This is a genomic window from Variovorax sp. P4_B11, assembly GCF_056402355.1.
The window spans coordinates 220,342-331,608 of record NZ_JBFUHO010000002.1 but is presented as its reverse complement, the minus strand read 5'-3'; the positions used below and the strand labels follow the sequence as shown (position 1 = coordinate 331,608).

Annotated in this window: 104 protein-coding genes and 1 riboswitch (2 of these 105 cut by a window edge); of the genes, 43 read left to right on the top strand and 61 right to left on the bottom strand. The window is 67.7% G+C overall.

All coding sequences use genetic code 11. The annotated features are described in order from the left end of the window. The 3 genes from AC1DYD_RS03755 to AC1DYD_RS03745 form a co-directional block, all read left to right on the top strand. Positions 1-1,035, top strand: partial view of a glycosyltransferase family 4 protein gene (locus tag AC1DYD_RS03755; RefSeq protein ID WP_478171398.1) — the 3' portion only. Its footprint begins 36 nt before the window's first position; 1,035 of the gene's 1,071 nt are visible here — the last part of the coding sequence; the start codon falls outside the window, past its left edge; the stop codon is at positions 1,033-1,035. 61 nt (positions 1,036-1,096) lie between these two features. Beyond that, positions 1,097-2,188, top strand: coding sequence for a glycosyltransferase family protein (locus AC1DYD_RS03750; protein ID WP_478171397.1), 1,092 nt, complete (start codon positions 1,097-1,099; stop codon positions 2,186-2,188). Beyond that, complete coding sequence (locus AC1DYD_RS03745; protein WP_478171396.1) at positions 2,185-3,276, top strand: glycosyltransferase; 1,092 nt, start codon at positions 2,185-2,187, stop codon at positions 3,274-3,276. Before AC1DYD_RS03750 ends, AC1DYD_RS03745 begins: the two co-directional genes overlap by 4 nt. A 37-nt stretch (positions 3,277-3,313) precedes the next feature. Here the strand turns inward: AC1DYD_RS03745 and AC1DYD_RS03740 are convergent, their stop codons facing one another. From AC1DYD_RS03740 to sucC, 16 genes are all read right to left on the bottom strand, one after another. Further along, a complete protein-coding gene (locus tag AC1DYD_RS03740) occupies positions 3,314-4,432 on the bottom strand; it encodes a DegT/DnrJ/EryC1/StrS family aminotransferase (RefSeq protein WP_478171441.1) in 1,119 nt (372 codons plus the stop codon). 8 nt (positions 4,433-4,440) lie between these two features. Further along, positions 4,441-5,022, bottom strand: a complete 582-nt coding sequence (locus tag AC1DYD_RS03735) for an acyltransferase (protein WP_478171395.1) — start codon at positions 5,020-5,022, stop codon at positions 4,441-4,443. Next, positions 5,019-5,966, bottom strand: coding sequence for a Gfo/Idh/MocA family oxidoreductase (locus AC1DYD_RS03730; RefSeq protein ID WP_478171394.1), 948 nt, complete (start codon positions 5,964-5,966; stop codon positions 5,019-5,021). Before AC1DYD_RS03730 ends, AC1DYD_RS03735 begins: the two co-directional genes overlap by 4 nt. Positions 5,967-5,970: 4 nt before the next feature. Further along, positions 5,971-7,266: a nucleotide sugar dehydrogenase gene (locus AC1DYD_RS03725; RefSeq protein WP_478171393.1), complete on the bottom strand. Its 1,296-nt coding sequence runs from the start codon at positions 7,264-7,266 to the stop codon at positions 5,971-5,973. 1 nt (position 7,267) lies between these two features. Next, positions 7,268-9,181 carry a polysaccharide biosynthesis protein gene (locus AC1DYD_RS03720; RefSeq protein ID WP_478171392.1) on the bottom strand — a complete coding sequence of 638 codons (1,914 nt, stop codon included), beginning with the start codon at positions 9,179-9,181 and terminating at the stop codon, positions 7,268-7,270. Between the two features lie 133 nt (positions 9,182-9,314). Beyond that, positions 9,315-10,997: a PglL family O-oligosaccharyltransferase gene (locus AC1DYD_RS03715; RefSeq protein ID WP_478171391.1), complete on the bottom strand. Its 1,683-nt coding sequence runs from the start codon at positions 10,995-10,997 to the stop codon at positions 9,315-9,317. A gap of 265 nt (positions 10,998-11,262) precedes the next feature. Further along, positions 11,263-11,718, bottom strand: coding sequence for a pilin (locus tag AC1DYD_RS03710; RefSeq protein ID WP_478171390.1), 456 nt, complete (start codon positions 11,716-11,718; stop codon positions 11,263-11,265). 227 nt (positions 11,719-11,945) lie between these two features. Next, on the bottom strand, positions 11,946-13,190 hold the full coding sequence (locus tag AC1DYD_RS03705) for a type II toxin-antitoxin system HipA family toxin (protein WP_478171389.1): 1,245 nt from the start codon (positions 13,188-13,190) through the stop codon (positions 11,946-11,948). Then, positions 13,187-13,480, bottom strand: a complete 294-nt coding sequence (locus AC1DYD_RS03700) for a helix-turn-helix domain-containing protein (protein ID WP_478171388.1) — start codon at positions 13,478-13,480, stop codon at positions 13,187-13,189. The genes AC1DYD_RS03705 and AC1DYD_RS03700 overlap by 4 nt, the downstream gene beginning before the upstream one ends. Positions 13,481-13,530: 50 nt before the next feature. Beyond that, complete coding sequence (locus AC1DYD_RS03695) at positions 13,531-14,343, bottom strand: 3',5'-cyclic-nucleotide phosphodiesterase (RefSeq protein WP_478171387.1); 813 nt, start codon at positions 14,341-14,343, stop codon at positions 13,531-13,533. Positions 14,344-14,379: 36 nt separating this feature from the next. Next, positions 14,380-16,647 carry a CHASE2 domain-containing protein gene (locus tag AC1DYD_RS03690; protein WP_478171386.1) on the bottom strand — a complete coding sequence of 756 codons (2,268 nt, stop codon included), beginning with the start codon at positions 16,645-16,647 and terminating at the stop codon, positions 14,380-14,382. Between the two features lie 39 nt (positions 16,648-16,686). Further along, on the bottom strand, positions 16,687-17,340 hold the full coding sequence (locus AC1DYD_RS03685; RefSeq protein WP_478171385.1) for an FHA domain-containing protein: 654 nt from the start codon (positions 17,338-17,340) through the stop codon (positions 16,687-16,689). Between the two features lie 68 nt (positions 17,341-17,408). Further along, positions 17,409-18,218: a Stp1/IreP family PP2C-type Ser/Thr phosphatase gene (locus tag AC1DYD_RS03680; RefSeq protein ID WP_478171384.1), complete on the bottom strand. Its 810-nt coding sequence runs from the start codon at positions 18,216-18,218 to the stop codon at positions 17,409-17,411. Positions 18,219-18,244: 26 nt separating this feature from the next. Next, positions 18,245-18,925, bottom strand: coding sequence for a TerC family protein (locus AC1DYD_RS03675; RefSeq protein ID WP_478171383.1), 681 nt, complete (start codon positions 18,923-18,925; stop codon positions 18,245-18,247). A 93-nt stretch (positions 18,926-19,018) separates the two neighbouring features. Then, positions 19,019-19,912 carry a succinate--CoA ligase subunit alpha gene (gene sucD / locus AC1DYD_RS03670; RefSeq protein ID WP_478171382.1) on the bottom strand — a complete coding sequence of 298 codons (894 nt, stop codon included), beginning with the start codon at positions 19,910-19,912 and terminating at the stop codon, positions 19,019-19,021. A gap of 10 nt (positions 19,913-19,922) precedes the next feature. Further along, positions 19,923-21,086, bottom strand: a complete 1,164-nt coding sequence (gene sucC / locus AC1DYD_RS03665; protein ID WP_478171381.1) for an ADP-forming succinate--CoA ligase subunit beta — start codon at positions 21,084-21,086, stop codon at positions 19,923-19,925. Between the two features lie 180 nt (positions 21,087-21,266). On the opposite strand from sucC, the gene argC reads away from it, so the two are divergent. Next, positions 21,267-22,196 (top strand): N-acetyl-gamma-glutamyl-phosphate reductase, encoded by a 930-nt coding sequence (gene argC / locus AC1DYD_RS03660; RefSeq protein ID WP_478171380.1) that lies wholly within the window; start codon positions 21,267-21,269, stop codon positions 22,194-22,196. Between the two features lie 73 nt (positions 22,197-22,269). Here the strand turns inward: argC and AC1DYD_RS03655 are convergent, their stop codons facing one another. The 4 genes from AC1DYD_RS03655 to recA all read right to left on the bottom strand — a co-directional run bounded on the left by AC1DYD_RS03655 (position 22,270) and on the right by recA (position 25,223). Next, positions 22,270-22,719 carry a hypothetical protein gene (locus AC1DYD_RS03655; RefSeq protein WP_478171379.1) on the bottom strand — a complete coding sequence of 150 codons (450 nt, stop codon included), beginning with the start codon at positions 22,717-22,719 and terminating at the stop codon, positions 22,270-22,272. Next, positions 22,713-23,309: a peptidoglycan recognition protein family protein gene (locus AC1DYD_RS03650; protein ID WP_478171378.1), complete on the bottom strand. Its 597-nt coding sequence runs from the start codon at positions 23,307-23,309 to the stop codon at positions 22,713-22,715. The genes AC1DYD_RS03655 and AC1DYD_RS03650 overlap by 7 nt, the downstream gene beginning before the upstream one ends. A gap of 365 nt (positions 23,310-23,674) precedes the next feature. Further along, positions 23,675-24,124: a recombination regulator RecX gene (gene recX / locus AC1DYD_RS03645; protein WP_478171377.1), complete on the bottom strand. Its 450-nt coding sequence runs from the start codon at positions 24,122-24,124 to the stop codon at positions 23,675-23,677. A 10-nt stretch (positions 24,125-24,134) separates the two neighbouring features. Continuing rightward, positions 24,135-25,223: a recombinase RecA gene (gene recA, locus AC1DYD_RS03640; protein ID WP_478171376.1), complete on the bottom strand. Its 1,089-nt coding sequence runs from the start codon at positions 25,221-25,223 to the stop codon at positions 24,135-24,137. Positions 25,224-25,368: 145 nt separating this feature from the next. Here recA and AC1DYD_RS03635 point away from each other — a divergent pair, with 145 nt between their 5' ends. The 3 genes from AC1DYD_RS03635 to AC1DYD_RS03625 all read left to right on the top strand — a co-directional run bounded on the left by AC1DYD_RS03635 (position 25,369) and on the right by AC1DYD_RS03625 (position 28,297). After that, positions 25,369-25,839 carry a MarR family winged helix-turn-helix transcriptional regulator gene (locus tag AC1DYD_RS03635; protein ID WP_478171375.1) on the top strand — a complete coding sequence of 157 codons (471 nt, stop codon included), beginning with the start codon at positions 25,369-25,371 and terminating at the stop codon, positions 25,837-25,839. A 121-nt stretch (positions 25,840-25,960) separates the two neighbouring features. Next, entirely contained in the window at positions 25,961-26,635 is a 675-nt protein-coding gene (locus AC1DYD_RS03630) for a response regulator (RefSeq protein WP_478171374.1), read from the top strand. A gap of 189 nt (positions 26,636-26,824) precedes the next feature. Further along, on the top strand, positions 26,825-28,297 hold the full coding sequence (locus tag AC1DYD_RS03625) for a sensor histidine kinase N-terminal domain-containing protein (protein WP_478171373.1): 1,473 nt from the start codon (positions 26,825-26,827) through the stop codon (positions 28,295-28,297). Positions 28,298-28,328: 31 nt separating this feature from the next. Here AC1DYD_RS03625 and AC1DYD_RS03620 read toward each other — a convergent pair whose 3' ends face one another. The 5 genes from AC1DYD_RS03620 to AC1DYD_RS03600 form a co-directional block, all read right to left on the bottom strand. After that, entirely contained in the window at positions 28,329-28,745 is a 417-nt protein-coding gene (locus AC1DYD_RS03620; RefSeq protein WP_478171372.1) for a PIN domain-containing protein, read from the bottom strand. Between the two features lies 1 nt (position 28,746). Beyond that, positions 28,747-29,004, bottom strand: a complete 258-nt coding sequence (locus AC1DYD_RS03615) for a type II toxin-antitoxin system Phd/YefM family antitoxin (protein WP_478171371.1) — start codon at positions 29,002-29,004, stop codon at positions 28,747-28,749. 93 nt (positions 29,005-29,097) lie between these two features. Next, on the bottom strand, positions 29,098-29,286 hold the full coding sequence (locus AC1DYD_RS03610) for a sporulation protein (RefSeq protein WP_478171370.1): 189 nt from the start codon (positions 29,284-29,286) through the stop codon (positions 29,098-29,100). Continuing rightward, the gene (locus tag AC1DYD_RS03605) at positions 29,283-30,080 is read right to left on the bottom strand and encodes a biotin--[acetyl-CoA-carboxylase] ligase (protein WP_478171369.1); all 798 of its coding nucleotides are present in this window, start codon (positions 30,078-30,080) and stop codon (positions 29,283-29,285) included. The genes AC1DYD_RS03610 and AC1DYD_RS03605 overlap by 4 nt, the downstream gene beginning before the upstream one ends. Before the next feature lie 5 nt (positions 30,081-30,085). Beyond that, the gene (locus AC1DYD_RS03600; protein WP_478171368.1) at positions 30,086-30,685 is read right to left on the bottom strand and encodes an SET domain-containing protein; all 600 of its coding nucleotides are present in this window, start codon (positions 30,683-30,685) and stop codon (positions 30,086-30,088) included. A gap of 254 nt (positions 30,686-30,939) precedes the next feature. Between AC1DYD_RS03600 and AC1DYD_RS03595 the strand changes: the two genes are divergently transcribed. The 3 genes from AC1DYD_RS03595 to AC1DYD_RS03585 are packed head-to-tail and all read left to right on the top strand — an operon-like array spanning position 30,940 to position 35,580. Next, positions 30,940-33,912, top strand: a complete 2,973-nt coding sequence (locus tag AC1DYD_RS03595) for a DNA topoisomerase III (protein ID WP_478171367.1) — start codon at positions 30,940-30,942, stop codon at positions 33,910-33,912. Between the two features lie 10 nt (positions 33,913-33,922). Then, positions 33,923-34,090 (top strand): hypothetical protein, encoded by a 168-nt coding sequence (locus AC1DYD_RS03590; RefSeq protein ID WP_478171366.1) that lies wholly within the window; start codon positions 33,923-33,925, stop codon positions 34,088-34,090. After that, positions 34,090-35,580 (top strand): amidohydrolase family protein, encoded by a 1,491-nt coding sequence (locus AC1DYD_RS03585; protein ID WP_478171365.1) that lies wholly within the window; start codon positions 34,090-34,092, stop codon positions 35,578-35,580. Before AC1DYD_RS03590 ends, AC1DYD_RS03585 begins: the two co-directional genes overlap by 1 nt. Positions 35,581-35,605: 25 nt before the next feature. Here the strand turns inward: AC1DYD_RS03585 and AC1DYD_RS03580 are convergent, their stop codons facing one another. Beyond that, entirely contained in the window at positions 35,606-36,487 is an 882-nt protein-coding gene (locus tag AC1DYD_RS03580) for a gamma-glutamyl-gamma-aminobutyrate hydrolase family protein (protein WP_478171364.1), read from the bottom strand. Between the two features lie 154 nt (positions 36,488-36,641). Between AC1DYD_RS03580 and AC1DYD_RS03575 the strand changes: the two genes are divergently transcribed. Beyond that, entirely contained in the window at positions 36,642-37,697 is a 1,056-nt protein-coding gene (locus AC1DYD_RS03575; protein ID WP_478171363.1) for a sugar phosphate isomerase/epimerase family protein, read from the top strand. A gap of 38 nt (positions 37,698-37,735) precedes the next feature. On the opposite strand, the gene AC1DYD_RS03570 is transcribed toward AC1DYD_RS03575, so the two are convergent. Continuing rightward, positions 37,736-38,824: a S1C family serine protease gene (locus tag AC1DYD_RS03570; protein ID WP_478171362.1), complete on the bottom strand. Its 1,089-nt coding sequence runs from the start codon at positions 38,822-38,824 to the stop codon at positions 37,736-37,738. 426 nt (positions 38,825-39,250) lie between these two features. On the opposite strand from AC1DYD_RS03570, the gene AC1DYD_RS03565 reads away from it, so the two are divergent. The 5 genes from AC1DYD_RS03565 (at position 39,251) to AC1DYD_RS03545 (ending at position 41,844) form a co-directional block, all read left to right on the top strand. Next, positions 39,251-39,499, top strand: a complete 249-nt coding sequence (locus AC1DYD_RS03565; protein ID WP_478171361.1) for a hypothetical protein — start codon at positions 39,251-39,253, stop codon at positions 39,497-39,499. 53 nt (positions 39,500-39,552) lie between these two features. Further along, positions 39,553-39,819, top strand: a complete 267-nt coding sequence (gene infA / locus AC1DYD_RS03560) for a translation initiation factor IF-1 (RefSeq protein WP_286371838.1) — start codon at positions 39,553-39,555, stop codon at positions 39,817-39,819. A gap of 8 nt (positions 39,820-39,827) precedes the next feature. Next, on the top strand, positions 39,828-41,225 hold the full coding sequence (gene dbpA / locus AC1DYD_RS03555) for an ATP-dependent RNA helicase DbpA (protein ID WP_478171360.1): 1,398 nt from the start codon (positions 39,828-39,830) through the stop codon (positions 41,223-41,225). Between the two features lie 35 nt (positions 41,226-41,260). Beyond that, a complete protein-coding gene (locus AC1DYD_RS03550; RefSeq protein ID WP_286371840.1) occupies positions 41,261-41,431 on the top strand; it encodes a hypothetical protein in 171 nt (56 codons plus the stop codon). A gap of 89 nt (positions 41,432-41,520) precedes the next feature. Continuing rightward, on the top strand, positions 41,521-41,844 hold the full coding sequence (locus tag AC1DYD_RS03545) for a hypothetical protein (RefSeq protein ID WP_478171359.1): 324 nt from the start codon (positions 41,521-41,523) through the stop codon (positions 41,842-41,844). Positions 41,845-41,911: 67 nt separating this feature from the next. Here the strand turns inward: AC1DYD_RS03545 and AC1DYD_RS03540 are convergent, their stop codons facing one another. Further along, entirely contained in the window at positions 41,912-42,595 is a 684-nt protein-coding gene (locus tag AC1DYD_RS03540) for a TetR/AcrR family transcriptional regulator (protein ID WP_478171358.1), read from the bottom strand. A 121-nt stretch (positions 42,596-42,716) separates the two neighbouring features. Here AC1DYD_RS03540 and AC1DYD_RS03535 point away from each other — a divergent pair, with 121 nt between their 5' ends. The 4 genes from AC1DYD_RS03535 (at position 42,717) to AC1DYD_RS03520 (ending at position 44,895) form a co-directional block, all read left to right on the top strand. After that, a complete protein-coding gene (locus AC1DYD_RS03535; RefSeq protein WP_478171357.1) occupies positions 42,717-42,839 on the top strand; it encodes a hypothetical protein in 123 nt (40 codons plus the stop codon). Beyond that, on the top strand, positions 42,836-43,744 hold the full coding sequence (locus AC1DYD_RS03530) for a c-type cytochrome (protein WP_478171356.1): 909 nt from the start codon (positions 42,836-42,838) through the stop codon (positions 43,742-43,744). The genes AC1DYD_RS03535 and AC1DYD_RS03530 overlap by 4 nt, the downstream gene beginning before the upstream one ends. A gap of 98 nt (positions 43,745-43,842) precedes the next feature. After that, positions 43,843-44,022, top strand: coding sequence for a hypothetical protein (locus AC1DYD_RS03525; RefSeq protein WP_478171355.1), 180 nt, complete (start codon positions 43,843-43,845; stop codon positions 44,020-44,022). Positions 44,023-44,124: 102 nt separating this feature from the next. Further along, positions 44,125-44,895 carry an SGNH/GDSL hydrolase family protein gene (locus AC1DYD_RS03520; protein WP_478171354.1) on the top strand — a complete coding sequence of 257 codons (771 nt, stop codon included), beginning with the start codon at positions 44,125-44,127 and terminating at the stop codon, positions 44,893-44,895. A gap of 276 nt (positions 44,896-45,171) precedes the next feature. Here AC1DYD_RS03520 and AC1DYD_RS03515 read toward each other — a convergent pair whose 3' ends face one another. After that, positions 45,172-47,460, bottom strand: a complete 2,289-nt coding sequence (locus tag AC1DYD_RS03515; protein WP_478171353.1) for an ATP-dependent DNA helicase — start codon at positions 47,458-47,460, stop codon at positions 45,172-45,174. Between the two features lie 160 nt (positions 47,461-47,620). Here AC1DYD_RS03515 and AC1DYD_RS03510 point away from each other — a divergent pair, with 160 nt between their 5' ends. Both AC1DYD_RS03510 and AC1DYD_RS03505 read left to right on the top strand, forming a co-directional pair. Continuing rightward, the gene (locus AC1DYD_RS03510) at positions 47,621-48,100 is read left to right on the top strand and encodes an FKBP-type peptidyl-prolyl cis-trans isomerase (RefSeq protein WP_478171440.1); all 480 of its coding nucleotides are present in this window, start codon (positions 47,621-47,623) and stop codon (positions 48,098-48,100) included. A 256-nt stretch (positions 48,101-48,356) separates the two neighbouring features. After that, positions 48,357-49,427 (top strand): pirin family protein, encoded by a 1,071-nt coding sequence (locus AC1DYD_RS03505; protein ID WP_478171352.1) that lies wholly within the window; start codon positions 48,357-48,359, stop codon positions 49,425-49,427. A gap of 2 nt (positions 49,428-49,429) precedes the next feature. Here the strand turns inward: AC1DYD_RS03505 and AC1DYD_RS03500 are convergent, their stop codons facing one another. Together AC1DYD_RS03500 and AC1DYD_RS03495 are read right to left on the bottom strand one after the other, a co-directional pair. Further along, the gene (locus AC1DYD_RS03500) at positions 49,430-50,416 is read right to left on the bottom strand and encodes a Bug family tripartite tricarboxylate transporter substrate binding protein (RefSeq protein WP_478171351.1); all 987 of its coding nucleotides are present in this window, start codon (positions 50,414-50,416) and stop codon (positions 49,430-49,432) included. Positions 50,417-50,436: 20 nt separating this feature from the next. Continuing rightward, positions 50,437-51,864: a M20 family metallopeptidase gene (locus AC1DYD_RS03495; protein WP_478171350.1), complete on the bottom strand. Its 1,428-nt coding sequence runs from the start codon at positions 51,862-51,864 to the stop codon at positions 50,437-50,439. Between the two features lie 113 nt (positions 51,865-51,977). On the opposite strand from AC1DYD_RS03495, the gene AC1DYD_RS03490 reads away from it, so the two are divergent. Next, a complete protein-coding gene (locus AC1DYD_RS03490; RefSeq protein ID WP_478171349.1) occupies positions 51,978-52,910 on the top strand; it encodes a LysR family transcriptional regulator in 933 nt (310 codons plus the stop codon). Positions 52,911-52,947: 37 nt separating this feature from the next. Here AC1DYD_RS03490 and AC1DYD_RS03485 read toward each other — a convergent pair whose 3' ends face one another. Beyond that, on the bottom strand, positions 52,948-53,853 hold the full coding sequence (locus AC1DYD_RS03485; protein ID WP_478171348.1) for a LysR family transcriptional regulator: 906 nt from the start codon (positions 53,851-53,853) through the stop codon (positions 52,948-52,950). Between the two features lie 70 nt (positions 53,854-53,923). Between AC1DYD_RS03485 and AC1DYD_RS03480 the strand changes: the two genes are divergently transcribed. Continuing rightward, positions 53,924-54,883, top strand: a complete 960-nt coding sequence (locus tag AC1DYD_RS03480) for a bile acid:sodium symporter family protein (RefSeq protein ID WP_478171347.1) — start codon at positions 53,924-53,926, stop codon at positions 54,881-54,883. Positions 54,884-55,156: 273 nt separating this feature from the next. Here AC1DYD_RS03480 and AC1DYD_RS03475 read toward each other — a convergent pair whose 3' ends face one another. Together AC1DYD_RS03475 and AC1DYD_RS03470 are read right to left on the bottom strand one after the other, a co-directional pair. Beyond that, positions 55,157-56,167 (bottom strand): aldo/keto reductase, encoded by a 1,011-nt coding sequence (locus AC1DYD_RS03475; RefSeq protein ID WP_478171346.1) that lies wholly within the window; start codon positions 56,165-56,167, stop codon positions 55,157-55,159. A gap of 226 nt (positions 56,168-56,393) precedes the next feature. Beyond that, the gene (locus AC1DYD_RS03470) at positions 56,394-60,761 is read right to left on the bottom strand and encodes a DEAD/DEAH box helicase (RefSeq protein ID WP_478171345.1); all 4,368 of its coding nucleotides are present in this window, start codon (positions 60,759-60,761) and stop codon (positions 56,394-56,396) included. Positions 60,762-60,955: 194 nt separating this feature from the next. On the opposite strand from AC1DYD_RS03470, the gene AC1DYD_RS03465 reads away from it, so the two are divergent. Further along, entirely contained in the window at positions 60,956-62,758 is a 1,803-nt protein-coding gene (locus AC1DYD_RS03465; RefSeq protein WP_478171344.1) for an NAD(P)-binding domain-containing protein, read from the top strand. Between the two features lie 16 nt (positions 62,759-62,774). On the opposite strand, the gene AC1DYD_RS03460 is transcribed toward AC1DYD_RS03465, so the two are convergent. Further along, positions 62,775-63,122, bottom strand: a complete 348-nt coding sequence (locus tag AC1DYD_RS03460) for an FHA domain-containing protein (protein WP_478171343.1) — start codon at positions 63,120-63,122, stop codon at positions 62,775-62,777. Positions 63,123-63,203: 81 nt separating this feature from the next. Then, positions 63,204-63,878, bottom strand: a complete 675-nt coding sequence (locus AC1DYD_RS03455; RefSeq protein WP_478171342.1) for a TetR/AcrR family transcriptional regulator — start codon at positions 63,876-63,878, stop codon at positions 63,204-63,206. A gap of 114 nt (positions 63,879-63,992) precedes the next feature. Between AC1DYD_RS03455 and AC1DYD_RS03450 the strand changes: the two genes are divergently transcribed. Beyond that, entirely contained in the window at positions 63,993-64,403 is a 411-nt protein-coding gene (locus tag AC1DYD_RS03450; RefSeq protein WP_478171341.1) for a VOC family protein, read from the top strand. A gap of 81 nt (positions 64,404-64,484) precedes the next feature. Beyond that, positions 64,485-64,793, top strand: coding sequence for a putative quinol monooxygenase (locus tag AC1DYD_RS03445; protein WP_478171340.1), 309 nt, complete (start codon positions 64,485-64,487; stop codon positions 64,791-64,793). 66 nt (positions 64,794-64,859) lie between these two features. Here AC1DYD_RS03445 and gap read toward each other — a convergent pair whose 3' ends face one another. Both gap and tkt read right to left on the bottom strand, forming a co-directional pair. Continuing rightward, positions 64,860-65,861 carry a type I glyceraldehyde-3-phosphate dehydrogenase gene (gene gap, locus AC1DYD_RS03440; RefSeq protein WP_478171339.1) on the bottom strand — a complete coding sequence of 334 codons (1,002 nt, stop codon included), beginning with the start codon at positions 65,859-65,861 and terminating at the stop codon, positions 64,860-64,862. Positions 65,862-65,909: 48 nt separating this feature from the next. After that, on the bottom strand, positions 65,910-67,961 hold the full coding sequence (tkt, locus tag AC1DYD_RS03435; protein ID WP_478171338.1) for a transketolase: 2,052 nt from the start codon (positions 67,959-67,961) through the stop codon (positions 65,910-65,912). A 107-nt stretch (positions 67,962-68,068) separates the two neighbouring features. Here tkt and AC1DYD_RS03430 point away from each other — a divergent pair, with 107 nt between their 5' ends. Then, entirely contained in the window at positions 68,069-68,458 is a 390-nt protein-coding gene (locus AC1DYD_RS03430; RefSeq protein ID WP_478171337.1) for an S-adenosylmethionine decarboxylase family protein, read from the top strand. 14 nt (positions 68,459-68,472) lie between these two features. Next, a complete protein-coding gene (locus tag AC1DYD_RS03425) occupies positions 68,473-69,180 on the top strand; it encodes a nucleotidyltransferase family protein (protein WP_478171439.1) in 708 nt (235 codons plus the stop codon). Between the two features lie 38 nt (positions 69,181-69,218). On the opposite strand, the gene AC1DYD_RS03420 is transcribed toward AC1DYD_RS03425, so the two are convergent. Then, on the bottom strand, positions 69,219-71,153 hold the full coding sequence (locus tag AC1DYD_RS03420; protein ID WP_478171336.1) for a hypothetical protein: 1,935 nt from the start codon (positions 71,151-71,153) through the stop codon (positions 69,219-69,221). A gap of 189 nt (positions 71,154-71,342) precedes the next feature. Between AC1DYD_RS03420 and AC1DYD_RS03415 the strand changes: the two genes are divergently transcribed. Both AC1DYD_RS03415 and AC1DYD_RS03410 read left to right on the top strand, forming a co-directional pair. Further along, positions 71,343-72,728 (top strand): aminopeptidase P N-terminal domain-containing protein, encoded by a 1,386-nt coding sequence (locus tag AC1DYD_RS03415; protein WP_478171335.1) that lies wholly within the window; start codon positions 71,343-71,345, stop codon positions 72,726-72,728. Positions 72,729-72,818: 90 nt separating this feature from the next. Beyond that, a complete protein-coding gene (locus AC1DYD_RS03410; RefSeq protein ID WP_478171334.1) occupies positions 72,819-74,003 on the top strand; it encodes an alpha/beta hydrolase family protein in 1,185 nt (394 codons plus the stop codon). Here AC1DYD_RS03410 and AC1DYD_RS03405 read toward each other — a convergent pair. From AC1DYD_RS03405 to AC1DYD_RS03385, 5 genes are read right to left on the bottom strand one after another with little or no spacing between them, the layout of a single operon-like run. Beyond that, positions 73,969-75,549, bottom strand: a complete 1,581-nt coding sequence (locus AC1DYD_RS03405) for an FAD-dependent oxidoreductase (protein ID WP_478171333.1) — start codon at positions 75,547-75,549, stop codon at positions 73,969-73,971. The two genes, AC1DYD_RS03410 and AC1DYD_RS03405, sit on opposite strands and share 35 nt — an antisense overlap. Next, positions 75,546-77,075 (bottom strand): polyamine aminopropyltransferase, encoded by a 1,530-nt coding sequence (locus AC1DYD_RS03400; RefSeq protein WP_478171332.1) that lies wholly within the window; start codon positions 77,073-77,075, stop codon positions 75,546-75,548. The genes AC1DYD_RS03405 and AC1DYD_RS03400 overlap by 4 nt, the downstream gene beginning before the upstream one ends. Before the next feature lie 11 nt (positions 77,076-77,086). Continuing rightward, positions 77,087-77,305: a DUF350 domain-containing protein gene (locus AC1DYD_RS03395; protein ID WP_478171331.1), complete on the bottom strand. Its 219-nt coding sequence runs from the start codon at positions 77,303-77,305 to the stop codon at positions 77,087-77,089. Between the two features lie 24 nt (positions 77,306-77,329). Further along, complete coding sequence (locus AC1DYD_RS03390; RefSeq protein WP_478171330.1) at positions 77,330-78,811, bottom strand: DUF4178 domain-containing protein; 1,482 nt, start codon at positions 78,809-78,811, stop codon at positions 77,330-77,332. Next, positions 78,808-79,845, bottom strand: a complete 1,038-nt coding sequence (locus AC1DYD_RS03385) for an SPFH domain-containing protein (protein WP_478171329.1) — start codon at positions 79,843-79,845, stop codon at positions 78,808-78,810. Before AC1DYD_RS03385 ends, AC1DYD_RS03390 begins: the two co-directional genes overlap by 4 nt. A gap of 397 nt (positions 79,846-80,242) precedes the next feature. Here AC1DYD_RS03385 and AC1DYD_RS03380 point away from each other — a divergent pair, with 397 nt between their 5' ends. The 4 genes from AC1DYD_RS03380 to AC1DYD_RS03365 all read left to right on the top strand — a co-directional run bounded on the left by AC1DYD_RS03380 (position 80,243) and on the right by AC1DYD_RS03365 (position 83,862). After that, the gene (locus AC1DYD_RS03380; RefSeq protein ID WP_478171328.1) at positions 80,243-82,582 is read left to right on the top strand and encodes an NADP-dependent malic enzyme; all 2,340 of its coding nucleotides are present in this window, start codon (positions 80,243-80,245) and stop codon (positions 82,580-82,582) included. 181 nt (positions 82,583-82,763) lie between these two features. Continuing rightward, a complete protein-coding gene (locus tag AC1DYD_RS03375) occupies positions 82,764-83,177 on the top strand; it encodes a guanyl-specific ribonuclease (protein ID WP_478171327.1) in 414 nt (137 codons plus the stop codon). 62 nt (positions 83,178-83,239) lie between these two features. After that, the gene (locus tag AC1DYD_RS03370) at positions 83,240-83,659 is read left to right on the top strand and encodes a barstar family protein (protein ID WP_444813229.1); all 420 of its coding nucleotides are present in this window, start codon (positions 83,240-83,242) and stop codon (positions 83,657-83,659) included. After that, entirely contained in the window at positions 83,638-83,862 is a 225-nt protein-coding gene (locus AC1DYD_RS03365; RefSeq protein WP_478171326.1) for a hypothetical protein, read from the top strand. Before AC1DYD_RS03370 ends, AC1DYD_RS03365 begins: the two co-directional genes overlap by 22 nt. A gap of 133 nt (positions 83,863-83,995) precedes the next feature. Here AC1DYD_RS03365 and rsmA read toward each other — a convergent pair whose 3' ends face one another. The 3 genes from rsmA to AC1DYD_RS03350 form a co-directional block, all read right to left on the bottom strand. Continuing rightward, positions 83,996-84,760 carry a 16S rRNA (adenine(1518)-N(6)/adenine(1519)-N(6))-dimethyltransferase RsmA gene (rsmA, locus tag AC1DYD_RS03360; protein WP_478171325.1) on the bottom strand — a complete coding sequence of 255 codons (765 nt, stop codon included), beginning with the start codon at positions 84,758-84,760 and terminating at the stop codon, positions 83,996-83,998. Between the two features lie 139 nt (positions 84,761-84,899). After that, a complete protein-coding gene (locus AC1DYD_RS03355; RefSeq protein ID WP_478171324.1) occupies positions 84,900-86,285 on the bottom strand; it encodes a peptidylprolyl isomerase in 1,386 nt (461 codons plus the stop codon). Positions 86,286-86,299: 14 nt separating this feature from the next. Further along, positions 86,300-88,696, bottom strand: coding sequence for an LPS-assembly protein LptD (locus AC1DYD_RS03350; protein WP_478171323.1), 2,397 nt, complete (start codon positions 88,694-88,696; stop codon positions 86,300-86,302). Between the two features lie 101 nt (positions 88,697-88,797). Between AC1DYD_RS03350 and AC1DYD_RS03345 the strand changes: the two genes are divergently transcribed. From AC1DYD_RS03345 to AC1DYD_RS03325, 5 genes are all read left to right on the top strand, one after another. Next, positions 88,798-89,892, top strand: a complete 1,095-nt coding sequence (locus AC1DYD_RS03345; protein WP_478171322.1) for an aminoglycoside phosphotransferase family protein — start codon at positions 88,798-88,800, stop codon at positions 89,890-89,892. After that, positions 89,889-90,617 (top strand): 16S rRNA (uracil(1498)-N(3))-methyltransferase, encoded by a 729-nt coding sequence (locus AC1DYD_RS03340; RefSeq protein ID WP_478171321.1) that lies wholly within the window; start codon positions 89,889-89,891, stop codon positions 90,615-90,617. The genes AC1DYD_RS03345 and AC1DYD_RS03340 overlap by 4 nt, the downstream gene beginning before the upstream one ends. Positions 90,618-90,620: 3 nt before the next feature. Beyond that, on the top strand, positions 90,621-91,976 hold the full coding sequence (locus AC1DYD_RS03335) for a M20/M25/M40 family metallo-hydrolase (RefSeq protein WP_478171320.1): 1,356 nt from the start codon (positions 90,621-90,623) through the stop codon (positions 91,974-91,976). A gap of 39 nt (positions 91,977-92,015) precedes the next feature. Next, positions 92,016-92,498 carry a YidB family protein gene (locus AC1DYD_RS03330; protein ID WP_478171319.1) on the top strand — a complete coding sequence of 161 codons (483 nt, stop codon included), beginning with the start codon at positions 92,016-92,018 and terminating at the stop codon, positions 92,496-92,498. 170 nt (positions 92,499-92,668) lie between these two features. After that, positions 92,669-93,847, top strand: a complete 1,179-nt coding sequence (locus tag AC1DYD_RS03325) for an MFS transporter (protein ID WP_478171318.1) — start codon at positions 92,669-92,671, stop codon at positions 93,845-93,847. Between the two features lie 71 nt (positions 93,848-93,918). On the opposite strand, the gene AC1DYD_RS03320 is transcribed toward AC1DYD_RS03325, so the two are convergent. Both AC1DYD_RS03320 and AC1DYD_RS03315 read right to left on the bottom strand, forming a co-directional pair. Further along, positions 93,919-94,746, bottom strand: a complete 828-nt coding sequence (locus tag AC1DYD_RS03320; RefSeq protein WP_478171317.1) for a lysophospholipase — start codon at positions 94,744-94,746, stop codon at positions 93,919-93,921. Then, positions 94,743-96,236 carry a M20 family metallopeptidase gene (locus AC1DYD_RS03315; RefSeq protein ID WP_478171316.1) on the bottom strand — a complete coding sequence of 498 codons (1,494 nt, stop codon included), beginning with the start codon at positions 96,234-96,236 and terminating at the stop codon, positions 94,743-94,745. The genes AC1DYD_RS03320 and AC1DYD_RS03315 overlap by 4 nt, the downstream gene beginning before the upstream one ends. A 126-nt stretch (positions 96,237-96,362) precedes the next feature. Here AC1DYD_RS03315 and AC1DYD_RS03310 point away from each other — a divergent pair, with 126 nt between their 5' ends. Further along, positions 96,363-97,196, top strand: a complete 834-nt coding sequence (locus tag AC1DYD_RS03310) for a DUF72 domain-containing protein (RefSeq protein ID WP_478171315.1) — start codon at positions 96,363-96,365, stop codon at positions 97,194-97,196. 150 nt (positions 97,197-97,346) lie between these two features. Here AC1DYD_RS03310 and AC1DYD_RS03305 read toward each other — a convergent pair whose 3' ends face one another. From AC1DYD_RS03305 to AC1DYD_RS03285, 5 genes are all read right to left on the bottom strand, one after another. Then, positions 97,347-97,886, bottom strand: coding sequence for a bactofilin family protein (locus AC1DYD_RS03305; protein ID WP_478171314.1), 540 nt, complete (start codon positions 97,884-97,886; stop codon positions 97,347-97,349). 146 nt (positions 97,887-98,032) lie between these two features. Next, a complete protein-coding gene (locus AC1DYD_RS03300; protein ID WP_478171313.1) occupies positions 98,033-98,620 on the bottom strand; it encodes an IMPACT family protein in 588 nt (195 codons plus the stop codon). A gap of 22 nt (positions 98,621-98,642) precedes the next feature. Then, a complete protein-coding gene (gene metW / locus AC1DYD_RS03295) occupies positions 98,643-99,227 on the bottom strand; it encodes a methionine biosynthesis protein MetW (protein WP_478171312.1) in 585 nt (194 codons plus the stop codon). After that, positions 99,224-100,405 carry a homoserine O-succinyltransferase MetX gene (metX, locus tag AC1DYD_RS03290; protein WP_478171311.1) on the bottom strand — a complete coding sequence of 394 codons (1,182 nt, stop codon included), beginning with the start codon at positions 100,403-100,405 and terminating at the stop codon, positions 99,224-99,226. Before metX ends, metW begins: the two co-directional genes overlap by 4 nt. 118 nt (positions 100,406-100,523) lie before the next feature. Next, on the bottom strand, positions 100,524-101,090 hold the full coding sequence (locus AC1DYD_RS03285; protein ID WP_478171310.1) for a TMEM165/GDT1 family protein: 567 nt from the start codon (positions 101,088-101,090) through the stop codon (positions 100,524-100,526). Between the two features lie 13 nt (positions 101,091-101,103). Next, positions 101,104-101,281: riboswitch (yybP-ykoY riboswitch) on the bottom strand. Between the two features lie 247 nt (positions 101,282-101,528). Here AC1DYD_RS03285 and AC1DYD_RS03280 point away from each other — a divergent pair. Further along, complete coding sequence (locus tag AC1DYD_RS03280) at positions 101,529-102,044, top strand: RNA recognition motif domain-containing protein (RefSeq protein WP_478171309.1); 516 nt, start codon at positions 101,529-101,531, stop codon at positions 102,042-102,044. Between the two features lie 193 nt (positions 102,045-102,237). Here the strand turns inward: AC1DYD_RS03280 and AC1DYD_RS03275 are convergent, their stop codons facing one another. Genes AC1DYD_RS03275 through AC1DYD_RS03260 form a run of 4 tightly spaced genes read right to left on the bottom strand, consistent with a single transcriptional unit; the run spans position 102,238 to position 105,197 of the window. Next, positions 102,238-103,011, bottom strand: a complete 774-nt coding sequence (locus AC1DYD_RS03275) for an SDR family oxidoreductase (RefSeq protein WP_478171308.1) — start codon at positions 103,009-103,011, stop codon at positions 102,238-102,240. A 4-nt stretch (positions 103,012-103,015) separates the two neighbouring features. Then, entirely contained in the window at positions 103,016-103,651 is a 636-nt protein-coding gene (lptC, locus tag AC1DYD_RS03270) for an LPS export ABC transporter periplasmic protein LptC (protein ID WP_478171307.1), read from the bottom strand. Continuing rightward, on the bottom strand, positions 103,648-104,196 hold the full coding sequence (locus tag AC1DYD_RS03265; protein WP_478171306.1) for a KdsC family phosphatase: 549 nt from the start codon (positions 104,194-104,196) through the stop codon (positions 103,648-103,650). The genes lptC and AC1DYD_RS03265 overlap by 4 nt, the downstream gene beginning before the upstream one ends. Further along, positions 104,196-105,197 carry a KpsF/GutQ family sugar-phosphate isomerase gene (locus AC1DYD_RS03260; RefSeq protein WP_478171305.1) on the bottom strand — a complete coding sequence of 334 codons (1,002 nt, stop codon included), beginning with the start codon at positions 105,195-105,197 and terminating at the stop codon, positions 104,196-104,198. The genes AC1DYD_RS03265 and AC1DYD_RS03260 overlap by 1 nt, the downstream gene beginning before the upstream one ends. Before the next feature lie 88 nt (positions 105,198-105,285). Here AC1DYD_RS03260 and AC1DYD_RS03255 point away from each other — a divergent pair, with 88 nt between their 5' ends. Next, complete coding sequence (locus AC1DYD_RS03255; protein WP_478171304.1) at positions 105,286-107,271, top strand: cation:proton antiporter; 1,986 nt, start codon at positions 105,286-105,288, stop codon at positions 107,269-107,271. A 943-nt stretch (positions 107,272-108,214) separates the two neighbouring features. Here AC1DYD_RS03255 and AC1DYD_RS03250 read toward each other — a convergent pair. From AC1DYD_RS03250 to yidC, 3 genes are all read right to left on the bottom strand, one after another. Then, positions 108,215-108,682: a cyclic nucleotide-binding domain-containing protein gene (locus tag AC1DYD_RS03250; protein ID WP_478171303.1), complete on the bottom strand. Its 468-nt coding sequence runs from the start codon at positions 108,680-108,682 to the stop codon at positions 108,215-108,217. Positions 108,683-108,765: 83 nt separating this feature from the next. Next, entirely contained in the window at positions 108,766-110,178 is a 1,413-nt protein-coding gene (gene mnmE, locus AC1DYD_RS03245) for a tRNA uridine-5-carboxymethylaminomethyl(34) synthesis GTPase MnmE (protein ID WP_478171302.1), read from the bottom strand. 65 nt (positions 110,179-110,243) lie between these two features. Beyond that, positions 110,244-111,267 carry the 3' portion of a membrane protein insertase YidC gene (yidC, locus tag AC1DYD_RS03240; protein WP_478171301.1) on the bottom strand. Its footprint extends 764 nt past the window's final position, so only the last 1,024 of its 1,788 coding nucleotides appear in the window; its start codon lies off the right edge, out of view; its stop codon occupies positions 110,244-110,246.

The window sequence follows — 111,267 nt, the reverse complement described above, 5'->3', positions numbered from 1 at the left end:
TCGTCGATTCACGTCCGGCGATTTGTCGCCGGGCTCTGCGAGGCGGGTCAGTCCGTCGTGCTCGTAACCGAGTCGGCGGAGCGCCTAGTCGATCACGCCTTACTGCTCGACCAGCAGGCAGCGGACTTTACGATGCGGCGGAAAGCTGCCACCGGCGTCGTGCAACGATGCATTGAGCAGTGGCGGCCGAAACTGGTGCACGCCCATCAGGCCAGCAACGTGGCTTGGCATGCGGGGCGCGCGGCTCGCCATTACGGGCTGCCGCTGGTGCTGACACTTTGGGGCTCGGACGTCCTCAGGCTGCACGAATGGAACTGGCTGTATCGGCACCTCATGCGCAGCACGCTCCGCGCGGCGTCAGCGTGGACTGCCGATGCTCCGATTTTGCTCTCCACTGCAGAACGGATCTGCCACCCGAAGGCGGCACCCCTGCGCGAGTGGATCCCGATCGGCATCGATCCGCCGCCGGCGATCGGCGTGGTGCAGCGCGAGCGGCGCGTGCTGTCTTGCCGATTGCACAAGCCGCTGTACCGCATCGATGCGATCCTGCGCGCATTCGCCGGCCTTCCAGAGGCACGTGACGACTGGATCCTGGAAGTGGCTGGCGCAGGGAATCAGTCGGGCGAGCTGCAGCAACTCGCCCGACACCTGGGTCTGGGCGGACGTGTGGAATTCACCGGCATGCTGTCGGCGGCCGAGTTGGCGCGCGCCTACCGCCGCAGCGCACTGTTCGTGAGCGTGCCCGAATCCGACGGTACGGCCGTCAGTCTGCTGGAGTCGATGGCGGCGGGCTGCCTGCCGGTACTAAGCGACTTGGCGGCGAACCGGGAGTGGGTCCAGGACGGGCGCACAGGGTTGCTCGTGAGCGATCTGGCCAGACTCGGCACGGCGTTGTCACGGGGCATGCAGTGGTGGGCCTCGGGACGATGGGACAAAGAGAGTCGCCTGACGAACGAACTCATGGTCGCGCAGCGTGCCCTGCTGGCCAACAACATCCGGCAGTTCATGGCTCTCTACGATCGGGTGGCAAGTTGAGCGCCGGCGTCCGAGTACAGAGTCGCGCGCATCCCGTTGGGCACGGTCGCGGACATAGCCGATGCGGATAGTCTTCCACCACCCTTTGCCGATCCGCGCGGATGCCAGTTCCGCCAGTGGGATCCGCCCTTTTCAGATGATCGAGGCGTTCCGTTCGCTCGGGTACGAAGTCGACACGGTGTGCGGATACGCCGCCGACCGGGCGCGCGCGATCGAAGCGGTGGACGCCAGGATCCGGCGGGGGGAGCGCTACGCCTTCATGTACAGCGAGAGTTCGACGGAACCGACGCTGCTGACCGATCCGCACCACCTTCCGACCCGGCCCTTTCTCGACTTCGGCTTTTTCTCCCGGCTCAAGGCGCGCAGCGTTCCGCTCGGGCTGTTCTACCGTGACATCTACTGGCGCTTTCCGGGGTACGGCACGGCGCTGGCCCCGTGGAAGCGCGGTGGCGCACGCCTGATGTACCGGTACGACCTGTTCCAATACCGCCGGCTCCTCGACCGCTTGTACCTGCCGTCCTTGGAAATGGCCAGGCACGTGCCATGGATCCGGCCGGAGTGCATGGCGGCGCTGCCACCAGGCTACATCGATCGACCACCAGTGCGGCGCGCGGGCGGGGCACTGAGGTTGCTCTACATCGGCGGAATCGGCTCGCACTACAGGATGCAGGCCCTGTTCCGCGCGCTGCACTTCCTGCCGGACGTTCACCTAACACTGTGCACGCGCGAAGCCGAGTGGCAGGCGGTGCGTCGAGAGTACCCGCTCCCACCGGCTGGCAACATCAAGGTGGTCCACCTTGCAGGGCCGGCGCTTCACGCCCTGTTCGAAGAAGCCGAGGCATGCCTGTTGTTCGTCGAGCCGCAGGCGTACCGGGAGTTCGCCGCGCCGGTGAAACTGTACGAGTACATCGGGGCGGAACGTCCCGTGATCGCGAGCGCAGGCACGCTCGCCGGTGACTTCGTCACGCAACACGACATCGGCTGGACGCTGCCCTACACGGACGAAGCGATCGCGGCGCTGCTGCGACAACTGAGCGAGAACCGCAGCGTCCTCGCGCCCAAGCGAGACGCGCTGCTACGGATTCGACCCCTGCACACTTGGCAGGCGCGTGCGCAGCAGGTCGCCTTGGACCTGATCGGAGCGTCGCGATGAGAGTGGCGATCCTGGCAGCAGCTTCGGCAGTGCATACGATGCGTTGGGTCAATGGCCTGGCCGGTCGAGGCCTCGATGTGCACCTGATCAGCATTCACGAGCCGCTGCGGGACATCGACCAGCGCGTGCGCACACATCGGCTTGACTGGCCCGCGCCGGCGGGTTACCTGCTGGCCGGCTCGGCCTTGCGCCGACTGCTGCGTGAGATCGCCCCCGATGTCCTGAACGCACACTACGCCACCGGCTACGGAACGATCGCACGCGCCAGCCGTTTCAAGCCGCTGCTGCTGTCGGTTTGGGGCAGCGACGTGTATGACTTTCCGGCCCGCACGCCGCTGCACCGCATGCTGGTACAGGCGAACCTGCGTGCGGCGACCGCCATTGCGTCTACCAGCCACTGCATGGCCAGTCGGGTGACATCGCTGGATCCAGGACTGCGCGTCTACATCACGCCGTTCGGGGTCGACGAGCAGATCTTCACCCAGGAGCCGGGCGAGCGGGATTCGGAATCCATCGTGGTTGGCACAGTCAAGACGATGAGCCCGAAGTACGGCATTGATGTGCTCATCGACGCCTTTGCACTGGCGGCGAGTGGCGGCGACGCGGCGGCGCGCCTGCGGCTCGAGATCACTGGCGGCGGACCCGACGAAGCGTCGCTCCAGCGCCGGGTCGACCGCCTCGGTCTCTCCGACCGGGTCGTCTTTCATGGCGCCGTTGCGCATCACGATGTGCCCAGGATGCTCCATCGCCTCGACATCTTCGCCGCGCTCAGCCGCGACGACTCGGAAAGCTTCGGCGTGGCGGCGGTCGAGGCAGCCGCGTGTGGCAAGCCGGTTGTCGTCTCGGATGTCGAGGGACTGGCCGAAGTCACGCGAGACGGCGTGACTGGAATCGTTGTCCCACGCGAGAATCCGACGGCGGCGGCGCAGGCCATCCTGCGACTTGCCGCCGATCCGGCACTGCGTGCAGGAATGGGGCGTGCGGGCAGGGAGCACGTCTTGCAGCACTACACCTGGGAGCACTCACTGGAGTGCATGATCGACGCCTATCGGGCGGTTGTAGAACTGCGGCCGGTCGATTCACTTTGACTGCGATCGTCGGCAGACCGACACAGTTCGTCGGCCTTCACTCGATCTCTGCTCGTAGGGCAGAGGTCAGTGCAGCGACGACTCGGTCCTGTTCGGAAGCGGTCAAATCAGCCCCCATCGGCAAACTGATGACCTCCTGGCCGGCAAGCTCACTGGCTGAACATGCTTGAACAATGGATACGTCGGCAAATGCCGGCTGTTGATGCAGCGGAATCGGATAGTGAATGGCGGTGGGAATGCCTTCAGAGGCCATGCGGGCCTGCACAGTGCTTCGGTTAACAGTGGCTCCGCTGTGGATGCGTACGGTGTACTGTGCCCATGCTGATGAACGATCACTGCGCACTGCTGGTAAGGCAATGCGTCGGTCATCAAGTAATGCGGAGTAGCGGGATGCAAGTACCGAGCGCCTTTCAAGCTCCCATCCAAATCGCTCCAGCTTCGCCAGTACCACCGCGCATTGCAATGTATCCATGCGCCCTCCCACACCGACGCGCATATGCGTGTACCGCGCGCTTTGCCCGTGCACTCGGATCTCCCGGCACGCCTGCGCCAGCGCATCATCATTGGTGAACATCGCCCCACCATCCCCATAGCAGCCCAATGGTTTGCTCGGAAAGAAGCTCGTGCAGCCAACCGTGCTCAGGTTGCAGCTCTTCCGCCCCTTGTAGCTCGCGCCAAAGCTCTGCGCAGCATCCTCGATCACTGCCAATCCTTGCCGCCCGGCGATGGCATTGATTTCGTCCATGTCCGCACATTGACCGTACAAGCTCACCGGCATGATGGCTCGCGTGCGCGACGTCACCATCGCCTCGATCAGGCTCACATCAATATTGCAGGTGTCCGGTTCGATGTCCACAAACACCGGCACGCCGCCCATCAACACGATCACCTCCGCCGTAGCCGCGAAGGTGAATGGTGTAGTGATGACCTCGTCTCCAGGCCTGAGGCCGAGCGCCATCAATGCAATCAACAACGCCTCGGTCCCGCTGGCCACGGTGATGCAGTGCTTGGCACCCGTGTAGGCCGCCAGTTTTTCTTCCAGCTCCTGGACCTCGGGGCCCATGATGTACTGACCATGGTCGAGCACCCGGTGAATGCGTTCGTCAATCTGCGACTTGAGCGCCCTGTATTGCGCTTTGAGGTCGACGAACTCCATCCTTTCGTTCACGCCGCCACTTCGCTTTCGGGCGTGCAGACGTCGCCTTGCAAGACGTAGGTTTCGCCGGTGGCGGCACATGTCGCGCGCCCTTCCGCAAACACCAGTCGCTCACCATGCTTGCTCATCCAACCGACTTGCCGGGCTGGCACGCCAAGCATCAACGCGAAATCGGGCACATCACGATTGACCACAGCTCCCGCGCCGATGAACGCGTAGCGGCCCACGGTCGTTCCGCACACGATCGTGCTGTTGGCGCCCAACGTGGCGCCCTGACGCACAAGCGTGCGTCGGTATTCATTCTTGCGGCTGACGGCCGAACGCGGGTTGTACACGTTGGTGAAGACCATGCTGGGGCCGCAGAACACATCATCTTCGAGCGTGACGGCGTCGTAGACGCTGACGTTGTTCTGGATCTTGACGTTGCTGCCGATGCGCACGTCGTTGCCCACAAAGACGTTCTGACCCAGCGAACAGTTCTGCCCAATCGTCGCACCGGCGCAAACATGCACCCAATGCCAAATGTGCGTGCCGTCCCCGATCTGGGCACCCGCGTCGATGACGGCAGTGGGATGGACAGTCGCGGTCACGATGCCAGTCGTCGCACGAAGGGATGGACGTCTGCGGCGGCGCCAACCGGCTTCGCTGTCCGGATGAAATTCACCGTCTCGATGGCACGGCGGGATTCTTCCAGTCCGTAACCACGGCCCGCCAGGATCTCGCGGTAGCTCACCGTATGAAGATCGGTGAATCCCTCCGAAAATTCGAGCGCTTCGCCACTGACGTCGATGGCTCGATAGGTCGTCTTCTGGCCCCGCACGCTCTCGGGCAAGTCGCCGACATCGATCGACAGAAACCAGCGAACGCGGGCGTGCTCAAGTTCGAGGAAGCCGGCGGCCTTGTTGGACTCGCTGAGATGCACCACGTTGCGCTGTGTCGCACCGAAGATGAAGTGCAGCATGTCGAAAAAATGCACCCCGATGTTGGTCGCCACGCCGAATGATTTGCGCGGGTCGCCTTTCCAGCTCGCCGCGTACCAGTTGCCACGCGACGTGATATAGGTCAACGCCACATCGAACTTGCGATCCAGCGGCGCGTGCCGCACCTTCTCGCGCAGGCGCAGGATCGCTTCGTGGTGACGCAACTGAAGGATGCTGTACACGCGTCGACCGGTTTCGCTTTCCACCCGCACGAGTTCATCGAGCAAATCCGATGTCGCCACGAGTGGCTTTTCGCAGATCACATCGCATCCCAGGCGCAGCCCCGCTGCGGTGTGCGGATGGTGCAGATGGTTCGGCGAACAGACCGAGAAATAATCCAGCGCGGTCGAAGGCGATCGACGCAAGCGCTGGCCATGCTCATAGAAGGACTCGAAGTCGGTGAAGAAGGCGGCCTCGGGCGCGAAGCTGTCGATGATGCCGACCGAATCGTTGACGTCATAGGCGACGGCGAGCGCATGCCCAGTGTCTCTGATCGCACGCATGTGACGTGGCGCAACGAAGCCTGCGGCACCGACGAGCGCGAAGTTTTTCATATCCTCAAAGCCTGAACACGGTGAAGCCGACGCTTGCCGCCTCGTGCCGGTCATAGAGCGACTTGACATCGGTCAGTACCGGCGCCGCATGACGGCAATAGCGCCGCAACGCCGAGGGCGTGAGTGCCCGGTATTCGATATGCCCTACCGCGACGACCAGCGTATCCACCGGGTGATCTTCATCGATCGTGCCCAGTTGCAGCCCGTACTCGTTCTGCACCTCGTCGTCGCTGGCCCATGGATCGGTTACGACGACTTGCGCGCCCCAAGCCTCCAGTTCGCGCACCAGGTCCACCACCTTGCTGTTCCGAATGTCCGGACAATTCTCCTTGAAGGTGATCCCCAGCACGCCGACCCTGCAACGCGGCACGTCCATGCCTGCCTGCAGCATCAGCTTGATCGTGTTTCGCGCCGCATAGCGGGCCATGTTGTCATTGATTCGGCGGCCCGCCAGAATGATCTGAGGGATGTAGCCAACTTGCTCCGCCTTGTGGGTGAGGTAGTACGGATCGACCCCGATGCAATGCCCTCCAACCAAACCGGGACGAAACGGCAGAAAGTTCCACTTGCTGCCTGCAGCTTCGAGCACTTCGAGCGTGTCGATGTCCAGCCTGTCGAACAAGACCGAAAGCTCGTTCATGAGTGCGATGTTGAGGTCGCGCTGCGTGTTTTCGATGACCTTCGCGGCCTCGGCGACCTTGATGCTTTGCGCCTTGTAGGTGCCGGCCGTTACGACTCGGTTGTACAGGCGATCGACGGTCTCCGCCACCTCCGGGGTGCTGCCGCTCGTGATCTTGCGGATTTTCGCCAGCGTGTTGACCTTGTCGCCGGGATTGACCCGCTCAGGGCTGTAGCCGCAAAAGAAACCTTCGTTGAAGCGTTGGCCGCTGGCGCGTTCGAGCGCGGGCACGCAAACTTCTTCGGTCGCACCCGGATACACCGTCGACTCGTAGATCACGATGGCGCCGGGGGGCATCGCTTGGCCCACCGTCTCGCTGGCAATCAGGAGATGCGAAAGGTCCGGCCGATTCGCACTGTCGACGGGCGTCGGGACGGTCACGATGAAGACATTGCAATCGCGCAGATCGGCGACACTCGCGCTGTAGCTCAGTTGTGTCGCGCCGTGCAGGTCCTCGGAAGGGACCTCCAGGGTTCGGTCGCGCCCGGCCTCAAGATCTTCGATCCGGCGCTCATTGGTATCGAACCCGACGACTGGCATCTGTCGCCCGAAGGCCACCGCCAGCGGCAGGCCGACGTAGCCGAGGCCGATGATGGCGAGTCTGATCTCCGCGTCTCGCATGCTATGACGCCTGCGCCGCATCGGGCGTGTAGCCGGGCACCAGCGTGCGAAGCAGCATTGTCATCGTTGCGACGTCGTCGCTGCGGGCGGCGCTCAGAAGTCGTTGAAGGTGATCCTTGAGCACGGGCCAAGCCATGAAATCTTCTTTCGCGCGAATGATGCGGGAATGTTCGGTGGGCAGTGGATTCTCTCCGATGAGAAGCTCTTCGAAGAGCTTCTCGCCGGGACGCAGACCGGTGAAGGTGATGGCGATGTCACCAGTGGGGCGCGTCGCATCGCGGATCGTGTGTCCCGAGAGCGCGATCATCCGCTTTGCCAGATCCAGGATTCGCACCGGCATGCCCATGTCGAGCACGAAGAGGTCGCCGCCTTCGGCCATCGCCCCCGCTTGCAAGACGAGTTGCGCCGCCTCTGGAATCGTCATGAAGTAGCGGGTGACCTCCGGATGCGTGATGGTGAGCGGCCCGCCTTCAGCGATTTGTGAGCGAAACAACGGCACGACGCTGCCGCTGGAGCCCAGCACGTTGCCGAAGCGCACCATCGAGAAGCAGGTCGCGCGCGCTCCCTCCAGCTTGCGGCTGGCACCTTCGTCGAACGGGTCACCGTCACCGGTGGCGAGACATTGCAGCACGAGCTCAGCCACCCGCTTGCTGGCGCCCATGACATTGGTAGGTCGGACGGCCTTGTCCGTGGAGATCAGCACAAAGCGCTCGGCGGCCGCCTCGATGGCCGCGCGCGCCGTGTTCAAGGTACCGAGCACGTTGTTAACAACGCCGGCACCGGGATTGGCCTCGACCAGAGGCACATGCTTGTAGGCCGCCGCGTGATAGACGACTTCGGGCCGGTGCCTACGGCAGATGGCAGAGATGCGTTCGAAATTGCAGACATCGGCCAGAAGAGGCAGCAGATGGACATCCGCCGCGTCGCGCTTGATCAGCGATGCCAGTTCCTGGTGAATGCGGTAGAGCGCGAATTCGCTGTGTTCGACCAGAATCAGCTGGCTCGGCCCGACGCTCGCGATCTGGCGGCAGAGCTCGCTGCCGATGCTGCCGCCAGCGCCGGTCACCAAAACCACCTTTCGCGCCAGGGTCCGTGCCAGCAGCTCCGGCTGCGGTGCGACGGGCTCACGGCCGAGCAAATCTTCGACATCGAGGTCGCGAAAGTCGTCGACCGTGACGCGACCGCTCGCGAGATCCGCCAGACCCGGGAGCGAGCGGATCCGAACCGGCAGGGACTGCAGCTGCCCGATGATCTGATTGCGTCGGTCGCGACTCACGCTTGGCAAGGCCAGCAGGATGTCGCTGACCGCGAGCCGGCCGACGACATCGGACGCCCGCGACGCGGAAAAGACCGGCACGCCGTTGATGCTCCTTCCGGATTTGGCGGGGTCGTCATCCAGGAATCCCAACAACGCGTATTGCCGTGTGTTGGCAAGGGCCGCTGCCGTTTGAGCGCCGGCGGTCCCCGCGCCGTAGATGAGCAGCCGGCTGGTCGTGCTGCCAGTTCTTGCCGCCAGCCAATGCCATGCCAGCGTCCGGCTTGAACTGACAAGCAGCAAGAAGATGAGCGGCTGAAGGACGATGAGGCTACGCGGAATACCTCCAATGTGATACAGCCACCACACAAAGGGCGCGAGCAACAATCCATACACGGTCACACCCTTGCCAGTGGTCAGGATTGCGGCGACCCCCGTGTACCGAAAGACGGCGCGGTAAAGGCCGAACTTCACAAAAACGGGAATCGCGAGCAGGGGAGCGATCGTATAGACCAACCATTCAACCCCCTCGGGCCGGTGCCAAGTGTCCAAACGAAGAGTGAACGCCAGCCATGTCGAAAGAAGCGCCAAGCAAAGGTCCAGGCAGACAACCACCAGACGCTTGCGGGAGCGAGACCAGCCGAGGACGGTTTCTTGCATAGGGTGCCAGTGCTTACCAGTGTTGTCGGAGGCGTGCTTCAGGGCGCGGGCTAGCAGGGGGCATCGAGGTTGCGCCGCGTCAACGTTTCTCAGTGTCGTCTTAGTTCCTGTCAGTGCTCCAGCTCGCCACCAATCATTGCGGCCGTGGTACCTCGATTGCTGATAGGGCGGCCGAGGACTGAGCCATTGACCGCCAAGCTGCGAGCGCAGTCAAGCAGCGCTCCTTCTGGACCATGAGACACATGCGGGCCAGCGCGTCGCGAGCCACTTCGGGATGTCCGCTGTGCGCGGCCGCGACCGCATAGGCCAGCTGGTTTACATCCGACGGATGCCGCTCCACCACCTTGCGCATCGTATCGAGCTGAAGTGAGGTCACTCCATCCTCGGGGTGCAGGCGCAAAAAACGCAGTAACTCGCGCAATTGGGTCAGTACCACCAGATCTGGGGCCTTACTGTTGCGCGACGGGCCAACGCGGGCCCGTTCGAAGCGCACGCGCTCCAAGCTGCGCTCCGCCATGTTGTATTCAACAGCGATCCAGGCGGTGAGGCCGGCTCCAAAACACAGCAATGCCACGGCGACCCAGCGCCGCATCTGGACCACCCGACCCACGGGATGCTGCGCGTCCAACGTCCCCATCATTAGCCCCACAGGCAGCAGGAAGTAGGCGTAATTCTGCGGAAACTCGAGTAGCGCGTGGACGAGTAGGACGCACACTGCCAAGAGCAGAAGGCAACTCTGGGCCGTGTTCACCTGCAGCGCCTTGACGCCCAGCCAAATAGCCAGCACCAAGGTCAACAATACTCCAAGAGGTACCCCGTTCTGCACCAACAGGTCGATGATCAGGTTATGGGCACTTTGAAAGGTATACCGCATGCTGGCATGGTCGAGCGCCACGGCCGACTGAGCGACGGATAGTTGGTTCCAACCCCATCCTGCCCAGGGGCGCTGTGTCAGTGCGTCGAGAAAGAGCTTCCACGCGGCGGGTCGCAGCCCTGGCGACATCTCATCCGAGGCCGTGCGCGCGGCGGTGAAGTGCAGCGCTTGATTGATGTCTCCCCAACTAAACACTAGGAGAATGAAAATCACGGCGAGCGCAACCAGCCCAGATGCGTAGCGCCGAGTGACGAGAGACCGGCGGTACAAGACTGCGAAAATGGCCAGGAGAGCAACTTCGACCCATCCGGTGCGCGATTGCGTCGCGACAATTCCGAGCATCAAAAATACGGCGGCAGACGCCGCAATCCAGCCGCGCACGCGCTTGGCCAGATAGCCCCACCAGAGCGATACCAAGCCCCATACGAGCAGTGTGGCAACATGATTGGGTTGCCCCAGATTGGCAAAGGGCTGGTAACCCCTCGGGAATGAGAGTGTCAGTAGCCCCAGCCCCGAAAGCCGCAACCATTGATAAACGACAAGGCCCGTGGACAGCAGCGCCGCAGCACCGATCGCGCTAAACAGGGCGTTGATCAGTTGGCCCGAAGCCAACTGATCAAAACGTGCACCAACCAGCAGCGCCAGAGCAAAGCCGTATAGGTACGCGCTAGCGATCCAGGCATCGCCACCGAAATAGATCATCCCTCCCGCAAACTGAAGGAGCGGAACGCACGCGGTCAGCAGCGCGACCATCACACTGACGTTCAGCGGCAATGGCCGTGCCGTGCGCGACACGATCCAGAAGGCAGCCGGCAACAGGGCCAGCACCATCAACAAATCAGCATGAAAGGCGGCCCACGGAATGAGATGCGTGGGCAAGAGCCAAGCCCCGGCGATTGCAGTAACCCAGAGCACCCACCAGGGATTGAACGGCAGCACCACGGGCTGTGTAAGCGAGAGGCGACGCGGCCCCGGTTTCCGGGTCAAATTTGTTAGCGTTAGCTCAATCATGGATATGTCGCGACGAAAAAGGTGACCGAGTCCGCTCAGAATCTCGCCTCGAACCGGCCCGGCCTAGAAACTCGAGCTTGAATTCATCGCCTGGCCGGCGCCCGCCGCATCGCACCGAAATGCAACATTGAACACGCGCAATATAAAAAGACCCCTGGGCAGGGGCCTTTTGGTGTTCAGAGAGCCCTGTGAGGTATCACTTGCAACTGGATGGCAGATATTTTGCAAGGATGGGCGTAGTTGCATTGGTCGTATTGCAAGTCCAGACGACCTGACCGTTGCTCGCCACACCATTGAGCGCGAGTTGACCTCCGCTGATATCAGGTTCTGCAGCAGTCGCTGTCACGAGCACATAGCCGTTCGAGGCATCGACATTGGTGTAGGCCACGCTCGTAACATATTTCGAGGTTTGGGTGGCGAGCGTCATTGACGCCGTACTGGGCATTGCGCCGTAAGTGTTCACGTATTCGGCGATGTCCGTCTTCGCCGCAGACCCAGCAAGAATGAGTTCGCTGACCTTTGCGCGAACCGTGTAGTCACGATACGCGGGCAGCGCCACAGCCGCCAAAATACCAATGATCGCCACGACGATCATCAATTCAATCAGGGTGAAACCCTTTTGCACGTTGCGTGCGATGTTCCGACGGTTCATTTACTTACTCCAGGTTGGTTGAGGGCCCGAGGCAGCCCCCGGTGCGCTCATGTCACCGCAGCATCCATGCCACCCCGGTTTCACCCCCTCCCAGGCCCCATTTCCCCTGCAGTTGTTCACGTTCTAGTTACAACATGTGACGAAAACTGTTGCCGCCCACCGACGCAGGGTGACATTTTTGTCATCTCCCTGCCCGCCCGTGTCATGCCCGCGGCTCCCGCCCCGCTTCACGCCCGCTCCACCCGCATCCACGCCCGCGCCCCATCCCACACCTGCGCCATGCGCTGCAGCAACTCGGCCGGCACCGCAGGATGCGGAGCGGCCAGGGCGGCGCTCATCGCCTCGCAGCTGTGCTCGATCACCGCGCCCGGATGATGGACGCCGCAGACATCGCGGCCGAAGGCCTCGAGCTCGGCCCGGTTCGGGTAGCTGCGGGCCGGGGATTTGTCGCCGCTGCGGCCGCCTCGCCGCCACTTGAGCGCCAGGGTGTGGTCGACGGTCTCGATGCCGCCCGGCCGCTCGTAGGCATAGAGCACGGTGCTCACCTGGTCGTACACCGGGCTGGGCCACACCCGGTCGTCGTCGTACAGCACGGCGAAATTCTTGAGGTGGGCGTCGCCATTGCGCACCAGCACGGTCAGCACCAGCAGCTTGAAGAACTGGTGCAAGGCCGGCGCGGGTTCGCTGCACACCAGGCGCAGGGCCGTGGCCACGTCTTCATAGCTGCCGATGTACTTGCGGCTGGACAGGCGCTCCCGCACGCGCAGTTGCATGACCGCCGCGATGTCCTCGAAGCCGAGGCGGCTGCCGTCGGGCTGGATGTCGAAGCGGTCGAGCACCAGCAGCTTGCCGTCGGCCGAGAGGTCGGCGCGCGGCACGGGCAGCCCGGCATGGCGCGCGGCTTCCAGGCACAGCCACTCGTTGGCGCTGAGGCCGGGGTAGCGCGGCCCCTCGGCCTTGACGATGACGTTGGGGCCGGGCACCACGGCCTTGTCGGCCACCGGCACCATGATCTTCGGCTGGACGCCGGCCAGGCCGGTGCCCGGGCCCATGAAGGCGTCGACCAGCTCCTCGAACAAGGCTTCGCTGCGCCCGCCGGCGAGCAGGTCGTCGCGCGAGACCAGGCCGGCGGCCCCCGCGCCCAGCGGCGCTTCGCCGGGCATCTGGTACGCGACGCGGCCGATGGCCCCGGCGCCCATCAGGGCCAGCAGGTGCATCTTGGTGACCTGGAACTTGCCGAAACGCGCCAGGATGCGCTCGAACAGATAGCCCTCGGGAAGGTTCATGTCGAGGGCGGCAAAGAGGTCGCCGTCCTGGAACACGCGGTCGGCGATCGGAAGGCCCAGGCCGACCTGGTGGCGCGCCTGCGCTTCATAGACCAGCGAATAGATCGATTGCTTGGTGAGCAGGGCCTGCGGCTGGCCATGAACGGCGAGCTGCAGGTCCCGCAGCTTTTCGGGCAGCGCCGTCATGTTTCGTCGGGCTCTTGCAGGTGAGCGAAGGCCCGCGCCAGGTCGGCCGCACGCAGCGGGCCGGGCTCGCGCGGATCCAGGCTCAGCGCCAGGCCGAGCGGCGCAAGCATGGCGAGCAACGAGGCCAGGGAGACATCCTTTCCGGCCTCGAGCCGGTAGACCGGCATGCGCGAAAGGCCGGCACGCTCGCCCAAGGCGGCCTGGGAAAGCTTCTTGCGGCGGCGCGCGCTGCGAATGGTCGCGCCGACCTCGGACAGCGAAGAGATTGACGCGGCGGCTTTGCTATCCATGCGTTGCATTATTCCTGATGGGAGAGAAAATGCAACGCATAGGTAGCAAACTAGATCTGCAGCACCTCGTCCGCCTGCAGCCAGCGAATGTCCCACCCGGCCGGGGCCCCGCTGCCCATGGGCGACCCGTCCGCGATGCCGTCGATCTGGCTCATGATCTCGCCCGTCTCGGCCGGCTTGGTATGGGTGATGTAGATCGGGTAGTTGCGCCCCGGCGCGATCTGCGCCAGTTCGTCCGCCAGCGTGGCCGGCGACAGGTGCAGGCTGCGCTGCGCCAGCGCCTGCTCCCGGTTGCTGAAGGCCGTCTCGATCACCAGCATCGCGACATCCAGCTGGTTCAGGCGGGTCCAGAAGGGCGCGTTGCGTTCGGTATCGCCGCTGAACACCCAGTGCGCCCCGCCCTGCGCGCTGCGCACGGCGAAGCCGCAGGCCGGCACCGTGTGCACGGCCGGCAACACCTCGACATGCTTCAGCGCCCGGGTTCCCAGCTGCAGTTCCTGGCCGACGACCAAGTCGTGGAAACTCACGAACGGCGCCTCTCGGCTCGGGATGCTCGCGAAATCGGGCCAGATGACGTTGTTGAACACATGGGCCCGCAGCGCCTCGATGGTCGCGCGCAGCGCATGCACGCGCAGCGGCCGGGTGCGGCGGCTGGCGATGGCATCGATCATCAGCGGCAGGGCGGCGACGTGGTCGAGGTGCGAATGCGTCAGCACCACGTCGTCGATCGCGGCCATCTCGTCCAGGGTGAGGTCGCCGACACCCGTGCCGGCATCGACCAGCAGGTCGCAATCGACCAGGAAGGAGGTCGTGCGGCAGCCCTTGGAGATGGCGCCGGAGCACCCCAACACACGCACCTGCATTTCGCGAGACCTTTTGACTTTCCAGCCCGCAGGCCGCTACTTCGAATCGAACCGGGTTGCGCCGTCCCACTCAGGGTCCTCGGACTGCAATGACATCGAGGCTAAACGCTGCGCGTACAGCTGGTAAAGGACTTTTTTGGCATCCGCTGCGACAAGAGGCGCCAGCATGGCCTGTCCTTGTAACCAATCCTGTCTGCGGTACGCCGAAAGCACTCCATCCCAGCGCTCAAGTTCCGCCCGGATCGCCGCGCTGGCACTTTGGATTCTCGCAACGGGCGTAAAGATCCGCACCGTCCGGGCCTTTCCCTGGACCCGCACCGTGTCGAGCTCCTGCCAGACGAAGCCGGGCGCCGCGCGCCGGGTCGCGGCACTGGCGACGATCTCGACCCCATAGTGCACGCCCAGGCCCTCGAGCCGCGACGCCAGGTTGACCGCATCGCCGACCACGGTGTAGCTGCGGCGCACGGCCGAGCCCATGTCGCCGACGCTCATCACGCCGGTGTTGATGCCGATGCCGACCTGGATCCGCGGCAGGCCGCCCGCCGGCGGCCTGTCGTTCAGTTCCTGCACCGCGGCGACCATCTCGACGGCCGCCCGGACGGCCAGTTCGGCGTGGTCGGCGGCCTCGACCGGGGCGCCCCAGAAGGCCATCACGCAGTCGCCCATGTATTTGTCGACCGTGCCGCGGTGGGCGCTGATGATCTCGCTCAGCCGGCTGAAGAAGATGTTCAGGAAGGCCTGCAAATCAGCCGGCGCCATCTGCTCGGCCAGCCGCGTGAAGCCGCGCATGTCGCAGAACATCACGGTGAGTTCCTTGCTTTCGGCACGCATGCTGTAGCGCCCCGGGTCGGCCCGCATCTCGTCCACCAGCTGCGGCGGCACGTAGGTGCCGAAGAGCTTGGCCATCCCGCGGCTTGAACGGCCCTCGATGAAGTAGCCCCAGCTCATGTTGAGCACGAAGGACAGCGCGACCATCACCAAGGAAGCGGCCAGCGGCAGCACCAGGCCGGCGCCGAGGTAGAGCCAGCTGTTGAGCCCGACCAGCACCGCGCAGATCAGCAACGCCACCCCGACCGCGCGCGGCGCAGCGCTCAGCGAGAGGCCGAAGGCCAGCGCCAGGCCGGCCGCCACCAGCATGACCAGTTCGTAGCCCAGCGCATAGTCGGGAACGGCCAGGATCCTCGAATCCAGGAGCCCGGAGACGATGTTGGCATGCACTTCGACACCTGGGAAGCCAGCCCCGACCGGGGTCGATCGCAGGTCCTGCAGGCCCGGTGCGGTCGAGCCGACGAGCACGATCTTGTCCTTCAGCTCGCCGGGCGCCAATGCGCCCCCGATCACTTCCGATGCGGAAACGTGGCGGAAGGAGCCGCCCCGCGGACCGCCAGGGCCGCGGAACGGCACCAGCACGCTGGCCGTGCCATCGACCGGAACCCGCAGGCGCATTTCCCCGGCCGACAAGGCCAGCGCCTCCAGGGGCGGCGGACCGGCTCCCGGCGCGGCCGGGGCGAGCACCGGCGCCAGCGCCGTGTCGCCGAGCGCCAGGCGGTGGACGACCAGCGCCAGCGATTCGTAGTAGCCGGGCCGCGCGTTGTTCCCTTCGTAGCGCGCGATCAGCGGCACGGCGCGCACCACGCCATCCACGCTCCCGTCGAGCACCACGTTCAGGAAGCCGCCGGCGGGTGCCGCCTCGGCCAGCAGCGGAAGGCTGCCGACGAAACCGTTCCAGCGGGTCGTGTATGACCGGCCCTCGCGGAAGGCGCCGGCCGGCAGCACCGGGGCCGGCAACCGGCCCTTGGCGTGGGGCTCCGCGGTCTGGGTGAAATAGAAGCCGAGCGCCACCCGCCGGCCGGCGAGCGTCTTTGCGAAGGCCGCATCGCGGTCGAGCAGGGGCGCGAGCCGCTCGATCTCCTCGGCGAAACCGGCCCGGTCCCGCAAGGGCCCGGTCGCGAGCTGGCGCAGCGTGTCGAGCCCCGAACCGGCATCGGGCTCGACGAACAGCACGTCGAACCCGAGCACCCGGGCCTGCTGGCGCTCCATGATCTCGGTGGTGAGTCGGGCCAGCTGGTCGCGGCCCCAGGGCCATTGCCCGAGTCGCTGCAGGCTCGGGTCGTCGATGTCGACGATGACGATGCGCGGGTCGAGCGTGCCCGGCAGCGTCGCGCGCAGCCGCACGTCGTAGATGAAGCGGTCGAGCCGGTCGAGAAAGGGCAGCTGCCAGCCGCCCAGCACATGCACCAGGGCCAGCAGCACGGGCAGCAGCGTGATCGCGATGCGGGCGCCATGGCGTCGCAATGCATTCATCGCCCCGGCCTTCGGGCCAGCAGCAGGCTCAGGGCGCGGTCAGCTGATGACGAACTGCATCCGCGTGCCGCCGAGTTCGAGCACGTCGCCGTCCTGCAGCGCCACGGCCTCGCCGCCGAGCGGCTCGCCGTTGAGCTGCGTCTCGCCGTCGATCGGCGCCACCACGTAGCCGTGCAGCCGGCGCGTGACCGCGGCGACCGCCAGGCCGGGCTTGCCGATGGTGGTGACGACCTTCTGCAGCGACAGCTCGCGCCCGGTCGCGGAACCGCTGAGCACCCGCATGACCGCCGCACCGGCCGTGCCGCCGCCGAGCGGCGACTGGACCGTGGGTTCGGACGACAGGGGGATCGGCCCCGAAGGCGCGGCCGCGGTCCGGACGGGCAGCAGGCTCTCGGTCGCCGCGGTGTTGCCGGCCAGGAAGCGGATCTTGTACTTGCCGACCTCGATGACGTCGTTCTGCTCGAGCGCCTGCTTCTTGATGGCGCGGCCATTGACGTAGGTGCCATTGGTGCTGTTGAGATCTTCCAGGTAGACATCGCCGCCGATCATGTGCAGCACGGCGTGCTCGCCGCTGATCGCGAGATTGTCGACCACGATGTCGTTGTAGGGCCGGCGGCCCAGCGTGGTCCGGTCCTTGGCGAGCGTGACGTCCTTGATCACGACGCCGTCGATCGAGACGATCAATTTCGGCATGGCCGACTCCTGGATCTCGTTTTCTTGTTCACAGCGGGGCCCTTGCAGCACAGGCTTCAATGCCTTTTTTAGCCGGTCGCCCCGGGGGCCTTGGTCCCACCCGCCCGGGCCAGGACAACCGAAATGTTATCCCGGCCGCCATTGTCGTTCGCAGTTGCAACCAAAAGTGTTGCTTTCTCTGCTAAGTCGTCGTTTTGTAACAAAATCGTGAAAAGCTGGGCGTCCGGCACCATTTCGGAGAGTCCGTCGGAGCACAGCAGGAACAGGTCGCCGGGCCGCACGCCGTGCTCGTGCATCTCGAGGTCGACATGGCGCTCGATGCCGAGCGCCCGGGTGACCAGGTTGCGGTGCGGCGACTGCAGAGCCTGCTCCGGCGTGATGACGCCGGCGTCGAGCTGCTCCTGCAGCAGCGAATGGTCGCGCGTGAGCAATTCGAGCTTGTCGCCGCGCAGGCGGTAGCAGCGCGAGTCGCCGATGTGGCCGATGATCGCGCGCTGCGGCCCGAAGGCGGCCAGCACCAGGGTGGTCCCCATGCCCTGAAGCTGCACGTTGGCGATACCGGCTTCGAGAATGGCCGCGTTGGCCTCGTCGATGCCCGCCTGCAGGGCGCGCTTGACCGCTCTCGCGTGCGCCTGCAGCCCCGCATGGGCGAGCCAGCGGCCGAAACTGGCCTGCAGCAGCGCGATCGCCATGCCGCTGGCCACCTCGCCGCCGTTGTAGCCGCCCATGCCGTCGGCCAGCAGCACCAGCCCGAGCGAGGGCTCGAAGGCGATGGTGTCCTCGTTGTTGGCGCGGACCCGACCCGGATCGGTGAGCGCGGCGAAATCCCAGGTCAGCACGCCGGGATCGCTGGAAACGGAAGTGCCGGGATTCGCCATGGATCAGAAGGTGAGTGGGCTGCCGCTCAATCGGGAGCGTGGGAGCGCTTCTGGAGCCATCTTCCCACGGCCACCACGAACGCCGCCCCGGCCGCTGCAGCCGCATAGTGCAGCCAGGGGTTGGCCGTGAGCATATCGCGCAGGATGGTATCGCTCACGATGGTCTCGCCGGCCACCCAGCCGATCAGCGCCGCGCCGAGCATCACGATGATCGGGAAGCGCTCCATCAGCTTGATCATCAGGGTGCTGCCGAAGATCACCAGCGGGATGCTGATCGCCAGGCCGAGGATCAGCAGCACCATGCTGCCCTGCGCCGCCGCGGCCACCGCGATCACGTTGTCCAGGCTCATGACCAGGTCGGCCAGCAGGATGGTGCGGACCGCGGCCAGCATGCTGCCGTACTCCTTGTCCTCGCCCTGGCCGTCCTCCTCGCCGCTGAGCAGCTGGGTGCCGATCCAGAGCAGCAGCAGGCCGCCGATGATCTGCAGGTAGGGCAGCGCCAGCAGCTTGGCCGCGACCACCGTCAGGAGGATCCGCAGCACCACCGCCGCACCGGAGCCGAACAGCACGGCCGTGCGCTGCTGCTGGGGCGGCAGCGAGCGGGCGGCCATCGCGATCACGACCGCGTTGTCGCCCGAAAGAATGATGTTGATCCAGACGATCTTGAGCAGACCGATCCAGAAGTCCGTGGTTTGGAGGATGTCCATGTCTCTTTATTCCACTGTTATTGATTGAAAAGGCGCCCGCAACCTGGTTGCGGGCGCCTTCTCTTGTGTGGTCGAGCGAGAAGTCGAAGCTGCTTACAGCAGTGCCTTGAGGCGCTTCGCGAGCTCCGAGAAGTTGCGCGTCACCGTGAAGCCGCTCTCTTCCATGATGGCCAGCTTGGCATCGGCCGTGTCGGCACCGCCCGAGATCAGCGCGCCGGCGTGGCCCATGCGCTTGCCGGGAGGCGCCGTGACGCCGGCGATGAAACCGACGATCGGCTTCTTCATGTTCTGCTTGCACCAGCGGGCGGCGTCGGCCTCGTCGGGACCGCCGATCTCGCCGATCATGATGACCGCGTCGGTGTCGGGATCCTCGTTGAAGGCCTTCATCACGTCGATGTGCTTCAAGCCGTTGATCGGGTCGCCGCCGATGCCGACCGCGCTCGATTGGCCGAGGCCGATCTCGGTGAGCTGGGCCACGGCTTCATAGGTCAGGGTGCCGGAGCGGCTGACCACGCCGATGCGGCCCTTGCGGTGGATGTGGCCGGGCATGATGCCGATCTTGATCTCGTCGGGCGTGATCAGGCCGGGGCAGTTCGGGCCGAGCAGCAGCGTCTTCTTGCCGCCTGCGGCTTCCTTGGCGCGCATCTTGTTGCGCACTTCGAGCATGTCGCGAACCGGGATGCCCTCGGTGATGCAGATCGCCATGTCGAGGTCGGCCTCGACCGCTTCCCAGATGGCGGCGGCGGCGCCGGCCGGCGGCACGTAGATCACCGACACCGTGGCGCCGGTTTCCGAGGCCGCTTCCTTGACCGAGGCGTAGATCGGGATGTTGAAGATCGACTCGCCAGCCTTCTTCGGGTTCACGCCGGCCACGAAGCAGTTCTTGCCGTTCGCGTATTCCTGGCACTTCTCGGTGTGGAACTGACCGGTCTTGCCGGTGATGCCCTGGGTGATGACCTTGGTGTCTTTGTTGATGTAGATCGACATGACTTGTTCCTTACTTGGCGACGGCCGCAACCACTTGTTGAGCCGCTTCGGCCATCGTGTCGGCGCTGATGATCGGGAGGCCCGAATCGGCGAGGAGCTTCTTGCCCTCGACTTCGTTGGTGCCCTTCATGCGCACCACCAGCGGCACTTGCAGGTTCACGGCCTTGCAGGCTGCGATCACGCCGGTGGCGATGGTGTCGCACTTCATGATGCCGCCGAAGATGTTGACCAGGATGGCCTCGACATTCTTGTTCTTCAGCATGATCTTGAAGGCTTCGGTCACCTTCTCAGGGGTGGCGCCGCCGCCGACGTCGAGGAAGTTGGCCGGCTCGCCGCCGAACAGCTTGATGGTGTCCATGGTGGCCATCGCCAGGCCGGCGCCGTTCACCAGGCAGCCGATGTTGCCGTCGAGGCTGATGTAGGCGAGGTCGAACTTGCTGGCTTCGACTTCGGCCGCGTCTTCTTCGTCGAGGTCGCGCAGCGCCACGATCTCGGGGTGGCGGAACAGCGCGTTGCTGTCGAAGTTGAACTTGGCGTCGAGGGCGACGATGTTGCCCTTGCCGTCGCGGTTGAGCGGATTGATCTCGACCAGCGAGGCATCCGTTTCCATGTAGCAGGTGTAGAGCTTCTTGAAGACGTCCACGGCCTGGGCCGTGGAGTCGGCCGGGATGCCGATGGCATCCGAGATCTTCCTGGCCTGTGCATCGCCGAGGCCGGTCAGCGGGTCGACGAACTCGGTGACGATCTTCTCGGGCGTGGAGTGGGCCACTTCCTCGATGTCCATGCCGCCTTCGCTGGAGGCGATGAAGGCCACCTTCTGGGTCGCGCGGTCGGTCACGACCGAGACGTAGTATTCCTTCTGGATGTCGGCGCCGTCCTCGATGTAGAGGCGGCGGACCTTCTGGCCTTCGGGGCCGGTCTGGTGCGTCTTGAGCTGCATGCCGAGGATCTCGCCGGCCAGCTTCTTGACGTCTTCGATCGACTTGGCGACCTTGACGCCGCCGCCCTTGCCGCGGCCGCCCGCGTGGATCTGGGCCTTGACCACCCAGACCGGGCCGCCAAGCTTCTGGGCGGCCTCGACCGCCTCCTGAACTGTGTACGCCGGGATGCCGCGGGGTACGGGCACGCCGAACTTGGCAAGAATTTCCTTGCCTTGGTACTCGTGAATCTTCATGAGGGAGTCTCTCGGAACGGGGTTTGGAGAACAGGAGAATGTGGCTGTTGCCCACGGGCCACGGCGCCTGGGGGGCGGGGGCGGCGGACAGCAGAGGACTGTATCATGGTGCGCCGCACCAACAATTGACCCATTTTGTGGTCAATACGTATTTACTCCCAAGGCACACGAGGCTTGCACATGCCCAAGGTCTTCATCGATGGCGAGGCCGGAACCACCGGTCTCCAGATCCGCGAGCGGCTTCAGACGATGCCGCAGATCGAACTCGTGAGCATCGCGCCCGAACTCCGAAAGGACGTTGCCGCCAAGCGCGCGCTGATGGCCGGCGTCGACCTGGTCGTGCTGTGCCTGCATGACGACGCCGCACGCGAATCCGTGGCGCTGATCGACCAGCTCGAAGGCCGCCGCCCGAAGATCATCGACGCCTCGACCGCGCACCGCACCGCGGCCGGCTGGGTGTTCGGCTTCCCCGAACTGGCCGCGGGACACGCGGACGCGGTCGCCGGGGCCGAGCGCGTCGCCAACCCCGGCTGCTATGCGACCGGCGCCATCGCGATCGTCCGCCCGCTGGTCGACGCCGGCCTGCTGCCGCCGGACTTCCCGATCGCCCTGCCCTCGGTCAGCGGCTATTCGGGCGGCGGCCGGACCATGATCGAGGCCTACGAGAAGGGCGAGGCGCCGCTGTTCGAGACCTACGCGCTGGGGCTCAAGCACAAGCACATCCCCGAGATCATGAAGTACACCGGCCTCACCCGCCGCCCGGTCTTCATTCCTTCGGTGGGCAACTTCAAGCAGGGCATGCTGGTTCAGCTGCCGCTGCACCTGGACGACCTGCCCGACCGCCCGACGGCCGCGCACCTGCACGACGCGCTGGCCGCGCACTACGCCAAGAGCAACACGCCCGAGCAGTTCGTGAAGGTGCTGCCGCCGACGGCGGACGGCAAGATCGACGCGCTGGCGCTCAACGACACCAACCTGCTGGAGATCCGCGTGTTCCCGAACGAGGACCATCGGCATGCGGTGGTGATTGCGCGGCTGGACAACCTGGGCAAGGGCGCGAGCGGGGCGGCGGTCCAGAATCTGAAGCTCATGTTGGGGCTGGGGCAATAGCCTTCTGCCTCGGGGGCACGTTTCGGACCACCCATGTCGCTTTGAGCTAAGCTGAGTTGCTCAAAGCCCAGCTTCAACATTCTCCTTCGCTGGTAAGCCCATAGGTGCAGGCGAACGGATCATTCCATCGGTAATCCCTGTAGAACAGGTGATCTATGTCTCCTGTGTCCCAAAACAGGGTGCCGCTCCCGCTCGAGGAGATTTTCCAGGTCCCACGGGTGTTATCGCTGAATTCGATGGACCCCTTGGCGAAGCAAGGGGAATATCTGTCGTGCAAACCCATTTTGGCCGGGACAGGATATGACTTTAGAAAGAAACTTCTGATGTCTTTCTCTGTTGGCTGGAATGCCTTGCAGCTCTTGATTTCCCGCTCGGTGTCGTCGTCGCTCCTGCCTGTTTCGCTGATGTGAACATTGACGATGGTGCGCGGCTTGATCCGCTTGCCCGCAGCAACCGCGTCTGCTTGCAGCACCAGGAGGAACCAGCACACCATCAGCGGCATCGTTATCAGCTTTTTTACCACTTTGCGGTCGCCGCTTCTGTCTTTACTTTGTAGGAAACTTGGGGGTGTCGGTACACCTCGTTCATGGACACATTCAAGGTTTCGGAAAGCTCCTTGACCAACCAACGCAAAGAAGAATTTTGCCGCTCGTTGACCGTGTCGTAGATCGCATTTTCTCCGACTCCCGAAACAGGGTGACCGACGATTTCTATGCCTACCGAGTCCGCATTGGATGGAAATCTGCTTGGAAAGGCTTTGCGCCCCTCGAACCTGGACAGGTTCTTGTATCCACGAATTTGACTGGCCGCCTTGAATTCCGAGTTCGTGCACTTATGGGTTTCTATGCAACGCGACTTCAACGTGCCAACATGATTGGTAGCTTTGAAAAGCGAGGCCGTTTGATAGATTCTGCCATCCTTATCGATCAAGAAATGTGCGCCATTCGCTTTCGGCTTCGAATAACTGGCAAAGGCACCGTCGGCGGTTGGCCCACCGGTTTGGTGCACCACTATTCCATTGACTACCTCCAACCTTCCCTTCTCTATACCGGGAAATAGCCTTACCGTGATCTTTTCGGCATCGACGTGGCCCTGCCGGGTGATGTAAAGCATTGTGGTCTCCTCAAGCGTCGTGATTGGCCTGGATGTCGAAGTTCGCGGACAGAGTGCCCCCAGAACCACCTTGCCGGTTCTGAACGACATATTCCTGAGCTCCTCCAAAGTTCTTGCAACTGCGTCGCCCGAAAGCGTACGCGTGGCGTCGGCAAGAATAGCCCGCGGTCCATTGACGCTGGGGCGGGAAACATCTGATTTTTCAAGCAGCATTTTCCGTAGCGCGACCACTCCACAGGAATAGCAACAGGCCGCACTGCATCCGAGCGCTGGTCGGGCTACCACGCGCACGAAGCCTGGAGGCGGTGTTCGGCTGATGCAATGGGTCAGCGTCAACCCGAGCATTCGACTGCCCTCAGATCAGCCTATTCGGTCGGATCGTGGCGAAGGACCCTGGCAACGACTCCGCCGGCGAATCCCCTCGCCATCAGAAATCTCACCTGACGTGCGCGCTCCGCCGCATTCTGCGGCACTTCGCCGAAGCGGCGCTTCCAGACTTCGAGGGCGCGGTCGTATTCACTGCCCTGCAGCCCCGCCACCGCTTCGGCCACCGCCTCGGGGGCGATGCCCTTGTGCAGCAGCTCTTGCCGGACCCGGGCGGCGCCCATGCGGGAGGCGCGCTGGTGCAGCACCGACTGCACCACCCTCGCCTCGCTGATGAAATCCTTGGCCGCCAGCTCGTCGAGGGCGACGGCCAGGGTGCCGGGCTCTTCCTCGTACTTCTTGAGCTTGCGCTCGAGTTCGGCGCGCGAATGCTCGCGCTGGCTCAAGAGGCGCAGGGCGCGCCCCTTGAGCGACGGCGCACTGAAGGCCATGGCGCGCGGATTACTTCTTGTCGGCCTTCTCGACCGCTGCAGCGTCGGCGTTCACTACCGCTTCGGCCAGCAGCGGAATGCCCAGCGACTCGCGCACCTTGTTCTCGATCTCGCGCGACAGATCGGGGTTCTCGCGCAGGAACTCGCGCGCGTTGTCGCGGCCCTGGCCGATCTTCTCGCCGTTGTAGGCATACCAGGCGCCCGACTTGTCGACGATCTTGGCATTGACCCCCATGTCGATGATCTCGCCCTCGCGGCTGATGCCCTCGCCGAACAGGATGTCGAATTCGGCCGTCTTGAAGGGCGGGCTGACCTTGTTCTTGACCACCTTGACCTTGGTCTCGTTGCCGATCGCCTCGTCGCCCTTCTTGATGGTGCCGATGCGGCGGATGTCCAGGCGCACCGAGGCGTAGAACTTCAGCGCGTTGCCGCCGGTGGTGGTTTCGGGCGAGCCGAACATGACGCCGATCTTCATGCGGATCTGGTTGATGAAGATGACCATGCAGTTGGTCTTCTTGATGGTGGCGGTGAGCTTGCGCAGGGCCTGGCTCATCAGGCGGGCCTGCAGGCCGGGCAGGGAATCGCCCATTTCGCCTTCGATTTCGGCCTTGGGCGTGAGTGCGGCGACCGAGTCGACCACGATCAGGTCGACCGCGCCGGAACGCACCAGCGAATCGACGATCTCGAGCGCCTGCTCGCCGGTGTCGGGCTGGCTGATGAGCAGGTCGGACAGGTTGACGCCGAGCTTCTGGGCGTACTGGACGTCGAGCGCATGCTCGGCATCGACGAAGGCGCAGGTGCCGGCCTGGCGCTGCATCTCGGCGATGACCTGCAGCGTGAGCGTGGTCTTGCCGGAGGATTCAGGACCGTAGATCTCGATGACCCGGCCGCGCGGCAGGCCGCCGACGCCGAGCGCAATGTCCAGGCCCAGCGAGCCGGTGGAGACCACCTGGATGTCTTCCAGCGCCTCGCCTTCGCCCAGCCGCATGATCGTGCCCTTGCCGAACTGCTTTTCGATCTGGGCCAGGGCGGCCTGCAGGGCCTTGGCCTTTTCGCTGTTGGGGACCGAGATGCTGGTGCCTTTGACGAGTGCGTCCATTTGGGAAACTCCTTGAATATCAACGGGTTGCAGGAAATTCATCCTGCTGCTTTTAACCACAGGCTGGATGCTTGAACAGTAGTGTAGCGGCGGATACGGCTCAAGTTCTTCAATTTTTGGTCAGTTTGCCTTACCATTTGGCGTCATGGAAATCTCCTCCGACGCCTGGCGCCAGACCCACCTGGGCCGCCTGCTCGGCCATGCCATGCGCCGCTTCGACGAGCGCGTGCTGGCACTGATGGCGCACGACCCCGAGGTGCCCCTGGCGCTGTCGAACCTGGCCGCCCGCGCGCAGGTGAGCGCCGCCCACATCCACATCACGCGGCACCTGGCGCGCGAAGGCTCGCGGCTGACCGAGCTGGCCGAGCGCGCCGGCATGAGCAAGCAGGCGATGGGCCCGTTGGTCGACCAGTGCGAAGCCTGGGGCCTGGTCACGCGCGGGCCCGACCCGCTCGATGCGCGGGCCCGGCGGGTGCTGTTCACCACCGACGGCCTGGCCTGGCTCGAGGCTTTCCGCAACGCCGTGACGCAGGCCGAGGACGAGTTCCGCGCCAGCGTCGGCAGCGAGATCGCCACCGTGGTAACCATCGGGCTCGAAGCCTACACAGCGGCCTAGTCCAGATGGCCCCCACGCTCCCCCACTTCGTGTGGGTCGCTGCCCCCCGAGGGGGCGCAGGCCGCCTTGGGGGCGGCCCGGCGGCGGCCTAGAATTCAAAGTTGTCTGGAGGCAAGGCATCATGCGAATACTCATTGCAGAAGACGACCAGGTGCTGGCCGACGCGCTGCTGCGCAGCCTGCGCACCTCGGGCGCGGCGGTCGACCACGTGGCGACCGGCTCGCAGGCCGATGCCGCGCTGATGACCAACAGCGAATTCGACCTGCTGATCCTCGACCTCGGCCTGCCCAAGCTGCACGGCCTCGAGATCCTCAAGCGCCTGCGGGCCCGGGGCTCGCAGCTGCCGGTGCTGGTGCTGACCGCGGCCGACAGTGTCGAGGAGCGCGTCAAGGGCCTGGACTACGGCGCAGACGACTACATGGCCAAGCCCTTCTCGCTGCAGGAGCTCGAAGCCCGCGTGCGGGCCCTCACGCGGCGCGGCATGGGCGGCACCAGCAACGCGATCAAGCATGGCCCGCTGGTCTACGACCAGGCGGGCCGGGTGGCGACCATCGACGGCAAGATGATCGAGCTGTCAGCCCGCGAGCTGGGCCTGCTCGAGGTCCTGCTGCAGCGCGCCGGCCGCCTGGTCAGCAAGGACCAGCTGGTCGAGCGCCTGTGCGAATGGGGCGAGGAGGTGAGCCTCAACGCGATCGAGGTCTACATCCATCGGCTGCGCAAGAAGATCGAGAAGGGGCCGGTGCGCATCGCGACGGTGCGCGGACTCGGCTACTGCCTCGAGAAGATCCCTGGATGAAGCCCACCCCCGTTGCTTGCTCACTTCGTGTAGCCGCCTCCCCCCTCAAGGGGGCAACACCAGCGGCCCGGCAAAGCCGGTTCCGCGGTGTTCCACGAACGGGCCTCGCTGTGCGGGCCGGCTTGTTTCAAGCGTCGCAGATCATGCGATAGCGTTGTGGAAAACTGAGACAGCCTGCGGACGAGCCGGGTGAAACTTTTTCAGCGCGCGCAGCGCTCTCTCTTCGGCGAAATCCTCGACTGGATGCTCACGCCGCTGCTGCTGCTGGTGCCGGTCAGCATCGGCGTGACCTGGCTGGTAGCGCAGGGCATCGCCAATGCACCCTTCGACCGGGCCCTCGAATCCAATATCCAGACGCTGGCCCGGCTGGTCGACACGGACAATGGCCAGATCCAGTTCGTGCTGCCGCAGCCGGCGCGCGCGATCCTCGGCAGCGACGAAGTCGACCAGGTCTACTACCAGCTGCTCGACGGCCACGGCACGCTGCTGAGCGGCGAGCGCGACGTGCCTTTCCCCAGCACGGACGACCCGCCGGTGCCGGGCGTGGTCTACCTGCACAACGGCCAGATGCACGGCCGGCAGGTCCGCATCGCCTCGCTCTGGGTCGCCGGCAGCACGCCCGATGCGCCGCCGGCGCTGCTGCAGGTGGCCGAGACCCGCGAGAAGCAGTCGGTGCTGGCGACCGAGATCATCAAGGGCGTGCTGCTGCCGCAGTTCGCGATCCTGCCGCTGGCGGTGCTGCTGATCTGGCTGGCGCTGGTGCGCGGCATCAAGCCGCTGTCGGTGGTCGAGGCGCGGATCCGCGAACGCAAGCCCGGCGACCTGAGCCCGCTGGACGAATCCTCCGTGCCGCTCGAGGTGGTGCCGCTGGTGCTGTCGGTCAACGACCTGCTGAGCAAGCTCAACGACTCGATCGGGACCCAGAAGCGCTTTCTGGCCGATGCCGCGCATCAGCTCAAGACGCCGCTGGCGGGCCTGCGCATGCAGGCCGACCTGGCGCAGCGCGAAGGCGCCAACGCCGAGGAACTCAAGAAGTCGCTCAAGCAGATCGGCCGCGCCAGCGTGCGGGCCACGCACACCGTCAACCAGCTGCTGTCGCTGGCCCGCGCCGAGGGCAGCGGCGCCAACATCGGACGCCAGCCCTGCGACCTGGCCCGGCTCACGATCGAGGTGGTGCGTGAGGCCGTGCCGCGGGCGATCGACAAGCGCATCGACCTGGGCTACGAGGGCGCGGAGGCGGGCTCGCCCGGGGTGGTGTTCGAAGGCAATCCGACGCTGCTGAAGGAGCTGGTGCGCAACCTGGTCGACAACGCGATCAACTACACGCCCTCGGTGCCCGATCGGCCCGGCGTGATCACGGCACGGGTGCTGGCCGATCCCTTCGGCCATGTCCTGGTGCTGCAGGTCGAGGACAACGGCCCGGGCATCGCCGAGCAAGACCGCGAGCTGGTGTTCCAACCCTTCTACCGGGTGCTCGGCAACGAGGCCGACGGCTCCGGACTGGGCCTGCCGATCGTGCGCGAGATCGCGCGCCAGCACTTCGCGACGGTCCGGCTGGAGGACGCGCACCCCGGCCAACAGCCGCCGGGGACGCTGGTGAGCCTGAGGATCGATGCCAGCGAGAGCGAACGGCGCGCGCGCGAGGCTGGCTCGAAGGGCTGACGACCACGACACCTTCGGCTGCCGGCAGGCGTCAGGCCTCCGTCCACGGATTGATGAGACCGACCCCGGTCGCCGTGAAGTCGTCGACATTGCGCGTGACCACGGTGAAGCCATGCTCCAGCGCCGTGGCGGCAATCATCGAATCGCGGAACGACCTCGGATCGGGCACGTGCAGGCCGGCGCAATGAAGGGCCGTCAAGCCGTTGAAGGGCAGCACGCGGCCGTCGAAGTTGCGCAGCACCGCCTCGCACCAGGTCCGAAGCGCAACGCCCTGCGCCGGGTCCTTGCGTTCCATCCGGCGCACGCCGATTTCGAGTTCCAACGCTGTGATGGCCGAGAGGTAGAGCCGATTGGCCGGCTGCCGTGCCGCCCATTGACGCACCGCCACAGAAGGCTTGGGTTTGCCACGGCGCAACTCCGAGATCACATTCGTGTCGAGCAGAAACATGTCATTCGAGGTTGGCGGCTTGCACGCTGCCAGCCAGCCGGGGAGGCTCGAAATCGAAATCTCCGCCTGGAACGGCGTCCATGAGGTCGAGCAGGCTGCGCGGCTTCTCGCTGGCCATCTGGTAGTAGTCCTCGATCTTGAGCAGCGCGTAGGCAGGCCGCCCGCGATCGGTGATGAACACCGGCCCTTCGGCCGCCGCGCGCTTGGCCGCGCTGACATCGCGCGTGAAATCACGGCTCGAAAAGGTATGCACGGTCATTGTCGCTCCCATCGCCAGTGTCGAACCGGCATTTGTTTGTATGTTACGACAAAGTTGGATCTATCGCAATCCTTGGGGGGTCTCAGCGCAGGCCTAAGGCTTCGCCGGCGGGTTGGTCCGGATCTGCAGCATCTCCGGCCGGACCTGCTGCTGCAGGCGCTGCGGCTCGGTCTCGCTGAACCGGGCAGGCTCGGCGCCGAAGAGGGCGAGGCCGCCGCGGGCCCAGACGAAATAGCCCAGGTTGGCGATCAGGAGTGCGACGACGACCCAGCGCAGCATCATCGCGAAACGCCCTGAGGGCGAACACTGACTTCGGAACTGCTGATCAGCTGGACGCCGGAGGCGGTGCGCACCAGCAGTTCGCCGCCCCAGCCCACGCCCTCGCAGTGCCCTTCGGTGCCGTCGCTGAGCAGCACGTCGCGGCCGCGCAGAATGTCGCGCGCAGCAAAGCGGGCCGCGAAGGGCACGAAGCCGCTCTCGTTGAAGAGCAGCACGTCGCGCAGCAGCGGCGCCGCGATCTCGCGCAGCACCTCGCCCGGCGTCGCGTCCGGACGCCATTCCTTCAGCCAGGCCGGCGGCGTGTTCATGCCCTGGGCCTCGCGCGGCCCGATGTTGATGCCGATCCCGATCACCAGGTAGCGCTCGGCGGTGTCCGGCTGGAGCAGGGCGGTCTCGATCAGGATGCCGACGAGCTTGCGCTCCTGCTTCCACAGGTCATTGGGCCACTTCAGCATCAGGCCGGCGGCCTGGGACGGGTCCAGGCTCTCGGCCACGCTGACGCCGACCGCCAGCGACAGGCCGGACCAGTCCCGCGGCGCCAGCGACAGGCCGAGCGAGAAGGTCAGCGAAGCAGGCTCCCCGGCATCCTGCGCGCTCTCCCAGTGTCGGCCCATCCGGCCGCGGCCGGCCGTCTGGCGCTCGGCCACCAGCAGCACCGGCGTGCAGTGGCCATCGCGCGCACGGCGCATCAGTTCGCTGTTGGTGGAGTCGATCTCGGCCGCCACCTCGACCCGCAGGCCGGGCAGCAGCGGCGCCAGGCTCTGCGCGATCTCGTCCTCGAACCAGGGGGCGGCCATGCTGCTCAGCGCTTATCGGACTTTTCGGCCCTGGCGCTTTTCTTCTCGGCCTTCTTGCCGGATTTCTTCTCGCCCTTCTTCTTGTTCTTCTTGCTGCTCTTCTTCTTTTTCTTCTTTTTCACTTCGCCGCCGTCGTCGTCCTTCGGCGCCAGCAGCGTGCCCCGGCAGTCCGCGGTGCCGCACCAGCAGGGGAACTCGGACAACAGTTTCTCGGTGTAGGGCTCGTCGATGATCAAGCCGTAGTCGTAGCTCAACTCCTCGCCGGCGGCGATGTTGCGCAAGGCCTTGATGAAGATCCGGCCATCCTGCTCGTCGGCCTCGCAGCTCGGATCGCACGAGTGATTGATCCACCGCGCGGCATTGCCGTCGACGTTGCCGTCGATCACGCGGTCGTCGTCGATGTGGAAGTAGAAGGTGTGGTTGGGCTGGGCCGGGTCGTGCGGGTGCCGGCGCAGCGCTTCCTTCCACGAGATGACCTCGCCCTTGTACTCGATGAGCGTCTCGCCTTCTGCAATATCCTGCACGGCGAAGACGCCGTTGCCATGGACGCTGGAGCGCCGCGTCTGGATTCGGCGGCCGCCGGAAATGGGAGATTTGGAAGGCATCGCCGAAGTCTGTTAGTTTGAATATGTACGCATGCGCGTGCGCGTACGCACGCGAGAAGCGCCAGATTGTAAGGATGTCGCCCCCACGCTCCCCACTTCGTGTGGTCGCTGCCCCCCGAGGGGGCGCAGGCCGCCTTGGGGCGGCCCGGCGGCGGCCTGGGCCCCCCGTGCCCGCCTCGCCGTGAAGCGCGAAGGGGAGCGGGGGCAGGGCGGGTCTGGTGCGTGCGGGTGAACAGAATGAATAGGATTGGTTGATGAAAACATTGGTGATTGCAGAGAAGCCGTCGGTGGCCCAGGACATCGTGCGTGCGCTCACGCCGGTGGCCGGCAAGTTCGACAAGCACGACGAGCATTTCGAGAACGACACGTACGTCGTGACCAGCGCCGTCGGCCACCTGGTGGAGATCCAGGCGCCCGAGGAGTTCGACGTCAAGCGCGGCAAGTGGAGCTTTGCCAATCTGCCGGTGATTCCGCCGCGCTTCGACCTGAAGCCGGTCGACAAGACCAAGACCCGTCTCAACGCCGTGGTCAAGCAAGCCAAGCGCAAGGATGTGACCCAGCTGGTCAACGCCTGCGACGCGGGCCGCGAGGGCGAGCTGATCTTCCGCCTGATCGAGCAGTACGCCGGCGGCAAGGCGCCGCTGGGCAAGCCGGTCAAGCGCCTCTGGTTGCAGTCGATGACGCCGCAGGCGATCCGCGACGGCTTCGGCCAGCTGCGCAGCGAGCAGCAGATGCAGGGCCTGGCCGACGCCGCACGCTCGCGCTCCGAGGCCGACTGGCTGGTCGGCATCAACGGCACGCGCGCCATGACCGCCTTCAACTCGCGCGACGGCGGCTTCTTCCTGACCACCGTCGGCCGGGTCCAGACACCGACGCTGTCGGTGGTGGTCGAGCGCGAGGAAAAGATCCGCAAGTTCGTCAGCCGCGACTACTGGGAAGTGCACGGCAGCTTCCTGGCCGAGGCCGGCAGCTACCCGGGCAAGTGGTTCGACCCGAACTGGAAGAAGCCCCCGCCCGGCCCCGACGGCGTGCCCGACCCCGAGCAGCGCGCCGACCGGGTCTGGAACGAGCGCGAGGCGCGCGAGATCGCCGATGCCGCCCGCGGCAAGCCGGCCACCGTCACCGAAGAGAGCAAGCCCACCACCAGCGCCTCGCCGCTGCTGTTCGACCTGACCTCGCTGCAGCGCGAGGCCAACGGCCGCTTCGGCTTCAGCGCCAAGACCACGCTGGCGCTGGCGCAGAGCCTCTACGAGCGCCACAAGGCGCTGACCTACCCGCGGACCGACTCGCGCGCGCTGCCCGAGGACTACCTGCCGGTGGTCAAGGACACCATGAAGATGCTGGCCAACAGCGGCATGAAGCACCTCGCGCCCTTCGCCCAGCAGGCGGTCGACAACAACTACGTGAAGCCGTCGAAGCGCATTTTCGACAACGCCAAGGTCAGCGATCACTTCGCGATCATCCCGACCTTGCAGGCCCCCAGCGGCCTGTCGGACGCCGAGCAGAAGCTCTACGACTTCGTCGTCCGGCGCTTCATGTCGGTGTTCTTCCCGAGCGCCGAATACCAGGTCACGACACGCATCAGCACGGTCGAGCAGGGCGGCAAGAAGTACCCGTTCCGCACCGACGGCAAGGTGCTCGTCAAGGCCGGCTGGCTCGCGATCTGGGGCAAGGAAGCCGAGGACGACGAGAAGGAAGACGACAAGGACGGCAAGCGCCTGGTGCCGGTCAAGCCCGGCGAAGTGGTGAAGGCCGAATCGGTCGACCTCAAGGGCCTGAAGACCCGGCCGCCTGCGCGCTATTCCGAAGCCACGCTGCTGGGCGCCATGGAAGGCGCGGGCAAGACCATCGACGACGACGAACTGCGCGAGGCCATGCAGGAGAAGGGCCTGGGCACGCCCGCCACGCGGGCGGCGATCATCGAAGGGCTCCTGGCCGAGAAGTACATGCTGCGCGAAGGCCGCGAGCTGATCCCGACGGCCAAGGCCTTCCAGCTGATGACGCTGCTGCGCGGGCTCGGCGTCGAGGAACTGTCCAAGGCCGAGCTGACCGGCGAGTGGGAATACAAGCTGGCGCAGATGGAGCACGGCAAGCTCAGCCGCGCGGCCTTCATGGCCGAGATCGCCGAAATGACCGAGCACATCGTGCGCAAGGCGAAGGAGTACGACCGCGACACGGTGCCGGGCGACTACGCGACATTGGCGACGCCGTGCCCGAACTGCGGCGGCGTGGTGAAGGAGAACTACCGCCGCTACAGCTGCACCGGCAAGGCGGGCGCTGGCGCAGGCGCCGACGCCGTTCGGCGTGCACAGGACGCCGCCGGCCAAGCCGGCAGCGAGCCCTGCGGCTTCTCGTTCGGCAAGTCGCCGGCCGGCCGCACCTTCGAGGTGGCCGAGGCCGAGGCGCTGCTGCACGACAAGCACATCGGCCCGCTGGAGGGCTTCCGCTCGAAGGCCGGCTGGCCCTTTACCTCCGAGATCATCCTGAAGTTCGACGAGGAAGCGAAGAACTGGAAACTGGAGTTCGACTTCGGCGACGACAAGAACGCCGACACCGGCGAGATCGTCGACTTCAGCCAGCAGGACACCGTGGGCCCGTGCCCGGTCTGCGGCGCGCCGGTGTTCGAGCACGGCAGCAACTATGTGTGCGAGAAGTCGGTGCCGACCACCACGCAGCCGACGCCGAGCTGCACCTTCAAGACCGGCAAGATCATCCTGCAGCAGCCGATCGAACGGGCCCAGATCGAAAAGCTGCTGGCCACCGGCAAGACCGACCTGCTCGACAAGTTCGTCTCGATGCGCACGCGCCGTGCCTTCAAGGCCTTCCTGGCCTGGAACAAGGACGAGGGCAAGGTGACTTTCGAGTTCGAGCCGCGGACCAGCAAGTTCCCGCCGCGCAAGACCTTTGCCAAAGCAGCACCGGCCGCCGCGAAGAAGGCGGCGGCGAAGAAGCCGGCCGCCAAGAAGGCCGCCGCGCCGAAAGCGCCGCGCAAGGTGGGCGCCGGGCTCAAGCCCAGCGTCGCGCTGGCCGCGGTGATCGGCGCCGAACCGGTGGCGCGCACCGAGGTCATCAAGAAGCTGTGGGACTACATCAAGGCCAACGGCCTGCAGGACGCGGCGAACAAGCGCGCCATCAATGCCGACGCCAAGCTCAAGCCGGTGTTCGGCAAGGACCAGGTGACGATGTTCGAGCTGGCCGGCATCGTCGGCAAGCACCTGAGTGCATGAGGAGATACGCATGAAGACACTTCTTGCGGCGGCGTTCGTCGCCACGCTCTGCCTGGCAGGCTGCGCCTCGGGCGGCGCTTCCGGCAGCAGCGGCGCCGGCGCCACGGGCGGCAGCGGCATCACCGTGTTCGGCACGATAGACGCCGGCGTCAGCAACGTCCGCAACCAGAGCAAGTGATGCCGGGCGCCGCCAGTTCGCTGGACTGCGCCTGGCTATTGACGGACCCGGGCGCCGAAGCGGCGCGCTCCGCCCAGCGCATCATGATCGAGGGCGATCGCATCGCTGCCATCAGCCCGCTCGATCGCCCGCCGCCGGGCCCGCGCCGGCTCGTGCTGCCCGCACTGTCGAACGCGCACGACCACGCGCGCACCTTCCGCACCGCGACCCTCGGCGCCTACGGCCACCCGCTCGAAAGCTGGCTGCCGTTCCAGGGCGTGCTGCCGGGCATGGACCCGTACCTGTGCGCGGCGACCTCTTTCGCGCGATCGGTTCGGCACGGCGTCGCCAACCTGATGGTCCACTACACGCGCGTTCAGGGCGGCATGGGCTATGCCGATGAGGCGCTCGCCGTGGCCCGCGCGGCGCGCGACGTCGGCGTGCGCATCGGCTTCGCGATCGCGATGCGCGACCGCCAGGGCATCGGCTACTGCGAGGACGCACAGGTGCTGAAGGCGCTGCGGCCGGGGATTCGCGATGCGGTCGCCGGCCGGCTTTCGGCCAGGCCGGTATCGCCGGCACAGCAGCTGGCGCAGGTCGACGAGGTCGCTGACAGGGTGCGCGAGGCCGGCCTGGAAGCCCACGTCACGGTGCAGTACGGCCCGACCGCGGTCCAGTGGTGCAGCACGCCGCTGCTCGAGGCGATCGCCCGGGCGTCGGCCGACACGGGGCGGCCGGTTCACATGCATTGCCTGGAGACGCGCTACCAGCGCCAATGGGCTGACGCGGAGCATCCCGACGGCATCGTTCGCTTTCTCGACGACATCGGCCTGCTGAGTCCCAGGCTCGCGCTCGCGCATTGCGCCTGGGCGCGTCCCGGCGAGCTGGCCTTGCTCGCCGAAAGAGGCGTGACCCTCGCGGTCAACACCAGCTCCAACCTCGGCCTGAAGTCCGGCATCGCGCCGGTGCCCGAGATGCTGAAGCAGGGCTGCCGCATCGCGATGGGCCTCGACGGCGGCGCCCTCGACGACGACGACGATGCACTGCGCGAGATGCGGCTGGCCCATGCGCTGCACCGCGGCTGGGGCTTCGACACGACGATGACGCGCGGCCAGTTGTGGGACTTCGCGGCACGCCACGGGCCGCGCGCGGTGCGCGGTGGCGACGCCCGTGGCGGCCGCATCGCGACCGGCGAGCCCGCCGACCTGATCGTGCTGGACTGGGACGCGCTGGACAACGACAGCCTGTTCCCGGACATCGACCCGCTGGACTTGCTGCTCGCCCGTGCAAAGGGCGCGCACGTCGCTCAGGTGTTCGTCGGCGGCCGGCGGGTGGTCGACGGCGGCCGTGCGCAGGGCATCGACGAGGCAGCCCTGAACGCCGAGTTGCTGGCCCGCACGCGCGCCGCGCTGGCCTCGGACGGCGCGCCGGCCGCCTGGCTGGCCACGGCACGGGCACTGGCCGAGGACCTGGCGCCCTTCTGTCGCGAAGGGCGCTTCGGCTGCTGCTGACCGGATCGGCGCGCCGGAGTCCGCTTCAACGCATGAGCAGCGCCTGCCGCAGCAACCGTGCCGCACGGTTGCGGATGCGGCCCGGCGCGCTGCGCAACGGCCCCCTCGGGCTGACCTTGGCGGTCGCGCAGGCCCAGAGAAAGTCCTGCAGGATCGCCGTGTCGTCGACCGTGTCGGTGGCGCCGTAGGTGTGGAACTCCGGATGCCACTGGGTGGCGGCGATGTAGCTGCGGCCGCGGTCGGCCTTGCGGCGGATGGCCTCGGGGATGCGGTCGGGGATGCTCCAGGCATCGACCTCGAAGCCGGGCGCGAGGTCCTTCACGCCCTGGTGGTGGATGCTGTTGACGCGCGCGCGCTCCATCCCGGGGTAGAGCTTCGAGAGCCTCGACCCGGGCGTGATGCTGACCTCGTGGAAATTCTGGTCGTAGGCCTCGGCGTCGCGGTGCCGCAGGCCGCTCGGGTGCTGCGCCTCGATGTCCTGGTAGAGGGTACCGCCGAAGGCCACGTTGATCAGCTGGAGGCCGCGGCAGACCCCGAAGATCGGCTTGCCGGCCTGCTCGAAGGCCTCGACCAGCGCCAGGTCGTAGAGGTCGCGGATGCGGTCGCCGATCCAGGCGTCCTTGAGCGGCACTTCGCCATAGCTGCCGGGCCAGACGTCGGCGCCGCCGTGCATCACGACGCCGTCGAGCCACTCGGCATAGTGCGACAGCTTGGTGTCGCCGCGCGCGGTCTCGCCGGTCGGGCAGGGCACCATCACCACCATCGCGCCGGCCGACATCAGCCAGTGCGCGATCGATTGCTCCACGTACTGCAGGGTCTTGTTGGCAAACAGCGAGCGCCCGGGGTCGGCGTGGGAAAAGCAGGCCGACAGGCCGATCTTCAGGCGACCGGAAACGGTTTGATTCATCTCATAGGGGCAACGCGCGGGCGCACCGCACTGTTGACATGGCGTTCATTCTGAAACGATCCGAGCTTTCGTGCACGGCAACCGTGGCCGCGGCGCGACATCGGAGGGCTCGTGCGGTGGCATCATCATCGCGAGCCAACGCAGGAGACAGCCGATGAAGACCATCCAGGGGCCCGCCATCTTCCTGGCCCAGTTCGCGGGCGACGCGGCGCCTTTCAACTCCCTCGACGCGATCGCCGGCTGGGCCGCGGGCCTGGGCTACAAGGGCGTGCAGATACCGAGCTGGGACGCGCGCCTCTTCGACCTCCGGAAAGCGGCCGAGAGCAAGACCTACTGCGACGAGGTGAAGGGCACGCTGGCCAGTCACGGCCTCGAGATCACCGAGCTGTCGACCCACCTCCAGGGCCAGCTGGTGGCGGTGCATCCGGCCTATGACGCCGGCTTCGACGGCTTCGCCGCACCCGAGGTGCGCGGCGACCCGGCCAGGCGGCAGCAATGGGCGGTGCAGCAACTGCACTTCGCCGCACAGGCGTCGGCCCACCTCGGCCTGACGGCCCACGCGACCTTCTCGGGCGCGCTGGCCTGGCCCTACCTCTATTCCTGGCCGCCGCGCCCGGCCGGCCTGATCGAGGAGGCCTTCGACGAACTGGCGCGGCGCTGGAAGCCGATCCTCGACCGCTTCGACGAGGCCGGCGTCGACGTCTGCTACGAGATCCATCCGGGCGAAGACCTGCACGACGGCGTGAGCTACGAGATGTTCCTCGAGCGCGTCGGCAACCATCCCCGCGCCTGCCTGCTGTACGACCCGAGCCATTTCGTGCTGCAGCAGCTCGACTACCTGGCCTACATCGACCACTACCACGCGCGGATCAAGATCTTCCACGTGAAGGATGCCGAGTTCAATCCGACCGGCAAGCAGGGCGTCTACGGCGGCTTCCAGTCGTGGATCGACCGCGCCGGACGCTTCCGCTCGCTCGGCGATGGCCAGGTCGACTTCGGCGCCATCTTCTCGAAGATGGCGGCCTGCGACTTCCCGGGCTGGGCGGTGCTCGAATGGGAGTGCTGCCTGAAGCACCCGGAGGACGGCGCCCGCGAAGGCGCCGAGTTCATCGCCCGCCACATCATCCGCGTGGCCGACCGCGCATTCGATGACTTCGCAGGCGGCGGCGTCGACAGCGCCGCCAACCGAAGGATGCTCGGGATCGGCTGAACAGCGCGGCCCGGCGCTGGGCAGCGGCACCCCGCTCGCTAGATGCCCTCGGGCTTGCGCAGCGTCTGCATGCGGTCGATCGCATGGACCTTGATCCTGCGCACCTCGAGGCCCTGCCGCACCGTGAGTTCGATCTCGGCATCGGCCGCCGGGCGCTGCCAGAGCTTCTTGTAGAAGGCCTCCAGCGTATGGACCTCGACGCCGTCGATGGCCAGCACCACGTCGCCGGGCTGCAGCCCGGCCTCGAGCGCCGGTCCCGAGCGGTCGACCCGCACGACCTGCACGTGGCCGTCGCGCTCGAAGGACGACAGGCCCAGCCAGGGCCGCACGCTCGCCCGGGTGCGCCCGGTGGACTGCATCTCGGCCAGCACCGGGCGCAGCAGCTCGACCGGCACGAACATGTTGCCCGGCAGGCTGCGGTTCGGACCGCCCGCTTCGCGCACCAGCAGGCTGCCGATGCCGATCAGTTCGCCGTTGCGGTTGAACAGCGAGGCGCCGCTGTGGTTGGCGATCGGCGGACTGGTGAAGAGGGCGACGTCGATGTGGTACTCCCAGTTGCCCGAGAACGGCCGCGTCGCCACCAGGCGCGTAAACGCCACCTCGGTGCCGCCGCTGCCGCCGACGGCCGCCAACAGGGGCTCGCCCGGCTGCAATGCCGCCACGCCGGCCAGCGGCACCGGCTCGATGCCGGGCAGCGGAACGAGCGGGCGCACCAGTGCGAATCCGGTCGCCAGGTCGTAAGCCACCTGCCGCGCCGGCAGCCGGCGGTCGTCCTGGGTGAGCACCTCGATGGTCTCGGCCTCCAGCAGCAGGTAGCCGATCGTGAGGATCAGCCCATCGGGCCCGATCACCACCCCCGACCCGGTGCGCTGCCGCCCCAGGTTCTCGACGGAGGTGGCGCCCTCGGTGGCCATGACCTGCAGCGCGACGACCGCGTCGCCGGCCCGCTGGAGCGCCTGCACCTGCGCATCGGCCCGGGCCACGTCGGCCGGCGCGACGGAGGTGGCGAAGCGCGCCGCCTGCGCCGCAGGGGACAGCGCCAGCGCGGCGAGCAGGACGCCCGCCCACGCGGCACGCAGACGCCGGAACAACCGCATCGACCGCAGGGCGAAGGGGTGGGTGTGCATGGCAGCGCTCCTTGGAACGGTGGTTCCGTCATGGTGCGCCGCAAGCGCGAGGCCCGCAAGCGCGGCCGACCGACCGAACGCCCGCCCGGGCCGCCGGCACGCGCCTGCACGGCTGTCACGAAACCGAAATAGCAACTGTCATGCCAGATCGCATATAATCCGGGGTTCGTTTCGATTTAACGACGAAGCATTTTCGTCATTTGCCGACTGGCCTGGAATCTCCAGGCCCTCATTTCAAGCCGGCACCCACAGTGTGTTGGAGCGCCAGACCGGGCGCCCAAGATTTGCCACCACTGCCTTCGTACTTTGTTGAAGCGAACAGCGCGCTGTCCGCTCCGGTGGGCGCCCTATCCGGCCTGGCCTGCGCTCGTTTTATTCAAATTCAATTTCAGCGTTTCGCGGCGTCGCGGAGTGCCAAGGCTTTCGATGGACATCATTCAACACAGCATCGCAGTGGGCAAGTACCTTGTCTCGCCGCTCATCAAGGACCTGGACGACGGCCGCTTTGCGGCATCGGTCTCGATCCGATCCGGCCGCGGCAGCGGCACGCACGACCGCGTGATGCGTTTCACGCCCCGATTCGCCAGCCACGCCGCGGCCGTCCGCTACGCGATCGACCAGGGCCTGGGCTGGATTCGCGAACGCAGCGCAGCGCACACGCTTCGCGCCGCTTGATTCGGCACACCCATTTCCTATCCAATTACGACAACCCATTCAAAAGGTAATTCATGCCCAAGGAAGAACTGATCGAAATGAACGGCGCAGTGACCGAAGTGCTGCCTGACTCCCGCTACCGCGTCACCCTCGACAACGGCCACCAGCTGATCGCCTACAGCGGCGGCAAGATGCGCAAGCACCACATCCGCATCCTGGCCGGCGACAAGGTGTCGCTCGAGCTGTCGCCCTACGACCTGACCAAGGGCCGCATCACGTTCCGCCACCTGGAACGCCGCGGTCCCCCGCCGGTCGGCGGCAACAACTCGCAGCGCCGCTGACCCGCTCCGTGACCGGTCCCGCCACCGACTTCGCCACGCTGCCGCTGTCGCCGCAGGCGCTCGCGAACCTGACGCAGCTCGGCTACCTGCAGATGACGCCGATCCAGGCTGCCAGCCTGCCGGTCGCGCTGCTCGGCAAGGACCTGATCGCGCAAGCCAAGACCGGCAGCGGCAAGACCGCCGCCTTCGCGCTGGCGCTGCTGGCCAACCTCAATCCGCGGCGCTTCGCGGTGCAGGCCATGGTGCTGTGCCCGACGCGCGAGCTGGCCGACCAGGTGACGACGGAAATCCGCCGCCTGGCCCGGGCCGAGGAAAACATCAAGGTGGTCACGCTCTGCGGCGGCGTCGCGCTGCGCGGCCAGCTGGCCAGCCTGGAGCACGGCGCCCACGTGGTCGTCGGCACGCCGGGCCGCATCATGGACCATCTCGATCGCGGCAGCCTGAACCTCGAAGCGCTCAATACGCTGGTGCTCGACGAAGCCGACCGGATGCTCGACATGGGCTTCTTCGAGGACATCGTGAAGGTCGCCCGGCAGTGCCCGAAGGAGCGCCAGACGCTGCTCTTCTCGGCCACCTACCCTGAGGGCATCCAGAAGCTCGCGGCCCAGTTCATGAAGAGCCCGCAGCAGATCACGGTGCAGGCCCAGCACGAGGAAGGCAAGATCCGCCAGCGCTGGTACCAGGTGAAGAACACCGAGCGCCTGCATGCCGTGAGCCTGCTGCTGAACCACTTCCGGCCGCAAAGCTCGCTGGCCTTCTGCAACACCAAGCAGCAGTGCCGCGACCTGGTCCAGGTGCTGCAGGCCCAGGGCTTCAGCGCGCTGGCCCTGTTCGGCGAGCTCGAGCAGCGCGAGCGCGACCAGGTGCTGGTGCAGTTCGCCAACCGCAGCTGCTCGGTGCTGGTGGCGACCGACGTGGCCGCGCGCGGCCTCGACATCGCCGACCTCGAGGCGGTCATCAACGTCGACGTCACGCCCGACGCCGAGGTCCACGTCCACCGCATCGGCCGCACCGGCCGCGGCGAGGCGCAAGGCCTGGCGCTGAACCTCGCCAGCATGGACGAGATGGGCAGCGTCGGCAAGATCGAGCAGCTGCAGGGCCGCGAATCCGAATGGCATCCGCTGGCCGAGCTCAGCGCCGATGCCGGCGGACCGCTGCAGCCGCCGATGGCCACGCTGCAGATCGTCGGCGGCCGCAAGGAGAAGATCCGCGCCGGCGACGTGCTGGGCGCGCTCACCGGCGAAGCCGGCTTCACACGCGACCAGGTCGGCAAGATCAACGTCAACGAGTTCTCCACCTATGTGGCAGTCGACCGGCGCATCGCGCGCGAGGCTGCGCACCGACTTTCCACCGGCCGCGTCAAGGGCAAGACCGTCAAAGTGCGGCTGCTCGACGATGTGGCTTAATGACGTCCTTCGATTTCTTATCACCTGAGCTTTCCATGCCCAAGAAAATCCGCACCGAGGCAGACCGCATTGCCACCCCCAAGCCCGTTCCGCAACCTGGCTACAACGTCCCCAAGTCGGGCGGCGGCCAAAAGGTGAGCCTGGAGCGCGGCACCGCGACCCGCAGCAAGAAGAACCCCGGCAAGCGGGCCAAGAAGGGCGGCTGATCGCCGGCCGAGTCGTCTGCGCCCCGCTGCGCATTCACTCTCGAAACGCGCCTCCGGGCGCGTTTTTCATTGGATCCATCGCCAGCACCATGTCCGACGACTACCAGATCGACATCCCACCCTCGTTCTTCGCGGTCTACACCGACGCCAGGCAGCGCCTCAGCGAGCCGATCGCGACCGTGCGCGCACGCTACGAGGTTTGCGAGGACCTGGCCTGCCACCTGGTGCAACACGCGCAGCTGCTGCACCATGTCGAGGTACCGTCGGAGGACGAGATCCTGCGGCGGATCCACGCCGGACTGAGGTCGCCCGATGCGGGCGCGACGCCTCCCGAGGCGGAATGGATCGTGCGGCGGCTGGCCGAACTGCTCGGCTGGCCGTGCCCGCCGCTCGACGAAGCGGCTGCGGCGTAGGGCCTGTTCGCACTATTTCCGGGGATCGCGTTGCCGGGCGAAGGGGCCGTCTGCGGCGTTGCCCGGCTCAACCGCTGCTGCGCTTCGTGCGGGCAGCGGCCTTCTTGCCGGCCGGCGCGGCGACACCCATCGCCGGAAAGGGCGGCAGCGGCCGGTGCGCCATCTCCTTGGCTTCGGCCCAGTCCATGCCCAGCCCGCGCAGCACGCAGGCCGCGACCTCGCGACCGTGCTGCGGCGGCGCGGCGCCATAGGCCACCGTGCGCATGGACTGCGTCACGCTGCCGTTGATCAGGTCCATCGCCGCCGCCTCGCCGGGGATGCGAAAAGCCTTCTGCTTCACACCCAGGCGAAGGTCGGCCAGCGCGTAGTGGCGGATCTCGAGCAGCAGTTCGGGCGCGGCCGCCGACACATCCATCATCATCAGCGCCCATTGCGGGCTTTCCTCGGCCAGCCAGATATAGCGCCGCACGCCGATGGCCATGCGCTGGGCGCCTTCCGCGACCCCCTGCTGGCTGGCCGTGATTCGGCGGCACAGCGTGTCGGCCAGCAGCAGCGCGACCCCGCTGGCGACGTCCTCCTTGGTCTTGAAATGGTTGTAGACCGTGGCCGTGGTCATGGCCGCGACGGCGGCGATCTCCTGCATCGTCGCCTCGGCGTAGCCGCGGGCGCTGAAGACCCTGATCGCGGCCTGCACCAGCTGCACCCGCGTGCGCGCGCGCTTGAGCAGGCCGGGCTGGGGGGGCCGCCACACACTTTCGGCCAGGTCCTCTGGCAAAGGTGATATGGACGGCAGACCGAAACTTACGCCATCATCCATTTTTATACGCATCAACCATTTTTGATTCATCCATCCATCTGAGAGAGAGTTTGCCATGCCTCCTGATCTCCGCCTCGGCTATCTGGTTTTCGAAGTCCGCCGGCCTGCGCGCCGGACCGCGTTCTGCGAGCAGATGCTCGGCCTGCCGGCGCCGTCGGCCGCCAAGGTATCCCCATGACCGGCACGCGCAAGCGCTGGCTCAAGCGCATCGGGCTGGCACTGGCGGTGCTGGTCGCGCTGGCCGCGGCGGCGCTGTTCGCCGGCGACCAGCTGGCGCGCCAGAAGACGCAGCGCAAGGTCGAGGTCGAGGTCCGGGGCGTGGCCTTTCGCGACGACCCGGCGGCCATCGAACGCGGGCGCTATCTCTTCGCCTCGCGCGGCTGCGTCGACTGCCACGGTGCCCATGGCGGCGGCGCGATGTTCCTCGACGACGGCAAGGGCATGCGCATCGCGGGGCCGAACATCAGCCCCGGGCCCGGCAGCGTCGTGGCCGGCTACACCCCGGCCGACTGGGAGCGCACGATCCGCCATGGCGTCAATCCGGCGGGCCGGGCGCTGATGGTGATGCCGAGCGAGGACTACAACCGCTTCACCGACGACGACCTGGCGGCCCTGGTCGCCCATCTGCGCCACATGGCGCCCGCCAGCGGTGGCGGCCCGGTGGTCGAACTGCCGCTGCCGGTGCGCGCCTTCTATGGCTTCGGCCTGATGCAGGACGCCGCGGCCAAGATCGACCACGCGCGCCCGCCCGAACAGCCGGTACCCGAGGGCGTGACGCTGAAGCACGGCGCCTATGTCGCGAACATGTGCCTGGGCTGCCACGGCGAGAAGCTCAACGGCGGCAAGATCCCCGGCGGGCCACCCGACTGGCCCGCGGCGGCCAATCTCACGCCCGGCGAAGGCACGGCCATGGCACGCTATGCCGACGCGGAGGCCTTCCAGAAGCTGTTCAAGGGCGGCACCCGGCCCGATGGCACGGCGGTGCAGGTGATGCCCTTCGGATCGCTGCGCGAGATGAGCGACACCGACGTGCGGGCGTTGCACCTGTACCTGAAGAGCCTGCCGCCGAGCCCGCACGGCTAGGGCTGGTGATCGGCGTTCGGCACTGAGAGAAAACGATAGCAGCGCGTTTCGACGCGGGCCGACTACGATGTGGCGCACCGACCCGATGGAGCCTCGCCATGAGCAACGAACTGCGCAACAAGCTGCATGAACTGCAGGAGCTGTCGAACAACGCCCCCGATGCGCCCACCCGCGCCATCATCGAGGCGCTGCGGCTGCAGACCGCGATCCTCAACGAGCGGCTGTTTCGGATCGAGCTGCAGTTGAGCGAGACCTCCAGGCGCACCGATACGGCCTGATCGGGCCCGCGTCCCCGCGCGTCGGAGGTCGGCTGTTCGGCCGCTTCCTACAACGCCCCCGATCCGCTACCTTTAAGCTCCACGATGCATCGAGGAGCGAGCGTGAAGAGACAACACATTGCAGCATGCGCCGGCCTGTCCATCCTGGTCGGATTCGCGGCCGCGACCGCGGGCTATGCGGCCTTGCGGCTGCGCGAGTCGACCCGGCTGGCGCGCCGCGCCCATCCCTTCGAACGGTACGCACGCCCCGAAGGCGCGCGCCTGCTGGTGGTCGGGGACAGCACGGCCGGCGGCGTCGGCGCCAGCGCCCCGGAGTACAGCCTGCCGGGCCTGCTGTCGCGCGCCAACCCGTCCCTCACCGTGGTCAACAGGGCCGAGCCCGGGGCGCGCTTCGCCGACATCCTGGCGCAGCTCGATGGCAGCGAACGCTTCGACGCGGTGCTGGTCCTCGGCGGGGCCAACGACGTGCTGCGGACGACCCGCGACGCCGCCCTGCGCGACATCCTCCAGCGCGTGGCGCAGCGCGCACGGGTGCACGCCGAAGTGGTGGTCTTCATGCCGCCCGGCAATCTCGGCAACCTGCGCTTCCTGCTGCCGCCCTGGAGCTGGTGGTTCACCTACCGGGCGCGCCGGCTCCAGACCATCGTGGCCGAGGTGGCGCAAGCGAACGGCGCCCGCCACGTGTCGCTGTTCATGGAGCGCGACGACGACCCCTTCGCACGCCATCCCCGGCGCCTGAGCGCCCGCGACGGCCTGCACCCGAGCGATGCCGGCTACGAGCTCTGGCAGCGCGAGCTCGAGACCCAGGCCCAGCTGTCGGCCAGGCTGCGCAAGATCGGCCGCAGCGCCGCGGTACGCGGCCCGGTGATCTGAGGCCCCCACGCTCCCCCACTGCGTGTGCGTCGCTGCCCCCCGAGGGGGCCGCAGGCCGCCTTGGGAGCGGCCCGGCGCCGGCCTGAATCTGAGGCCCCCACGCTCCCCCACTGCGTGTGGGTCGCTGCCCCCCGAGGGGGCCGCAGGCCGCCTTGGGCGGCCCGGCGCCGGCCTGAATCTGAGGCCCCACGCTCCCCCACTGCGTGTGGGTCGCTGCCCCCCGAGGGGGCCGCAGGCCGCCTTGGGGCGGCCCGGCGCCGGCCTGGTCCCGGCGCTTCAGCGCGTTGCAGCGAACAGGGGCTGCACCCGCCACCAGGCTGGCAGCAGGGCGCGGATCTCCTGCCGCGCGAAGCGGTCGTCGAGCAGGTAGAGCACGCCGGCATCGGTTTCGCTGCGAATCACGCGGCCGGCCGCCTGCACCACCTTCTGCAGGCCCGGGTACATGTAGGTGTACGCGTAGCCGTCGCCGAACAGCGCGTCCATGCGCTCGCGCATCACCTCGTTGGGCTCGTTGTGCTGCGGCAGCCCCAGGCTGGCGACAAAGGCGCCGACCAGTCGGTCGCCCGGCAGGTCTATGCCCTCGCCGAAGGCCCCGCCGAGCACGGCGAAGCCGACGCCCTGGCCGCCCGCCGCGAAGCGCGCCAGGAAGGCGTCGCGCTCGGCCTCGCGCATGCCGCGCGACTGGCTCCAGGCCGGCACCCCGGGGTGGCGCCGCTCGAAGGCGGCCGAGGCGCTGGCCAGGTAGTCGAAGCTGCTGAAGAAAGCCAGGTAGTTGCCCGGCCGCTGGGCGAATTGCGCCGCGATGATGTCGATCAGTGCATCCAGCGAGCGGTCGCGGTCGCGAAAGCGGGTCGACAGGTCCATCGCGACCCGCACCGTGAGCTGCTCGCTGCGGAACGGCGAACCCACGTCCAGTGTCGCCGTGTCCTCGGGCAGGCCCAGCATGTCGCGGTAGAAGGAGAAGGGCGCCAGCGTGCCCGAGAAGCAGGCCGCCGCGGCGGCCTCCGCGAAGCGCGCCTGCAGGAAGGGCCCAGGCACCAGGTTGCGGATCGCCAGGGCACGCGCGCCGTCGGCGCCCAGCGTCGCCTCGAACACCGAGTGCTTGCCGAAGCTGTCGGCCAGGCGGGCGAACTGGAGCAGGTCGAAGAAGTACTGCTGCAGCGCGCCCGGCGGCTCGTCGGGCCGCGCCGCGAAATGCTCGGCCATCCGCGAGACCGCCTCCTGCAGCGCCCGCGCGAAACGCTCCGGGACCTGGTCGTGCGCCTGGTAGGCGGCGACCTGCTCACGCTGGAGCAGCTGCCATTCGCGCGCCAGGTCGCCCAGCGATTTCCGGATCGGCGGGGGCGCCTTGGCGCGCACCGCCTCGAGCGCCGGCGCATCGAGCTGCGCCGAGTACATGCCGCGCGCACGGTCCAGCAGGTTGTGGGCCTCGTCGACCAGCAGGGCGACGCGCCATTCCTCGTCCTTGGTGAGTGCGTAGAGGAAGGCGCTGCCGTCGAAGTAGTAGTTGTAGTCGCCGACCACCACATCGCTCCATCGCACCAGTTCCTGCGCCAGGAAGTACGGACAGACCGCGTGCCCGAGGGCGATGCCGCGCAGCGCCTCGCGGTCGAGCCAGGCGGCCTCGACGGCCTCGCTGCGGGCGGCAGGCAAGCGGTCGTAGAAGCCGCGCGCCCGCGGACAGTCGTCGCCGTTGCAGGCTCGCCCGGGGTATTCGCAGACCTTCTCGCGCGCAGCCAGCTCGAGGATCCGCAGCGGGGCCTGCGCGCGGCCCAGTGTTTGCAGCGCGCCGAACGCGACCGCGCGGCCCGAGGTCTTCGCGGTCAGGAAGAAGATCTTGTCGAGCTTCTGCGCCGGTCGCGCCTTGAGCAGCGGGAACAGCGTGGCGATGGTCTTGCCGATGCCGGTCGGCGCCTGGGCCAGCAGCGGCCGGCCGGACGTGGCGCAGCGATACACGGCCTGCGCCAGTGCGCGCTGGCCGGGCCGGAAGCCGCCGTGCGGGAAGGCGAGGGCGGCAAGTGCCGGGTCGAGCGCTGCGCGATGGGCGGCCTCCTGCTCGGCCCAGGCCAGGTAGCGCCCGCAGAGCGCCTCGAAGTGCTGCTGCAGACCGGCCTGGGTCCAGCTTTCCTCGAGCACCGTTTCCTTCTCGGTGACGAGGTCGAGATAGACCAGCGCGACGTCGAGCGCGGCCAGCGCGTCGCGCCGGCACAGCATCCAGGCGTAGCTTCTGGCCTGGGCCCAGTGGAGCGCACGGTGGTTGGCCTTGATGCGCTCGAAGTCGCCACGATAGGTCTTGATCTCCTCGATCCGCCGGCGCCGCGGGTCGTAGCCGTCGGCGCGGCCGCGCACCTGCAGCCGGCCGAACGGCGCCGACAGCGCGACCTCGCTCTCGTAGTCGAGCCCGCGGCGCGCCTGCACCAGCCGGTGACCGGCCTGGCCCTCCTGGGCGCTGGGCGCCGGCACGAAGCGCAGGTCGAGGTCGCCGGCCTTGGCCGCGAAGGCGCAAAGCGTTCGGACCGACACCGTGAGCGGCGCGTCGGCAGGGGAAGAAGGAAGGGCGGCCATGGGGCTGGATGAATATACAGCGCGCCGCAGCCTTCGCGGCAGGCACGCCGGCGAGGACGAACGTCGGCTGTCGCTGCAGCTGGCGCCGACGCGCCTGCGCGGCCTCGCCGTGCTTCCTTTATGCTGCGCGACGATTACAGGCGTTCATTTCCAACCAGCCATGAAGATTCAAAAAGATTCCGTCGTCACCCTGCGCTACAAGGTGGCCGACGCCACCACCCAGAAGCTGCTTGACGAGGGCCGCGACCCCATGGTCTATCTCCACGGCGGCTACGACAACACCTTCCCGAAGGTCGAGGCCGCGCTCGACGGCAAGGAAACCGGCTTCCAGGCGACGCTCAAGCTGCAACCCGAGGATGCCTTCGGCGCGCGCGACGAATCGCTGCTGCGCACCATCCCAAAGAGCGAGTTCCCGCCCGGCGTCAAGGTCGGCGGCCAGCTGGAGGGCCGCAACGACCAGGGCGAGCCGCAGGTCTTCACCGTCATGAAGATCAAGGGCCCCCAGGTGATCCTCGACGGCAACCACCCGCTGGCCGGCAAGGCGCTGAAGTTCAGCCTGACCGTGACGGGTGTGCGGCCGGCGACCGACGAAGAGATCGCCCATCGCCACGTGCACGGCGATCACGGGCATCGTCACTAGGAACACCCCCGAAGCGCCTGCGGCGTTGCCCCCTCGAGGGGGCGATACCGGCGGCCCGGCAAAGCCGGTTCCGCGGTATCCCTGGCATGGGGCTGTGTCGGTTTCGGGCGTCGCGGGTGATGCGATGGGGGGCGGCGCCCGTCGCATCGTTCCATCGGCCGCGCCACTGCGTTCCACGGCAAGGGCTTTCGCGGCGCCGCGACGGCCCCATCTTCCAGGGATTCGCATTGTCGCCAGCCCCAACGAAAGCGCCACCATGACCCCCTCCGCTGCCACTCCCATCCTCCGGATCAAGGCCCTCGGCTTCCCCTGGGAGACGATCGACCCCTTCCTGTTCTGCGCCTACCACGACGATGCCTACCCGCGGGGCAACGCGCAGATGGGCCCGGACGCCCCGCTCGCGGGCCGCGACCTGGGTCAGGACTTCAGCCGCAAGGACGGCTGGAGCATGTACCACGGCGATCCGGTGCCGGGCTTTCCGGGCCATCCGCACCGCGGCTTCGAGACCGTGACCATCGTGCGCAAGGGGCGGGTCGACCACTCCGATTCGCTTGGCGCGACCGCCCGCTTCGGCGGCGGCGACGTCCAGTGGCTCACGGCCGGCAAGGGCATCGTGCACTCGGAGATGTTTCCGTTGCTGAACGCCGACGCGGCCAACCCGCTGGAGCTGTTCCAGATCTGGCTCAACCTGCCGGCGCGCAGCAAGATGGCCGAGCCGCATTTCACGATGTTCTGGGCCGAGGACATCCCGCGCTTCACCGCCACGGATGCCGAGGGCCGGAAGACCGAGGTCGCGAGCATCGCGGGCCGGATCGCGCCGATCGATGGCGCGCCGGGAGCCGGCGGACCGCTGGCGCCACCGCCGGATTCCTGGGCGGCCCAAGCCGACGCCGACGTGGCGATCTGGACGATCCGGATGGCGCCGCAGGCACGCTGGACACTGCCGGCAGCCACCGGCGAGGGCACGCGCCGCAGCCTCTACTTCTTCAAGGGTCGTTCGGTGGCGGTCGCCGGAGAACGGATCGACGCCCGCGCGGCGATCGATTTGCGTGCCGACGCCGCGGTCGAACTGGTCAACGGCGACGAGCCCGGCGAATTCCTGCTGCTGCAAGGCCGTCCGATCGGCGAGCCGGTGGTCCAGTACGGGCCCTTCGTGATGAACAGCCAGGCCGAGATCGCGCAGACCATGGCCGACTACCGCCGCACCCAGTTCGGCGGCTGGCCCTGGCCCGACCCCGCGCCGGTGCACGGGCGCGATCCGGCGCGCTTCGCGCGCCATCCGGGCGGGCGCGAGGAGAAGCCGCAGGAACACGCCGCGGCCCGCTAGCCTTACTCCGGCGCGATCCCGGCGCGGTGCGCCAGCGCCCTGTAGCGCGAGATCTCGTTTTCCATCTGGCTGCGGAACCCGGCCGCACCGATGACCACCGGCTCCATGCCCTGGGCCCGAAGCTGGGCCTGCAAGGCGGGATCGGCCATGGTCGCGCTGACTTCGCGCACCAGCCGGTCGATCACCGGCTGCGGCGTCCGGGCCGGCGCGGCAAAGCCGTACCAGGCATCGAAAGTGGCTTCGGGCAGCTTCAGCTCGGCCAGCGTCGGCACCTCGGGCAGCAGGCTCGAGCGCGTGGCGCCGACGATGCCGAGCGCCCGCAGCTTGCCGGAGCGCACGTGCGGCGCCACGGAAGCCACCGTGTCGATGCCGATCTCGATCTCGCCCCCGATGAGCGCGACCGCGCCCTGGCTGCTGCCCTTGTACGGCACGTCCTGCAGCTGGATACCGGCGGCCAGCGCGAGCAGCTCGCCGGCCAGGTGCGGTCCGGAACCGCTGCCGAAAGTCGCGTAGCGGATGCCCTTGGGCCTGGCCTTGGCCGCGGCGACCAGCTCCGCCACCGAGTGCCATGGCGCGCTGCTGTTGACCACCAGCACCAGCGGCGTGCGCGCCACGATCGCGATCGGTGCCAGGTCGCGCACCGGGTCGTAAGGCAGCTTCGCGCGCAGGGCCGGATTGACGCTGTAGCTGGTCGAGCCCGACAGCAGCAGGGTGTAGCCGTCGGCCGCCGCCTTGGCCACCGCGTCGGTGCCGATGATGGTCGAGGCCCCGGGCTTGTTGTCGATCAGCACCGGTTGCTGGAGCCGCTCGGCCAGCTTCTGGCCCATGGCGCGCGCCACCAGGTCGGTGCCGCCGCCGGGCGGGAAGGGCACCACCAGTTTCACGGGCTTGCTCGGCCAGGCGTCCTGGGCCCAGCCCGGCAAGGCGAATGCGGCAGCGGCGGCGAGGGCGAGCGCGGACAGGCCGCGGCGGGAGATCGGTGTGTTCATGAGGGGATGGATCGAAGGGGTCAATGGGAGGGAAGCGGGGTCGAAGACAGCGCCCCGGCCTGCCAGGGCACCTGGCCGGCCTCGCCGAGGTCCCAGTACAGACCGGCCATGAGCTGCAGGCCCTCGCGGGCCAGCGGCGCCAGCAGGTGTTCGTTGGGCGCGTGCTGCGCGCAGGCCGGGTACGAATGCGGCACCCACAGCGTCGGAAGGCCCAGCAGGCCGGCGAAGACGTCGTTCGGCAGCGAGCCCGCGAGATTCGGCAGCAGGTCGGCGCGCTGGCCGCAGCTTTGCACGATGGAGCGCTGGGCCCACTCGACCCACGGATTCTCGACATCGAGCCGGGTCGCGGCACCGGCCAGCGTGACCTGCACCTCGACCTGCCCGAAGCCGCGCGCGTCCAGATGCGCGCGCACGATCTGGGCAAGCGACTGCCAGGGCGTGCCGACCACGAAGCGCAACTGGCAATGCGCCACCGCCTCGCCCGGGATCGCGTTGACCGGCCGCTGGGCCGAGCCGGCGCCGAGCGCCAGCAGCTCGATCGTGTTCCAGGCCATCAGGCGCTCGGCCGGACTCAGCCCCGGCTCGCCCCAGCCGGCATCGAGGGCCGGATCCTCGGCGCCGCCGCCGATGGCGATACCGGCCAGCGCCGCGCGCACCGCCTGCGGGATCGGCGGCGGGCGCAGGGCCTCCACCAGGATCCGGCCCTTCGCGTCCACGAGCGACGCCACCGCATGGCTCAGCACGGTCGCCGGGTTGGCGAGCACGCCGCCCCAGTTGCCCGAGTGGTAGCCGCGTGGCCGGGCCCGCAGGCGCAGGCTGAAGTTGACCGCACCGCGCGAGCCGAGGAACAGCGTCGGCCGCTCGGCGCTCACGCGCGGCCCGTCGCAGGCGATCAGCAGGTCGGCGCGCAGCTTCTCGCGCTGCTGCTCGCAGACCGACTGCAGGCCGGGCGAGGCGGCTTCCTCGCCCATCTCGATCAGCCAGCTCAGGTTGTAGCCCAGCCGGCCGCCCCGGGCGCGCAGCGCGGCGGCGAGCCCGCCCAGGTTGATCGAGTGCTGGCCCTTGTTGTCGGCCGTGCCTCGGCCGTACCAGCGATCGCCGCGGACGGTCAGCGACCAGGGCCCGAGCCCCTCGGCCCATTGCGGGTCCTGGCCGCTGACCACGTCGCCGTGGCCGTAGCTCAGCAGCGTGGGAAGTTCGGCCCCCTCGATCCGGCGGGCGAGCAGGAAGGGGCCGCCGCCCAGGACTGGATTGGCGATCACTTCGCAACCGAAGCCGAGCGCCTCGAGCGGCGGCATCAGCTCGTCGCGCAGGTAGGCTTCGAGCGCTGGCGTGGCGGCACCGGTGTCGCTCTCGGTGCGAAAGGCGACGCGCCGCCGCAGGTCGGCAAAGAAGGCGCCATCGTCGAAATAGGCGGCGGCGGCCGCCAGGGCGTGGGTTCGTGTCATGGATGGAGTGCTCGCGTTGCGTGGCAGTGCTGCAAGTACAAGGCCTGGAAGGCTTTGCTTCCATCATCGTTTTGGCACACTCCCATTGCCTTTGAGGCAATAGGCGATCCACCATGACACCTCCCTTGCTCAGCATTCCGATGCGCCACTTCCTGGAAGTGGCGCGCAGCGGCTCGGTCAACCAGGCTGCGGCGCGGCTGTTCGTGGCGCCCTCGGCGGTCAGCCGCCAGATCGCCAAGCTGGAGGACGCCCTGGGCACGCCGCTGTTCGAACGGCACGCGCGCGGCATGTCGCTCACCGCCGCGGGCCGGCAGCTGTCGGCGCACCTGCACAACGCCGTGCTCGATGCCGAGCAGGTGATCGAGCAGGTGCGCGATCTCGGCGGCCAGCAGGCCGGCCGGGTCCGCATCGCCTGCACCGAGGGCTTCGCCTCGCACTTCATGCCGGCCGTGGTGGGCCGATTCAGGGACGCGAACCCGGGCAGCCGGATCGAGTTGCACGTGGGATCACCCGACGAGGTGAGCCTGCTGCTGGCGCGCGGCGAGACCGACGTGGCGCTCAAGTACGTGGTGGCGCCCGAGCCCGGCCTGAAGATCGAGCATGCCGCGCCGGCGCCCGTGTACGCCGTGCTGCGCCCCGACCATCCGCTGGCGCGCCAGCGCGTGCTGCAGGTGGCCGAGGTGGTGCGCTATCCGCTGATCGTCGGCAGCAAGGGCGTGACCGCCCGCCAGTTGTTCGACCAGGCCTGCAGCGTGCTGGGCCTGCAATATCGGGCCGCCTTCGTCAGCAATTTCTCGTCCGCGCAGCTGCCGCTGCTGCGCACGCCCGACGTGCTGCTGGCAGGCCACCTGACCGTGGTGCACCTGATCAACGAGGGCCAGGTCGTCGCACGGCCTTTCGCCGATGCGCCGCTGCAGCAGCGCCGGCTGCAGCTGCTCTCGCTCGAGGGCCGCACGCTGACGCCGCCGGTGCAAGCCTTCATCCAGCACCTGGTGCGGGCGATCACCCAGGCGAGCCGGCGCAAGCTGGGACGGGCCAGAAAATAAGGGTGGAACAACACCCGTTTCAACGAGGCCGGGCCGCCTACGGCCTGGCCTCGCCCCGGCGCGAGGCCACGTCCCGGATCAGCCCCCACACCCGCTGCGCCAGCGGCGCCGGCGCGCGGTTGCGGCGATGCACCAGCATGATCGAACGCTGCACCCGGGGCAGCAGCGGGCGCATGACCAGCACCGCGAGCCCGCTCGGCGGCGCCGCCAGCGCCGGCATCACGCTGATGCCGATGCCCTGCTCGACCATGCGGAAGGCGGTGGTCGGGTGGCCGACCTGCTGGCGCACCTCGCAGCGCACGCCGTGCAGCGCCAGCGCCTCGTCGATCAGGCGCCGGCTGCCCGAGGCGTGGTCGAGCAGCACCAGCGCCTCGCCGTCGAGCGCCGACCAGCGCAGCGAGCGCCTGCCCGCCAACCGGTGGTCCGGCCGCAGCACGAGGCAGAAGGGGTCGTCGAGGATCGCCTCGCAATGCAGGTCGTCGGTGTCCGGCGGCTCGACCACCACGCCGAAGTCGACCTCGCCGGCGCGCACGCTGTCCAGCACGTCCTGCTGGATGCGGTCGAGCAGCACGAACTCGATCTCGGGCTCGCGCCGCGCGCATTCGGCGATGCAGGCCGGCATCAGGTTGGCCGACAGCGTCGGGCTGCTGGCCACCCGGACCTTGCCGCGCCGCGCGCCGGCCATGCCGTGGACCTCGGCCAGCGCCTGGTCGAGCTCGTCGAGCAGCCGGGCCAGCCGCAGCGCCAGCGACTGGCCGGCCTCGGTCAACACCACCTCGCGCGTGGTGCGGTCGAGCAGCTTCAGGCCCAGCTGGGCTTCGAGCTCATGGATCGAGCGGCTGACCGCCGGCTGCGACAGGCCGACCTGGTCGCCGGCCCGGCTGAAGTTGCGGCCATCGGCGATGGCGCGAAAGACGCGCAGTTGGCGCAGGCTCACATTCATGCAACAGAATCATATATCTATCCGATAAATCCATTTCTCTTTTGAATGCGGCCGCGGTCCAATCGGCGCCATGGCACGTTCACGCTACCTCCCCGACAACTTCACGCTGGCCCTGGTCGCCACCGTCACGCTGGCCAGCCTGTGGCCGGCGAGCGGCGCCACGGCCCATTTCTTCGAGCGCCTGACCACGGTCGCGATCGGCCTGCTGTTCTTCCTGCACGGCGCCAAGCTGTCGCGCGAGGCCATCATGGGCGGCCTCACGCACTGGCGGCTGCACCTGCTGGTGTTCGCCGCCACCTTCGTCATGTTTCCACTGCTGGGGCTCGCGCTCAAGCCGGTGCTGACGCCGCTGGTCACGCCCGCGCTGTACACCGGCGTGCTGTTCCTCTGCGTGCTGCCGGCCACGGTGCAGTCGGCCATCGCCTTCACCTCGATGGCGCGGGGCAACATCCCGGCCGCCGTCTGCAGCGCCTCGGCCTCGACGATGCTCGGCGTCTTCGTCACGCCGCTGCTGGTCAACCTGATCGTGGTGCAGCATGGCGCCGCCGGCGCATCGCTCGACGCCATCGGGCGCATCCTGCTGCAGCTGATGGTGCCCTTCATCGCCGGCCACCTGCTGCGGCCCTGGATCGGCGGCTGGATCAAGCGCCGAGGCTCAGTGCTGACCCTGGTCGACCGCGGCGCGATCCTGCTGGTGGTCTACACCGCCTTCAGCGCGGCCGTGATCGAGGGCCTGTGGAAGCAGGTGCCGATGTCCGCATTGACGGGCCTGCTCGCGGTCTGCGCCGTGCTGCTGGGCCTGGCGCTCTGCATCACGGCCTGGGCCAGCCGCGCCCTCGGATTCGACAAGGCCGACGAGATCACGATCGTCTTCTGCGGCTCCAAGAAGAGCCTGGCCAGCGGCATTCCGATGGCCAAGGTGCTGTTCGCCTCGCACGCGGTCGGCGCCATCGTGCTGCCGCTGATGCTGTTCCACCAGATGCAGCTGATGGTCTGCGCGGTGCTGGCGCAGCGCTATGCGAGGAAGTAGGCTCGCCCCCAGGTTGCCTCGCACTTCGTGTCGAGGCGCCCACCCCCTACCGGGGGCGCAGTCAGCGGCCCGGCGAAGCCGGTTCCGCGACTGCCCACGAACAGGCGTGCGCTGCGCGCAGCCGAAAGACAAACACAGCGCCAGTATTCACCGGCCGGCGCAGCCAGGCCCGTTGGTGAAACACCGTGGAACCGGCTTTGCCGGGCCACTGGTGTTGCCCCCGGTAGGGGGTGGGCGCCTCGACACGCAGTGCCGGGCAACCTGGGGGCGAGCCTATCTCGTTGCGTCGCCCTTGCGGTACTCGGCGGTGAGTTCGTCCAGCCGCTGCTTGAGCCCGGCGTCGAGCTTGTAGTCGGCCGCCGCCAGCGTCGCATCGAGCTGCTCGGGCCGGCTGGCGCCGAGCAGCGGCGCGGTGACCAGCGGGTTGGCCATCACCCAGGCCACCGCCAGCGTCGCCAGCGGCACGCCGGCTTCCTCGGCCAGCTTGTGCAGCTGCGCGACGGTGCCGAAGCTGCGCTCGTTCCAGTAGCGGTCCTGGTACATGCCGCCGGCCGTGCCGAGCGTGAAGCGCGTGTTCTCACCCGGCTTCGCCTCGGGCTTGTACTTGCCGGTCAGCAGACCACCCGCCAGCGGGTTGTAGGGGATCACGCCCAGCCCTTCCTCGCCCGCCAGCGGCAACAGCTCGCGCTCGATCTCGCGGAACAGCAGGCTGTAGCGCGGCTGCACCGAGACCAGCCGGGCGAGCTTGTGCAGTTCGGCGCGGCCGATCGCGCGCGCCAGCCGGTAGGCGAGGAAGTTCGACACGCCGATGTAGCGCGCACGGCCCGAGCGGACGATGAGGTCGAGCGCCTCGAGGCTCTCGTCGAGCGGCGTCTCGCGGTCGTCGGAATGCAGCTGGTAGAGGTCGACGTGGTCGGTCTGCAGCCGCTTGAGCGAGGCATCGATCGCATCCAGCAGATGCTTGCGCGAGGCGCCCTGGTCCCAGGGGTTCGGGCCGACCTTGCCGACCGCCTTGGTGGCGACGATGAAGTCGCCGCGCCGGCTCGCGCCCTTGGCACGCAGCCAGCGGCCGACGATCTCCTCGGTGCGGCCGGTGGTCTCGACGGTGCCGCCGAGCGGATAGACGTCGGCGGTGTCGAGGAAGTTGATGCCGCCTTCGGCGGCGCGGTCGAGGATCTTGTGCGACACCGCCTCGTCGGTCTGCAAGCCGAAGGTCATGGTGCCGAGCGCCAGGCGCGAGACGGTGAGGCCGGTGCGGCCGAGGCGGGTGGTGGGGATGGTCATCCAAAGACTCCAAGTGCAGCGGGGCGGTCGGGAATCTTAGCCAGCCGCGGGCGATCGCGCTGGCGCCGTTGCGCTACCCGGGGGTTCATATTGCCAGCAATGTGGACGCTTCTTTCTATCTCGGAACAGTCGCAAAGTGATGTCTAGACTTTCTCGACGGACCGGGATCGCGGCGCAAGGACCTGTACGGCCTGCTGGCGGCCGCCTCCCCGCTTCCGCTCGCGGCTCAGGCCGAAGCCTGCTGAGCGATCAGCTCGGCGATGCGGGACAAGGGCTCCGGCGACAAGGCCCGCCGGGCCGCCAGCGCCTCGGCCGGTGTCAAGGTCTGCAGCAGTTCGACCTCGCCGGCCACCAGGCTGGCGATCGGCACGCCATCGCGGTACAGCACGCGGGAACCCACCACGCGCGCGGCCTTCGGCCCCGGCATGACGGTGCCGAGCAGGTTCGCGGGATCGGCGGCGGCCAGGCAGACGAGCGCGCCATCGAGGGGCCGGCGCCGCAGCTCGCGCAGCAGGCCGATCGCTTCGGGCAGGGCGAACTGCTCGCCAGCGACGCCGGCGATGAAGCGGCCGCCGCGGATCTCGCCGCGCGCCTCGAGCCGGCGGTAGGCGCGCACCAGGTCGCGCCACGGCGGCAGCCATGCCGCCTCGCGCTCGAGCAGGCGCCAGCAGACCACGCCGTAGCGGCGCAGCAGGATGCGCGCGACCTGCTCGACGGCTTCGGCGGCGACGCGTCCCGAGGGTTCGGACGGCGCCGGCGCGCGCGCCCGGACCATCGACCAGCGCCCGGCATCCTCGATGCCGAACAGCGCCGTGCGCCGGTGCCGGCGTCCATGCGCCGAAGACCGTTTCGAGGGCGGCACCAGCAAGGCGCGCAAGCCCGCGTAGCTGTCGCAATGCACGCGGCCGCGCATGACCAGCTCGCTCAGCGCGTCCTCGAGCTCGGTGCCCAGAAGATGCGTGCCCTGGACGATCTCGTCGAAGAAGGACGCACCATGGTCGGAAAGAAAGCGCGCGACCCGCTGGGCGCGCGAACCGAGGTCTTCGTCGCTCGCCGGTGCCGGGGCGAGGCCGGTCCACAGCGCCGCCGAGCGACGCGGCAGCAGCAGGATCGGCGCCGAACGCAGCGAGGTGTTGCCTCCGGCGGGCCGTCCTTCGACGGCCACGGGACGCAGCCGCGTCCACAGCGTGCGCCCGGCCGTGCACAGTTCGTCGAGCCAGGCCGGGGCATAGTCCCTGACCCGCGCCGGCAGCAGCTCGGGCTCCCAGAGACCCGCGGGTGCCTCGTAGCCCTCGAGCTGCGCCAGGATGCCGGCCAGCGCATCCGGGCCGCTGACCCGGCTCGCGGCTGCGACGTGCTGCCACTCGAACAGGAAGCGCGCGAAGTCGCGCGGCTCGACCGGCTCGATCTCCTGCCGCAGCCGCTTCAGCGTGTAGCGATGGATGCGGGCCAGCAGATGGCGCTCGCACCACTCGAGCTCGCGGGTGCCCGGCGTGAAGCGGCCTTGCAGCACAGAGCCTTCGGTCTGCAACGCGCCGAGTGCGGCGTCGACGTCGGCCGGCGGCAGCCGCAGCTGGGCGGCCAGCCGATGCACCGGGACCGGGCCCAGGCCGCCGAGCCGCGAACGCAGCAGCTCGCGCAGCGCATCGCCTGCGTCCTGCGCTGGCGCAAAGCCCGCGGGCGGGTCGACGGGCGGGTGCATCGCGGCAGCGGGATACAGCGCCCGCACCTGCGCCAGTCGCTCCGCTGCGACCCACAAGCCGTTGCCGGGTGCGGCCTCGGCTGCGATGCGCGTCGCCCGGCTTTCGGCCGCCAGCGCCTCCAGCCAGGCCCGCCAGCCTTCGTTGGCCGAGGCCTCGTCGTCGGTGAGCACGCCGAGCCCATTCAAGGCCTCGTGCATTTCGTCGGCATTGCGCGCGCGCGGCCAGGCTTCCTCGCGCACGCTGTCGATCGCCCCGGCATCGAGCTGGCCGAGATCGTCGGCGCTTTCCGGATCGACATAGCGCCGGTTCTGCACCGCCTGCGTACGGCGCTCCTCGATCGGCGCGTCGTCCAGGAAGGCGTAGGGCCGCGCGTTCAGGGCTTCGGCCGCGAGCGGCGAGGGCGCCGGCACATCGCGCGCCAGCACCTCGACGTCGCCGGCCTCCAGCTTCTTCAAGAGCCGCAGCCAGCCCTCGGCATCCATGGCCTCGTAGAGGCAGTCGTGCAGCGTCTGCGCGACCAGCGGATGGTCGGGGATCTCGCGCGCGCCGGCCAGGTTCTCGGCGCAGGCGACCTGGTCCGGAAAGACCGCGGCCAGCAGGTCCTCGGACTTCATGCGCTGCAGCTGCGGCGCCACCTTGCGCCCGCCCACGAAGCGCGGCAGCGCCAGCGCGGTGGTTGCGTTCCAGCGCCAGCGCACGCCGAACAGCGGCGCATCGAGCAGCGCCTGCACCAGCACGTCGAGCGCCGAGGCCGAATGCAGGTAGCGCGCAACCTCGTCGAGCGCGAAGCTGTGGCTGGTCGACAGCGACAGCACGATCGCATCCTCGGTGGCCGCGGCCTGCAGCTCGAAGTTGAACTGCCGGCAGAAGCGCTTGCGCAGCGCCAGTCCCCAGGCCCGATTGAGGCGGCTGCCGAAGGGCGAGTGGATCACCAGCTGCATGCCGCCAGAGGCATCGAAGAAGCGCTCCATCACGATGCGCTGCTGCGTCGGCAGTGCGCCGAGCACGCGCACCGTGCGCGCCAGGTGCTCGACGGTCTGGCGCGCGGCCTCGGTGTCGAGGCCGACGGTGCGCGCCAGCCGGTCGATCGCGCCCTCGACACCGTGCGCGGCCAACGCCGCCTCGATCTCCGCGCGCAGCCGCGAGACACCGAAGGACAGTTCGTCGCTGCGCCCCGGCGCCTCGCCGAGCCAGAACGGGATGTTGGGCGCGGCGCCATGGGCGTCTTCCACGCGCACCCGGCCGGGCTCGATCCGCAGGATCCGGTAGCTGGCGTTGCCGAGCTGGAAGATGTCGCCGGCCAGGCTCTCGACCGCGAAGTCCTCGTGGACGGTGCCGATCTTGTGCGCCTGCGGCTCGAGCATCACCGTGTAGTCGCCGGTCTCGGGAATGGTGCCGCCGGAAGTCAACGCGGTCATGCGCGCGCCGCGGCGTTCGCGCAGCAGGTGGTGCACGGCGTCGCGATGCACATAGCCCGCGCGCGGCCCCTGCCGGGTCGTGAAGCCCTCGGACACCATGCGCACCACGGCCGCGTAGTCCTCGCGCTTCAGTTCGGCATAGGGCCAGGCGCGCCGCACCAGTGCGAAGAGTTCGTCCTCTGCGCATTCGCGACAGGCGGTCTCGGCAACGATCTGCTGCGCCAGCACGTCGAGCGGCGCCGGCAGCACGTGCAGCGCATCGAGCTCGCCGCGGCGCACGCAGTCGAGCAAGGCCGCGCACTCGACCAGCTCGTCGCGCGACTGCGGAAAGAGGCGCGCCTTCGGCACGCCGCCGACCGCATGGCCGGAGCGGCCCGCGCGCTGCAGGAAGGTGGCGATCGAACGCGGCGAGCCGAGCTGGCAGACCAGGTCGACGTCGCCGATGTCCAGGCCCAGCTCGAGCGAAGCCGTGGCCACCAGAACCTTGAGCTCGCCACGCTTCAGGCGCTGTTCGGCATCGAGGCGCGCCTCCTTCGCGAGGCTGCCATGGTGGGCCGCGACCACCTCCTTGCCGAGGATCTCGCCGAGCTGCCGCGCCGCGCGCTCGGCCATGCGGCGCGTGTTGACGAACAGCAGCGTGGTGCGGTGCGCATGCACCAGCCCCGCGACGCGCGCATGGACCTGCTCCCACTGCTCGTTCGACATCACGGCCGCGAGCGGCGTCGGCGGCAGCTCGAGCGCGAGGTCGCGCTGCTTCGCATAGCCGATGTCGACGATCTCGCAATCGGCGACACCATCGGCCACCGCGCCGGCACCGACCAGGAAGCGCGCGATCTCGCCGATCGGCTTCTGCGTCGCCGAGACGCCGATGCGCGTCAGCGGCTGCCGGCACAGCGCCTGCAGCCGCTCGAGCGACAGCGCCAGGTGGCTGCCGCGCTTGCTGCCGACGATGGCGTGGATCTCGTCGACGATCACGGTGCGCACGGTCGACAGCATCTGCCGGCCCGACACCGAGCCGAGCAGCACGTAGAGCGACTCGGGCGTGCTGACCAGCACATGCGGCGGACGGCGCAGCGCCTGCTGCCGCTCGCGGGCCGGCGTGTCGCCGGTGCGCACCGCGGTGCGGATCTCGACATCGGGCAGGCCCAGCGCCGCGAGCTCGGCGCGGATGCCGGCCAGCGGCGCCTGCAGATTGAGGTCGATGTCGTTCGACAGCGCCTTCAAGGGCGAAACGTAGACCACCGTGGTCTCGTCGGCCAGCCCGCCCGGCTGCAGGCCTTGGCGCACCAGGCCGTCGAGCGCGGAGAGAAAGGCCGTGAGCGTCTTGCCGGAGCCGGTCGGCGCCGCGATCAGCGTGTGGCGGCCGGCGGCGATCGCCGGCCAGGCTGCTGCCTGGGCCTCGGTAGGGGCCGGGAAGGTGGCTTCGAACCAGCGGGAGACGGCGGGGTGGAAATCGGCGTGCACGGGATCCATGAGATCAGGCTGCGGGGGCCGATGTCAAGGCAGCGGCGAGCCGGCCGATACATCTCGCAACGAGGGCCGCGCGGGCATCGCACAGCGACGCGACGTCCGGGCACCTGCGTCGAGAAGGTTTGACGTCGGCGATCGATGGGCGTACGGTTCTCGCCCGGCCCGCTCGCGGGGCGCGAACGAAGGAGACAAGGAAGATGACCGATCTGTCGACCCATCCGACGCAGATCGCCGGCGCCTGGCTGGCCGATTTCCAATCCGCGCTGGAGCGCCGCGACATCGACGCCGCGACCGCGCTGTTCGAGCCCGAGGGCTATTGGCGCGACCTGGTCGCCTTCACCTGGAACATCCGCACGCAGGAAGGGCCCGACGCGATCCGCGCGATGCTCGAGGCGCGGCTGGCCGACACGAAGCCGACCGCCTTCGCGGTCGAGGGCGACGCCACCGAGGCCGATGGCGTGGTCGAGGCCTGGTTCAGCTTCGAGACCGCGGTGGCGCGTGGGCGCGGCCACCTGCGGCTGCGCGGCGGCAAGGCCTGGACGCTGCTCACGACGATGACCGAGCTCAAGGGCTTCGAGGAACGCAAGGGCGAGCGGCGAATCAAGGGCGCGGAGCACGGCGCGAATCCGGAGCGCAAGACCTGGCTCGAACGGCGCCAGCAGGAGGCCGAGACGCTGGGCTTCACGCAACAGCCCTACGTCGTCATCGTCGGCGGCGGGCAGGGCGGCATCGCGCTCGGCGCGCGGCTGCGCCGGCTCGGCGTGCCGACGATCATCGTCGAGAAGAACGCCCGGGCCGGCGACTCCTGGCGCAAGCGCTACAAGAGCCTGTGCCTGCACGACCCGGTCTGGTACGACCATCTGCCCTACCTGCCATTCCCTGAAGACTGGCCGGTGTTCTCGCCCAAGGACAAGATCGGCGACTGGCTCGAGATGTACACCAAGGTCATGGAGCTCAACTACTGGAGCTCGACCACCGCCAAGAAGGCGCGCTTCGACGAGGCGAAGCAGGAATGGGAGGTGGTCGTCGAGCGCGACGGCCGCGAGATCACGCTGCGGCCGAAGCAGCTGGTGTTCGCGCTCGGCGTCTCGGGCTACCCGAACCTGCCGACGATCCCCGGCGCCGAGACCTTCGAAGGTGAGCAGCATCACTCCAGCGCGCATCCCGGACCCGAGGCCTGGCGCGGCAAGAAGTGCGTGGTGCTCGGTTCCAACAATTCGGCGCACGACATCTGCGCCGCCCTGTGGGAGAACGGCGCCGACGTGACCATGATCCAGCGCAGCTCGACCCACATCGCGCCGTCCGACTCGCTGATGGAACTGGCGCTCGGCGGCCTGTATTCCGAAGCGGCGGTCAAAGCCGGCGTGACGACCGACAAGGCGGACCTGATCTTCGCGTCGATCCCCTACCGAATCATGGCGCCGATGCAGGTGCCGGTGTACGACGAGATGAAGCGGCGCGACGCCGACCTGTATGCGCGGCTCGAGAAGGCCGGCTTCCTGCTCGACTTCGGCGTCGACGGCTCGGGCCTCTTCATGAAGTACCTGCGGCGCGGTTCGGGCTACTACATCGACGTCGGCGCCTCGGAGCTGGTGGCCAACGGCAGCATCAAGCTGCGCAGCGGCGTGACCATCGAGCGCATCAACCCGAAGTCGGTGACGCTCAGCGACGGCAGCGAACTGCCGGCCGACCTGATCGTCTACGCCACCGGCTACGGCTCGATGAACGGCTGGCTGGCCGACCTGATCTCGCCCGCGGTGGCCGACAAGGTCGGCAAGGTCTGGGGGCTGGGTTCCGACACGCCGAAGGACCCGGGGCCCTGGGAGGGCGAGTTGCGCAACATGTGGAAGCCGACGCAGGTGCCGCAACTGTGGTTCCACGGCGGCAACCTGCACCAGTCACGGCACTATTCGCAGTTCCTGGCGCTGCAGCTCAAGGCCCGGATGGAGGGGCTGCCGACGCCGGTGTACGAGATCGCGCCGGTGCACCACACGCGCTGACGCGGTCCGGCGGGATTCAGTCCACGCCGCCGCGCATGCTCATCAGACGCACGCTTTCATCGGCGATCACTTCCTGCTCCGGCGCCAGGAAGCGAATCCAGTAGCCGGCGATGTCGATGTTGTCCCCATTGGCCAGCACCTGCGTCTCGACCCGCTTGCCATTCACGAAGGTGCCGTTGCGGCTGCCCAGGTCGCGCAGGATCACCAACGGCCCTTCGGTGCTCAATCTGGCGTGGAAGCGGCTGACCCGCGCAGAGGCCAGCACCACATGGTTGTGCTCGGCCCGGCCGATGGTCATGCCGGGCTCCGACACCGGCACCTGGGTGGTCTGGCCGGTGGGGGTCATGAGGATCAGCATTGCCATTGGCGGACGCTCTCGTTCGGGCGTCCGAAGGTAGTCGCACCAAATCTAAAGTACAAGTTATTCGCGGTTACAGCCTGTTTATCAGAGTCCTTTTTCGACCATGTCCAGCAAGCGCTGCCCCAATGCACCGGCCTGCGCCGCGGGCAGGCCGCGCAAAGGGCCGTCGATGGTCAGCAGGGCCAGGCCGTGCACCGCCGACCAGGCGAGGAACTCGGCGCCCGGACGTCGTTCGGGCGCCATGCCGCCGGCATCGACCAGGCGGTCGAGCGCCGCGCCCAGGAGCTCGAAGGGATCGAGGCCGCTATCGCCGCCCTTGGCCTCGGCAGGTGCGTCGTCGACATCGACCGGCGTAGCGAATGCGGTGCGGAACAGGCCGGTCTCGGCCTGTGCGAAGCGCAGGTAGCCGGTGCCCACGGCGCGCACGCTCGCACGGGCCTGCGCCAGCGGGTCGCGCGCCGCATCCACGCGCGCGAGTTCTTCCTCCATGGCCCGGGCCACCGCCGACAGGGCGGCGGCGCGCACCGCCTGCAGCAAAGCCAGCCGGCTCGCGAAGTGCCGATAGGCCGCGTTCGGAACCACGCCCGCGCGCCGCGTCGCCTCGCGCAGCACCACCGCCTCGGGGCCGCCGCTGCGCGCCAGCTCGACGCCGGCTTCCAGCAGCGCACGCCGCAGGTCGCCATGGCGGTAGGTACTGCGTGCCGGGGGGCTGGAGGCGGTCTGCGAGCGCATCGATTCCTTCATGTGGACAGCGTCCATTATCTCTGCTATGTTTTGTGGACGTTGTACACAAACAGTCTCGAAAAGGAATCGCAACGCCCCGGGCGCCATGGCCTGGCATCCGGAACCCCTCCCTCAACGAAAGGAAACGCCATGCAAGTCCAGCCCTATCTCTTCTTCGAAGGCCGCTGCGAGGAAGCGCTCGCGTTCTACGGCAAGGCGATCGGCGCCAAGATCGTCGACCTGATGCGCTTCAAGGAGAGCCCCGAGCCGCCGCCCCCGGACATGTGCCCGCCCGGCTCCGACGACAAGGTGATGCACGCGAGCTTCACCATCGGCGAGACCACGGTGATGGCTTCCGACGGCCGCGCCAGCGGCAAGCCGAACTTCCAGGGCTTCGCGCTGTCGCTGCTGGCCGCCGACGAGGCCGAGGCGAAGCGCCAGTTCAGCGCCGTGGGCGAGGGCGGCCAGGTGCAGATGCCGCTGGGCAAGACCTTCTTCTCGCCGGCCTTCGGCATGGTGACCGATCGCTTCGGCGTGCTGTGGATGGTGCTGACGCGCTGACCGGGGATGCACCGGCGACAGGCGCGCGTCGCGCTTTGCTCTTAAATTCGACGGTTCATTCCAACGAAGGAGCATCCGCACATGATTCACGTCGTCGCCGTCATCACGGCCAAGCCCGGCCAACGCGATCTGATCCTGGAGGCCTACCGGGCCAACCGGTCCGCCGTGCTGGCCGAGAAAGGCTGCATCGAGTACACCGCGACCATCGACGCCGCGGGCATGCCGGCCTCGCGCGGCTCCTTCGGTGCCGACACCTTCGTCGTCGTCGAGAAGTGGGAAACGCTGGCCGACCTGCAGGCGCACGCCGCGGCGCCGCACATGGCGGCCTACGGCGCCAAGGTCAAGGACTGGACCGAGACCCGGCTGATCCACGTGCTCGAGCCCGTCTGAACACGGAGCCGGTCCGCCAAAGAAAAACGCGCCCGAAGGCGCGTTTTTTCATGGCGTGGCGCAGGCTTATTTGGCCATCACGCGGACCATCTCGAGGCACTTGTTCGAGTAGCCCCATTCGTTGTCGTACCAGCTCACCAGCTTGACGAAGGTGCCGTCCAGCGCGATGCCGGCCTCGGCGTCGAAGATCGAGGTGCGCGGGTCGCCGCGGAAGTCGGTAGCCACCACCTTGTCCTCGGTGTAGCCCAGCACGCCCTTGAGCGCGCCTTCGCTCTGCGCCTTCATCTCGGCACAGATTTCCTTGTAGGTGGCATCCTTGACCAGTTCGACCGTGAGGTCGACCACCGACACATCGGAGGTCGGCACGCGGAAGCTCATGCCCGTGAGCTTCTTGTTGAGTTCGGGGATCACCACGCCCACGGCCTTGGCGGCGCCGGTGCTCGACGGGATGATGTTCTCGAGGATGCCGCGACCGCCGCGCCAGTCCTTGTTGCTCGGGCCGTCGACGGTCTTCTGCGTCGCGGTGGCAGCGTGCACCGTGGTCATCAGGCCGCGCTTGATGCCCCACTTGTCGTTCAGCACCTTGGCCAGCGGCGCCAGGCAGTTGGTGGTGCAGCTGGCGTTGCTGATGATGGCTTCGCCGGCGTACTTCTTGTCGTTCACGCCGTAGACGAACATCGGCGTGTCGTCCTTGCTGGGGGCCGACAGCAGCACCTTCTTGGCGCCGGCGTCGATGTGCTTCTGCGCCGTCTCCTTGGTCAGGAACAGGCCGGTCGATTCGAGCACGATGTCGGCGCCGACGTCGCTCCAGTTGAGCTTGGACGGGTCGCGCTCCTGCGTCAGGCGGATCTTCTTGCCGTTGACGACGAGCGTGTTGCCATCGACCGTGATCTCGCCCTGGAAGCGGCCGTGCACCGAGTCGTACTGGAGCATGTAGGCGAGGTAGTCTGGCTCGAGCAGGTCGTTGATCGCGACGATCTCGATGTCGTTCTTGAAGTTCTGCACCGCCGCGCGCAGCACGTTGCGCCCGATGCGACCGAAACCGTTGATGCCGAGTTTGATAGCCATGTCTGATGCTCCTGGATGGTTGAAAACTGGGAAGGCGAAGCCGAGGCTTCAGCGCGCGAGCGCCGCCTCGACCGTGGCAGCGACGTTCTCTGCCGTGAAACCGAAATGCTTGAACAGCACGCCGGCGGGGGCCGACTCGCCGTAGGTGTCGATGCCGACGACGGCCGCGACGCCGTACTTCCACCAGCCGTCGGTGCAGCCCATCTCGACCGCGATGCGCGGCGTGCCCTTGGGCAGCACGCTCTTCTTGTAGGCCACGTCCTGGCGGTCGAAGGTGGTGGTGGAAGGCATGGAGACAACGCGCACGCCGATCTTCTTCGCCGCCAGCAGTTCCTGGGCGCGCAGCGCCAGCTGCACCTCGGAGCCGGTGGCGATGATGACCGCCTTGACCTTCTTGTTCTTGAGGCCGACGGCGTCAGGCTCGGACAGCACATAGGCGCCCTTGCTGATGTCGCTCAGGTCCTTCTTCGGCGAATAGGGCAGGTTCTGGCGCGACAGCAGCAGCGCGGTCGGGCGGTCGGCGTTGTGCAGCGCGACGGCCCAGGCCACGGCGGTTTCGGCGGTGTCGCCGGGACGCCAGACATCGAGGTTCGGGATCAGACGCAGCGAGGCCGCGTGCTCGATCGACTGGTGGGTCGGGCCATCTTCGCCGAGGCCGATGGAGTCGTGCGTGAAGACGTGGATCACGCGCTGCTTCATCAGCGCCGCCATGCGGATCGCGTTGCGGCTGTAGTCGCTGAAGGTCAGGAAAGTGCCGCCGTAGGGAATGAAGCCGCCATGCAGGGCGACGCCGTTCATGATGGCCGCCATGCCGAACTCGCGCACGCCGTAGTTGATGTGGCGGCCCAGCAGGCCGTCGGGGAACTGCTCGTTGCCTTCGCTGCGGACCACGGCGCCGTCGTCGTCGAAGCGCAGGCTCGGCGTGCTCTTGGTGTTGGTGAGGTTCGAGCCGGTCAGGTCGGCGCTGCCGCCGAGCATTTCGGGCAGCGCGGCGGTGAAGGCTTCGAGCGCCAGCTGGGAGGCCTTGCGCGACGCCACGGTCTCGCCCTTGGTGTGGGCCGCCACCACCGTATCGAAGGCGGTCTGGTGGAAGTTCTTCGGCAGCTCGCCCTTCATGCGGCGGGTGAACTCGGCGGCCAGGTCCGGAAAGGCATCCGAATAGGCCGCGAACTTGTCGTTCCAGGCGGCTTCGTTCTTGGCGCCGGCGGCCTTGGCGTCCCATTCCTCGTAGGCCGCGGGCGGCAGTTCGAACGGCGAATGCGTCCACTGCAGCGCGCTGCGGGTGAGGCCGATCTCGTCGGCGCCCAGCGGCTCGCCGTGCGCCTTGGCGGTGTTGGCGCGGTTCGGGCTGCCCTTGCCGATCTGGGTCTTGCAGATGATCAGGGTCGGCCGGTCGGCGTTCTTCTTCGCCTTCTCGATGGCCGTCGACACGTCCTTGGCATCGTGGCCGTCGATCGGGCCGATCACGTGCCAGCCGTAGGCCTTGAAGCGCTCCTCGGTGTTGTCGATGAACCAGGGCTTGACCGGGCCGTCGATCGAGATGCCGTTGTCGTCGTAGAGCGCGATCAGCTTGCCCAGCTTCCAGGCGCCGGCCAGCGCCGCGGCCTCATGGCTGATGCCTTCCATCAGGCAGCCATCGCCGAGGAAGGCGTAGGTGTGGTGGTCGACGATTTCGTGGCTGTTGCGGTTGAACTCGGCCGCCAGCAGTTTCTCGGCCAGCGCGAAACCGACCGCATTGGTGATGCCCTGGCCCAGCGGGCCGGTGGTGGTCTCGACGCCGGGCGTGATGCCGGTTTCGGGATGGCCGGCGGTCTTGCTGTGCAGCTGGCGGAAGCGCTTGAGCTCCTCGATCGGCAGCGCATAGCCCGTGAGATGCAGCACCGAATAGATCAGCATCGAGGCGTGGCCGTTCGACAGCACGAAGCGGTCGCGGTCGAACCAGTGCGGATTGGCCGGGTTGTGCCTCAGATGATCGCCCCACAGCGCAACCGCCATGTCGGCCATGCCCATCGGGGCACCGGGATGCCCCGAGTTGGCGAGTTGAACGGCATCCATTGCCAACGCGCGGATCGCGTTGGCCATCAAGGCTTGGTTGGCCATCTGTGGCTCTTTCTGGGGGGGCAGGTTAGGGGGGAACCCGGTATTTTAACGGGCGGGGTGGAAGGGCCCTGGCGGGAAGCCGGGAGGGGCTGCTAGAGTGCCGCTCCATGCAGGGCCTCCACCTCACCGCCGACCTTCTCGACTGCCGCTGCGACGGGCGCTGGCTGGTCGAGGCCGATACCCTCGGCGCCGCCTGCGTGGCGCGCGCCGAAGCCGCCGGATTGCAGGTCGTCGGCCAGCTGTTCCATGCCTTCCCGGCGACGCCGGAGGGTGCCGGCGGCGTCACGGCCGCCGTCCTGCTGGCCGAATCGCACCTGTGCGTCCACACCTGGCCGGAGCAGCGCGGCGTGACGATCGATGTCTATGTCTGCAACTTCGGCGCCGATCACTCCGCCAGGGCGGAGATGTTGATGGAAGCGCTCGAAGATCTGTTCGTGGCCGGCCAGGCACAGCGGCACCGCCTGCAGCGCGGCGAGATCGGGGCGGTTTCCGCATGAGCGGCATCAAGGCGATGATCCTGGCCGCCGGCCGCGGCGAACGCATGCGGCCGCTGACCGACCGCACGCCCAAGCCGCTGCTCGAGGTGCGCGGCAAGCCGCTGATGCAATGGCCGCTCGAGGCGCTCGCGGCGGGCGGCTTCACCGATGTGGTCGTCAACACGGCCTGGCTGGGCGAGCAGATCGAGGCCCGCTTCGGCGCCCGCCATGGCGCGTCCACGCTCCGCTATTCGCACGAGGGCCGCGATTTCGGCGGCGCGCTCGAGACCGCGGGCGGCATCGTGCGCGCGCTGCCGACGCTGGGCGAGATGTTCTGGGTGGTGGCGGGCGATGTGTTCGCGCCGGATTTCGCCTTCACGCAGCAGGCGGTCGACCGCTTCGCGGCCGGGGGGCTGCTCGCGCACCTGTGGCTGGTGCCGAACCCGCCCCACAACCCCCGGGGGGATTTCGGGCTCGACTCCGAAGGGCGGGCGAGCCCGCAGGACAGCGGCGGCGTCCGCTACACCTTTTCCACCATCGGCCTCTATCGCGCGGCGCTGTTCGCGGCCCCTTATTGCAACATCCCGCCCGGCAATCCGACAGGCCTCAAGGCGCCGCTGGCACCCCTGCTTCGGGCCGCGATGCACGAGGGCCGAATCGCAGCCGCGCTTTACGCCGGACGGTGGACCGACGTCGGCACGCCGCAGCGCTTGGCGGAGCTGAACGAAGAACGGCCCGCTTGAAGCGGGCCGTCGTGGATCGAGCTGCGAACTGCGTCAGGTCATGGCACGTTCGCGCCCGTCACCTGGTAGGCCTTGCCGGGCAACGCAAACGCACCGCCGAACTCGAAAGCCTGGGACATGCCGCAGCCGTTCGGCGGCTGACAGGCGCTGCCCGAGGTCGTGTTGGTCTGGAAGATGACCGGGCCATAGCGGTAGTTCAACGCCTGCTTGCCCTCATAGTCCGCCACCGTCAGGACGTAGGCTTCGGTGCCATGGTTGTCGGCATCCTCAGCCCACACCGGGTCCTTGAGCCGCGAATCCTGCAACTCGCGACGGATCGAGCCGCTGTTGTTGTCCGCGTTGAAGTGCACCCACTGGAGCTTCTTGTCGCCGCGCGACACCACCAGCACGTTGTTGTTCAACGTACCGATATCGGTGCGCTCCGCGGGATCGTGCTTCACATAGGCCAGCGCCGTCGGGTTCTTGCCGATCGCGACCGAGCCCTTGAGCGCGATGTCGGTCGGAACCGCAGAGCCGTTGAAGGCGTAGTTGCCGAGGCTGTAGATCTGCAGGCTGCCGTCTTCGGTCGCGATCCAGGCACGCTGCGTCGAGTACAGGCTTGCCTTCACCGCGGTCGGTCGCTTGCCGAGGTCGACCGTCTTGATGACAGTCGGCTTCTGTGTCGACGCCTGGTCGAAGGTGAACGGCCACTGGTTGGCCGCYTGGCCCACCGTGGTGGTCTTGGCGTAATCGGCATCGGTTCCGAAGTACATCGACTGGTAGTAGTCGAACAGCGGCTTCAGGTTGACGAACGAGACCTTCTGCTCCGACTTCGACACCACCACCGCAACTCCGCCATGGGCGAGGGAGCCGTAGTTGCAGCCGCTGGCCGTGAAGGTGGCGCGATTGGCCGCCACGTTGAGCGGCAATTGCTCGTGGTTRACGAAGTTGCTGCCGCAGCTCCCCGGCAGGTAGACGCGCTGCAGGGTCTCGTTGTCCAGACCGGTGGTGACCGAGATCTCGGTCGGMGYGAYCATGYCCGGCAGATCSACRTAGCCGAYGACCTTCATGAACGCGATGTTGTTCAGGTTCGGCAGGCCCGGCACGATCGAGGTCCACTCTCCCCAGTACGAGCCGCCACCGCATCCCTGGCAGCCGCCGGCCAGGGCGACCACGGCGATCTGGCCCTTGAGGTTGACCGTGTCCCACACCGTGATGAGGGCGAACTCGCCGCCATTGGTGACCGCCACTGCGGTCGGCACCTTGCCGGCGTCGAGCTGCGCGGTGGTGTGGTTGTTGGCCGTGTTGCTGCCGGAGGTGCCGATCAGGCCGCTCTGGAAGGCCATGACCGATTGCACGCACCAGGTCAGGCGGGCATAGCAGCGGCCCATGGCCACCGGATTCGTCTGGACACCCGCCGGGATCATCGGCTTGTAGTAGGTCTTGGTGTTCAGATCCTCGCTGTCGCCAAACACCCAGCTGGTCTGGGSTGCTTCCGAGAAGGTGTTGCTGCGCTGCGCCAGGAACTCCAGCGTCTTCACGCCCAGGTACTGGGTCGGGCTGTCCGGCAGCCACGCCACCTGCCCCATGGTGGTCGAGTAATCGCCCTCGTTGTTGCTGTCGTAGGCACCCAACTGCCATGTCATGTTGGTGAAGCGCGCAGTGGCGGGGTACGCGTTGTTCGCCGCTGCCGGGTAGGTCGTCGAGGTGCCAGCGGTTGCCGTGCCCGTTCCGTAGCGATAGGCGATGCCCGCGGCCTGGTTCATCTGGGATGCAATCGTGCGGTAGTCCGGAATCGATACCTTGCCCGAGTCGTCGACCACATCGCCAACGACAGCCGGCGCCGTCGTGGTGCCGGCGGACGTGCTGCTCGAGGGCGTCGTCGCCTGGCTGACCGTGCCGGTTCCCGCGGAGGTCCCATCGGCCGCTGTGCCCAGGCCGGCCAGGCTGCTGCTCCCTCCTCCTCCTCCGCCGCCGCCGCCGCAGGCGGACAAGGCGCTCGCTGCAACAAGCAAAAGAACCGAGCATTTATATGAAACATTCAACAAAAAACACCTCCAAAATAACAAGTTGTGGGTTTTTACGTGGGAGAGCTCCTACGCGGCAACCCTTCTTGCAAATGCTTTCTTCATGTTTTTTGTCTCCCTTTGGTTGAACTTACAAAGGTATTGAATAGTGACGTTATGACCACAAATCATCAAGCCTCGCGTCGGTTAGCTCTTTCTACTTATATAGGTGCCGACGGCATCGCCATCATTCCGACCTCGCCGGAGCGCCAGCGCAACCGCGACAGCGACTTCCTGTACCGGCACGACAGCTACTTCTATTACCTGACCGGGTTCACCGAGCCGAACGCCTGGCTGGTGCTGTCCGGGGACGGCCGTTCCACGCTCTTCTGCGCGCCCAAGGACCTGGAGCGCGAGATCTGGGACGGCTTTCGGCTGGGCCCGGAAGCGGCCCCGGCGTCGCTCGGGGTGGACGAGGCCCATTCGATTGACGAGCTCGATGCCCGGCTGCCGCGCCTGCTGGAGAACAAGCGCGTGGTCTGGTATCCGTTCGCGACCCACAAAGGGCTGGAGACGCGGATCGACGGCTGGCTGTCGGCGGTCCGGGCGCGGGTGCGATACGGTGCCCTGTGCCCCGAGGAACAGCGCGACCTCTGCGGCCCGCTCGATGAGATGCGGCTGGTGAAGGACGCCCACGAACAGGACGTGATGCGCCGCGCGGCCCGGATCAGCGCCAAGGCCCACATACGCGCGATGCAGATGTCGGCCCGCATGCTGCGTGAGGGCCGGGAGGTGCGCGAGTACCACCTCGATGCCGAGCTGCTGCACGAGTTCCGCCTCGGCGGCTCGCAGTACCCGGCCTACGGTTCGATCGTCGCGGCGGGCGCCAACGCCTGCGTGCTGCACTATCGCGCGGACGCCGCGCCGGTGCGCGACGGCGAACTGGTGCTGATCGACGCCGGCTGCGAGCTCGACGGCTATGCCAGCGACATCACCCGCACTTTCCCGGCCAACGGCAAATTCAGCGGACCGCAGCGCGCCCTCTACGACCTCGTCCTGGCCAGCCAGGACGCCGCCGTGGCCGTCACACGCGCCGGGCAGCGCTTCACCGACCCCCACGACGCCACCGTGCGGGTGTTGTCGCAAGGCATGCTCGACCTCGGCCTGTTGACCGCCGACAAGGTCGGCAGCGTCGACGACGTGATCGAGAAGCGCGCCTATTTCCCTTTCTACATGCACCGGACCGGGCACTGGCTGGGCATGGACGTGCACGACTGCGGCAGCTACATCGAACCGACGCAGGTCGGCGAAATGAGCGAGCGCAGGGACCCGCTGTCCAACGAACTCATCCAGAACCGGCCCAGCCGCATCCTGCATCCGGGAATGGTGCTGACGATCGAGCCCGGCCTCTACGTACGGCCGGCGGAGGGCGTGCCGGAACAGTTCCACAACATCGGCATCCGGATCGAGGATGACGCGATCGTCACAGAGAGCGGATGCGAGCTGATTTCGCGCGGGGTGCCGGTCGATGCGGACGAAATCGAAGCATTGATGCGCGCTTAGCGCCGGCCGCATGGGGCCCGCCGCGCGAAAGACCGGGAACCCACACTTACATTTGTTCCCTTAAGAAGTCTTTTTGCTTATTTGGGTCCCATGCGAAAACGTTTCTGGATTCCCCTCATCCTGGTTCTGCTGGCCTGGTCCTATGTCGCGCGCCCGATCTACGACTTCGCCTGGATCGCGGCGGGCCGGCTCTGGGACATGGCCGGCACGCGCATCGGGGCGCCGACTCTGCGGCCGTCGCGCGACGCCGTGGTCGGCCGGAGCCTGGGGCAGGGGGAAGAGATTGCGGGCTATCTTCGCGCCCTGCGCAGCGCGGCGCCCGACGCGCTGGCGGTCGCCGCTGCACCCGAAGCCTCGCGCGCGCGCCTGCGCCAGAGCCTGCGCTATCCGCCGCCAGGCTTCGAGACGCCGAGCACCGAAGCCGTGGTTGAAACCGTCATCGGCGAAGACGCGTTCGCAAGCTACCGCGAACTGAAGATTCCGGTCCTGCCCGGCGTCTACGCGACCGGCCTGTACCTGCGGCCCAAGAGCGCGGACGCACAGCAGAAGTTGCCGCTGGTCATCTCCGCGCATGGCCGCGGCGGGATGCCCTCCGAAACCGCGGATGGCAAGTTGCCGGGCCTGGTGAAGTCGCGCCGCGATCTCGCCTGGGACGCCTTGAAGCACGGCTACGCGGTCTGGCTGCCGGTCTATGTCCACTACGACAAGAACGGCAGCGACTTCCGGGACCGGCTTACGGCCAGGGCCTGGGAGGCCGGCACTTCAGTGCCGGCCATCGAGATCGCGAAGACGGTCAAGGTCCTTGACGTGCTGCTGAAGCGTCCCGACATCGATGCCGGACGCGTTGCCATGATGGGCCATTCCTATGGCGGCTTCTACACCCTCTATACGACCGCACTCGACCCGCGCATCCGCGTCGCAGTCGTTGCCGCCTATTTCAATGACCGCGAAGCGGTGCTGGACTCGTCCGAACCGACCGGCTTCCTCGACTGGCGATTCCCCGACTCGCTGACGCTGTGGCGCGACCCGTCGGTCGCGGCACTGGTGGCGCCGAGGCCGCTGCTGATCGAGGCCGGCAACCAGGACCAGCTGTTCCCGATCGCAGGTGCGCGCCGGGCAGCGCCGGAGGTCGGTCGCGTCTATGAGCGCCTGGGCGTCGCCGACCGCTTCGAGTTCAGGGAGTTCGTCGGCCGGCACGACTTCGATGGCGAGGCGGCGATGGACTTCATCGACCGCCATCTCAAACCGTCTTCCCCGCCAGGTGCCCGCGAGTGAAGGCCTCCTCGAAGATCGAATAGCCGGACCAGTCGCCGTGCGCGAAGGCCAGGCGCCCGGCAGCCACCCGATCCTTCGCCCCCAGCGTCGCCAGCAGGCCGGGGGCCGGGATCGCCATCGCATGCCCGTGGCGCGTGATGTCGATCCGCGTCGCGAGTTCGCCGAGCTCGGGGTGGGGTTGCGACAACTCGGCCAGCAACTCGTCTCGCCAACCGGCCCACGACCTCTCCAGCAGCTGGCGGCGGCCGTCCGGCCCGTCCCAGCCGCTGGGGCCGAGCGGGCGATACCAGGTCAGCACCGTGGCGCGCGGCGTCGGGTCCAGGGACTGGTGCCGCGCATCGACATAGCCCAGGCCGCGGCTGCCGTGGATCACGTTGTCCCACGACGGCGCCGCGCCCGGCCGGTCGGCCAGCGCGGCGCTCAGATGCACGTTGGCGACCAGCCAGGGGGCATAGCGCAGCGATGCGGCGGCCAGGCGCAGCTGTTCGGGCGGGCCCTCCACCACGCGGACGGCAATGAAGACCGGCAGCGCGACGATGCACCGCTCTGCCTGCCAGCGCAGCCGCGATCCGCTGGCGACATCGACCACATCTACCTCGACGCCGCTGCGCGTCTGCGCGATGCGCGTCACGGCGTGGCCGGTCCGGAGCCGATCGCCGAGCGGCTGCGCGAGCCGCCGGGTCAGCCAGGCGTTGCCTTCCGGCCAGGTCAGTACCGCCTCGCGCTCGCCGTCGTCCTCGCCGGGCGCGTGGAAGCCGTGCCGACTGGCGAAATAGTGGATGCCGGCCCAGGCGGAGACATGGGCCAAGCCGGCGCCGTAGTCGTCGCGGCAGCAGTAGTCCAAATACCAGCGCAGATGCGGATCGCTGAAGCCCTCGCGCCCAAGCCAGGCTTCGAAGGGCAGCGCATCCAGTTCCAGCAGGGCCGGCGCCGGCACGGTGCGCAGCGTCGGAATCGAGAACCGCGCTTGGCGCCGCAGATCGTCCACGCGCCGCGAAAAGCGCCGGTACTGGGCCAGCGTGGCGGCCCCCACGCCCTGCACCGGCAGCAAGCCCTCCTGCCAGCTTCCTTGAAAGAACAGGCGCTCCTGCGGGCTGTGGCAGAGATGCCGCTCGTCGTACTGCCATCGGCCGGCCACCCGACGGCGCAGGCCCAGTTCCTCGAGCAGGTCCTGCACCTCGTGCGCGACGTCGCCAGGCAGCGGCAGGTAGTGCGCGCCGAGCGGACAGGCAATGCCCTGCACGGCGCCGCCGCGGCTGTTGCCGCCGGCCTGGTCCTCGAGCTCGAGCAGGACGAAATCGTCGACGCCGGACAGGCGCAGCGCCCGCGCCGCCGCCAGGCCGGCCACGCCGCCGCCGGCGATCACGACGCGGGTGCGCCGCGCGGCGTCGGGGGCCGCGCCGGCCGACAGCGTGCCATCGCGCCATGCATGGCCTCGTGCCACGTCGATCCCCGTGAAGCCGCCTTGGAGATCGTGCCGCGCTTCGCAACCCGCCAGGGCCGCAGCGGCGGCGGCCGGCATGCCCAGGAACGCACGCCGCTTCATCGCCCCCACTCGTGCTCGTAGGTGCTCACCAGCGTCTGGTTCGACAGCCGGTTCACCTCGGCCGGCACCCGCGCCATGTCGCGCGGGAAGTCGAACAGCAGCGGCAGCGTTGGCACCGACAGGAAGCGCAATCCTTCCGGCAGTGCCTCGGGCATCCGGAACGGCCGGCGGCTGGCGACGATGTAGCCCCACTCGCCGAAGCTCGGCACGTGCGCGTGATAGGGCGTCGCCGTGAGACCGACCGACTCGATGGTCGTCGCCACGGTCCAGAAGCTCTTGCGCGCCACCAGCGGCGAGGTGGTCTGGATGACCGCGTAGCCGCTCGCCGCCAGCCGCTGGTCGAGCAGCGCATAGAACGAGCTGGTGTAGAGCTTGCCGATCGCGAAGTTGGTCGGATCGGGAAAGTCGACCACGATGACATCGAAAACCTCGCCTGGTTGCTGCAGCCACTGGAAGGCGTCGGTGTTGACGATCGTCAGCTTCGGAGAACTCAGCGAATGGTCGTTCAGGGCGGCCAGCGTCTGGTGCTCGCGGAACAGCCGGGTCATGTTCGGATCGAGTTCGACCAACGTCACGTGCTCGACCGACGGGTACTTGAGGATCTCGCGCACCGCCATGCCGTCGCCGCCGCCCAGCACCGCCACCTTGCGCGGTGCGCCGTGGGCGGCCATCACGGGATGCACCAGCGCCTCGTGGTAGCGGTACTCGTCGCGCTCGGCGAACTGCAGGTTGCCGTTGAGGAACAGCCGGTGCCCGGCGGCGCCGCGCGTGACCACGATGCGCTGGTAGGGCGAACTGGCGCTGAAGACGATCCGGTCCTGGTAGAACTTGTCCTCGGTCAGGGTCGTGATGCGATCGGCGAGAACGAAGGCCGCCAGCAGCGCGCCCAGCGCCAGCGCGCAAGCCAGTGCATGCGCGCCGACACGGCGCAGTTCGTGCCGGAACAGCCACAGTGCCCAGACCGCCACCACCGCATTCATGAAGCCGAACAGCAGACCGGTGCGGATCATCCCCAGTTGCGGCACCAGCAGCAGCGGAAAGGCGATCGACACCGCCAGGGCCCCGAGGTAGTCGAAGGTCAGCACCTGCGACACCAGGTCCTTCAGGGCGACGTTGCGCCGCAGGATCCGCATGACCAGCGGGATCTCGAGCCCGACCAGCGTGCCGACCACCAGCACCAGACCGTAGAGCAGCAGCCGGAAGGCGCCGGGGGCGTAGGCGTTGGCGATGAACAGCAGCGCCGGCAGCGCGCCGCCGACCAGCGCCACCAAGAGCTCGATGCGCAGGAAGTGCGCCGGCAGCTGGCGCTCGAAGTAGCGCGACAGCCAGGAGCCCACGCCCATCGCGAACAGGTAGGTGCCGATGATGGTGCTGAACTGCAGCACCGAGTCGCCCAGCAGGTACGAGCTCAGGGCCGCCGCGCTGAGCTCGTACACCAGCCCGCAGGCCGCGACCACGAAGACGCTGGCGAGCAGCGCGATCTCGACCGGCTGCGGGCCGCTGCGCAGGGCGGGAAGCGCGGACAAGGCCGCCCCCTTCAATGGATGGCCGCGGCGATGATGATGCAGATGCCGAGGCTCATCGCGGCAACCACGAGCCCCAATGCCACGTTCTGCTTCTCGACGATCTCCTGCCACAGGTCATAGGGCGTGAGCTTGTCGACGATCAGGAAGGCCAGCCAGAAGACCGCCAGGCCGATCACCGCGTAGATCAGCGATCCGAGGATCACGGCCGGCTTCAACCATTCAATTCCCATGATGAGAACCTCCGAAAAAAAACGTCACTTGTGGCTTCCGCCACTCGAATAGCCGCCGTACGAACCGCCCGCGCTGCGCGAGCCGCCGGAGCCGCTCCCGCCGCTGCAGGTGCTCAGGATGATCAGCAGCACGATGATCACCACCACGATCAGCACGATGGTGCCGCAGCCGAGGCGGGAGGCCGCGCTCACCGGCAGCGCGTCGCTGCGCTTGAACATGTCCTTCCTGCGATCGAGCTTGAAGGCCGCCGCGACCGCGGCGCTGTCGAGCCGGCTGCCGGACGACCAGGTCAGCTCGTTCGCCGAGCGCTCCATCGACAGCAGCGCGCTGCCGCTGGCGAAGTCCCGGTTGAAGGTCTTCTGGCCGCGCTCGACCTGCCAGTAGAACTCGCCCGCGACATAGCTGGTCTCGGCGTTGTAGGCGTACTGCTGCTGGTAGACCTTGCCGAGGTAGGTGGCCCGGGCGCCGCTCTCCGCCATCCGGGGCGCACCGGTGGTCGGCTTGACCAGGCTCCAGCCGTCCTCGGCATCGACCAGGAAACTGAAGCCGCGCTTCTTGTTGTAGAGCAGGTATTCGCTCCAGCCGAAGTGCTCGTCGTCGCCGGGCGCCACGCCCATGCGGTGCTGGAATCCGACCACCTGCCAGTCCGCGCCCTGCAGCTGGCCGATGCTGCCGAGCGCGATCAGGGGCTGCACCGGCTCGTGCTGGGCCGCATGCCGAAGTTCGCCGCCGATGCCCTGCGACAGGTCGATGATGCTGTTGCACGACGCACAGGTGATGCTCTTGCTCTCGGCCAGGTTGACCGTCACCGGCGAACCGCAGTTCGGGCAGTTGAAGCTGCGGCCCTTTTCCTCCCTGGCCGACTCGTTGCGCAGGCCGATGAGCTGCAGGTCCTCGAGCTGTACCGAGCGGCCCAGGTAGCTGCCCGGCGGATCGGTGTCGTACGCGAGGCTCAGCACCTGGCCCTGCTCGTTGCGCAGTTCGACCACCGCGAACGGACGGCCGAGCTCGGGCAGCCGCGGCAGTTCGCCCTGGGCCGAGACCAGCGCCACCTGCTCGTTCGAAGCCACGGTGTAGTTCTGGCCGTCAAAGGCGGTGCTGCCGCCGACGCGCAGTTCGACCGCCGGCGGTGCCGCGCGCTGCAGCTCGAGGGGCGAGGCGAAGACGAAGGCGCCGTTGTCCTCGCTCAGGATGCCGCTGCGCTCGCCGTCGAAGGCGGCGATCCATTCGGTCCAGTGGCCGCCGGCATAGCGGTACTGGAGCCTGCCGACCAACGTGAACGGCTGGCCCTCGATGCGGCCGGCGGCGAACAACTGCAGCGGGCTGAAGTCGTCGAACAACTCCGCCATCTTTCCGGTGCGCGCCAGCGTCTCGCCCTGGCGCACCACGGTGCTCCGGCAGTAGGGGCAGACCGCGTGCGTCGACTGCGCCGATCGGAACTCGACCGGCGCGCCGCAACCGGGGCAGGGCGCGCGGTAGAAGCGCTGGCTGCCGCTGTCCGTCACACGAGCTTTTTGAGCAGCTCCGCCTTCTTGGCGTCGAATTCTTCCTGCGTGAGGATGCCCTTGGCCTTGAGCTCACCGAGCTTCTCGAGCGTGGTCATCACATCGGCCGGATTGACCCCCGCGGCCGCCGGTTCGGCCTGCGCCGCCGCGGGCTGCGCCTGCAAGCCCTGGGCCAGGTTCTGCGCCAGCACCTGGCCCAGCGCAACGCCGGCCCCGAGTCCCATCGCGTCGCCGGCGATGCCGCCGCCACCGCCCGCGCCCTCGGCGAACTTGGGGATCGCCTGCGCGGTCTGGTACTGCATGAACTTGCCCATGTCGTTGCCGACCATGCCCATGCCGATCTTCTGATCGAGGACCTTCTGCAGCTCTTCAGGCAGCGAGACGTTCTGGACCGTGATGTTCTCGAGCTGGATCCCGATCTTGGCGAACTCGGGCGTCAACTGCTTCGCCAGCGCTTCGGCGAACTGGATCTGGTTGGCCGCAAGGTCGAGGAAGGGCACGCCGCTGGCGGCGATCGCGTTGCTGATGTTCTGCAGCAGCAGGCCGCGCAACTGGCCGTCGAGGTCGGCCACCGTGTAGAGCTCGCGCGTGCCCGAGATCTGGGTATGGAACAGCTTGGCATCGCCGATGCGGAAGCTGAAGTTGCCGAAGGCGCGCAGCCGCACCGCGCCGAAGTCCTTGTCGCGCACCGTGATCGGCTGCGGCGTGCCCCATTTCTGGTCGACCTGCTGGCGGGTGCTGAAGAAGTAGACGTCGCTCTTGAAAGGCGACTCGAAGAGCTTGTCCCAGTTCTTGAGGTAGGTCAGGACCGGCAGCGTCTGCGTCGTCAGCTTGTACATGCCCGGGCCGAAGACGTCGGCCACCTGGCCCTCGTTGACGAACACCGCGACCTGCGACTCGCGCACCGTGAGCGACGCGCCGTTCTGAATTTCCATCTCCGCCATCGGGAAGCGCCAGGCCAGCGTGCCGTCGCCGGTCTCGGTCCACTGAATGATGTCGATGAACTGCTTCTTGATGAAATCCATCAGCGCCATGGTCGCTCCTCGTTCACGGGGGTTTTCCGTGGCGGTGATATTGCCACAGCGCCCGAAGGACAACCCTGGGGACAGTTCCGGCACAACACGCCACTTGTCCACAGGCAGGCGGCCTCGTCCGAAGTTGTTCGCCTCGCCGCGACAGCAGCGAAGCGCGGCTGCACACAGCCGCCGGGCTGCGGCAAACCCTTGTCGCAAAAGGAGAAATGAGCCCTGTCCACAGAACAGGGCGGCCCTTACTACTACTACTAATCTAAATAAGAAGACTAAGAAGAAAAGATAGGAACAGCCACTTTCCACCCAGCCATCCGGGTCGGCGCCTCGCGCCCCGCGGGCGGTCCGAACGAGGTCTACAATCGGCGCCCTTTACAAGAAGCGCCCTAGGAGGCACGGCCCCATGTCCGATTCGACTTCGCAGATCCCCACGCCCGAAGACAAGCGCGCCGAACTGCGCCGCGCCGCGCTCGAGTACCACGAGCATCCGGTGCCGGGCAAGATCTCGATCGCGGCCACCAAGCAGATGGTCAACCAGCGCGACCTCGCCCTTGCCTACTCGCCCGGCGTGGCGGCGCCCTGCGAAGAGATCGTCAAGGACCCGGTCAACGCCTTCAAGTACACGGCGCGCGGCAACCTGGTCGGCGTCATCACCAACGGCACCGCGGTGCTGGGCCTGGGCGACATCGGGCCACTGGCTTCCAAGCCGGTGATGGAAGGCAAGGGCGTGCTGTTCAAGAAGTTCGCCGGCGTCGACGTCTTCGACATCGAGATCGACGAGAAGGACCCGGCCAAGCTGGTCGAAGTGATCGCCGCGCTGGAGCCGACCTTCGGCGCCATCAACCTCGAGGACATCAAGGCGCCCGACTGCTTCTACGTCGAACGCGAGCTGCGCAAGCGCATGAAGATCCCGGTCTTCCACGACGACCAGCACGGCACCGCGATCACCGTGGCGGCCGCGATGCTCAACGGCCTGAAGGTGGTCGGCAAGGACATCGGCCAGGTCAAGCTCGTGACCTCCGGCGCGGGCGCCGCTGCGCTGGCCTGCCTGAACCTGCTGCTCAAGGTCGGCCTGAAGCGCGAGAACGTCTATGTGACCGACCTCGCGGGCGTGGTCTACGAAGGCCGCACCGAGCTGATGGACGACGACAAGCGCCAGTACATGCAGAAGACCGATGCGCGCACCCTGAACGACATCATCGAGGGCGCCGACGTGTTCCTCGGCCTGTCGGCCGGCGGCGTGCTGAAGCCCGCGATGGTCGCCAAGATGGCGGCCAAGCCGGTGATCTTCGCGCTGGCCAACCCGAGCCCCGAGATCTCGCCGGAAGACGCGCATGCGGTGCGCGACGACGTCGTCATGGCGACCGGCCGCACCGACTACCCGAACCAGGTCAACAACGTCCTGTGCTTCCCCTACATCTTCCGCGGCGCGCTCGATTGCGGCGCGACGACCATCACCGATGAAATGGAAGTGGCGGCGGTGCACGCGATCGCCGACCTGGCGCAGGCGGAACAGAGCGAGCGCGTGGCGGCCGCCTACGTCGGGGAGAAGCTGAGCTTCGGCCCCGAGTACCTGATCCCGAAGCCCTTCGACCCCCGGCTCATGATGAAGATCGCGCCCGCGGTCGCCAAGGCCGCGGCCGAGAGCGGCGTCGCGCTGCGCCCGATCACCGACCTCGACGCCTACCGCGACAAGCTGCAGACCTTCGTCTACACCTCGGGCACGATGATGAAGCCGATCTTCGACGCCGCCAAGCGGGCGCCGAAGAAGCGCGTGGCCTACAGCGAAGGCGAGGAAGAACGCGTGCTGCGTGCGGCCCAGATCGTGGTCGACGAAGGCATCGCGCGGCCGACCCTGATCGGGCGACCGGCGATCATCGCGCAGCGGATCGAGAAGTTCGGCCTGCGTCTCAAGGAAGAACTCGACTACGACATCGTCAACGTCGAGCAGGACCACCGCTACCGCGATTTCTGGCAGACCTACCACCGCATGACCGAGCGCAAGGGCACCACGGTGCAGACCGCCAAGATCGAAATGCGGCGGCGCCTGACCCTGATCGGCGCCATGCTGTTGCACAAGGGCGACGTCGACGGCCTGATCTGCGGCACCTGGGGCACCACTGCACTGCACCTGCACTACATCGACCAGGTGATCGGGCGGCGCCCGGGCGGCTGCCCCAGCACGCCGCAGGATGTGCCGATCTACGCCTGCATGAACGGCCTGCTGCTGCCGGATCGCCAGGTGTTCCTGGTCGACACGCATGTCAACTACGACCCGACGCCCGAGGAACTGACCGAGATCACGACCATGGCGGCCGAGGAGATGATGCGCTTCGGCCTCAAGCCCAAGGCCGCGCTGCTGTCGCATTCGAACTTCGGCAGCAGCAACCAGCCGAGCGCGGTCAAGATGCGCCAGACGCTGGACCTGCTGCGGGTCCAGGCGCCCTGGCTGGAGGTCGACGGCGAGATGCATGGCGACATGGCGCTCGACAGCAAGCAGCGGGCGGCCGTGATGCCGCACAGCGCGCTGGCCGGCAATGCCAACCTGCTGGTGTTTCCCAACATCGACGCGGCCAACATCTCGTACAACCTGCTGAAGACGGCGGCCGGCGGGAACATCGCGATCGGGCCGGTGCTGCTCGGTGCGGCCAAACCTGTGCATATTCTCACGCCCAGCGCGACCGTGCGCCGCATCGTGAATATGACAGCACTGACCGTCGCGGATGCCAACGCCGAACGATAAGCGGGACATCGACAGCGAACGCTAACTTCAACAGCGTCGCTTCTCCCTTCTACCTGCTCAAAGATTGAGCAGGTGCTTGCTATTTGCGCGTCCCTGGTGCACACTTGCGGGCTTGAATTTGCGGGTTAACCCCAAGGTTGATCCCCCGGTTCGGTTCTCGCTCTTTTCCTTCTGGTGCCCCATGGCGGCTGACGCCTCGATCTCGTCCCCGGTTTCCAAGTTGGCGCTCACTGGCATGCTGCTGGTGGCCCTGACGACGGGAGTCCAGGCTCGCGAATGGTTCGGCGCCCGTGACGGCACCCCGGCACAGGAAACGGTCGCGCTGGCCGAACTGCCGGTGCAAGGCCAGCGTACCTATGAGGCCATTTTGAACGGTGGACCTTTCCGGCACGAGAAAGACGGCGCGGCGTTCGGCAACCGAGAACGACTGCTGCCGCCGGAACGGCGAGGCCACTATCGAGAATACACGGTCGATACGCCCGGTTCGCGTGACCGGGGCGCCCGGCGCATCGTCTGTGGAGGTGAGCGCACGACGCCATCGGGCTGCTGGTATACGGCAGACCACTACGCGAGCTTCCGGCGGATCGTGCCATGAGCGAGCAACTGAATTGGAGCGGCGCCGAAAGGTGTCCCGAAGAAATGACGACGACGACAACCATGGAAAGACCAGCGGAGATGACCTTATCCCTTCGTGCAGTGCGACCCAACATCGTGCAGTCGATTCGCGCCTTCCGCGTGAACGACCTGCAGGAAGCGGCGCATGCGGCCGGTCAGCATTTCCTGTACGCCAACCTGGGCAACGCCCAGACGAAGCAGGACGTGCTTGACCTGATTGCCCAGCAATTCACCTTCCCGCAGCACTTCGGCAAGAACTTCGACGCGTTGTACGACTGCATGACCGATCCCTTGCACAAATCGGGCCCGCAGCCGGGTTTCGTCATCGTGCTCGAGCAGATCCCGGCCAATGCCAAGTTCGACAAGGAAGCACGCGAGCAGCTGCTCGACATCTTCCGCGACGCCTCCGACTACTGGGGAGACCGGAAGATACCGTTCAGGTGCTTCTATTCTTTTCTGTAGCCCGTTCTGCACACACCAGCCAAGCAGAACGGGCGAACGAGGCTTCCCCGGACAATGCCGCCGCTCCGGCGACCGGCATCGATCTTCAAAATGCCGACCCAGCGGCGGAAAAGATGCCGACCGACAAACTGGTCGACGTCTCGCCACTGGCGTTGCGCATGAGCAGCCCCTTCAATGCGGGCTATTGGCTGGCAGCCGCGTAGCTGTTGCTCGCCCCCAGGCTGCCCGGCACTTCGTGTCCGGGCGCCCACCCCCTGCCAGGGGCAACACCCGCGGCCCGGCAAAGCCGGTTCCGCGGTGTTTCACGAACAAAGCCCCGCCTTCGGCGGGCTTTTTTTATGGGTGGACGGATTGGGCGAGGGCGACGTATTCGGCGACCGGCACTTCCTCGGCGCGGCGCTGGACGTCGAAGGCGCCGGCGAAGGCATGTGCTTCGAGCCATTTGCCGAGCGTATGGCGCAGCAGCTTGCGGCGCTGGCTGAAGGCGACCTGGACGATCTCGCCGAGGCGGGCCGCATCGACGGCAGGCGGCTCGGCCAGGGGCACCATGCGGACCACGGCGCTGTCGACGCGTGGCGGCGGATCGAAGCTCTCCGGGGGCACGAACAGGATGTTGTCCATCGCGTAGCGCCATTGCAGCATCACGCTCAGGCGGCTGTAGTCTGAAGTCGCCGGCCGGGCGACCATGCGGTCGATGACTTCCTTCTGCAGCATGAAGTGCTGGTCGGCAACCCGATGGGCGAAGCCCAGCAGATGGAACAGGATCGGGGTCGAGATGTTGTAGGGAAGGTTGCCCACGACGCGCAGCGGCGCCGGCGAGAACTTGTCGGCCAGCGCGGCGAAATCCACCTTGAGCACGTCGGACTCGATCACGTCCAGCTGGCCGTGCCCGCGCAGCCGCTGCGCCAGGTCGCGGTCCAGTTCGATCACCGTGAGCCGTCCCAGCCGCTCCACCAGCGGCTGCGTCAAGGCCGCCAGCCCCGGCCCGATCTCGACCATCGCATCCCCGGCCTTCGGCGCGATCTCGCGCACGATGGCGTCGATGATTCCCCCGTCGGTCAGAAAGTGCTGCCCGAAGCGCTTGCGCGCGATGTGTTTCACGAACGGGCTCGTCCCGGCCGCGGCCAACGGCCGCTGGCCCCATCGTGAAACACCGCGGAACCGGCTTCGCCGGGCCGCTGGTGTTGCCCCCGGCAGGGGGTGGGCGCCCGACACGAAGTGCGGGCAACCTGGGGGCGAGTCATGACTGCGGCGCTTCGCGGAACTCGACGTAGGCGCGGGCGCGCACTTCCTGGGCCCAGGTGTCGGTGGCCTGTTCGACCCTCTTCTGGCGCATCACGGCGCGCACGGCCTCGCGCTGCTCGGCCTGGCTCAGCTTGGCTTCGCGCCGGCCCTGGACCTGGATCAGGTGGACCCCGAAACGCGTGACCACCGGGTCGCTGGTCTCTCCGGGCGCCAGGCGGTTCACCACTTCCTCGAACTCTGGCACGAACATGCCCGGCCGCGACCAGCCCAGGTCGCCGCCTTGCTTGGCGCTGCCGTCCTGGGAATTGTCGCGTGCCAGGCCGGCGAAGTCGGCCGTGCCGGCCTGCAGCCGCTTCTTGAACTCGGCCAGCTGTGCGACCGCCTCGGCCGTGCTGCGCTTCGGATCGTTGCGCAGCAGGATGTGGCGCACCTGAGTCTGCGTGACGACCGCATCGCTGGCGCCGGGTTGCGACTTCGACAGCAGCTTGAGCACATGGAAGCCGGCGCTGGAGCGGATCGGCCCGGCAATGCCGCCGACCGGCGTCGACTGCGTGGTCTCGACGAAGATCCCCGGATAGCGGTCTGCGCTGCGCATGCCCAGGGCACCGCCGCTGGCGCGGTCAGGCGCATCGGAGTTCTCCTGCACCAGCTTGGTGAAGTCCTCGCCGGCGCGGGCGCGCTGCGCCAGGGCCTGGGCGCGCTGCTGCAGCTTGGCCACGTCGGCCTCGCTGGCGTTTTCGGGCACCTGGACGATCAGCTGGGCGATGTTGATGTTCGGCGGGAAAGCGGCGTTGACGCCGGCGCGCTGTTCCTTGATGAACTGGTCGACTTCGATATCGCTGATCTTGACCTTGGCTTCGATTTCGCGATCGCGCAGGCGCGTCAGGATCAGCTGGTCACGCAGGTCGCGGCGGAACTGGTCCTTCGAGAGGCCCTGGGCCGCCACGCGGCGGTACAGTTCGTCCACGCTGATCTGGTTCTGCCGGGCGACGGTCTGCTCGGCCTGGTCGACCGCGAGATCGTCGACCTTGACGCCGTATTCCTTGCCCATCTGGAGCTGCGCCCGCTCGTTGATGAGCCGATCGAGCACCAGCCTCGCCAGATCGGCCCGGGGAAGGCGTTCGGCGTCGGGATTCTCTCGCAGCACTTGTTCCATGCGGGACTGCACCTCGGTGTTGGTCACCGGCTCTGAGTTGACCAGCGCGACGATGTATTCGGCCGAGCGCCGGGTGGCGAGCGCCGGCGGGCGCGGTTGGCTCGGCATCGGAGCCGGCCCGACGCGCGGGCCGCTGCGCATGATGTCGGTGATGCCCTGGGCGCCGGCTGCGGCGGTCAGCGCCGCGAGGCAGGCCAGGGTGAGGATGGATCGGATGGGTTTCATGGCGAAGCTCGATCTCAGTCGTAATTGGTGAAGCGGCTCGGGCCGAGGCTCGGTTGGCGAAGCGGGGTGTAGCGCTGGATGTTCTGCGTCAGTGTTCGTCTCGGGCTCGAGCCGACGCTGGCGAACCCGACCAGCTCGAGCTGGAACATGATTCGCGTGTTGACTGTGACTTGGCCGGTGGTAACGCGTTCCACCACCACGCGCCCGATCCAGCAACAACCGTCGTATTCGAAGCCGAGCACGCCGTCGGTTAGTTTGCTGGACTCCAGACTGTAGTTCAAACGGCCTACCGCGTACCAGCGCCCGCCGCCTTGACCCCTTCCGGCACTCAGGTCCTGGCCCTTGTCGCCCCAGAGGTCGTTGATCGGCCACTGCCAGCTGACATCGAGCGACCGGTTGCCGTCATTCGAGGTCGGGGTGGTGTCGGCCTGATAGCGGTAGGCGGCACTCACCGTGCGGTAGGGCCCGGGGTTGTAGCGCGCGCTGAGTGCGGTGCGGGCCGAGTTTTGCGTGTCGGGGTTGTACTGGACGGTGCCGTCCACGCTCCATTTCGGCGTCCAGTTGATCTGGGCGCCCAGCAGCAGGTTGCTGACCCGGTCGGTGACCGGCAAGGCGCCCGGCATGGTGACCAGCTGGTCCGCGAAGCGCAGCTGCTGGGCGACGCCGAAGCGCGCGGCCTCGGCGCCGGTGTCGGGGTCGATCAGCCGGGTGGTCGCGCCGAGCGTCAGCAGGTTGCTGTCGGAGATGCGGTCATCGCCCGAAAAGGCGTTTTCGGTGTAGACGGTGGCGAAGTTGAAGTCGTTCTGCGCCGTGTCGTAGACCGGCAGGTAGTTCTGGTTCCGGAAGGGCGTGTAGACATAGAAGGCGCGCGGCTCCAGCGTCTGGCGGAAGGCGCGGCCGAAGTAGTTGGCGTCGCGCTCGAAGATCAGGCCGCTGTCCAGGCTGAAGGTCGGCACCACGCGGTCCGCCGAGGTCGCGCCGTTGGTCAGCAGCGGCGCATCGAACTGGTAGGCGGTCGCGTTCAGCATCACCTTCGGAACCACGAAGGTCCCCGGTGTCAGGAAGGGCCGGCTCAGCGAGGCCATCGAGAAGACCCGCTCGCCGTTGGGCTGGCCCTGCACGAGCGGATTCTTGGCCTCGAAGCGCGTGTAGTCGTTGTTGAGCGAGAAGTCGAAGCCGTTCCAGTCGTACTTGTTGTAGTTCGCCGTGATCTGCGGCATCCGGTCGTAGGGCGGCACGATCGGTGCCGGCGCGTACTGCAAGGTCTGGTAGCTCAGCGCGCGCGCGGTGCCGCTCCAGTCGCCCTTCATCCAGTTGAGCGAACCGTCGTTGGCCAGCAGGCGCTGCGTCAGCGAGGGCGTCCGGGTGAAGTCGCGCCAGTAGTCGTTGTCGCTCACGCGGTTGATGTTGAGCGTGCCGACCAGCGAGTCGAGCCCGAAGTACCGGGAGTCGAACGTCTGGGCGTGATGGGTCCAGATGCCCCAGCGGTCGCGGTCGCGCAGCCGGTCGTATGGCATGTAGTCGGCCCGGATCTCGCCGCTGTACTTCTCTTCCAGGTAGCGGAACTCGGTGCCCAGGTTGATGCCGCGCTTGCTCATCAGCGTCGGATACAGCGTGGCGTCGCGGTTGGGCGCGATGTTCCAGTAGTACGGCGTCGTGATGTCGAGGCCGTTGACATTGTCGAGGCCGATGACCGGCGGCAGCATGCCGGTCTTGCGGTCGTCGCTGAGCGGGAAGCTCAGCGACGGGAAGGGCGGCGTGCTGACACCCATGAAGGTCAGCCGCGCGTTGGTCGCGACACCGACGTTCTCCTCGGTGTCGGTGGTCAGGGTGGCGGCGCTCAGCAGCCAGGCCGGCATCCAGCCCGGGTAGTCCTCGGGCCGGCAGGTGGTGTAGGTGGCCATGCGCGCCACCGAGACGTTGCTGTCGACGAAATCGATGCGCTTGGCGTCGCCCCGGCCGCCGGTGGCGAGGAATCGGTAGCGGACGTTGTTGAAGAAGCCCTCGAAAGTCTCGAGCTTGAGCTCGAGTTCGGGCCCCTCGTACACGTTGCCGGCCTGGTTGATGCGGACATTGCCGGTGGCGCGGGCGCGGTCGTCCGGCTGGTAGTACTCGAGCCGGTCGGCCCTGAGCGACAGATCACCGCGGCGCAGGGTCGCGTTGCCTTCGACCACGGTCTCGAGGTCGGGCCGGCCGGAGATCCGGTCGCCATCCACAAAGGTCGGCAGCTGGCTGCGCGAGGTCGGCGGGATGGTTTCCACGAGTTGCGGCGTGCGCTTGAGCACGAGCGGCGCGCCCAGGTCCGCGTCCTGTGCCCACGCGCCCTGCGCATGCAGCAGCGCCAGCGACAGCAGCGCCAGGGGCAAGGGCGGGCGGCACCGGCGCCAGGCGGCTCGGTTCAAGTCAAGCATCGGTACGGGACAGATTTCGGTCTGTGGGAGGGGGAAGATGGCGCCGTGGGCCATCGGGTTGCGAAGCTCCGCGCCAGGCGGATTTGTAGAATCGATTATCCATGACAGCCTCCCAGCCCCCGTCCGGCGCCGCCGCCCCCTCTCCCGAAGCACCGGCCTGGGGCGACCCGGCCCGCGCCAGGTCGTTCCAGCATTGGATGGAGCGGGTTTCCGAACGCCATCATCTGCGGCCCGAGAGCGTGCGCATGGCCTCGGCCGATGCCAGCTTCCGGCGCTATTTCCGCGTCGATGCCAGCGCCGGCGCCCCGACCCGGATCATCATGGACGCGCCGCCTGCGCAGGAAAACAGCGCGCCCTTCGTGCAGGTCGCCAAGCTGATGGCCGAAGCCGGCGTGAGCGCGCCGCAGGTGCTCGAGTGGGAGCCCTCCGAGGGCTTCCTGCTGCTCGACGACCTGGGCCGGCAGACCATGCTGGACGTCATCGACCCGGCGAAGCCGCAGGCGGCACGGCCTTTGTACGACCATGCGGTCGATGCCCTGGTCCGCTGGCAGCTGGCGTCCAGGCCCGGTGTCCTGCCGCCCTACGACCGCGCACTGCTGGAACGCGAGCTGGCGCTGTTCCCCGACTGGTACATCGCGCGGCATCGCGGCATGGCGGTCGAAGGGCGGCTCAAGGAACGGCTCGAACGAAGTTTCAAGGCCATCGTCGAGAACAATCTCGCAGCCGCGCCGGTCTACGTGCACCGCGATTTCATGCCGCGAAACCTGATGGTCGGCGATGGCGATGCGCTCGGCGTGCTGGACTTCCAGGATGCGGTCTATGGGCCCGTCACCTACGACATCGCGAGCCTGATGCGCGACGCCTTCCTGAGCTGGGACGAAGAGTTCGTGCTCGACGTCACGGTGCGCTACTGGGAGCGGGCCCGCAAGGCCGGCCTGCCGGTCGACGATGACTTCGGCGCCTTCTATCGGGCGGTCGAATGGATGGGTCTGCAGCGCCATCTGAAGGTGGCGGGCATCTTCGCCCGGCTGACGCTGCGCGACGGCAAGCCGAAGTACCTGGCCGACACGCCGCGCTTCATCGCCTACATCCGGGCCACCGCCGCTCGCTATAGCGAACTGACGCCGCTGCTGCGGGTCGTCGACGAGGTCGAAGGCACGCAGGCATTGAGCGGCTTCGCCTACGGACGCGTGTGACAGCGCGTTTCCACTGCGCGGTTGCGCTCGCCGCCGACGGCCCCCTGGTGCTGCCGGCCGGCGCGGCGCGCCACGTGCAGGTGCTGCGGATGCAGCCCGGCGATGCACTGACGCTGTTCGACGGCCTGGGCGGCGAGTACGCGGCCACGGTCGAGCACATGGGCCGCAGCGAGGTCGCGGTGCAGGTCGGCGCCCACACGGCGGTCGAACGCGAGGCGCCGCGTGCCGTCCACCTGGCGGTCGGCATGCCGGCCAACGAGCGCATGGACTGGCTGGTCGAGAAGGCCACGGAGCTCGGCGTGGCCAGCATCCAGCCCCTGATGACCGCCCACGGCGTGCTGAGGCTCAACGCCGAGCGGGCAGAGAAGAAGCGGACCCACTGGGAAGCGATCGCGATCGCGGCCTGCGAGCAATGCGGACGCAACCGCGTGCCGCGGATCCATCCGGTGCTGGCCCTCGCTCCCTGGCTGGCGTCGCGGCAGGGAGACGCCGAGCGTTTCGTGCTGAGCCTGGCGCCCGGCACCCGACGGGTGGCCGACGTCCTCGGCGCCGTGCAAGGCGCGGGCCCCGATGCCTGGGTGCTGAGCGGTCCCGAGGGCGGCCTCAGCGCAGCCGAGGAGCAGGCTGCGATCGCGCAGGGTTTTGCGCCGCTGACGCTCGGTCCGCGCGTGCTGCGGGCCGAGACGGCCGCGCTGGCGGCACTGGCCTGGCTGGCCGGCGGCTGATTCATGCGCGCTCGCCACCTGGGCCGCCGGAGCGCGGCGCCACTGCTCCTCGCCGCATTCGCCGCCGGCCTCGCCCATGCCCAGAACGCCGCGGTGGCGCCCACGCCCACCCATGTGCGACCGGCGGTCGACCAGGCCTACACGCAACTGCTCGCTGCGCCCTCGATGCGCAAATTGCTCGATGCGGTGGAGGCCGATCACGCGCGGTCGGTCGAGGACCTGCGCATGCTGACTGAGATCGAGGCGCCGCCATTCAAGGAGCAGAAGCGCGCGGAGGCCTTCCTGGCCCGCATGAAGGCGCTGGGCCTGTCCCATGCCAGGATCGACGCCGAAGGCAATGTGATCGGACTGCGCAAGGGCAGCGGCAACGGCCCGAGGCTCCTGGTCTCGGCGCATCTCGACACCGTCTTTCCGGCCGGCACCGACGTTCGCGTGAAGGAACGCGACGGCCGGCTCTACGCACCGGGCATCTCGGACGACACGCGCGGACTGTCGGTGCTGCTGTCCTGGCTCAAGGTTCTGAACGACCAGCAGGTGCAAACCGTGGGCGACCTGCTGTTCGTCGGCAACGTCGGCGAGGAGGAACTGGGCAACCTGCGTGGCATGAAGGCCATCTTCCGCGACCACCCCGACATCGACGGCATGGTCGGGTTGGAGCCGGCGCCCGACGGCACGGTGCTGGTGCTCGGTACCGCCAGTCATCGCTACGAAGTGAACTTCAAGGGGCCCGGCGGCCACAGCTACGGCGCCTTCGGCAAGGTACCGAGCGCGATCCACGGCATGGGCCGCGCGATTGCCCGGATCGCCGACATCGAGACGCCGGCATCGCCGCGCACCACCTTCACGATCGGCACCGTCGGCGGCGGCACCTCGGTCAACACCATCGCCCCGGATGCGCGCATGACGGTCGATATCCGTTCCGACGAGATGGGCGCACTGCTGGAGACCGAGAAGAAGGTGCTGGCCGCGATCGACGAGGCCGTGGCGGCGGAGAACAAGCGCTGGAACGTCTCGACGCTGGTCGCCACCACGAAACTGATCGGCGACCGGCCCGGCGGGCGCACGGTGGCCGATTCGGTGATCGTCGAGGCGGCGGTGCGCTCCAACGCCGCCTTCGGTCACAGGACCCTGCTGAGCGGCGCCAGCACCGATGCGAACGTGCCGATGTCGCTCGGCATTCCGGCCATCATCATCGGCAGCGGTGGCCAGACCGGCGGCTTTCATGCACTGTCCGAATGGATCGACGTGACAGACGCCTGGCAGGGCGCGCAGAATGCCCTGCTGACGGTGCTCGGGCTGGTTGGCGTGCAGGGCGTGAGCGAACCCCTGCTCGCCAGGCGGGCGCCGCACGCCAGATAGCGGCCATTCCTTCCCCTTCACACATGTCAGGAACCCATCATGGGATTGCTCGATTCGGTACTCGGTCAAGTGCTCGGCGGCGCGCAGCAGCAGCCCCAAGGCGGCGGCCTGGGTGAACTCGGTGCGCTTTTCGGCGGCGCGGGCGGCTCGGCGGGCGATCTCGGCGGCCTGGCCGGCGCGCTCGGCGGCCTGCTCGCCAACAACGGCGAAGTCGGTGGTCTCGGTGGGTTGGTCTCCAAGTTCGAGCAGGCCGGGATGGGCGATGTCATTGGCTCCTGGGTCGGCAAGGGCGAGAACGCGCCGATTTCCGGTGGTCAGCTGCAGGAGGTACTGGGAAGCGATGCCATCGCGGGCATCGCGCAGAAGCTCGGCATCAACAGCGCGACGCTGCTGCCGATGCTGGCCGCGCTGTTGCCGACGCTCATCGATCACCTCACGCCCAAGGGCCAGGTGCCGGCCGAAGGGCTGGGCACGCAGGACGATCTGCTGTCTTCGCTGAGCGGGCTGCTGCAAAAGAGCTAGGAGCCCCACGCTCCTCACTGCGTGTGTCGCTGCCCCCCGAGGGGAAGTCAGCAGGCCGCCCGTCAGCGCGAAAGCGCGGACTTCGCCGCGCGGGCGGCCCGGCGCCGGCCTGGCGGCGAAGCCGTCCTGCCGCCGTGATAGAACGGGCGTCCCTTTCAGCCTCCAGCCCAATGAACCGCAATCTCTGGCTGCTCGCCATCTGCCAAGGCCTGTTCCTCACGAACAACGTCACCTTCATCGCCATCAACGGCCTGGTCGGGTTCTCGCTGGCGCCGCGCGGCTGGATGGCGACCTTGCCAGTGATGGGCTATGTGGTCGGCGGCGCGCTCGCCACCGGCCTCGTGGCGCGCACCCAGCAGCGCTTCGGCCGGCGGCGCTCGTTCCAGATCGGGATCGCCGTGGCGCTCGTCTCTGCGCTGCTGTGCGCCCAGGCCGCGCTCTGGCAGAACTTCTGGCTGCTCTGCGCGGCCACCGTGGTGGCAGGCTACTACAACGCCAACGCCAGCCTCTATCGTTTCGCCGCCGCCGAACTCGCGGCGCCCGAATGGCGCGAAAAAGCCGTCTCGCTGGTGATGGCTGGCGGACTGCTCGGCGCGGTGGCCGGCCCGAACCTCGCCGCCGCGACGCGCAACTGGTTCGCCGTGCCTTTCGCCGGTGCCTATCTGACGCTGGCGGCGGTCGCGCTGCTGTCGTTGGCGATGATGCAGTTCATCGATTTTCCGGCGCCACCGGCCCGATCGGCAGCCAAGGGCGGGCGCACCCTGGGCGAGATCGCGCGCCAGCCGATGTTCATCGTCGCTGCGGTCTCGGGCGCTCTCGGCTTCGGCGTGATGAACCTGCTGATGGCGGCGACGCCGATCGCGATGCAGGTTTGCAGCCTGCCCTTCGAGGACATCGCCCTGGTGCTCGAGTGGCACGTGATCGGCATGTTCGCACCGGGCTTCTTCACCGGTCACCTGATCCGCCGGATCGGCGTGCTGCCGGTGATGGGCATGGGCCTGGCGCTCAACCTGGGCTGCATCATGGTCGCGCTGTCGGGCGTGGACCTGCACCAGTTCCTGCTCGCGCTGTTCATGCTTGGCGTCGGCTGGAACTTCCTCTTCACCGGCAGCACCACGCTCTCGCTCGCGGCCTACACACCCGAGGAGCGGGACCGCGCCCAGGGCGCCCTCAACTTCTGCGTCTTCGCGACGCTGGCGCTGAGCTCTTTCGCATCGGGCGTGCTGGTCACGACACAGGGCTGGCGGCTGCTCAACCTCGGCTCGCTGGTGCCGGTGCTGCTGACCGGCGCCGCGCTGCTGTGGCTCGTGCGACGTCAGCGCGCCGCGGCCGCGGCTGCAGCGGCTTAAGGCCTGTTCGCGCGCCTTGATGGGCCCGTCCTGGCAGGCCTTCGCGACCCCGGAAATAGGGTGCACAGGCCCTAAGCGCCGGGGAAGCGGGCGTCGAGCCAGTGGCGCAGCGTCCCGAACACCGGCTCGACGTCGCGCTCGTTGAAGATCTCGTGGTAGAGCGTCGGGAAGCAGATGGTGCTGACGACCGAAGCTGGCGCGGCGTCGGCGAAGGCCCGGCTGCCGGCCGGCTTCACCAGCCGATCGTCACCTGCATAGATCAGCAAGGTCGGCACCTGCCAGGCCGGCGCCGCCGCCTGCACCGCGGTGCCTTCGTTGGCCAGGAAGCCTGCCAGGCGGGCGCCGATGCGGTCGTGGCACAGCGGGTCGGCGCGGTAGGCCTCGGCCACGGCCCGCTCGTGCGAGAGGAAGTCGACGTCGAGCCCGTTGCCTACGCGCAGCTTCGGTGCCAGGCGCGACAGCGTGGCGACCAGCAGCTTCTGGAAGCCGCCGAGCCCGGCATCGAGCGCCGGTGACGACAGCACCAGCGCGTCGACCTCCCGCACCCCGCGTGCCACGGCGCTGGCCGCCACCAGCCCGCCCAGGCTGTGGCCCAACAGCACCAGCGGCAATCCGGGAAAGGCCCGACGCGTGTCGTCAACCACCAGCGCCAGGTCGTCGACCAGTCGGGCCGGGGTCGGCAGGCCGCCCCGTGCGCCGCTCGATGCGCCGTGGCCATGGTGGTCGGCGGCGCGCGCCGCGAATCCCCAGCCGTTGAGACGCGCAGCGACCGTGGCATAGCGTCCGGCGTGCTCCCCCAGACCGTGCACCAGCAGCACGACGGCCCGGGCCGGGCCGGTCTCGATCGGCCAGTCGCGCAGCGCCAGCGTTTCGCCGTCGGGTGTATGCAGCGTCGTCAAACGGCGGCGGCGCGGGCGACCGGCAGCGCGGCGATGACTTCGGCCACCGCCGCCGTCAGCTTCTTCGCGTAGGGCACGTGCAGGAACTCGTTCGGTCCGTGTGCGTTGCTCTTCGGGCCCAGCACACCGCAGACCATCATTTGCGCCTTCGGGAATCCCTGGCTCAGCATGTTCATGAGCGGGATGGTGCCGCCCTGCCCGATGTAGCCGCAATCGGCGCCGAAATGGGCTTGCGAGGCGGCGTTCAGCGCGCGTTCGAACCACGAAGCGGTGTCGGGCGCATTCCAGCCGGTGGCGCCGCCGCCGCTCTCGAAGGTCACCCTGGCCTGGTAGGGCGCGTTGTCCTCCAGCAGCTGCTTGAGCTGCTGCACCGCCTGGTCGGCATCGACCAGCGGGGGCAGCCGCAGCGAGAGCTTGAAGGCGGTGTAGGGGCGCAGCACGTTGCCGGCGTCCTTCAGGGCCGGGAAGCCTTCGGCGCCGGTGACCGACAGCGTCGGCTTCCAGGTGCGGTTGAGCAGGGCCTCGAGCGGATCGGTGGTGGTCGGCAGCGCGAAGGTGGTCGAGCCGCCGCAGTCGTAGTGGGCCCAAGGAAAACGCTTGTAGACCTCCTCGCCGAGGATGGCCGCCGTGGCGCGGGCCTGCGCCAGCCGTTCGGCCGGTACTTCGCAGTGGAAGCTCTCCGGCAGCAGGCGGCCGGTCTTGCTGTCCTCGAGGCGGTCGAGCACCTGTCGCATGATGCGAAAGCTCGACGGCACCAGGCCGGAGGCGTCGCCGGAGTGGATGCCCTCGGTCAGGATCTCGACCTTCAGCGTGCCGCTGGCCATGCCGCGTAGCGAGTTCGTGAGCCACAGCTGGTCGTAGTTGCCGGCGCCCGAGTCGAGGCAGATGACCAGCGAGACCTCGCCCAGGCGCGGCCGCAGCGCATCGACATACGGCAGCAGGTCGTAGGAGCCGGATTCTTCGCAGGTCTCTATCAGGCCGACGATCCGCGGATGGGCCGCGCCCTGCGCCTTGAGCGCCTGCAACGCTGCAATGCTGGCATACACCGCGTAGCCGTCGTCGGCGCCGCCGCGGCCGTAGAGCAGGCCGTTCTCGTACTTCGGCGTCCAGGGGCCCAGGTCGTTGCGCCAGCCGGTGAATTCGGGCTGCTTGTCGAGATGGCCGTACATCAGCACGGTCTCCGTCATGCCGGTCCCGGTGGCGGGCACTTCGAAGAACAGCACCGGCGTACGGCCTTCGAGGCGCACGATCTCGAGCTTCAGGCCCTCGACCTTCTGCGCCTCGACCCAGCTGGCGGCGTTGCGCAGCACGGTGTCGAGATAGCCGTTCTGCGACCAGTCCTTGTCGAAGCCCGGCGACTTGGCGGGGATGGCGATGTAGTCGGTGAGCTGTCCGACGATGTCCTGGTCCCATTGAGCGGAGACGTCGGACAGCACGCGGCCGGCGTCGAGCAGGCCGGCGGGCATTTCACGGTGGAGGGGGGCGTTCATATCGGGGGCTCCGCGGAGTGGGGAAACGATGTTAGTGCCTCTTGGCGCTTCCTGCGCGAAACGCCGCCATCCGGCCCGGGGATGCGATAAAAAGGCGAGCTTCACGACACCGACCGAAGGGAAGCCATGACAGCGCGCACCCCAGGAGAAGCTGCTTCCACGAAACTGCGCATCCGCGTCGGCGTGGGTGGCTGGACCTACGAGCCCTGGCGGGACAACTTCTACCCCGCCAAACTCCCCCATGCCCAGGAGCTGAGCTATGCGAGCCGGCAACTCACGGCGATCGAGGTCAACGGCACCTACTACAGCACCATGAAGCCGGCCAGCTTCAGGAAATGGAGCGACGAGACGCCCGGTGGCTTCGTGTTCGCGCTCAAGGCCTCGCGCTTCGCCACCAACCGCAAGCTGCTCGCGACCGCCGGCGAATCGATTGCGCGCTTCGTCGACAGCGGCATCGAGGAGCTCGGCCCCAAGCTGGGCCCGATCGTCTGGCAGTTCATGCCGACCAAGGCCTTCGATCCGGAGGACTTCGCGGGCTTCCTCGCGCTGTTGCCGGCGAAGGCGGGTAGCCTCGCGCTGCGCCACGTGATGGACGTGCGGCACGAGAGCTTCAAGTCGCCGGCGTACCTGGCACTCGCCCGCCAGCACAAGGTGGCGACCGTGTTCACCGATTCCGGCAAGTTCCCGTCCTTCGCCGACCTGACCGGCGACTTCGCGTATGCGCGGCTCATGAACAGCGAGGCGACGCGCGAGACCGGCTACGCGCCCGAGGCGCTCGACGCCTGGGCCGAGAACGCACGCACCTGGGCCGCGGGCAAGACGCCGGCCGCGCTGCCGCATGTCGAGCAGGACGGCCCGTCGAAGGCCGGCAAGGCGCGTGATGTCTTCGTCTTCTTCATCAACGGCGCCAAGGAAAGAGCACCCGCGGCTGCAAGTGCCTTGATCGAGCGGCTGGCCTGATCAGGCCTCCCTCGCATGATTAAAGCCCGCCGCAAGGCAGGCTTTCCTTGATGGAACACCGCGGAACCGGCAACGCCCGGCCGCTGGTGTTGCCCCCGGCAGGGGTGGGCGGCTACACGCAGTGAGCCAACCTGGGGGGGCGAGCGATGGTCAGGCTGCGGCTTGCAGGGCGGCCGCCGGCTTGGCGGCGCTGCTCGACGGCGCGGATGCGCCGAAGCTGATCTCGCCGGACAGCTGGCCGCCTTCCTCGACGACGATCTTGCCGTAGCGGATCTTGCCGGTGACTTTGCCGGTCGAATGAATGACGAGCTTCTCGCGCACCGTCAGGTTGCCCTCGAACAGGCCGCGAATCTCGGCGATGTCGATTTCGGCCGAGCCCTTGAAGGCACCTTGTTCGGCAATCTGCATGACGCGCGAATCCATCGTCGCTTCCACCAGGCCTTCGACCACCAGCGTGTCGCAGTCCGTGATCTCGACGCCCTTGAGCTTGATGTTGGGACCGACGGTCAGCTTGCTGCCGCCTTCCTTGGCAACGCTCGCCGCGGCGTTGGCGGCCTGGGTGCTGAGCGTCGACGGGTTGACGGGCGTACCCGACAGATTGGTGCTCGAACCCATCAGCGGCGCGGGACGGGAGGTGAGATTTTCGGCTTCGCGATCACGTTTGCCGAAGAAGGGGGACTGTGTGGCCAATGGGTAGCTCCTCAAAAGGTCTATCGTAAGAAGCACATTTCGCCTCGCGGCACTTCATTGCGCAAGAGGCGTAACCGAATAAATCCAGATGCGACAAGATTTGCGAACTTTTGCTCTCTTCTTGGTGCGCGTTCCGCCCCACAGGCTCAGGCTTGCAGCCAGGCGACGCGGCCTTGCGCAGCATCGCCCACGCGCGCAATGAAGTCGTCCGCCACCGGCTCGGGCAGGCTGAAGTCGAAATGCACCATGCTTTCGTGGCGCACGCCGTCGAGTGCGGCACCGACCGCTGCGATCTCGCGCCGCAGCAGTCCCTCGAGCGCATAGGGCACCGCGCAGTGCAGCACGCGCTGGCGCACCAGCGGCAGCAGCGGGGCATCGATCAGCGTCTGCGCGATGCTGTCGGTGTAGGCCCGCACGAGGCCGCCGGCCCCCAGCTTGACGCCGCCGAAATAGCGCACCACCGTCGCCAGCACGCCGTCGAGATCGTGGTGCCGCAGCACTTCGAGCATCGGCCGGCCGGCGGTGCCGCCAGGCTCGCCATCGTCGTTGGCCGCCGATTGGCCACCCGCCATCAGTGCCCAGCAGACATGCGCTGCCGCCGGGTGTTCGCGGCGCAACGCGTCGACCACCGCCTGTGCCCCGGCGCGGTCGGCGACCGGCTGGACACAGCCGATGAAGCGGCTCTTCTTGATGATGAGTTCGCTGTGGCGCGCGGCTGCGAGCGTGAATGGCATGGCCTCGGACCTGGGGCGAGCGTCAACTGCGTTCGAACTTGAAGACAGCGGTGCTGGCGCGCGCGTTCGGCAGCCAGCGCACTTCGCGTCCGTCCTGCAGGCCGAAGGCGTCGAGCACGCGGAGGCGATTCTTGTGTGCCAGCGCCTCGAAATCCTTGAAGGTTCCGACGCGGATATTGGGCGTGTCGTACCACTGGTAGGGCAGGCGGCGCGTGACCGGCATGCGGCCGCGCGCGATGCTGATGCGGTTCGGCCAATGGGCAAAGTTGGGAAAGGCGACGATGCCGATGCGGCCCACGCGCGCGGTCTCGCGCAGCATCACCTCGGCGTTGCGCAGGTGCTGCAGCGTGTCGATCTGGAGCACCACGTCGAAGGAGGCGTCGTCGAACATCGCCAGCCCCTCGTCGAGGTTGAGCTGGATCACGTCGACGCCGCGCCGCACGCACTGCAGCACGTTGCCGTCGGCGATCTCGACGCCGTAGCCGCTGCAGCCCCGCTCGCGTTGCAGCAGGTCGAGCAGCGCGCCGTCGCCGCAGCCGAGGTCGAGCACGCGCGCGCCTTGGGGCACCAGGCGGGCGATCAGGTTCTGCGTGTGGCTGTCGCTCATGGGAGAACCTTCGTGCTTCGCACTGCGGTGCCTTCGAAACTGGCGGCGATGCGCTCGAAGTAGGAGCGGACCACGCTCATGTAGCGCACATCGTCGAGCAGGAAGGCGTCATGGCCGTGCGGCGCGTCGATCTCGACGTAGCTCACGTTGCGACGGTTGTCGAGCAGGGCCTTCACGATCTCGCGGCTGCGTGAGGGCGAGAAGCGCCAGTCGGTGCTGAAGCTCACCAGCAGGAACTTGGCGCTGGCCTGGGCCAGTGCCGCGCGGAGGTCGCCGCCGAAGTCGCGGGCCGGATCGAAATAGTCGAGCGCGCGCGTGATCAACAGGTAGGTATTGGCATCGAAGTACTCGCTGAACTTGTCGCCGTTGTAGCGCAGGTAGCTTTCGATCTGGAACTCGACCTCCTGTGTCGAATAGAGGAACTCGGTGTTCGCGGCGCTGCCCTCGACGGCGCTGCGCAGGGCGCGGCCGAACTTCTCGTTCATCACGTCGTCGCTCTGGTAGGTGATGTGGCCGATCATGCGGGCGATGCGCAGGCCGCGCCGCGGGATCACGCCATGGGCGTAGAAATGGCCGCCATGGAAGTCGGGATCGGTGACGATGGCGCGCCGCGCCACTTCGTTGAAGGCGATGTTCTGCGCCGTCAGGCTCGGCGCGCTGGCGACCACCACCGCATGCTGCACGCGGTTCGGATACTGCAGCGTCCACGACAGCGCCTGCATGCCGCCCAGGCTGCCGCCCATCACGGCCGCGAGGCGCTCGATGCCGAGCGCGTCGAGCAACGCGGCCTGCGCCGCGACCCAATCCTCGACCGTCACGACCGGGAAGTCCGCACCGTAGGCGCGCCCGGTCTCGGGGTTGTCGTGCATCGGGCCGGTGGAGCCGAAACAGGAGCCGAGGTTGTTGATGCCGATGACGAAGAAGCGGTCGGTGTCGACCGGCTTGCCGGGACCGATCATGTTGTCCCACCAGCCTTCCGACTTCGGCTGGTCGGCATAGACGCCGGCGACGTGATGGGACGCGTTGAGCGCGTGGCACACGAGCACCGCGTTGCTGCGGTCGGCGTTGAGCCGGCCGTAGGTTTCGTAGGCCAGCGTGTAGTGGCTGATCGATGCGCCGCTGCGAAGTGCCAGCGGGCCCTCGAACTGCATCGATTGCGGAATGACGACGAAGGACATGAATGAAAAAGACCCGGCCTCGCCAAAAACGAGCCGGGTCCCGGCATCCGTCTTTAGCTGCATTTGTAGAGCGCCCGCAAGCTGGAGCAAATCGGCGCGTGGAAGAAGTATATGCCGCTCAACCCCAGCCGATCAACGCGACGACGCCCAGCACCAGGAAGATGGCGGCGGAGATGCCGTGCACGAGCTTGATCGGCACGCGCTTGACGATGCGCTCGCCCAGCCAGACCACCGGCGCGTTGGCGAGCATCATGCCCAGCGTGGTTCCCATGACGACCCACACGTAGGCATCGACGTAGCGCGCCGCGAGCATCACGGTGGCGATCTGCGTCTTGTCGCCCATCTCGGCGAGGAAGAAGGCCAGCACGGTGGTCCCGAACACGCCGTAGTGCGAGGACTTGGGAACGTCGCCGTCGTCGATCTTGTCCGGGATCAGCATCCAAAGCGCCATCGCGATGAAGGAGCCGCCGAGGATCCACCGAAGAATGTCGGGGCCGAGAACATGGGTGACCCAGTTGCCGACCGCGCCGGCCAGTGCGTGGTTCAGGATCGTCGCGGCAAGGATGCCGGCCACGATCGGCCACGGCTTGCGGAATCGCGCCGCCAGGATGAGGGCGAGAAGCTGGGTCTTGTCACCCATCTCGGCGAGCGCGACCACGCCGGTTGCGACGAAGAAAGCTTCCATGGGAAAAGGGACTCCTACGGCCGAAAGACGCAATTGACCGCGCAACACCTTCGGCCGAATCCCGAAGTTGCGCGGTCAAAGGTCTCGCCAGGCGGCTGCTGTTTGCGCCATGTGCTGCACGGGTGCAGTACAAGTCTGTTGACGCAAACCCTTCTCGCGATGGAAGGCGGCTACTCCCCAATGACCGGGCGATTGTAGCGTGTCCGGGAGCCCATATGTAAGCAAGTACTGACTCCAGAATAAATTCGCCCAGCCATCGACTGGGTGCAAATTCCTACTTGCATTTCATCCGTTTCACCCATAATGCACGAGCCTCCCTCCAAAATTCGGGGGGCGAATCGGTGATCGGTCAGTTTCGCGCAACCCGGCGGATGTTTCGCCGGATTGCTGCTCTCGGGACTCCATCGCTTTTCTTGATGTGTTTATAGGAGTCCCTTGATGGGCAACAAACTGTACGTCGGTAACCTGCCTTACTCGGTGCGCGACGGTGATCTCGAGCAAGCCTTCGGCCAATTCGGCGCCGTGACGAGCGCCAAAGTCATGATGGAACGCGATACCGGTCGTTCCAAGGGCTTCGGTTTCGTCGAAATGGGCAGCGATGCGGAGGCACAAGCAGCCATCAATGGCATGAACGGCCAACCCCTCGGTGGCCGCAGCGTGGTCGTCAACGAAGCCCGTCCGATGGAAGCCCGTCCGCCGCGCAGCGGCGGTGGTGGCTACGGCGGCGGCGGTTATGGTGGCGGCGGTGGCGGCTATGGCGGTGGTGGTGGCGGTTATGGCGGCGGCGGTGGCGGTCGCAGCGGCGGTGGCGGCTACGGCGGCGGTGGTGGTGGCCGCAGCGGCGGTGGCGGCGGCGACGGCGGCTTCCGCAGTCCCTACGGCGCCGGCCCCCGTGGCGGCGGTGGTGGCCGCGGCGGCTACGGCGGCGGCAACGGCGGCAACAGCGGCTATTGATCGCGCCGAACGCGAAACGCCATCAAGAAGGCTCCCGAGGGGGCCTTTTTTCATGGACGCAACGGATCCGGGTTCCGGCCGGCGCAGCCAGGCCCGTTGGTGAAACACCGCGGAACCGGCAACGCCCGGCCGCCGGTGTTGCCCCCGGTAGGGGGGTGGGCGGCTACAAGCAGTGAGCCAACCTGGGGGCGAGCTATTCCTCCCGCCGCTTGCGGCCGCGGCCTTGGAAGATTCGATCGAACAGCGGATTCGGCAGCCAGCGCATCAGCTTGGCGACCACCCCCATCTGCCACGGAATCACGCGGTAGCTGGTGCCGGCCCGGATCGCGCGGAAGGCGCGATCGGCAAACGCGTCCGGCTGCAGCAGGAAGGGCATGCCGTAGCGGTTGCCCTGCGTCAGCGCAGTGTCCACATAGCCGGGACACAGCGTGACGACCTTGACGCCGCTGGCCCGCATTTCGCCGCGCAGGCTTTCGCAGTAGGCCACCACGCCCGCCTTGCTGGCGCAGTAGGCGCCGTGGCCGGGCAGGCCGCGGATGGCGGCGACGCTGCCGATCCCCACCAGGCGGCCGCTGCCGCGCGCCGCCATGGCGGCGACGAAGGGATGAAAGGTCGCCGCCAGGCCGAGGTTGTTGGTCGCGAAGATGCGCGCCATCACATCGAGGTCGCCGCGTTCGGCGGTGTCCATGCCGATGCTGATGCCGGCGTTGGCGATGACCACGTCGGGCAGGCCTTGTTGTTCGATACAGGCGTCGCCTGCCGCAACGATGCTGTCGAGCTTGGCCACGTCGGCGCCGTAGATCCGCCAGCGGGCCGGGTCCAGTTGCCGGGCGACTGTCCAGGCCTCGACCTCGGCCGTGCGCCGCGCCACCAGCGCCAGGTCGTAGCCGGCGTCGTAGAAGCGCGCGGCCAGCGCCTGTCCGATGCCGCTCGAGGCCCCGGTGACGAAGAGCAGCGGATGTCTCATGCGATCAGGGTTTCGGGCCGGGAGCCGCAGGCATCAGCAAGCCGCGCACGCGGCCATTGAGGTTGGCGACCCCGCTGAGGTTGTCGTAGTCCATGGCGTCGGCCGTGAACCGGTCGCCGTCGCGGATCAGCGTGACCGGCCGGTCCGACTTCACCCGCTCGGTATCGAGGAAGGCATGCAGGAACTCGCCGCGGAACTCGAGCCGCGGCAGCGGCGCGCCCTTGCTCGACTTGGCGGCGTCGCGGATCACGACCGCATTGCCGAACAGCTGGATCTCGCTGCCGTCGCCATTCGACAGGCCGCGATCGGCGGAGCCATGCGTGACCAGTCCCTCAACCGAGATGGAGCGCCAGCGCACCTGGTCGACCTCGAGCGTGTCGGTGTCCGGATAGTGTCGGCCCTCCTTGCCGAAGACCTCGGTGCGGAGGTCGCCGTTGGGCTGGAAGTTCTTCATCGAGAAGTCGCGCATGAAGTAGTCGGGCTCGTGCGTCGGCGCTTCCTTGGGCAAGGGCGCCAGCATTTCCGGGGCGTTGCGCACCAACCAGTAGGTGCCCAGCGCGAGCACCGCAGTCAGGATGATCGGCAGGTAGATCGTCAGTCGGTCGAAGGCATCGCGCAGGACGCGCCAGGCGGACCTCATTCGGCCAGGCCCCGCGCCTGGTCCAGCAGCCGACGGTAGTGCCCGCCGGCGGTCAGCAGCAGGTCGCAGAATTCGCGCGCCGCACCCTCGCCGCCACGGGCGGCGGTGACGTGGTGCGCGATGGCACGCACTTCGACGTGGGCGTTGGCCGGCGCCGCCGCGAAGGCGACGCGCGACAGCACCGGCAGGTCGGGCCAGTCGTCGCCGATCGCGGCCGCCTGCGACCAGTCGAATCCCAGTTGCGCCAGCATCGCCTCGGCGGCCGGCAGCTTGTCCTCGGTGCCATAGCGCACGTGGGCGATGCCCAGCGCCTCGAGCCGCACGCGCAGGGGCTTCGAGTCGCGGCCAGTGATCACGGCCGGCGTGATGCCGGCCGTGCGCAGCAGCTTGAGGCCGTAGCCGTCGAGGATGCTGAAGCGCTTGAGCGTCTCGCCGTGCTCGGTGAAGTAGACGCCGCCATCGGTCAGCACGCCGTCGATGTCGAAGAAGGCGATGCGGATGTCCTGGGCGGCCAGCAGTGTCTCGGGCCTGAATTCAATGCCCATCAGATGACCTTCGCGCGCATCAGGTCGTTGATGCTGAGCGCGCCGATGAGGAGGCCGGCCGCATCGACCACCAGCACGCTGGTGATGCGATGCTGTTCCATGAGATCGGCCGCTTCGGCGGCCAGCGCGTCCGCACGCAGCGTGCGCGGGCCGGCATGCATCACGTCGGCGGCCCGCAGGGCACGCAGGTCGGCGCCGGTCTCCACCTTGCGGCGCAGGTCGCCATCCGTGAAGATGCCGATCGCGCGGCCGTCGGGGCCGACCACGGCGGTGGCACCGAGCCCCTTGGAACTCATCTCGCGCATGATCTCACTCAGGCTGGCGTCGGGGCCGACGCGCGGCACTTCATCGCCCGAGCGCATGACATCGCTGACGTGGGTCAGCAGCTTGCGGCCCAGCGCGCCACCGGGGTGCGAACGGGCGAAATCCTCCGTGCCGAAACCGCGGGCATCGAGCAGCGCCACCGCGAGCGCGTCGCCCATCGCCATCTGTGCGGTGGTGCTGGCGGTCGGCGCGAGGTTCAGCGGACAGGCCTCCTTCTCGACGCCGCTGTCGAGGACGATGTCGGCATGGCGTGCGAGCGTCGAGTCGATGCGACCGGTCAGCGCGATCAGCGGCACGCCCTGGCGCTTGACCACCGGCAGGATGGTGGTGAGTTCCTCGACCTCGCCGCTGTTGGAGATCGCCAGTACGAGGTCGACCGCCTTGATCATGCCGAGGTCACCATGGCTGGCCTCGGCCGGGTGCACGAACATCGCGGGCGTGCCGGTCGAGGCGAGGGTGGCCGCGATCTTGCGGCCGACATGGCCGCTCTTGCCCATGCCCATCACGACCACGCGGCCGCGAACGTCGAGGATCTTCTGCACTGCGGCGGGAAAGGCGGGACCCAGGCGGTCCTTGAGGCCGAGCACCGCCGCCGCCTCGATGTCGAAGGTCGTGCGGGCGCGCGCCAGCAGCGCGTCGGGATCGATCGTGGGGATCACGGGAGGGCGGGAGCTCATCGGCGGATTTTATCGGTCGGCCGGGCCATGGCCAGAGAGAGGACGAATTCGCGGCCGGAGCCGGCAAGCGTGTTGCTAGCATGCGGTCATGTCCTCGCTCGATCTCACGCTGATGTACTTGCTTGCTGCGGTGATCGGCGTGGTGATATGCCGGTCGCTGCGGCTGCCGCCGATGCTCGGCTACCTGACGGCCGGCGTCCTGATCGGGCCGCACGCGCTGGCCCTGGCGCAGAACTCGGAAGGCATCCGCCACCTGGGCGAATTCGGCGTCGTCTTCCTGATGTTCGTGATCGGGCTCGAGTTCAGCCTGCCCAAGCTGCGCGCGATGCGCCGGCATGTCTTCGGCCTCGGACTGCTGCAGGTGATGCTGACCATCGCCATGGCCACCGGCGGCGCCTTGCTGATCTCGACCTGGCTGCCGCCGGCCTGGCGGCTCGACTGGCAGGCTGCGCTGGTGTTCTCGGGTGCGCTCACGATGAGCAGCACGGCGATCGTGGTCAAGCTGATGGCGGAGCGCCTCGAACTCGACAGCGAGCACGGCAAGCGCGTGGTGGGCGTGCTGCTGTTCCAGGATCTTGCGGTGGTGCCGCTGCTGGTGCTGATCCCGGCGCTCGGCGCCCCACCGGAGACCTTGCTGAAGGCCCTCGGTTTCGCGCTGCTGAAGGCCGGCTTCCTGATCGCGCTGCTGCTCTACGGCGGTCCGCGCGTGATGCGCTGGTGGCTCACGCTGGTGGCGCGCCGGCGCAGCGAGGAGCTCTTCATGCTCAACCTGCTGCTGATCACGCTCGGCCTCGCCTGGCTGACCGAGTTGGCCGGCCTGAGCCTGGCGCTGGGCGCCTTCGTGGCCGGCATGCTGGTGTCCGAGACTGAATTCAAGCACCAGGTCGAGACCGACATCCGGCCCTTCCACGACGTGCTGCTCGGGCTCTTCTTCATCACCATCGGGATGTCGCTCGACTGGCACGTGATGGTCGATCACTGGGTGCTGGTCGGCGTGCTGCTGCTGCTGCCGCTGGCCTTCAAGCTGGTGATGGTGACGCTGCTGGCGCGCGTGCTCGGCGCGACCAGCGGAGTGGCGCTGCGCACCGGCCTCTACCTGGCGCAGGCCGGCGAATTCGGTTTCGTGCTGCTGGCCCTGGCCCAGGGCCAGGACCTGCTGCCGGCCTGGCTGGCCAATCCGGTGCTGGCCTCGATGGTGCTGTCGATGCTGTCGACGCCCTTCATCATCATGTACAGCGACCGCATCGTGCGAAAGCTGGTGGCCAGCGACTGGCTGCAGCAATCGCTGCAGATGACCACGATCGCCCGCAAGACCATCAACACGGCACGCCACGTGATCATCTGCGGCTACGGGCGCTGCGGCCAGAACCTGGCGCGGATGCTGGAGCGTGAAGGCATTCCCTACCTGGCGCTGGACCTCGACCCGGACCGCGTGCGCCAAGCCGCCGCGGCCGGCGATTCGGTGGTGTTCGGCGACGCATCGCGGCTGCAGGCGCTGATGGCCGCAGGGCTGGCGCGCGCCAGCGCCCTGGTCGTGACTTATCAGGACGTGCCCGGCGCGCTCAAGGTGCTGGCCAACGCCCGCGCGCACGCGCCGCAGGTGCCGGTGATCGTGCGCACGCAGGACGACCGCGACCTCGAGAAGCTGCAGGCGGCCGGCGCGACCGAGGTGGTGCCGGAGGCGATCGAGGGCTCGCTGATGCTGGCCAGCCATGCGCTGGCGCTGGTCGGCGTGCCGATGCGGCGCGTGATCCGGGTCGTGCAGGACCAGCGCGATGCCCGCTACAACCTGCTGCGCGGCTACTTCCACGGTGCCGACGACGACAACGCCGACGAGATCGACCACGAGCGGCTCAACAGCTTCACGCTGACGGCCGGCGCGCGCGCGATCGGCCAACCGCTGGCCGGTCTGGCGCTGGCGGGGCTGAACGTCCGGGTTGCCAGCCTGCGACGGCGCGACGGCAAGGCGGCCGACGCCGACGACGACACCGTGCTGGCCGATGGCGACACCCTGGTGCTGTCGGGCAAGCCCGGCGCCCTGGCGATGGCCATCGACAAGCTGCAGAAGGGCTGAGCGCGAGGCGCCGTGTTCAGCTCGGCAAGCTCGGGTTGCGCTTTTCTTCCTCGATCTGCTGCTGGCGGCGGACCGTTTCGCACTGGGCATGGGCCCTCAGTTCGGGCTTGGCGCACTGCACGGCCAGGCATTGGGCGCGGGCGATGAAATTGAGGCCGGCACACTGCGCCTGCGGACTCGGCGGAGCGGCCGGGGGCGGAGCCGGCCGTTCAGGGGCCGGTGCGGGCGATGCCGCCACGGGCGGGGGTGGCGTCGCTGGCGCTGGCGGCTTGCGGGGTTTTGGCGTGCCCGGCTTCACCAGGGCGGCAGGTGGCGACGGCGCTGGTGTCGGTGTCGGTGTCGGTGCCGGTGCCGGTGCCGGTGCTGGTGCTGGTGCCGGCGGCTCGGCGGGCAGGCTCGCCACCGGAGGAGACACCGCGGGCTCTGCGGGCTCGGGAGGCGGCGGCAGGGGCGCTGCGGATTCGAGGGCTGCGGGTACCTGGGTCGATGCCTCGGGAACGGCCGGCGGCACCGTCGCAGAAGGTGCTGGCGATGGAAGCACCTCGCGGGGACCCGGCGGGCCGGGTGACAAGAACCAGCCCGCGGCAGCGGCCAGCCCGCCGGCGACCAGCAGACCGATCACGGCCGTGCGCAAGGGGTTCGGGCTCGGCGGTGGCGGCACGGCCTTTCGCGGCGCGATCTTCGCGACGACGGGCGCGTCAACGCGGGCGGGAGCCGCTGCGGGCTTGGTGGACCGTCGCCGCGGACTCGCTGCGGCGGGCCGCGGAAGGTCCGAATCCATCGGCATCCGCTGCGTGGCGGCCCATGCTTCGCTGGCGCCGGAAGCGGCAGCCGACGGCGCCGGACTCGGCGGGACCAGCCTCCTGCCGCATCCCTTGCAGAACTTGGCGCCGTCTCGGTTGTCGGTGCGGCAATCCGCGCATGCCTGCGTCATCGTCAGGCGTCAGGTCACGGCCACCCGCTTGGGCTTGTTCACCATCCGCTTGGCGATGACCGCACCGAGACCCAGCGTGAGTTCCAGGGCCAGATTGGGTTGCCGGTTCGACATCTCCGCGAAGCGGATGGCCGTCAGTCGCCAGACGCGGGCAGCGCCGGTGGCGATCACATTGGCCGAACGCGGCGCGCGCGAGAAGAAGGAACCCTCCCCCACCACCGAGCCCGGATTCAGGATCGCCAGCTGCATCTGGCCCTTGTCGCCGATCAGGTGCACGCTGAGCGCGCCGCTCTCGATGAAGAAGACCGTGCGGTCGGTGGTGCCCTGGTCGATCAGCACCTGCCCGGCGGAAATGTCGAAAGGCTGCAGATAACCGGCCACCGTCTCCCACTGCTGCGCAGTGAGCGCCGCGGCGAAGGCGTCGTAGCTGGTGTTCTGCGCAATGGCGCGGCAAAGATTCTGAATGCTGGATGACATCGTGCTGACCCTGCTGTGCGTGTGCAGTATCCGCGAAAGCCTAAATTTGCGGTGACATATGTCACACAAAGTCACACTTCGAACTACTTGCCGATGCAAAAACGGGAAAAGATCACACCCAGCAGATCGTCGGCTCCGAACTCGCCGGTGATCTCGTTCAGCGCGTTCTGCGCCAGCCGCAATTCCTCGGCCAGCAAATCCAGGAATTGTGCGTGGGCCGCCAGGTGGGTGGATGCCAGCGCAATGTGTTCCTCGACCCGCGACAACGCCTGCACATGGCGCGCCCGCGCCAGGTAGACGCCTTCAGGCACCGCCTGCCATCCGGCCACTTCCAGCAATTCGCGCCGCAGGGTCTCGATGCCGGCGCCGGTGCGGGCGGACAGGCGGACGCCGGTGTCGGGCAATACTGCAGCCGGCGGCGCGGCATCGAGCTTGCTCCAGACATCGATCACCGGCACGCTGGCCGGCAGCCGGGTGGCCAGCAAGCCCGCGATGTCGGCATCGGCCCGGGCGTAGGCCGGCGCTGCGCTGCGCGTCAGGTCGTGCAGGAACAGCACGGCGTCGGCGCCTTCGATCTGACCCCAGGCGCGGGCGATGCCGATCTGCTCGACCTCGTCGGCGCTGTCGCGCAGGCCGGCGGTGTCGACCACGTGCAGCGGCACACCCTGGATCTGGATGGTCTGCGAGACGACATCGCGGGTGGTCCCCGCGATGGCGCTGACGATCGCCAGTTCGGCCCCGGCCAGCGCATTGAGCAGCGAACTCTTGCCGGCGTTCGGCTGTCCCGCGATCACGACCTTGATGCCCTCGCGCAGCAGGGCGCCCTGGCGGGCCCGCTGCTGCACCGTGGCCAGCTGGGCCTGCAGCGAAGCCAACTGGCCCGCGGCATCCGCTTCCTGCAGGAAGTCGATTTCCTCGTCCGGGAAGTCGAGCGTCGCCTCGACCAGCATCCGCAGCCGCACCAGCGCTTCGAGCAGGATGTGGATCTCGTCGGAGAAGGCACCCGACAGCGAACGGCTGGCGCTGCGCGCCGCGGCCTCGGTGCTGGCGTCGATCAAGTCGGCAATGGCCTCGGCCTGTGCCAGGTCGATCTTGCCGTTGAGGAAGGCGCGCTGGCTGAACTCGCCGGGCTCGGCCACCCGCAAGCCCGGGAGGCGGGGCCGGCCGGTCGCCGGATCGGCTTCGGCGGCGGCCGCGAGGCAACGTGCCAGCAGCAGCTGCAGCACCACCGTGCCCCCGTGGGCCTGGAGTTCGAACACGTCTTCGCCGGTGAAGGAGTTCGGGGCCGGGAAAAACAGCGCCAGCCCGCGGTCGATCGGCGAGCCATCGGCGTCCTGGAAGGGCAGATAGCTCGCTTCGCGCGGCTTCAGCGCGCGTCCGCACAGGCTGCGGACGAGCGGCGCCAGGTCGCGGCCGGAAACGCGCACGATCCCGACCGAACCGCGGCCGGAGGCCGTGGCGATGGCGACGATCGGATCGGCGGTGCGCGAGAGCATGGGGAGGATTCTTCCAGCAAGAAGGGCCGCTTTCGCGGCCCTTGGGAGTGTCCGATGCCGAGGCCTTACTTGGCCGGCTTCGCCAGCTTCGGCGCCTTGAGTGACTTGGGCGGATTGCCCAGTACGCCCAAGCGCTTGTTGATGAACCACTGCTGCGCGATCGACAGCACGTTGTTGGTGATCCAGTACAGCACCAGGCCGGCCGGGAAGAAGATGAACATCACGCTGAAGGCCAGCGGCATGATCCACATCAGCTTGGCCTGCATCGGGTCCGGCGGGGTCGGGTTGAGCCAGGTCTGGAACAGCGAGGTGGCGGTCATCACCACCGGCAGGATGAACCAGGGGTCCGGCGCCGAGAGGTCATGGATCCAGAGGATCCAGGGCGCATGGCGCATCTCGACCGAGGACAGCAGCACCCAGTAGAGTGCGATGAACACCGGGATCTGGATCACGATCGGGAAGCAGCCGCCCATCGGGTTGACCTTTTCCTCGCGGTAGATGCGCATCATCTCCTGCTGCATCTCCTGCGGCTTGTCCTTGAGCCGCTCGCGCATTTCCATGATCTTCGGGTTGATGGCCTTCATCTTGGCCATACTGGCGTAGGCCTTGGCGTTGAGCCAGTAGAAGGCCGCCTTCAGCAGCACCACCAGCGCGACGATCGACCAGCCCCAGTTGCCGAGGATGCCGTGCAGCTTGTTCAGCAGCCAGTAGAGCGGCTTGGAGATGATGGCGAAGATGCCGTAGTCCTTGACCAGGTCGAGGCCGGGGGCGAGCGCCTCGAGCTTCTTCTCTTCCTCGGGTCCGGCGAACAGGTTGCTGTCGATGGTCTGGGCGGCGCCCGGAGCCAGCTGGGGCACCTGCAGCACCATCGCCACCGAGAACAGGTTGTTGCCGAGGTCGGCGACGCGGAATTCGCGCTTGAGGGTGTCGCTGCCCGGCACGTTCAGCAGCCAGGCCGAGACGAAATAGTGCTGCACCATCGCCACCCAACCGTTGTCGGCGGGCGCCGGCAGTTCGACCTTGCCCTTGGTGATGGCGCTGAAGTCGATCTTCTGGAACTTCTTCTGCTCGGTGAAGATGGCCGGGCCG

Excerpts from the sequence above, each read along its gene's own strand:
- AC1DYD_RS03750 (WP_478171397.1), top strand. The coding sequence starts at position 1,097 with ATGCGGATAGTCTTCCACCACCCTTTGCCGATCCGCGCGGATGCCAGT.
- AC1DYD_RS03745 (WP_478171396.1), top strand. The coding sequence starts at position 2,185 with ATGAGAGTGGCGATCCTGGCAGCAGCTTCGGCAGTGCATACGATGCGT.
- AC1DYD_RS03740 (WP_478171441.1), bottom strand. The coding sequence starts at position 4,432 with ATGGAGTTCGTCGACCTCAAAGCGCAATACAGGGCGCTCAAGTCGCAG.
- AC1DYD_RS03730 (WP_478171394.1), bottom strand. The coding sequence starts at position 5,966 with ATGAAAAACTTCGCGCTCGTCGGTGCCGCAGGCTTCGTTGCGCCACGT.
- AC1DYD_RS03725 (WP_478171393.1), bottom strand. The coding sequence starts at position 7,266 with ATGCGAGACGCGGAGATCAGACTCGCCATCATCGGCCTCGGCTACGTC.
- AC1DYD_RS03720 (WP_478171392.1), bottom strand. The coding sequence starts at position 9,181 with ATGCAAGAAACCGTCCTCGGCTGGTCTCGCTCCCGCAAGCGTCTGGTG.
- AC1DYD_RS03710 (WP_478171390.1), bottom strand. The coding sequence starts at position 11,718 with ATGAACCGTCGGAACATCGCACGCAACGTGCAAAAGGGTTTCACCCTG.
- AC1DYD_RS03705 (WP_478171389.1), bottom strand. The coding sequence starts at position 13,190 with ATGACGGCGCTGCCCGAAAAGCTGCGGGACCTGCAGCTCGCCGTTCAT.
- AC1DYD_RS03700 (WP_478171388.1), bottom strand. The coding sequence starts at position 13,480 with ATGGATAGCAAAGCCGCCGCGTCAATCTCTTCGCTGTCCGAGGTCGGC.
- AC1DYD_RS03695 (WP_478171387.1), bottom strand. The coding sequence starts at position 14,343 with ATGCAGGTGCGTGTGTTGGGGTGCTCCGGCGCCATCTCCAAGGGCTGC.
- AC1DYD_RS03690 (WP_478171386.1), bottom strand. The coding sequence starts at position 16,647 with ATGAATGCATTGCGACGCCATGGCGCCCGCATCGCGATCACGCTGCTG.
- AC1DYD_RS03685 (WP_478171385.1), bottom strand. The coding sequence starts at position 17,340 with ATGCCGAAATTGATCGTCTCGATCGACGGCGTCGTGATCAAGGACGTC.
- AC1DYD_RS03680 (WP_478171384.1), bottom strand. The coding sequence starts at position 18,218 with ATGGCGAATCCCGGCACTTCCGTTTCCAGCGATCCCGGCGTGCTGACC.
- AC1DYD_RS03675 (WP_478171383.1), bottom strand. The coding sequence starts at position 18,925 with ATGGACATCCTCCAAACCACGGACTTCTGGATCGGTCTGCTCAAGATC.
- sucD (WP_478171382.1), bottom strand. The coding sequence starts at position 19,912 with ATGTCGATCTACATCAACAAAGACACCAAGGTCATCACCCAGGGCATC.
- sucC (WP_478171381.1), bottom strand. The coding sequence starts at position 21,086 with ATGAAGATTCACGAGTACCAAGGCAAGGAAATTCTTGCCAAGTTCGGC.
- argC (WP_478171380.1), top strand. The coding sequence starts at position 21,267 with ATGCCCAAGGTCTTCATCGATGGCGAGGCCGGAACCACCGGTCTCCAG.
- AC1DYD_RS03650 (WP_478171378.1), bottom strand. The coding sequence starts at position 23,309 with ATGCTTTACATCACCCGGCAGGGCCACGTCGATGCCGAAAAGATCACG.
- recX (WP_478171377.1), bottom strand. The coding sequence starts at position 24,124 with ATGGCCTTCAGTGCGCCGTCGCTCAAGGGGCGCGCCCTGCGCCTCTTG.
- recA (WP_478171376.1), bottom strand. The coding sequence starts at position 25,223 with ATGGACGCACTCGTCAAAGGCACCAGCATCTCGGTCCCCAACAGCGAA.
- AC1DYD_RS03635 (WP_478171375.1), top strand. The coding sequence starts at position 25,369 with ATGGAAATCTCCTCCGACGCCTGGCGCCAGACCCACCTGGGCCGCCTG.
- AC1DYD_RS03630 (WP_478171374.1), top strand. The coding sequence starts at position 25,961 with ATGCGAATACTCATTGCAGAAGACGACCAGGTGCTGGCCGACGCGCTG.
- AC1DYD_RS03620 (WP_478171372.1), bottom strand. The coding sequence starts at position 28,745 with ATGTTTCTGCTCGACACGAATGTGATCTCGGAGTTGCGCCGTGGCAAA.
- AC1DYD_RS03615 (WP_478171371.1), bottom strand. The coding sequence starts at position 29,004 with ATGACCGTGCATACCTTTTCGAGCCGTGATTTCACGCGCGATGTCAGC.
- AC1DYD_RS03610 (WP_478171370.1), bottom strand. The coding sequence starts at position 29,286 with ATGATGCTGCGCTGGGTCGTCGTCGCACTCCTGATCGCCAACCTGGGC.
- AC1DYD_RS03605 (WP_478171369.1), bottom strand. The coding sequence starts at position 30,080 with ATGGCCGCCCCCTGGTTCGAGGACGAGATCGCGCAGAGCCTGGCGCCG.
- AC1DYD_RS03600 (WP_478171368.1), bottom strand. The coding sequence starts at position 30,685 with ATGCCTTCCAAATCTCCCATTTCCGGCGGCCGCCGAATCCAGACGCGG.
- AC1DYD_RS03595 (WP_478171367.1), top strand. The coding sequence starts at position 30,940 with ATGAAAACATTGGTGATTGCAGAGAAGCCGTCGGTGGCCCAGGACATC.
- AC1DYD_RS03590 (WP_478171366.1), top strand. The coding sequence starts at position 33,923 with ATGAAGACACTTCTTGCGGCGGCGTTCGTCGCCACGCTCTGCCTGGCA.
- AC1DYD_RS03585 (WP_478171365.1), top strand. The coding sequence starts at position 34,090 with ATGCCGGGCGCCGCCAGTTCGCTGGACTGCGCCTGGCTATTGACGGAC.
- AC1DYD_RS03580 (WP_478171364.1), bottom strand. The coding sequence starts at position 36,487 with ATGAATCAAACCGTTTCCGGTCGCCTGAAGATCGGCCTGTCGGCCTGC.
- AC1DYD_RS03575 (WP_478171363.1), top strand. The coding sequence starts at position 36,642 with ATGAAGACCATCCAGGGGCCCGCCATCTTCCTGGCCCAGTTCGCGGGC.
- AC1DYD_RS03570 (WP_478171362.1), bottom strand. The coding sequence starts at position 38,824 with ATGCACACCCACCCCTTCGCCCTGCGGTCGATGCGGTTGTTCCGGCGT.
- AC1DYD_RS03565 (WP_478171361.1), top strand. The coding sequence starts at position 39,251 with ATGGACATCATTCAACACAGCATCGCAGTGGGCAAGTACCTTGTCTCG.
- infA (WP_286371838.1), top strand. The coding sequence starts at position 39,553 with ATGCCCAAGGAAGAACTGATCGAAATGAACGGCGCAGTGACCGAAGTG.
- AC1DYD_RS03550 (WP_286371840.1), top strand. The coding sequence starts at position 41,261 with ATGCCCAAGAAAATCCGCACCGAGGCAGACCGCATTGCCACCCCCAAG.
- AC1DYD_RS03545 (WP_478171359.1), top strand. The coding sequence starts at position 41,521 with ATGTCCGACGACTACCAGATCGACATCCCACCCTCGTTCTTCGCGGTC.
- AC1DYD_RS03535 (WP_478171357.1), top strand. The coding sequence starts at position 42,717 with ATGCCTCCTGATCTCCGCCTCGGCTATCTGGTTTTCGAAGTCCGCCGG.
- AC1DYD_RS03530 (WP_478171356.1), top strand. The coding sequence starts at position 42,836 with ATGACCGGCACGCGCAAGCGCTGGCTCAAGCGCATCGGGCTGGCACTG.
- AC1DYD_RS03525 (WP_478171355.1), top strand. The coding sequence starts at position 43,843 with ATGAGCAACGAACTGCGCAACAAGCTGCATGAACTGCAGGAGCTGTCG.
- AC1DYD_RS03515 (WP_478171353.1), bottom strand. The coding sequence starts at position 47,460 with ATGGCCGCCCTTCCTTCTTCCCCTGCCGACGCGCCGCTCACGGTGTCG.
- AC1DYD_RS03510 (WP_478171440.1), top strand. The coding sequence starts at position 47,621 with ATGAAGATTCAAAAAGATTCCGTCGTCACCCTGCGCTACAAGGTGGCC.
- AC1DYD_RS03505 (WP_478171352.1), top strand. The coding sequence starts at position 48,357 with ATGACCCCCTCCGCTGCCACTCCCATCCTCCGGATCAAGGCCCTCGGC.
- AC1DYD_RS03500 (WP_478171351.1), bottom strand. The coding sequence starts at position 50,416 with ATGAACACACCGATCTCCCGCCGCGGCCTGTCCGCGCTCGCCCTCGCC.
- AC1DYD_RS03495 (WP_478171350.1), bottom strand. The coding sequence starts at position 51,864 with ATGACACGAACCCACGCCCTGGCGGCCGCCGCCGCCTATTTCGACGAT.
- AC1DYD_RS03490 (WP_478171349.1), top strand. The coding sequence starts at position 51,978 with ATGACACCTCCCTTGCTCAGCATTCCGATGCGCCACTTCCTGGAAGTG.
- AC1DYD_RS03485 (WP_478171348.1), bottom strand. The coding sequence starts at position 53,853 with ATGAATGTGAGCCTGCGCCAACTGCGCGTCTTTCGCGCCATCGCCGAT.
- AC1DYD_RS03480 (WP_478171347.1), top strand. The coding sequence starts at position 53,924 with ATGGCACGTTCACGCTACCTCCCCGACAACTTCACGCTGGCCCTGGTC.
- AC1DYD_RS03475 (WP_478171346.1), bottom strand. The coding sequence starts at position 56,167 with ATGACCATCCCCACCACCCGCCTCGGCCGCACCGGCCTCACCGTCTCG.
- AC1DYD_RS03470 (WP_478171345.1), bottom strand. The coding sequence starts at position 60,761 with ATGGATCCCGTGCACGCCGATTTCCACCCCGCCGTCTCCCGCTGGTTC.
- AC1DYD_RS03465 (WP_478171344.1), top strand. The coding sequence starts at position 60,956 with ATGACCGATCTGTCGACCCATCCGACGCAGATCGCCGGCGCCTGGCTG.
- AC1DYD_RS03460 (WP_478171343.1), bottom strand. The coding sequence starts at position 63,122 with ATGGCAATGCTGATCCTCATGACCCCCACCGGCCAGACCACCCAGGTG.
- AC1DYD_RS03455 (WP_478171342.1), bottom strand. The coding sequence starts at position 63,878 with ATGGACGCTGTCCACATGAAGGAATCGATGCGCTCGCAGACCGCCTCC.
- AC1DYD_RS03450 (WP_478171341.1), top strand. The coding sequence starts at position 63,993 with ATGCAAGTCCAGCCCTATCTCTTCTTCGAAGGCCGCTGCGAGGAAGCG.
- AC1DYD_RS03445 (WP_478171340.1), top strand. The coding sequence starts at position 64,485 with ATGATTCACGTCGTCGCCGTCATCACGGCCAAGCCCGGCCAACGCGAT.
- gap (WP_478171339.1), bottom strand. The coding sequence starts at position 65,861 with ATGGCTATCAAACTCGGCATCAACGGTTTCGGTCGCATCGGGCGCAAC.
- tkt (WP_478171338.1), bottom strand. The coding sequence starts at position 67,961 with ATGGCCAACCAAGCCTTGATGGCCAACGCGATCCGCGCGTTGGCAATG.
- AC1DYD_RS03430 (WP_478171337.1), top strand. The coding sequence starts at position 68,069 with ATGCAGGGCCTCCACCTCACCGCCGACCTTCTCGACTGCCGCTGCGAC.
- AC1DYD_RS03425 (WP_478171439.1), top strand. The coding sequence starts at position 68,473 with ATGATCCTGGCCGCCGGCCGCGGCGAACGCATGCGGCCGCTGACCGAC.
- AC1DYD_RS03415 (WP_478171335.1), top strand. The coding sequence starts at position 71,343 with ATGACCACAAATCATCAAGCCTCGCGTCGGTTAGCTCTTTCTACTTAT.
- AC1DYD_RS03410 (WP_478171334.1), top strand. The coding sequence starts at position 72,819 with ATGCGAAAACGTTTCTGGATTCCCCTCATCCTGGTTCTGCTGGCCTGG.
- AC1DYD_RS03405 (WP_478171333.1), bottom strand. The coding sequence starts at position 75,549 with ATGAAGCGGCGTGCGTTCCTGGGCATGCCGGCCGCCGCCGCTGCGGCC.
- AC1DYD_RS03395 (WP_478171331.1), bottom strand. The coding sequence starts at position 77,305 with ATGGGAATTGAATGGTTGAAGCCGGCCGTGATCCTCGGATCGCTGATC.
- AC1DYD_RS03385 (WP_478171329.1), bottom strand. The coding sequence starts at position 79,845 with ATGGCGCTGATGGATTTCATCAAGAAGCAGTTCATCGACATCATTCAG.
- AC1DYD_RS03380 (WP_478171328.1), top strand. The coding sequence starts at position 80,243 with ATGTCCGATTCGACTTCGCAGATCCCCACGCCCGAAGACAAGCGCGCC.
- AC1DYD_RS03375 (WP_478171327.1), top strand. The coding sequence starts at position 82,764 with ATGGCGGCTGACGCCTCGATCTCGTCCCCGGTTTCCAAGTTGGCGCTC.
- AC1DYD_RS03370 (WP_444813229.1), top strand. The coding sequence starts at position 83,240 with ATGGAAAGACCAGCGGAGATGACCTTATCCCTTCGTGCAGTGCGACCC.
- AC1DYD_RS03355 (WP_478171324.1), bottom strand. The coding sequence starts at position 86,285 with ATGAAACCCATCCGATCCATCCTCACCCTGGCCTGCCTCGCGGCGCTG.
- AC1DYD_RS03350 (WP_478171323.1), bottom strand. The coding sequence starts at position 88,696 with ATGCTTGACTTGAACCGAGCCGCCTGGCGCCGGTGCCGCCCGCCCTTG.
- AC1DYD_RS03345 (WP_478171322.1), top strand. The coding sequence starts at position 88,798 with ATGACAGCCTCCCAGCCCCCGTCCGGCGCCGCCGCCCCCTCTCCCGAA.
- AC1DYD_RS03335 (WP_478171320.1), top strand. The coding sequence starts at position 90,621 with ATGCGCGCTCGCCACCTGGGCCGCCGGAGCGCGGCGCCACTGCTCCTC.
- AC1DYD_RS03330 (WP_478171319.1), top strand. The coding sequence starts at position 92,016 with ATGGGATTGCTCGATTCGGTACTCGGTCAAGTGCTCGGCGGCGCGCAG.
- AC1DYD_RS03325 (WP_478171318.1), top strand. The coding sequence starts at position 92,669 with ATGAACCGCAATCTCTGGCTGCTCGCCATCTGCCAAGGCCTGTTCCTC.
- AC1DYD_RS03315 (WP_478171316.1), bottom strand. The coding sequence starts at position 96,236 with ATGAACGCCCCCCTCCACCGTGAAATGCCCGCCGGCCTGCTCGACGCC.
- AC1DYD_RS03310 (WP_478171315.1), top strand. The coding sequence starts at position 96,363 with ATGACAGCGCGCACCCCAGGAGAAGCTGCTTCCACGAAACTGCGCATC.
- AC1DYD_RS03300 (WP_478171313.1), bottom strand. The coding sequence starts at position 98,620 with ATGCCATTCACGCTCGCAGCCGCGCGCCACAGCGAACTCATCATCAAG.
- metW (WP_478171312.1), bottom strand. The coding sequence starts at position 99,227 with ATGAGCGACAGCCACACGCAGAACCTGATCGCCCGCCTGGTGCCCCAA.
- metX (WP_478171311.1), bottom strand. The coding sequence starts at position 100,405 with ATGTCCTTCGTCGTCATTCCGCAATCGATGCAGTTCGAGGGCCCGCTG.
- AC1DYD_RS03285 (WP_478171310.1), bottom strand. The coding sequence starts at position 101,090 with ATGGAAGCTTTCTTCGTCGCAACCGGCGTGGTCGCGCTCGCCGAGATG.
- AC1DYD_RS03280 (WP_478171309.1), top strand. The coding sequence starts at position 101,529 with ATGGGCAACAAACTGTACGTCGGTAACCTGCCTTACTCGGTGCGCGAC.
- AC1DYD_RS03275 (WP_478171308.1), bottom strand. The coding sequence starts at position 103,011 with ATGAGACATCCGCTGCTCTTCGTCACCGGGGCCTCGAGCGGCATCGGA.
- lptC (WP_478171307.1), bottom strand. The coding sequence starts at position 103,651 with ATGAGGTCCGCCTGGCGCGTCCTGCGCGATGCCTTCGACCGACTGACG.
- AC1DYD_RS03265 (WP_478171306.1), bottom strand. The coding sequence starts at position 104,196 with ATGGGCATTGAATTCAGGCCCGAGACACTGCTGGCCGCCCAGGACATC.
- AC1DYD_RS03260 (WP_478171305.1), bottom strand. The coding sequence starts at position 105,197 with ATGAGCTCCCGCCCTCCCGTGATCCCCACGATCGATCCCGACGCGCTG.
- AC1DYD_RS03255 (WP_478171304.1), top strand. The coding sequence starts at position 105,286 with ATGTCCTCGCTCGATCTCACGCTGATGTACTTGCTTGCTGCGGTGATC.
- AC1DYD_RS03250 (WP_478171303.1), bottom strand. The coding sequence starts at position 108,682 with ATGTCATCCAGCATTCAGAATCTTTGCCGCGCCATTGCGCAGAACACC.
- mnmE (WP_478171302.1), bottom strand. The coding sequence starts at position 110,178 with ATGCTCTCGCGCACCGCCGATCCGATCGTCGCCATCGCCACGGCCTCC.